Annotated in this window: 90 protein-coding genes and 1 riboswitch; of the genes, 51 read left to right on the top strand and 39 right to left on the bottom strand. The window is 67.3% G+C overall.

The features are described 5' to 3' along the window. Positions 1 to 296 precede the first annotated feature (296 nt). Entirely contained in the window at positions 297 to 1,925 is a 1,629-nt protein-coding gene (locus ABZ789_RS19320) for an ammonium transporter (RefSeq protein ID WP_358427073.1), read from the bottom strand. 478 nt (positions 1,926 to 2,403) lie between these two features. Here ABZ789_RS19320 and rpe point away from each other — a divergent pair, with 478 nt between their 5' ends. The 17 genes from rpe to ABZ789_RS19235 all read left to right on the top strand — a co-directional run bounded on the left by rpe (position 2,404) and on the right by ABZ789_RS19235 (position 20,396). Then, on the top strand, positions 2,404 to 3,087 hold the full coding sequence (gene rpe, locus ABZ789_RS19315) for a ribulose-phosphate 3-epimerase (protein ID WP_358427070.1): 684 nt from the start codon (positions 2,404 to 2,406) through the stop codon (positions 3,085 to 3,087). Continuing rightward, positions 3,084 to 4,103 (top strand): bifunctional diaminohydroxyphosphoribosylaminopyrimidine deaminase/5-amino-6-(5-phosphoribosylamino)uracil reductase RibD, encoded by a 1,020-nt coding sequence (gene ribD / locus ABZ789_RS19310; RefSeq protein ID WP_358427067.1) that lies wholly within the window; start codon positions 3,084 to 3,086, stop codon positions 4,101 to 4,103. The genes rpe and ribD overlap by 4 nt, the downstream gene beginning before the upstream one ends. Positions 4,104 to 4,141: 38 nt before the next feature. Continuing rightward, entirely contained in the window at positions 4,142 to 4,747 is a 606-nt protein-coding gene (locus tag ABZ789_RS19305) for a riboflavin synthase (protein ID WP_358427064.1), read from the top strand. A 95-nt stretch (positions 4,748 to 4,842) separates the two neighbouring features. Continuing rightward, the gene (locus ABZ789_RS19300) at positions 4,843 to 6,093 is read left to right on the top strand and encodes a bifunctional 3,4-dihydroxy-2-butanone-4-phosphate synthase/GTP cyclohydrolase II (RefSeq protein ID WP_358427061.1); all 1,251 of its coding nucleotides are present in this window, start codon (positions 4,843 to 4,845) and stop codon (positions 6,091 to 6,093) included. Next, positions 6,093 to 6,575, top strand: coding sequence for a 6,7-dimethyl-8-ribityllumazine synthase (ribH, locus tag ABZ789_RS19295; RefSeq protein WP_358427058.1), 483 nt, complete (start codon positions 6,093 to 6,095; stop codon positions 6,573 to 6,575). Before ABZ789_RS19300 ends, ribH begins: the two co-directional genes overlap by 1 nt. Beyond that, positions 6,572 to 7,129, top strand: coding sequence for a PH domain-containing protein (locus tag ABZ789_RS19290; RefSeq protein ID WP_358427056.1), 558 nt, complete (start codon positions 6,572 to 6,574; stop codon positions 7,127 to 7,129). The genes ribH and ABZ789_RS19290 overlap by 4 nt, the downstream gene beginning before the upstream one ends. A gap of 9 nt (positions 7,130 to 7,138) precedes the next feature. After that, the gene (gene uvrC, locus ABZ789_RS19285; protein ID WP_358427053.1) at positions 7,139 to 9,334 is read left to right on the top strand and encodes an excinuclease ABC subunit UvrC; all 2,196 of its coding nucleotides are present in this window, start codon (positions 7,139 to 7,141) and stop codon (positions 9,332 to 9,334) included. A 14-nt stretch (positions 9,335 to 9,348) separates the two neighbouring features. Continuing rightward, a complete protein-coding gene (gene rapZ / locus ABZ789_RS19280; RefSeq protein WP_358427085.1) occupies positions 9,349 to 10,272 on the top strand; it encodes an RNase adapter RapZ in 924 nt (307 codons plus the stop codon). After that, positions 10,269 to 11,303, top strand: coding sequence for a uridine diphosphate-N-acetylglucosamine-binding protein YvcK (gene yvcK, locus ABZ789_RS19275; protein ID WP_358427050.1), 1,035 nt, complete (start codon positions 10,269 to 10,271; stop codon positions 11,301 to 11,303). Before rapZ ends, yvcK begins: the two co-directional genes overlap by 4 nt. After that, positions 11,294 to 12,277: a DNA-binding protein WhiA gene (gene whiA, locus ABZ789_RS19270; RefSeq protein ID WP_358427047.1), complete on the top strand. Its 984-nt coding sequence runs from the start codon at positions 11,294 to 11,296 to the stop codon at positions 12,275 to 12,277. Before yvcK ends, whiA begins: the two co-directional genes overlap by 10 nt. Positions 12,278 to 12,398: 121 nt before the next feature. After that, the gene (gene gap, locus ABZ789_RS19265) at positions 12,399 to 13,415 is read left to right on the top strand and encodes a type I glyceraldehyde-3-phosphate dehydrogenase (protein ID WP_241384505.1); all 1,017 of its coding nucleotides are present in this window, start codon (positions 12,399 to 12,401) and stop codon (positions 13,413 to 13,415) included. Between the two features lie 26 nt (positions 13,416 to 13,441). Beyond that, entirely contained in the window at positions 13,442 to 14,653 is a 1,212-nt protein-coding gene (locus tag ABZ789_RS19260; RefSeq protein WP_358427043.1) for a phosphoglycerate kinase, read from the top strand. A 5-nt stretch (positions 14,654 to 14,658) separates the two neighbouring features. Then, positions 14,659 to 15,444 carry a triose-phosphate isomerase gene (gene tpiA, locus ABZ789_RS19255; protein ID WP_358427040.1) on the top strand — a complete coding sequence of 262 codons (786 nt, stop codon included), beginning with the start codon at positions 14,659 to 14,661 and terminating at the stop codon, positions 15,442 to 15,444. Positions 15,445 to 15,651: 207 nt separating this feature from the next. Next, complete coding sequence (secG, locus tag ABZ789_RS19250; RefSeq protein WP_241384647.1) at positions 15,652 to 15,885, top strand: preprotein translocase subunit SecG; 234 nt, start codon at positions 15,652 to 15,654, stop codon at positions 15,883 to 15,885. A gap of 66 nt (positions 15,886 to 15,951) precedes the next feature. Then, positions 15,952 to 18,714 (top strand): phosphoenolpyruvate carboxylase, encoded by a 2,763-nt coding sequence (gene ppc / locus ABZ789_RS19245; RefSeq protein ID WP_358427037.1) that lies wholly within the window; start codon positions 15,952 to 15,954, stop codon positions 18,712 to 18,714. An 89-nt stretch (positions 18,715 to 18,803) separates the two neighbouring features. Beyond that, complete coding sequence (locus tag ABZ789_RS19240) at positions 18,804 to 19,139, top strand: YciI family protein (protein ID WP_358427034.1); 336 nt, start codon at positions 18,804 to 18,806, stop codon at positions 19,137 to 19,139. Positions 19,140 to 19,145: 6 nt separating this feature from the next. Then, on the top strand, positions 19,146 to 20,396 hold the full coding sequence (locus ABZ789_RS19235) for an RNA polymerase sigma factor (protein ID WP_358427032.1): 1,251 nt from the start codon (positions 19,146 to 19,148) through the stop codon (positions 20,394 to 20,396). An 84-nt stretch (positions 20,397 to 20,480) separates the two neighbouring features. On the opposite strand, the gene ABZ789_RS19230 is transcribed toward ABZ789_RS19235, so the two are convergent. Together ABZ789_RS19230 and ABZ789_RS19225 are read right to left on the bottom strand one after the other, a co-directional pair. After that, positions 20,481 to 20,969 (bottom strand): SRPBCC domain-containing protein, encoded by a 489-nt coding sequence (locus ABZ789_RS19230; protein WP_358427029.1) that lies wholly within the window; start codon positions 20,967 to 20,969, stop codon positions 20,481 to 20,483. Positions 20,970 to 21,039: 70 nt separating this feature from the next. Continuing rightward, a complete protein-coding gene (locus ABZ789_RS19225) occupies positions 21,040 to 22,488 on the bottom strand; it encodes an MFS transporter (protein WP_358427026.1) in 1,449 nt (482 codons plus the stop codon). Positions 22,489 to 22,971: 483 nt separating this feature from the next. Between ABZ789_RS19225 and ABZ789_RS19220 the strand changes: the two genes are divergently transcribed. From ABZ789_RS19220 to ABZ789_RS19205, 4 genes are all read left to right on the top strand, one after another. Continuing rightward, the gene (locus tag ABZ789_RS19220) at positions 22,972 to 24,126 is read left to right on the top strand and encodes a DUF2235 domain-containing protein (protein WP_358427023.1); all 1,155 of its coding nucleotides are present in this window, start codon (positions 22,972 to 22,974) and stop codon (positions 24,124 to 24,126) included. A gap of 44 nt (positions 24,127 to 24,170) precedes the next feature. Next, entirely contained in the window at positions 24,171 to 25,382 is a 1,212-nt protein-coding gene (locus ABZ789_RS19215) for a hypothetical protein (RefSeq protein WP_358427021.1), read from the top strand. Positions 25,383 to 25,518: 136 nt separating this feature from the next. Beyond that, positions 25,519 to 26,199 carry a hypothetical protein gene (locus tag ABZ789_RS19210; protein WP_358427018.1) on the top strand — a complete coding sequence of 227 codons (681 nt, stop codon included), beginning with the start codon at positions 25,519 to 25,521 and terminating at the stop codon, positions 26,197 to 26,199. Beyond that, complete coding sequence (locus tag ABZ789_RS19205) at positions 26,200 to 27,969, top strand: GMC family oxidoreductase N-terminal domain-containing protein (RefSeq protein WP_358427015.1); 1,770 nt, start codon at positions 26,200 to 26,202, stop codon at positions 27,967 to 27,969. A 337-nt stretch (positions 27,970 to 28,306) separates the two neighbouring features. On the opposite strand, the gene pgl is transcribed toward ABZ789_RS19205, so the two are convergent. The 5 genes from pgl to tkt are packed head-to-tail and all read right to left on the bottom strand — an operon-like array spanning position 28,307 to position 34,759. After that, positions 28,307 to 29,065: a 6-phosphogluconolactonase gene (gene pgl / locus ABZ789_RS19200; protein WP_358427012.1), complete on the bottom strand. Its 759-nt coding sequence runs from the start codon at positions 29,063 to 29,065 to the stop codon at positions 28,307 to 28,309. After that, positions 29,058 to 29,966, bottom strand: coding sequence for a glucose-6-phosphate dehydrogenase assembly protein OpcA (gene opcA / locus ABZ789_RS19195; RefSeq protein WP_358427009.1), 909 nt, complete (start codon positions 29,964 to 29,966; stop codon positions 29,058 to 29,060). Before opcA ends, pgl begins: the two co-directional genes overlap by 8 nt. Beyond that, positions 29,963 to 31,504, bottom strand: a complete 1,542-nt coding sequence (gene zwf, locus ABZ789_RS19190; RefSeq protein WP_358427006.1) for a glucose-6-phosphate dehydrogenase — start codon at positions 31,502 to 31,504, stop codon at positions 29,963 to 29,965. The genes opcA and zwf overlap by 4 nt, the downstream gene beginning before the upstream one ends. 2 nt (positions 31,505 to 31,506) lie before the next feature. After that, entirely contained in the window at positions 31,507 to 32,652 is a 1,146-nt protein-coding gene (gene tal, locus ABZ789_RS19185) for a transaldolase (protein WP_358427003.1), read from the bottom strand. 4 nt (positions 32,653 to 32,656) lie between these two features. Continuing rightward, positions 32,657 to 34,759, bottom strand: a complete 2,103-nt coding sequence (gene tkt, locus ABZ789_RS19180; protein ID WP_358427000.1) for a transketolase — start codon at positions 34,757 to 34,759, stop codon at positions 32,657 to 32,659. A 212-nt stretch (positions 34,760 to 34,971) separates the two neighbouring features. Between tkt and ABZ789_RS19175 the strand changes: the two genes are divergently transcribed. After that, the gene (locus ABZ789_RS19175) at positions 34,972 to 35,949 is read left to right on the top strand and encodes a heme o synthase (RefSeq protein ID WP_358427082.1); all 978 of its coding nucleotides are present in this window, start codon (positions 34,972 to 34,974) and stop codon (positions 35,947 to 35,949) included. A gap of 63 nt (positions 35,950 to 36,012) precedes the next feature. Here the strand turns inward: ABZ789_RS19175 and ABZ789_RS19170 are convergent, their stop codons facing one another. Next, on the bottom strand, positions 36,013 to 36,978 hold the full coding sequence (locus tag ABZ789_RS19170; RefSeq protein WP_358426997.1) for a quinone oxidoreductase: 966 nt from the start codon (positions 36,976 to 36,978) through the stop codon (positions 36,013 to 36,015). Between the two features lie 23 nt (positions 36,979 to 37,001). Between ABZ789_RS19170 and ABZ789_RS19165 the strand changes: the two genes are divergently transcribed. Then, the gene (locus ABZ789_RS19165) at positions 37,002 to 37,343 is read left to right on the top strand and encodes a hypothetical protein (RefSeq protein WP_358426995.1); all 342 of its coding nucleotides are present in this window, start codon (positions 37,002 to 37,004) and stop codon (positions 37,341 to 37,343) included. A gap of 81 nt (positions 37,344 to 37,424) precedes the next feature. Here ABZ789_RS19165 and ABZ789_RS19160 read toward each other — a convergent pair whose 3' ends face one another. From ABZ789_RS19160 to mptB, 4 genes are all read right to left on the bottom strand, one after another. Continuing rightward, the gene (locus tag ABZ789_RS19160) at positions 37,425 to 38,390 is read right to left on the bottom strand and encodes a COX15/CtaA family protein (protein ID WP_358426992.1); all 966 of its coding nucleotides are present in this window, start codon (positions 38,388 to 38,390) and stop codon (positions 37,425 to 37,427) included. A 69-nt stretch (positions 38,391 to 38,459) separates the two neighbouring features. Further along, on the bottom strand, positions 38,460 to 39,257 hold the full coding sequence (locus ABZ789_RS19155) for an ABC transporter permease (protein WP_358426989.1): 798 nt from the start codon (positions 39,255 to 39,257) through the stop codon (positions 38,460 to 38,462). Further along, the gene (locus ABZ789_RS19150) at positions 39,254 to 40,198 is read right to left on the bottom strand and encodes an ABC transporter ATP-binding protein (protein WP_358426987.1); all 945 of its coding nucleotides are present in this window, start codon (positions 40,196 to 40,198) and stop codon (positions 39,254 to 39,256) included. Before ABZ789_RS19150 ends, ABZ789_RS19155 begins: the two co-directional genes overlap by 4 nt. Before the next feature lie 11 nt (positions 40,199 to 40,209). After that, complete coding sequence (gene mptB, locus ABZ789_RS19145; RefSeq protein WP_358427079.1) at positions 40,210 to 41,799, bottom strand: polyprenol phosphomannose-dependent alpha 1,6 mannosyltransferase MptB; 1,590 nt, start codon at positions 41,797 to 41,799, stop codon at positions 40,210 to 40,212. A gap of 210 nt (positions 41,800 to 42,009) precedes the next feature. Between mptB and ABZ789_RS19140 the strand changes: the two genes are divergently transcribed. From ABZ789_RS19140 to ABZ789_RS19110, 7 genes are all read left to right on the top strand, one after another. Next, positions 42,010 to 42,834 (top strand): metalloregulator ArsR/SmtB family transcription factor, encoded by an 825-nt coding sequence (locus ABZ789_RS19140; RefSeq protein ID WP_358426984.1) that lies wholly within the window; start codon positions 42,010 to 42,012, stop codon positions 42,832 to 42,834. A gap of 115 nt (positions 42,835 to 42,949) precedes the next feature. Further along, entirely contained in the window at positions 42,950 to 44,395 is a 1,446-nt protein-coding gene (sufB, locus tag ABZ789_RS19135) for a Fe-S cluster assembly protein SufB (RefSeq protein WP_006551501.1), read from the top strand. After that, positions 44,396 to 45,601, top strand: coding sequence for a Fe-S cluster assembly protein SufD (gene sufD, locus ABZ789_RS19130; protein WP_358426980.1), 1,206 nt, complete (start codon positions 44,396 to 44,398; stop codon positions 45,599 to 45,601). Positions 45,602 to 45,656: 55 nt separating this feature from the next. Continuing rightward, positions 45,657 to 46,445, top strand: a complete 789-nt coding sequence (gene sufC, locus ABZ789_RS19125; protein WP_358426977.1) for a Fe-S cluster assembly ATPase SufC — start codon at positions 45,657 to 45,659, stop codon at positions 46,443 to 46,445. 4 nt (positions 46,446 to 46,449) lie between these two features. Beyond that, positions 46,450 to 47,703, top strand: a complete 1,254-nt coding sequence (locus ABZ789_RS19120) for a cysteine desulfurase (RefSeq protein ID WP_358426974.1) — start codon at positions 46,450 to 46,452, stop codon at positions 47,701 to 47,703. Positions 47,704 to 47,707: 4 nt separating this feature from the next. Further along, a complete protein-coding gene (gene sufU / locus ABZ789_RS19115) occupies positions 47,708 to 48,172 on the top strand; it encodes a Fe-S cluster assembly sulfur transfer protein SufU (protein ID WP_358426972.1) in 465 nt (154 codons plus the stop codon). Then, entirely contained in the window at positions 48,172 to 48,597 is a 426-nt protein-coding gene (locus tag ABZ789_RS19110; protein WP_358426969.1) for a metal-sulfur cluster assembly factor, read from the top strand. Before sufU ends, ABZ789_RS19110 begins: the two co-directional genes overlap by 1 nt. A 58-nt stretch (positions 48,598 to 48,655) precedes the next feature. Here ABZ789_RS19110 and ABZ789_RS19105 read toward each other — a convergent pair whose 3' ends face one another. Beyond that, positions 48,656 to 49,687 (bottom strand): Ku protein, encoded by a 1,032-nt coding sequence (locus tag ABZ789_RS19105; protein WP_358426966.1) that lies wholly within the window; start codon positions 49,685 to 49,687, stop codon positions 48,656 to 48,658. 116 nt (positions 49,688 to 49,803) lie between these two features. Further along, positions 49,804 to 50,919 (bottom strand): lycopene cyclase family protein, encoded by a 1,116-nt coding sequence (locus ABZ789_RS19100; RefSeq protein ID WP_358426963.1) that lies wholly within the window; start codon positions 50,917 to 50,919, stop codon positions 49,804 to 49,806. A gap of 165 nt (positions 50,920 to 51,084) precedes the next feature. On the opposite strand from ABZ789_RS19100, the gene ABZ789_RS19095 reads away from it, so the two are divergent. Both ABZ789_RS19095 and ABZ789_RS19090 read left to right on the top strand, forming a co-directional pair. Further along, entirely contained in the window at positions 51,085 to 52,716 is a 1,632-nt protein-coding gene (locus ABZ789_RS19095; protein ID WP_358426961.1) for an ABC-F family ATP-binding cassette domain-containing protein, read from the top strand. A gap of 107 nt (positions 52,717 to 52,823) precedes the next feature. Beyond that, positions 52,824 to 53,075 carry a helix-turn-helix domain-containing protein gene (locus ABZ789_RS19090; protein WP_358426958.1) on the top strand — a complete coding sequence of 84 codons (252 nt, stop codon included), beginning with the start codon at positions 52,824 to 52,826 and terminating at the stop codon, positions 53,073 to 53,075. Positions 53,076 to 53,100: 25 nt separating this feature from the next. Here ABZ789_RS19090 and ABZ789_RS19085 read toward each other — a convergent pair whose 3' ends face one another. Then, a complete protein-coding gene (locus tag ABZ789_RS19085; RefSeq protein WP_358426955.1) occupies positions 53,101 to 53,667 on the bottom strand; it encodes a helix-turn-helix domain-containing protein in 567 nt (188 codons plus the stop codon). A 103-nt stretch (positions 53,668 to 53,770) separates the two neighbouring features. Then, the gene (acnA, locus tag ABZ789_RS19080; RefSeq protein ID WP_358426953.1) at positions 53,771 to 56,575 is read right to left on the bottom strand and encodes an aconitate hydratase AcnA; all 2,805 of its coding nucleotides are present in this window, start codon (positions 56,573 to 56,575) and stop codon (positions 53,771 to 53,773) included. Between the two features lie 340 nt (positions 56,576 to 56,915). Here acnA and ABZ789_RS19075 point away from each other — a divergent pair, with 340 nt between their 5' ends. The 8 genes from ABZ789_RS19075 to ABZ789_RS19040 all read left to right on the top strand — a co-directional run bounded on the left by ABZ789_RS19075 (position 56,916) and on the right by ABZ789_RS19040 (position 65,873). Then, on the top strand, positions 56,916 to 57,464 hold the full coding sequence (locus ABZ789_RS19075; RefSeq protein ID WP_358426950.1) for a DUF6676 family protein: 549 nt from the start codon (positions 56,916 to 56,918) through the stop codon (positions 57,462 to 57,464). Between the two features lie 332 nt (positions 57,465 to 57,796). Then, complete coding sequence (locus ABZ789_RS19070) at positions 57,797 to 59,665, top strand: NlpC/P60 family protein (RefSeq protein ID WP_358426947.1); 1,869 nt, start codon at positions 57,797 to 57,799, stop codon at positions 59,663 to 59,665. Positions 59,666 to 59,835: 170 nt separating this feature from the next. After that, positions 59,836 to 61,155, top strand: coding sequence for a MoxR family ATPase (locus ABZ789_RS19065; RefSeq protein ID WP_358426944.1), 1,320 nt, complete (start codon positions 59,836 to 59,838; stop codon positions 61,153 to 61,155). Beyond that, positions 61,152 to 62,111, top strand: a complete 960-nt coding sequence (locus ABZ789_RS19060) for a DUF58 domain-containing protein (RefSeq protein WP_358426941.1) — start codon at positions 61,152 to 61,154, stop codon at positions 62,109 to 62,111. The genes ABZ789_RS19065 and ABZ789_RS19060 overlap by 4 nt, the downstream gene beginning before the upstream one ends. Next, entirely contained in the window at positions 62,108 to 63,088 is a 981-nt protein-coding gene (locus ABZ789_RS19055) for a VWA domain-containing protein (protein ID WP_358426938.1), read from the top strand. Before ABZ789_RS19060 ends, ABZ789_RS19055 begins: the two co-directional genes overlap by 4 nt. Before the next feature lie 64 nt (positions 63,089 to 63,152). Further along, positions 63,153 to 63,902 (top strand): 3-oxoacyl-ACP reductase FabG1, encoded by a 750-nt coding sequence (gene fabG1 / locus ABZ789_RS19050; RefSeq protein ID WP_358426935.1) that lies wholly within the window; start codon positions 63,153 to 63,155, stop codon positions 63,900 to 63,902. A gap of 68 nt (positions 63,903 to 63,970) precedes the next feature. After that, entirely contained in the window at positions 63,971 to 64,777 is an 807-nt protein-coding gene (gene inhA / locus ABZ789_RS19045; protein ID WP_358426932.1) for an NADH-dependent enoyl-ACP reductase InhA, read from the top strand. Positions 64,778 to 64,799: 22 nt separating this feature from the next. Then, the gene (locus tag ABZ789_RS19040) at positions 64,800 to 65,873 is read left to right on the top strand and encodes a ferrochelatase (RefSeq protein WP_358426929.1); all 1,074 of its coding nucleotides are present in this window, start codon (positions 64,800 to 64,802) and stop codon (positions 65,871 to 65,873) included. Between the two features lie 43 nt (positions 65,874 to 65,916). Here ABZ789_RS19040 and ABZ789_RS19035 read toward each other — a convergent pair whose 3' ends face one another. Beyond that, on the bottom strand, positions 65,917 to 66,597 hold the full coding sequence (locus ABZ789_RS19035) for a helix-turn-helix domain-containing protein (RefSeq protein ID WP_358426926.1): 681 nt from the start codon (positions 66,595 to 66,597) through the stop codon (positions 65,917 to 65,919). Between the two features lie 167 nt (positions 66,598 to 66,764). Between ABZ789_RS19035 and ABZ789_RS19030 the strand changes: the two genes are divergently transcribed. Further along, positions 66,765 to 67,595, top strand: a complete 831-nt coding sequence (locus tag ABZ789_RS19030) for a methyltransferase domain-containing protein (RefSeq protein ID WP_358426923.1) — start codon at positions 66,765 to 66,767, stop codon at positions 67,593 to 67,595. 101 nt (positions 67,596 to 67,696) lie between these two features. Here ABZ789_RS19030 and ABZ789_RS19025 read toward each other — a convergent pair whose 3' ends face one another. Continuing rightward, entirely contained in the window at positions 67,697 to 68,506 is an 810-nt protein-coding gene (locus tag ABZ789_RS19025) for a hypothetical protein (RefSeq protein ID WP_358426920.1), read from the bottom strand. 82 nt (positions 68,507 to 68,588) lie between these two features. Between ABZ789_RS19025 and ABZ789_RS19020 the strand changes: the two genes are divergently transcribed. Then, the gene (locus ABZ789_RS19020) at positions 68,589 to 69,425 is read left to right on the top strand and encodes a DUF3097 domain-containing protein (RefSeq protein WP_358426917.1); all 837 of its coding nucleotides are present in this window, start codon (positions 68,589 to 68,591) and stop codon (positions 69,423 to 69,425) included. Positions 69,426 to 69,440: 15 nt separating this feature from the next. Here the strand turns inward: ABZ789_RS19020 and ABZ789_RS19015 are convergent, their stop codons facing one another. The 11 genes from ABZ789_RS19015 to ABZ789_RS18965 form a co-directional block, all read right to left on the bottom strand. After that, the gene (locus tag ABZ789_RS19015; RefSeq protein WP_358426915.1) at positions 69,441 to 70,091 is read right to left on the bottom strand and encodes a hypothetical protein; all 651 of its coding nucleotides are present in this window, start codon (positions 70,089 to 70,091) and stop codon (positions 69,441 to 69,443) included. A 17-nt stretch (positions 70,092 to 70,108) separates the two neighbouring features. Next, positions 70,109 to 71,059 carry an MlaD family protein gene (locus tag ABZ789_RS19010; RefSeq protein WP_358426912.1) on the bottom strand — a complete coding sequence of 317 codons (951 nt, stop codon included), beginning with the start codon at positions 71,057 to 71,059 and terminating at the stop codon, positions 70,109 to 70,111. Then, on the bottom strand, positions 71,056 to 72,132 hold the full coding sequence (locus tag ABZ789_RS19005) for an MlaD family protein (RefSeq protein WP_358426909.1): 1,077 nt from the start codon (positions 72,130 to 72,132) through the stop codon (positions 71,056 to 71,058). Before ABZ789_RS19005 ends, ABZ789_RS19010 begins: the two co-directional genes overlap by 4 nt. Then, on the bottom strand, positions 72,129 to 73,214 hold the full coding sequence (locus ABZ789_RS19000) for an MCE family protein (protein ID WP_358426906.1): 1,086 nt from the start codon (positions 73,212 to 73,214) through the stop codon (positions 72,129 to 72,131). The genes ABZ789_RS19005 and ABZ789_RS19000 overlap by 4 nt, the downstream gene beginning before the upstream one ends. 16 nt (positions 73,215 to 73,230) lie before the next feature. After that, the gene (locus tag ABZ789_RS18995) at positions 73,231 to 74,247 is read right to left on the bottom strand and encodes an MlaD family protein (protein WP_358426903.1); all 1,017 of its coding nucleotides are present in this window, start codon (positions 74,245 to 74,247) and stop codon (positions 73,231 to 73,233) included. Further along, the gene (locus ABZ789_RS18990; RefSeq protein WP_358426900.1) at positions 74,247 to 75,284 is read right to left on the bottom strand and encodes an MlaD family protein; all 1,038 of its coding nucleotides are present in this window, start codon (positions 75,282 to 75,284) and stop codon (positions 74,247 to 74,249) included. The genes ABZ789_RS18995 and ABZ789_RS18990 overlap by 1 nt, the downstream gene beginning before the upstream one ends. Then, positions 75,281 to 76,297 (bottom strand): MlaD family protein, encoded by a 1,017-nt coding sequence (locus tag ABZ789_RS18985; protein ID WP_358426897.1) that lies wholly within the window; start codon positions 76,295 to 76,297, stop codon positions 75,281 to 75,283. The genes ABZ789_RS18990 and ABZ789_RS18985 overlap by 4 nt, the downstream gene beginning before the upstream one ends. Positions 76,298 to 76,305: 8 nt before the next feature. Further along, positions 76,306 to 77,190, bottom strand: coding sequence for an ABC transporter permease (locus tag ABZ789_RS18980; protein ID WP_358426894.1), 885 nt, complete (start codon positions 77,188 to 77,190; stop codon positions 76,306 to 76,308). Further along, entirely contained in the window at positions 77,190 to 78,035 is an 846-nt protein-coding gene (locus tag ABZ789_RS18975; protein ID WP_358426891.1) for an ABC transporter permease, read from the bottom strand. Before ABZ789_RS18975 ends, ABZ789_RS18980 begins: the two co-directional genes overlap by 1 nt. A gap of 151 nt (positions 78,036 to 78,186) precedes the next feature. After that, on the bottom strand, positions 78,187 to 79,050 hold the full coding sequence (locus ABZ789_RS18970) for an oxygenase MpaB family protein (protein WP_358426888.1): 864 nt from the start codon (positions 79,048 to 79,050) through the stop codon (positions 78,187 to 78,189). Positions 79,051 to 79,094: 44 nt separating this feature from the next. After that, positions 79,095 to 79,730 carry a helix-turn-helix domain-containing protein gene (locus ABZ789_RS18965; protein ID WP_358426885.1) on the bottom strand — a complete coding sequence of 212 codons (636 nt, stop codon included), beginning with the start codon at positions 79,728 to 79,730 and terminating at the stop codon, positions 79,095 to 79,097. 217 nt (positions 79,731 to 79,947) lie between these two features. Here ABZ789_RS18965 and ABZ789_RS18960 point away from each other — a divergent pair, with 217 nt between their 5' ends. Continuing rightward, entirely contained in the window at positions 79,948 to 80,388 is a 441-nt protein-coding gene (locus tag ABZ789_RS18960; protein ID WP_358426882.1) for an NfeD family protein, read from the top strand. A 3-nt stretch (positions 80,389 to 80,391) separates the two neighbouring features. Beyond that, on the top strand, positions 80,392 to 81,627 hold the full coding sequence (locus tag ABZ789_RS18955) for an SPFH domain-containing protein (protein WP_358426879.1): 1,236 nt from the start codon (positions 80,392 to 80,394) through the stop codon (positions 81,625 to 81,627). 45 nt (positions 81,628 to 81,672) lie between these two features. On the opposite strand, the gene ABZ789_RS18950 is transcribed toward ABZ789_RS18955, so the two are convergent. After that, positions 81,673 to 82,671: a DMT family transporter gene (locus ABZ789_RS18950; RefSeq protein WP_358426876.1), complete on the bottom strand. Its 999-nt coding sequence runs from the start codon at positions 82,669 to 82,671 to the stop codon at positions 81,673 to 81,675. A gap of 142 nt (positions 82,672 to 82,813) precedes the next feature. Next, positions 82,814 to 82,904, bottom strand: a riboswitch (glycine riboswitch). A gap of 164 nt (positions 82,905 to 83,068) precedes the next feature. Here ABZ789_RS18950 and ABZ789_RS18945 point away from each other — a divergent pair. Beyond that, on the top strand, positions 83,069 to 84,394 hold the full coding sequence (locus tag ABZ789_RS18945; RefSeq protein WP_358426873.1) for a DUF2254 domain-containing protein: 1,326 nt from the start codon (positions 83,069 to 83,071) through the stop codon (positions 84,392 to 84,394). Positions 84,395 to 84,466: 72 nt separating this feature from the next. Continuing rightward, positions 84,467 to 84,676 (top strand): DUF2945 domain-containing protein, encoded by a 210-nt coding sequence (locus ABZ789_RS18940; protein ID WP_358426870.1) that lies wholly within the window; start codon positions 84,467 to 84,469, stop codon positions 84,674 to 84,676. 116 nt (positions 84,677 to 84,792) lie between these two features. Here ABZ789_RS18940 and ABZ789_RS18935 read toward each other — a convergent pair whose 3' ends face one another. Beyond that, positions 84,793 to 85,473 carry a TVP38/TMEM64 family protein gene (locus ABZ789_RS18935; RefSeq protein ID WP_358427076.1) on the bottom strand — a complete coding sequence of 227 codons (681 nt, stop codon included), beginning with the start codon at positions 85,471 to 85,473 and terminating at the stop codon, positions 84,793 to 84,795. A gap of 275 nt (positions 85,474 to 85,748) precedes the next feature. Between ABZ789_RS18935 and mutA the strand changes: the two genes are divergently transcribed. From mutA to ABZ789_RS18915, 4 genes are read left to right on the top strand one after another with little or no spacing between them, the layout of a single operon-like run. Then, a complete protein-coding gene (mutA, locus tag ABZ789_RS18930; RefSeq protein WP_358426867.1) occupies positions 85,749 to 87,614 on the top strand; it encodes a methylmalonyl-CoA mutase small subunit in 1,866 nt (621 codons plus the stop codon). After that, entirely contained in the window at positions 87,615 to 89,861 is a 2,247-nt protein-coding gene (gene scpA / locus ABZ789_RS18925) for a methylmalonyl-CoA mutase (RefSeq protein WP_358426865.1), read from the top strand. Positions 89,862 to 89,868: 7 nt separating this feature from the next. Then, on the top strand, positions 89,869 to 90,921 hold the full coding sequence (gene meaB, locus ABZ789_RS18920) for a methylmalonyl Co-A mutase-associated GTPase MeaB (protein WP_358426862.1): 1,053 nt from the start codon (positions 89,869 to 89,871) through the stop codon (positions 90,919 to 90,921). A 3-nt stretch (positions 90,922 to 90,924) separates the two neighbouring features. Continuing rightward, entirely contained in the window at positions 90,925 to 91,656 is a 732-nt protein-coding gene (locus tag ABZ789_RS18915; RefSeq protein WP_358426859.1) for a lysoplasmalogenase, read from the top strand. On the opposite strand, the gene ABZ789_RS18910 is transcribed toward ABZ789_RS18915, so the two are convergent. The 7 genes from ABZ789_RS18910 to ABZ789_RS18880 form a co-directional block, all read right to left on the bottom strand. Then, the gene (locus tag ABZ789_RS18910) at positions 91,596 to 92,204 is read right to left on the bottom strand and encodes a hypothetical protein (RefSeq protein WP_358426856.1); all 609 of its coding nucleotides are present in this window, start codon (positions 92,202 to 92,204) and stop codon (positions 91,596 to 91,598) included. The genes ABZ789_RS18915 and ABZ789_RS18910 overlap by 61 nt on opposite strands. A gap of 81 nt (positions 92,205 to 92,285) precedes the next feature. Then, complete coding sequence (locus tag ABZ789_RS18905) at positions 92,286 to 92,867, bottom strand: hypothetical protein (RefSeq protein ID WP_358426853.1); 582 nt, start codon at positions 92,865 to 92,867, stop codon at positions 92,286 to 92,288. 93 nt (positions 92,868 to 92,960) lie between these two features. After that, positions 92,961 to 93,920: a sulfite exporter TauE/SafE family protein gene (locus ABZ789_RS18900; protein WP_358426850.1), complete on the bottom strand. Its 960-nt coding sequence runs from the start codon at positions 93,918 to 93,920 to the stop codon at positions 92,961 to 92,963. 296 nt (positions 93,921 to 94,216) lie between these two features. After that, positions 94,217 to 95,452 (bottom strand): saccharopine dehydrogenase NADP-binding domain-containing protein, encoded by a 1,236-nt coding sequence (locus ABZ789_RS18895; protein ID WP_358426847.1) that lies wholly within the window; start codon positions 95,450 to 95,452, stop codon positions 94,217 to 94,219. 14 nt (positions 95,453 to 95,466) lie between these two features. Further along, entirely contained in the window at positions 95,467 to 95,847 is a 381-nt protein-coding gene (locus ABZ789_RS18890) for a DUF2784 domain-containing protein (RefSeq protein ID WP_358426844.1), read from the bottom strand. Between the two features lie 45 nt (positions 95,848 to 95,892). Then, positions 95,893 to 96,261 (bottom strand): universal stress protein, encoded by a 369-nt coding sequence (locus tag ABZ789_RS18885; protein WP_358426841.1) that lies wholly within the window; start codon positions 96,259 to 96,261, stop codon positions 95,893 to 95,895. A gap of 124 nt (positions 96,262 to 96,385) precedes the next feature. Then, a complete protein-coding gene (locus tag ABZ789_RS18880; protein ID WP_358426838.1) occupies positions 96,386 to 97,855 on the bottom strand; it encodes an SDR family NAD(P)-dependent oxidoreductase in 1,470 nt (489 codons plus the stop codon). An 87-nt stretch (positions 97,856 to 97,942) separates the two neighbouring features. Here ABZ789_RS18880 and ABZ789_RS18875 point away from each other — a divergent pair, with 87 nt between their 5' ends. Beyond that, the gene (locus tag ABZ789_RS18875) at positions 97,943 to 98,176 is read left to right on the top strand and encodes a PLDc N-terminal domain-containing protein (RefSeq protein ID WP_358426835.1); all 234 of its coding nucleotides are present in this window, start codon (positions 97,943 to 97,945) and stop codon (positions 98,174 to 98,176) included. Positions 98,177 to 98,319 lie beyond the last annotated feature (143 nt).

The following is a 98,319-nucleotide window of genomic DNA, read 5'->3' as shown; positions in this document are numbered from 1 at the left end:
AGAATCAACGCCGCCGGGTACGGTGGGCCTGCACTCGACGGTCACGTCGGGTCGCATCCAGCCGGCGCCAATGCCACTGCTAACTGCGAAGAGCCGGAAAAGGATTGAATTACCGAAATGGACGGATCGCGCATCTCTGAATTGTTCGGTAGTTCTGTGTTCGTGGGGCGGTGTGGTTCCGGACTCGTAATGTGCACACACCCACAGGGATCGGATCATCGTTCAGGGACTGTGCGCGGTTCGATTTCTTCCGGACCACGACGGAGATCGTGGGCCCCACTCGAGCTGTAGGTTCGCTACCCGGTCTCGACCGGTACGACGATCATCTCGACGAGGCCATCGCCCAAGGCCGACAAGGCGCTTCGAACGTTGGTCAGCGACTCTGCGGGTACCAGGATCTCCGCGCGGACGCGTGGGGTGACGTCCATGGTTCGTTTCTGTCCTCGGACCATCTGATCCACCGAGGAGGCCGTGGTGACGAACACTTCGGACAGCATCGCGCGCCGGGCACCCGCGGCGAGCACTTCTCGTTCCACGCCCGCGGCTCCGTCCGAGGTGAGAACCGCGGTGACCATGTACAGCCGGTGTCCGGGCTCCATCGGTGCCGGCGCCGCACCCGTGGTGGACCCGTCGGCTGTGGGGTCCGGGGGAGTAGGGCCCTCGTGATAGGCGCTCATGCCTTGCTGGCTGAGGTCGAGGTGCTCTTCTGCCTCGGCACTGACGCGAAGTCCGATCGTCTTCTCGATCGCGAACGCGATCACCAGCGTGAGCACCAGGGCATAGGCGATCACCGAGGCGAGTGCGACGATCTGATAACCCAGCAGGGTCAGTCCGCCACCGTGGAACAGTCCGTCTCGGCCGATCGAGTTGATGGCCTCTTCGCCGAAGAATCCGACGCACAGGGTGCCGAACACGCCGCCGATGAAGTGGACCGCCAGCACGTCGAGCGCATCATCCACGTGCAGGAGCTTTTTCAGGCCGAGTGCCAGGTAGCACACCACGCCTGCGAGGCCGCCGATGACCACCGCCGCCCAACTGCTGACGTAGCCTGCCGCCGGGGTGATGGTCGCCAATCCGGCGACCGCACCGGTCACGCCTCCCAGCACGGTCGAATGACCCTCCCGGTAGCGCTCGAACACCAGCCAGACGAGCATCGCAGCGGCACCTGCCACCTGGGTGTTGACGAGAGCCTGCGCTGCGACCCCGTTGGCCTGCAGTCCGTCTCCGGCGTTGAAACCGAACCAGCCGAACCACAATATTCCCGCTCCTACGATGACCAGCGGGACCGAGTGTGGCAGTGGCGCGCGGTTGGGGCGGACCTTGCGGCGCCCGAGGACGATCAACAGACCGAGGGCGGCAGCACCCGCCGACGCGTGGACTACCATTCCGCCGGCCCAGTCCTGCGCTCCCATCTTGGTCAACCATCCGGCGGGGGCCCACAACCAGTGCGCGACAGGTGCGTACACGATCACCGACCAGATCGCGATGAACACTGCCCACCCGAAGGCCTTGAGGCGACCCGCCACTGCGCCGGTCGCCAGCGCCGGGGTGATGATCGCAAACATCAACTGATACGCGAAGAAGGCAAGTGTCGGAATCGCAACGGTTTCGGTCACCACGTGGAGGTCCGGCTTGGGAGCGTCGCCGATGTTGGTGAGCGCGGCGAATCCGAGATCCGCGATGATCCCGTTGCCCCGGTCGTGGCCGAACGCCATGCTGTATCCGAAGGTGAACCACGTGAGCGTGATGATGCAGAGTCCGATGAGATTCTGCTGCAACATCACGAGGGTGTTACGCCTGCTCACCATACCGGCGTAGAAGAACGCCAGGCCCGGTGTCATGAACAGCACAAGAGCCGCACACACCAGCACCCACGCGGTATCACCGCTGTTGATCACGTCCAGGGCCAAGGTCGTGGAGATCATCGACGGGGCCTACACTTTCGGGAGAGATGCGATCGTCCCTGAAGGGGGATGCCGAAAAAGGCATTTCAGACTTCTGCCGACTCGGAAGCGGGGTTGCCGGCGCTGCTTCTCCTGAAGACGAGCGATACGCATCCAGCGACCTCCGATCCTCACATCGGCCAGTCACGCTTCTCGACGCGCCGGCGGAAGTAGTGCCGGAAGGACGAGACTATGGTCCGACGTGAGCATACCCATCGCGTCGCGTGACGCGGGCCGATCGCGTCAACTCGGCGCCGGTCGAAGAGATGTTGCGAAGAGACCACTGTTCGTCACGGATGGCGTCGTCTTTTCCGCCGGGTCGAGGTCGAGCACCGGTGACTTCTCCGAAACAACTGCTGTACGGTCGCCTTCTTTCACGCGATCCCTCGTCGTCGCCGCAGGTCGGAGCATCCGTGCTGGTTGCCGAACGCCCTGACGCGCTCGTCTAGACTCGACCGATGTGGCCCAACCGATGATTGCCCCCTCGATCCTGTCCGCGGATTTCGCTCGCCTCGCCGACGAGGCACAGGCCGTCGCCGGTGCCGACTGGCTCCACGTCGACGTCATGGACGCACACTTCGTTCCGAACCTGACGCTCGGTCTCCCCGTCGTCGAGTCGTTACTGAAGGCGACCGACATCCCGCTCGACTGTCACCTGATGATCGAGAACCCCGGTCGCTGGGCGCCGCCTTATGCCGAAGCGGGTGCGCACAACGTCACCTTCCACGCCGAGGCAACCGATGATCCGGTGGCAGTTGCGCGGGACATCCGCGCGGCGGGCGGCAAGGCCGGTCTGTCCGTCAAGCCCGGCACCCCGATCGAGCCCTATCTCGAGATCCTGAAGGAATTCGACACGCTGCTCGTGATGAGCGTCGAGCCCGGCTTCGGTGGCCAGTCGTTCATCCCGGATGTCCTCGACAAGGCCCGCCAGGTCCGTCGCCTCGTCGATTCGGGCGAGCTGCGCCTGCTCGTCGAAATCGACGGCGGCATCAATGCCGACACCATCGAAGCTGCTGCGGAAGCCGGCGTGGACTGCTTCGTCGCCGGGTCCGCCGTCTACGGCGCCGCCGATCCCGGTGAGGCGGTCCGCAAGTTGCGGGCGCAAGCCGGGGCTTCGTCCCTGCACCTGACGCTCACGCCGTGACCGCACCCGAGATCGCCGAAGCTCTCCAGTTCGCGCTCGATGCCTCGGAGGCCGTCCGCGGCACGACCAGCCCGAACCCGCCGGTCGGCGCGGTGATCCTCGATGCGGACGGCAACGTGGCGGGGGTCGGTGCCACCGCCCCGCCGGGTGGCCCGCACGCCGAGATCCGGGCCCTCGAAGCAGCAGGCGAACGTGCCCGCGGCGGGACCGCCGTCGTCACACTCGAGCCGTGCAACCACACCGGACGCACCGGCCCGTGCGCGCAGGCCCTCGTCGACGCAGGCATCGCGACGGTGTACTACTCGGTCGCCGATCCGAATCCCGTCGCCGGCGGGGGCGCAGACACCCTGCGTGCCGCCGGGATCACCGTGCATCCCGGACTCGGTGCCGAAGCCGTCACCCGAGGACCGTTGCGGGCATGGCTGCACCGGCAGCACACCGGCCGCCCGCACGTGACCTGGAAATACGCCGCGTCCATCGACGGTCGCAGCGCGGCCGCCGACGGCACGAGCAAGTGGATCTCCGGACCCGAAGCCCGGGCGCGGGTGCACGACCAGCGCAGCAGGCTCGACGCCATCGTGGTCGGCACCGGTACTGTCCTCGCCGACGACCCGTGGCTGACCGCTCGTCTGCCCGACGGGGAACTCGCACCGCACCAGCCCCTGCGGGTCGTGGTCGGCATGCGTGAGATTCCCACCTCTGCAAAGGTTCTCGACGACGCCGCACCGACGCTGGTGTTGCGGACACACGACCTCGGGGAAGTGCTCGATGCGCTCGGCGACCGTCCGGACGTTCTGCTCGAGGGTGGACCCCGGCTCGCGGGCGCGTTCCTGGCCGCGGGTTGTGTGGACCGCATCCAGGCGTACCTTGCTCCTGTGGTGCTCGGGGCGGGGGAGGCCGCTGTGGAGGACGCGGGGGTGAGCACGATCGCGGAGGCGTTACGGTTCCGCCGGGAACGGGTCGAAACGGTCGGCTCGGACATTCTGTTGACACTCGTCCCGGACCGGGACAAATGAAGCGAACCCGGTCCCGGACCGGGAGCAAGGAGCGGAACATGTTCACCGGCATCGTCGAGGAACTCGGGGAGATCGTGGCGAAGGAGGACCTCGCCGACGCGGCTCGCTTCACGGTGCGAGGGCCGCTGGTCACCTCCGACGCGAAGCACGGCGACTCGATCGCGGTCAACGGTGTGTGCCTGACGGTCGTCGACGTGCTCGACGGCGACTCGTTCACCGCCGATGTGATGCTGGAGACACTCGACCGCTCGTCGCTCGGGCAGCTCACCGTCGGTAGCCCCGTCAACCTCGAACGTGCCGCCGCACTGAACAGCCGGCTCGGCGGGCACCTCGTGCAGGGGCATGTCGACGCCACGGGCGCGGTCGTCTCCCGCACTCCCTCGGAGAACTGGACGGTGGTGCGGATCTCGCTTCCGGCCGAAATCTCCCGCTACGTCGTGGAAAAGGGTTCGATCACCGTCGACGGTGTCTCGCTCACCGTCTCGGGTCTGGGCGGGGACCGGGGCGAGGAGTGGTTCGAGATCTCGCTCATCCCCACCACCCTGTCGCTGACGACCCTCGGCACCGCGGCGCCCGGCACGCTGGTCAACCTCGAGGTCGACGTGATCGCCAAGTACGTGGAGCGACTGCAGAACGCCCGATGAGGCGTCGTAGTGTGGAGCACGAAAGTACCGTGTTTCGACGAGCCGGAGACTCATCGGTACGAGTCGTCCGGATACGAGAGTTGGAGTCCAGGGAAGTGACGAGGTTCGACACCATCGAGCGCGCGGTCGCCGACATCGCCGCCGGTAAGGCGGTCGTCGTGGTCGACGACGAAGACCGTGAAAACGAGGGCGACCTCATCTTCGCCGCAGAGAAGGCCACCCCGGAGCTCGTGGCGTTCATGGTGCGCTACACCTCCGGCTATCTGTGTGTCCCGCTCGACGGGGAGGACTGCGACCGCCTGGGCCTGCCTCCCATGTACAGCGTCAACCAGGACAAGCACGGCACCGCGTACACCGTGACCGTCGACGCGAAGGAAGGTATCGGCACCGGGATCTCGGCGTCCGACCGCGCCGCGACCATGCGGTTGCTCGCCGACCCGAACAGCACCGCGCTGGACTTCACGCGACCGGGGCATGTGGTTCCGCTGCGGGCCAAGGAGGGCGGTGTTCTACGCCGTCCCGGCCACACCGAGGCGGCCGTCGACCTCGCACGCATGGCCGATCTGCGACCGGCCGGCGTCATCTGCGAGATCGTCTCGCAGAAGGACGAGGGACAGATGGCCCGCACCGACGAATTGCGGGTCTTCGCCGACGAACACGAGCTCGCCCTGATCTCGATCGCGGATCTCATCGCCTGGCGTCGTAAGCACGAGAAGCATGTCGTGCGGGTCGCCGAAGCCCGTATCCCTACTCGGCACGGCGATTTCACGGCCGTGGGCTACCAGAGCATCTACGACGAAGTCGAGCATGTCGCTCTTGTCCTCGGTGACATCGCGGGGCCGGACGGCGACGGTTCCGATGTACTCGTCCGCGTCCACTCCGAATGCCTGACCGGAGATGTCTTCGGGTCGCTGCGGTGCGACTGCGGCCCGCAGCTCGACGCCGCGCTCGAGATGGTGGCGCAGGAAGGTCGTGGTGTCGTGCTCTACATGCGGGGCCACGAGGGACGCGGCATCGGCCTGATGCACAAGCTGCAGGCATACCAATTGCAGGACGCCGGATCGGACACGGTCGACGCGAATCTGCAGCTCGGCCTGCCGGCCGACGCCCGCGACTACGGCATAGGCGCACAGATCCTCGTCGATCTCGGGGTTTCGTCGATGCGGTTGCTGACGAACAACCCGGCGAAACGGGTCGGACTCGACGGCTACGGCCTGCAGGTCACCGAGCGCGTGCCGATGCCGTTGCGAGCCAATCGAGAGAACATCTCGTACCTGCGCACCAAACGTGATCGCATGGGTCACGACCTGATCGGCCTCGACGACTTCGACGAGGGAGACGCCTGATGAGCGGAGAGGGCCTACCCGACCTCCAGCTCGCGGATGCCGCGGGGCTGAGCCTCGCCATCGTCGCCGGCCGGTGGCACACCGAGATCTCCGACGCCCTGATCGCCGGCGCGCAGCGTGTCGCCGCCGAGGCGGGTATCACCGACGTCACGCTCGAGCGGGTCGCGGGGGCGATCGAACTTCCCGTGGTCGCGCAGCAACTGGCCCGCACCCACGACGCGGTCGTGGCGCTCGGCGTGGTGATCCGCGGTGGAACGCCGCACTTCGAGTACGTGTGCGACGCCGTGACCTACGGCCTGACCCGGATCGCTCTGGACGAGAGCACCCCGGTGGGCAACGGCGTCCTGACAACCGACACCGAAGAGCAGGCACGTGATCGGGCCGGGCTCCCGGGCTCGGCCGAGGACAAGGGCGGTCAGGCCTGCGCGGCCGCGCTGGACACCGCCGTGACACTGCGGCGACTGCGGGAGCCGGCCCGGTGACCCGCGACGAGACCGGCTGGGATCTCGAAGTTCGCCCGGAGAAGATGCGACGTTGGGTCATCGCCGCGGCAGTCTTCGTCCTCGCCGTGCACGTCTTCGCCGCGCTCGTGCTCCGCGGTGGTGGGGACACCGGGGTGCACCTGCGGGTCGTCGACCAGATCGCGCTGCTCGCGATCGGTGTCGTTCTCGCCGGCGGTGTCCTCTTGTTCACCCGCCCTCGATTGCGGGTCGGTGCGAGCGGGGTATCGGTCCGCAACGTCGTCGCCGAGCGGCGCATCCCGTGGACGGACGTGCGGGGGTTGTTCTTCGACCACGGGGCGCCCTGGGCGCGCCTCGAGTTGCCCTTCGACGAGTACGTGCCTGTCGTCGCCATCCAGGCGCGCGACGGCGATCTCGCCGTGAATGCGCTCGAACGATTCCGCGAACTCGAAGCCCGTTACGTCGGCGGAGCTGTCCGTGACGACAACAACGACGGCCGAGCCGTCAGCGACAACAACGACGGCGAAGCCGTCACCGACAACAACGACGGCCGAGCCGTCAGGGGCGACGACTAGCCTGGAACTGTGCCCGACCCCTCGACATATCGTCCTGCCCCCGGTTCCATTCCCACGGAGCCGGGGGTCTACAAGTTCCGCGACCCGCACGGCCGGGTGATCTATGTCGGTAAGGCGAAGAACCTTCGGTCCCGCCTGAACTCGTACTTCGCGGACATCGCTTCGCTGCACCCGCGCACCCGCCAGATGGTCACCACTGCGGGCAGCGTCGAATGGACGGTGGTTCGCACCGAGGTCGAGGCGCTCCAGCTCGAATACAACTGGATCAAGGAGTTCGACCCGCGCTTCAACGTCCGCTACCGGGACGACAAGACGTATCCGATGCTCGCGGTCACCTTGAACGAGGAGTATCCGAGGCTGTTCGTCTACCGCGGTCCGCGGCGCAAGGGCGTGCGATATTTCGGTCCCTACTCGCATGCCTGGGCGATCCGCGAAACCCTCGACCTGCTGCTGCGGGTGTTTCCCTCCCGCACGTGTTCGGCCGGGGTCTTCAAGCGGCACGCCCAGATCGGGCGCCCGTGTCTGCTCGGCTACATCGACAAGTGCTCCGCGCCCTGCGTCGGGCGTGTCACCGCCGACGAACACCGTCGTATCGTGGAGGATTTCTGCGACTTCCTTTCCGGGCGCACCGACAAACTCGTGCGTGAGGTCGAGAAGCGGATGCACTCCGCTGCGGAGGAACTCGACTTCGAAACGGCCGCTCGTCTGCGCGACGATCTCGGAGCGCTGCGCAAGGCCCTCGAGAAGCAGGCCGTCGTGCTCGGAGACGGCACCGATGCCGATCTCGTCGCCTTCGCGAGCGACGATCTCGAAGTGGCCGTACAGGTCTTCCATGTACGCGGCGGTCGCGTGCGAGGCCAGCGCGGCTGGGTCGTCGAAAAATCCGGTGACGTGCTCGACCGGCCCGACCACCGCGACGCCGCAGCCGTGGAAGCCGTGGAGGGAACGGACGATGCCGAAGAGGTCTCGCTCCTCGTCGAGCAGTTCCTTACACAGTTCTACGGTGAGGAGGCGGCGCTCGGCCTCGCAGATGCGGACGCGAGCAGTGCCGTGCCACGAGAGGTACTCGTCCCCGCTCTGCCGCCGGATCCGGACGAGATGAGCCGCTGGCTCGGTCGGTTGCGAGGCGGTCCCGTGCGTCTGCGCATCCCGCAGCGCGGCGACAAGAAAGCACTGGCCGACACCGTCGCGCGCAATGCCGCCGAAGCCCTCGCCCAGCACAAGTTGCGGCGTGCCGGCGATTTCAACGCACGCTCGGCGGCGTTGCAGGGAATCCAGGACGCTCTCGATCTCGACTCGGCACCACTGCGTATCGAGTGCGTCGACATCAGCCACGTGCAGGGGACCGACGTCGTCGCATCGCTGGTGGTGTTCGAGGACGGGCTGCCACGCAAGTCCGACTACCGGCACTACGCGATCAGACATGCCGCCGGCGACGGCCGCTCCGACGATGTCGCCTCGATCGCGGAAGTGACGCGGCGACGATTCCTGCGGCACAACGGCGAGGCGACACGGCAGACGGACTCCGCCGAGGCGCCCCCGGCCGGTAACGGCGGAGACCTCGCGCCCGAGGCGGCGCTGGACCCGGCGACCGGCCGGCCGCGGCGCTTCGCGTACCCGCCGAACCTGTTCGTCGTCGACGGCGGCGCCCCGCAGGTCGCCGCCGCGGCGGACGTCCTCGACGAACTCGGCATCACCGATGTCGCTGTCGTCGGACTCGCGAAGCGACTCGAGGAGGTCTGGGTACCGGGCGAGGACGATCCGGTGATCCTGCCCCGTACCAGCGAGTCGTTGTTCCTGTTGCAGCGTATCCGCGACGAGGCGCACCGTTTCGCGATCGCCTATCACCGGAGCAAGCGGTCCAAGCGCATGACCGCTTCCGCGCTCGACGGGGTCCGGGGGCTCGGCGCCACCCGCCGCAAGGCACTCGTCACGCATTTCGGGTCGGTCGCGCGACTGCGAGAGGCGAGCGTGGAGGAGATCACCGCCGTGCCCGGAATCGGGCAGGCCACCGCCCGTGCCGTCCTCGCGGCGTTGCGTGACGAGAAGCCGACATCTGCCGAGCCGACACCGACCGAGCCGAGGGAGGCCGAGCCGAGGCAGGAGAGTGCCGACGCGCCCGCCGTCTCGGATGCGGGCGACACGCGGGTAGGTGATGATGGCTCAGTCGGCGTGTCGCGACTACGAGCGGAGTCGGAACAGTGACGGAAGTGGATCACATCCCCGGAGCGACGGATGGCCCGGAGACGGGTGTCGACGGTGAGCGCCGTGCGCGGGCAGAAGTCATCGTCGTCACGGGACTGTCCGGAGCGGGTCTGAGCACTGCCGCGACCGCCCTCGAGGATCTCGGGTGGTACGTGGTGGAGAACCTGCCGCCCCAGTTGGTGTTGTCGATGATCGATCTTGCAGTGCAGGCCGAGCCACCGCTGCAACGGCTGGCGGTCGTGATGGATGTGCGCAGCCGCCTGTTCACCGGCGACCTCGAGCGTGTCGTCACCGACCTGGCGGCGCGCCCGGTCGACACCCGCGTGCTGTTCCTCGAAGCGGCCGATTCGGTACTCGTCCGGCGATTCGAACAGGTGCGTCGGAGCCATCCGCTGCAGTCCGACACGGCCGACCGCACGCTCACCGACGGTATCGCCGTCGAGCGCGCCCAACTGGCTCCCGTCAAGGCCGCCGCGGATCTCGTCATCGACACCTCCGCTCTGTCGGGACCCGACCTGCGCCGCAAGATCGAAGCGGCCTTCGGAGACTCGGCATCCGACACCATTCGGGTGACCGTGGAGTCGTTCGGCTTCAAGTACGGCCTGCCCATGGATTCCGACGTCGTATGCGACGTGCGGTTCCTGCCGAACCCGCACTGGATCGCCGAGCTTCGTCCGCACACCGGGCAGGACGCCGCGGTGCGCGACTATGTACTGTCCCGCGACGGTGCCGAGGACTATCTCGCCACCTATCACCGGCTGCTCGATCTCACGACGGCCGGTTACCGTCGGGAGGGAAAGCGCTACATGACGATCGCAGTGGGCTGTACGGGAGGGAAACACCGGAGCGTGGCGATGGCCGAGGCTCTCGCCGCACGTCTGGAACGAGAGCCGGATCTGACGGTGAACGTGGTGCACCGGGATCTGGGGCGAGAGTGAACGAGCCTGCGACTGCGAACTCCGTCGATGCGACGTCCGCACCCGCGATCACGGCTCTCGGCGGCGGGCACGGCCTGTACGCGACCCTCAGTGCTGCGCGTCGTCTCAGCGACCGGGTCACCGCAGTGGTCACCGTTGCCGACGACGGTGGGTCCTCGGGGCGGCTGCGCGCCGAACTCGGTGTAGTCCCGCCCGGCGACCTGCGCATGGCTCTGGCCGCCCTCGCCGGTAAGGACGACGAGGTCCGTGTGTGGACCGAGACAGTGCAGCACCGCTTCGGAGGGACGGGCGCCCTCGCCGGGCACTCCGTGGGCAATCTGATCCTCGCGGGGCTCGCCGAGGTGGCGGGCGACATCGTGACCGCCCTCGACATGCTCGGCCGGGTGCTCGACGTGCGCGGGCGAGTGCTGCCCATGTCACCGATACCGCTCGATATCGAAGCCGACGTGTCCGGACTCGAATCCGATCCTCGGGTGAGCAGGTGCATCCGCGGGCAGGTCGCGGTAGCGACGACTCCCGGCAAGGTGCGGCGGGTCCGGCTGATCCCTGCCGACCCGCCGGCATGTCCGCCCGCGCTCGATGCGGTCTGCGACGCCGATCTCGTGGTGCTCGGTCCCGGGTCCTGGTTCTCGAGCGTCATCCCGCACGTGCTCGTACCGGACTTGCACGAGGCGCTGGTGCACACGAAGGCGCTGAAGGTCCTCGTGCTCAACCTCGCCGCGGAGCCGGGGGAGACCGCCGGTTTCTCAGCAGAGCGGCACCTGCACGTTCTCGCTCAGCACGCCCCCGATTTCCGGGTCGACCACGTCGTCGTGGATGCTGCCTCGGTACCGGTAGGACGCGAGCGCGAACATCTCAGCCGATCCGCGGCCCGATTCGGCGCGGACGTCTCGTTCGTCGACGTCGCCGAGGCCGGTACGCATCGACACGACCCCGCCAAACTGGCAGGGGCATTGGAAACATGTCTGTCCTCGGGCGGTGGACTGCGCTCTACACGTGGGGACGGGAGGGAGAGCGTCTCGTGGCAATGACAGCGGAGGTCAAGGACGAGCTGAGCAGGTTGCCGGTCACCCGGATCAGCAACCGCAAGGCCGAGGTCTCCGCCCTCCTGCGCTTCGCCGGGGGGTTGCACATCGTTGCCGGACGGGTGGTCGTCGAGGCCGAAGTGGATCTCGGTTCGATCGCCCGCCGTCTCCGCCGCGAGATCTTCGAGCTCTACAGCTATCCCGCCGAGATCCAGGTCCTCGGCGCAGGCGGCCTGCGCAAGAGTTCCCGGTACGTCATCCGGGTCGGCAAGGACGGCGAGGCGCTCGCCCGCCGCACCGGGCTGCTCGACGGCCGGGGACGTCCGGTTCGTGGTCTGCCGGCCCAGGTGGTGGGCGGCAGTGTCTCGGACTCCGCCGCGGCCTGGCGTGGCGCATTCCTGGCCCACGGATCGCTCACCGAACCCGGCCGGTCGTCGGCGCTCGAGGTCAGCTGTCCAGGCCCGGAAGCTGCACTCGCGCTCGTCGGCGCGGCCCGCCGCCTCGGGGTGACCGCCAAGGCGCGAGAGGTGCGCGGCGCCGACCGTGTGGTGATCCGCGACGGTGAGGCCATCGGGGCTCTGCTCACCCAGATGGGTGCCCAGGACACCCGTCTGGTGTGGGAGGAACGCCGCATGCGGCGCGAGGTGCGCGCAACGGCGAACCGCCTCGCCAACTTCGACGACGCCAATCTTCGCCGGTCCGCGCGCGCTGCCGTGGCCGCCGCTGCGCGGGTCGAACGGGCGCTGACGATCCTGGGGGCGGACGTGCCCGATCACCTCGCGGCAGCCGGAGCACTGCGCGTTCAGCACCGGCAGGCGTCACTCGAAGAACTCGGCCAGCTCGCCGATCCGCCGATGACGAAGGACGCCGTGGCGGGCCGGATCCGCCGCCTGTTGTCGATGGCGGATCGCCGTGCGAAGGAACTGGGGATCCCCGACACCGAGTCCGCTGTTACCGCGGAGTTGCTGGACGACGCTTAGAGGGGCAGGCTTGGAAGGGAGTTCGCGCCACGGCAGGGCGGCTCCGGCAGGATGATCACGGCCCATTAGGGTAGGGATCACACCAGCACAATCATCGAAATCTGGGCAAAGGAGCTTCACTGTGACTGTCCGCGTAGGCGTGAACGGATTCGGACGCATCGGACGCAATTTCTTCCGGGCGGTCGAAGCGCAGAAGGCGCTCGGCACCACCGACATCGAAATCGTCGCTGTCAACGATCTCACCGACAACGACACCCTCGCGACGCTCCTGAAGTACGACTCGATCCTGGGTCGCCTCGACAAGGACGTCCGTGTCGAGGACGACTTCATCGTCGTCGGCGACCAGAAGATCAAGGCTCTCGAGATCAAGGAAGGTCCCGCCGCGCTGCCGTGGGGCGATCTGGGTGTCGACGTCGTCGTCGAATCCACCGGCATCTTCACCGACGCCGCCAAGGCCAAGGGCCACCTCGACGCCGGCGCGAAGAAGGTCATCATCTCCGCGCCTGCCAAGGGCGAGGACATCACGATCGTGATGGGCGTCAACGACGACAAGTACGACGGCAGCCAGAACATCATCTCCAACGCCTCGTGCACCACGAACTGCCTCGGCCCCATCGCCAAGGTCCTCGACGACAACTTCGGCATCGAGCGCGGCCTGATGACCACGGTCCACGCCTACACGCAGGATCAGAACCTTCAGGACGGCCCGCACAAGGATCTGCGTCGTGCGCGCGCCGCAGCACTGAACGTCGTCCCCACGGGCACCGGCGCTGCCAAGGCCATCGGCCTGGTCCTCCCGCAGCTGCTCGGCAAGCTCGACGGATACGCGCTGCGTGTGCCGATCCCGACCGGCTCGGTCACCGACCTCACCGCAGACCTGCGTACCAAGGCGACGGTCGACGAGATCAACGCCGCGATGAAGGCTGCGGCCGAGGGCCCGCTGAAGGGCATCCTGAAGTACAACACCGACCCGATCGTGTCCTCGGACATCGTCACGGATCCGCACTCGTCGATCTTCGACGCGCCGCTGACCAAGGTCATCGACGATCAGGTCAAGATCGTGTCCTGGTACGACAACGAGTGGGGCTACTCGAACCGTCTGGCCGACCTCATCGGCCTCGTCGCCAAGTCCCTCTGACACTCGCAGAACAGGACATCCCAACAGTGGCAGTTCAGACCCTCAAGGATCTGCTCGACGCCGGTGTCGAAGGCCGGGGAGTGCTCGTTCGCTCCGACCTCAACGTCCCGCTCGACGGCGACACGATCACCGACCCGGGTCGCATCCTCGCGTCCGCGCCCACCATCCGCACGCTGGCGGAGGCCGGGGCCAAGGTCGTCGTGGCCGCTCACCTCGGCCGTCCCAAGGGTGAGCCGAACCCGAAGTACTCGCTCGCGCCCGTCGCGGCGAAGCTCGGCGAGGTACTCGGCCGCAACGTCCAGCTCGCCGGCGACGTCGTCGGCCAGGACGCCCTCGCGCGCTCCGAGGGATTGACCGACGGCGACATCCTCCTGCTCGAGAACGTGCGGTTCGATCCTCGCGAAACGAGCAAGGACGACGCCGAGCGGCTCGCCTTCGCGCGCGAGCTCGTCGAGCTCGTCGGCGACGACGGTGCGTTCGTCTCCGACGGTTTCGGTGTCGTGCACCGCAAGCAGGCGTCGGTCTACGACGTGGCGACACTGCTCCCGCACTACGCGGGTGGCCTCGTCGCTGCCGAGGTCGAGGTGCTGGCCAAGCTCACCACCGACACCGAGCGTCCCTACGCCGTGGTACTCGGCGGCTCGAAGGTCTCCGACAAGCTCGGGGTCATCGAGGCGCTCGCGCCCAAGGTGGACACCCTCGTCATCGGTGGCGGCATGTGCTTCACCTTCCTTGCGGCACAGGGCTACTCGGTCGGCACGTCGCTGCTCGAGGAGTCGATGATCGACACCTGCAAGCAGCTGCTCGAGCGGTTCGGCGACGTCATCCACATTCCGCAGGACGTGGTGGTGGCCGACAAGTTCGCCGCCGACGCGCAGTCCCGGACCGTCGCGGCCGACGCCATCCCGGAAGGGTGGATGGGCCTGGATATCGGGCCGGAATCCGTGCAGCGCTTCGCCTCGCTTCTCGGCTCTGCGAAGACGGTCTTCTGGAACGGCCCGATGGGCGTGTTCGAGTTCGAGCAGTTCGCGGCCGGCACCAAGGGTGTCGCCGAGGCGATCATCGAGGCGACCGACAAGGGCGCGTTCAGCGTCGTCGGCGGTGGCGACTCGGCTGCGGCCGTGCGGTCGCTGGGTCTCGGTGAGGACCGCTTCTCGCACATCTCGACCGGTGGTGGCGCCTCCCTCGAGTACCTCGAGGGCAAGGAACTGCCCGGCATCGCGGTTCTGGAGGGCTGACGGGAATGGCACGCACACCGCTCATCGCGGGCAACTGGAAGATGAACCTCAACCACCTCGAGGCCATCGCCCTGGTGCAGAAGATCGCGTTCACCCTTCCCGAGAAGTACCTCGAGAAGGTCGACGTGACGGTCATCCCGCCGTTCACCGACCTCCGCTCGGTGCAGACCCTCGTCGAGGGCGACAAGCTCGGCATCACCTACGGGGCTCAGGATCTTTCGGTCCACGACTCCGGCGCCTTCACCGGGGAGATCTCCGGTGCGATGCTGGCGAAGCTCGGCTGCACCTACGTGGTCGTCGGGCACTCCGAGCGCCGCACCCTGCACGGTGAGACCGACGAGATCGTCCGCGACAAGGCCAAGGCTGCTTTGCGGCACGGACTCACGCCGATCGTGTGCATCGGTGAGGGTCTCGATGTCCGCGAGGCAGGCAACCACGTCGAATACAACGTCGAGCAGCTGAAGAACTCGCTCGCCGGGCTGTCCGCAGACGAGATCTCGAAGATCGTCGTGGCGTACGAACCGGTGTGGGCCATCGGCACGGGCAAGGTCGCCTCTGCGGCCGACGCGCAGGAGGTGTGCGCTGCGGTGCGGGCCACCCTCGCCGAGCTGGCCTCCCCGGAGATCGCGGCGAACGTTCGAGTGCTCTACGGCGGCTCGGTCAACGCCAAGAACGTCGGCGAGCTCATCGCTCAGTCCGACGTCGACGGGGGCCTCGTGGGAGGCGCTTCTCTCAAGGCCGACGAGTTCGCTCAGCTGTCGGCGATCGCCGCAGGTGGCCCGCTGCTCTAGAAGTGGCAAGTATCGCTGTGGGGCGCAGGATCTCGCGATTCTGCGCCCCGCGGCGGTACGGCCCCCGGTGCGGCAACGCCCTGCTCGTCTCCGGTTGCCGGAGGCGCGTTCGCCGGCCGCGACCGGCACACCCACGGAGTCCCCGCCCGACGAGCGGGTAAGCTGACGCCGACGTCACCCATCATCCGAAGGACATCGAACGCCGACATGGAACTGTTCCTGGACATCCTCCTGATCGTCACGAGCTTGCTGCTCATCCTGCTGGTGCTGCTGCACCGCGGTAAGGGCGGCGGCCTGTCCAGCCTGTTCGGTGGCGGAGTCCAGTCCAATCTCTCGGGCTCCTCGGTGGCGGAGAAGAATCTCGACCGTCTCACCGTCTTCACCGGCATCATCTGGGTCATCGCGATCCTCGGCATCGGTCTGCAGATCAAGTTCAGCTGACCCGCTCCCGCGCAGGGACCGTTGCCGCGGTCGCGCGCCGGCCCTTCGCCGCCGATACTTGTCGGCATGACGGACACCGTGCCTGCTTCTGCGACCGAACCCCTGCGCGAGGACATCCGCCTGCTCGGCGGCATTCTCGGCAACGTCATCCGTGAGCAGGCGGGCAGTGACACCTTCGACCTGGTGGAAGCGGCCCGAGTCGAGAGTTTCCGGATCCGCCGCTCCGAGATCGATCGCACCGAGCTCGCGGCACGTTTCGCCGACGTCGCCACCGAGGACCTGCTCCCGGTCGCCCGAGCGTTCAGCCATTTCGGCCTGCTCGCCAATCTCGCCGAGGATCTGCACCGCGAACGCCGCCGTGCACTGCACGTGCGCGCAGGCGATGCACCCCAGGACAGCAGCCTCGCCGCCACCTACGCCAAACTCGATGCCGCCCGTCCGGGCCTGGACACCGACACCGTGGCGGATGCGCTGTCGGCCGCGCTTGTCGCGCCCGTCATTACGGCTCACCCCACCGAGACTCGGCGGCGCACGATCTTCGACGTCCAGACCGCGGTCACCGACCTCATGCGACGCCGGGAGCGCACCGAGGATCCCGCAACGCTCCAAGTCATCGATCGTGCGCTGTACCGCCACATCCTCACCCTGTGGGACACCGCGCTGATCAGGCTTGCGCGGCTACGGATCAGCGACGAGATCGACAACGGCCTGCGCTACTACGACCTCGCTCTGTTCGACGTCGTGCCCGCTCTCAATGCCGAAGTGCGCCGTGAGTTGCGGCGTCGGTGGCCCGACGCGGCAGTGCTCACCCAGCCACTGGTCCGCCCGGGGACCTGGATCGGTGGCGATCGTGACGGAAACCCCAACGTCGACGCCGGGGTCGTCACCACCGCAGCGAACCGTGCCTGCGAGACCGCGCTGCGTCACCACCTCACCGAACTCGCCGCGCTCGAACGCGAACTGTCGATGTCCGAACGGACCGCGACCATCAGCAGCGCGCTGATGGATCTCGCCGACGCCTCCGGTGACGACGATCCCGCCCACAGCGACGAGCCGTACCGGCGCGCCGTCCACGGCATCCGCGCCCGGCTCACCGCTACCGCAGCCCGCCTGCTTGCGGGGGTGGACCTGCCCCACGTGGTCGACCTGCCGTGCGAGTCGTACCGTTCGCCGGCCCGCCTGCATGCCGATCTGAGCATCGTCGATGCATCATTGCGTGCCGGTGGGGCCGCGGTGATCGCCGACGACAGGCTTACCCGGTTACGCAGTGCCATCGAAGTATTCGGCTTCCACCTCGCACCGCTCGACCTGCGGCAGAACTCGGAGGTCCACGAGAAGGTCGTCGCCGAGCTGCTCGCCTGGGCCGGGGTGACCGACCGGTACCGGGACCTCCCGGAGGACGACAAGGTCGCTCTTCTCACCTCGGAACTTCGCATCCGCCGTCCGCTCACCGCACCCGAGGCAAACCTGTCCGAGGAGACCGCCAAGGAACTCGGCATTCTGCGTGCCGCCGCCGAGGTGGTCCGCCGCATCGGACCGTCCGCCATCGAGCACTACATCATCAGCATGTGCACCTCGGTGTCCGACCTGCTCGAAGTCGAGATCTTGCTCAAGGAGGTCGGTCTGCTCGACCTCGACCGCGGGTATCCCCGCAGTACCGTGCAGGTCATCCCGCTCTTCGAAACCATCGACGATCTGCGCGGCGGCGCCGCCACGCTGACAGCGGCCCTCCACGTGCCCGAATTCCGGAGCCTCGTCGACGGGCACGACGGATTGCAGGAGGTGATGCTCGGATACTCCGATTCCAACAAGGACGGCGGATATCTCGCTGCCAACTGGGCGCTCTACCGCGCCGAACTCGACCTCGTCGAGGCTGCACGCGCCGCCGGGATCCGCCTGCGCCTGTTTCACGGCCGCGGCGGCACCGTCGGCCGCGGTGGCGGACCGAGTTACGACGCGATCCTTGCCCAGCCGCCCGGAGCGGTGAAGGGTTCGCTGCGCCTCACCGAGCAAGGGGAGGTCATCGCCGCGAAGTACCGCGAACCGGTGCTCGCGCGCCGGAACCTCGAAGCACTTGTTTCCGCCACACTCGAATCGAGTCTGCTCGATGTCGAAGGACTCGGCGCCGACGCGCCGGAGGCCTATCGGATCCTCGACGACCTCGCCGATCGGGCCCGCGCCGCCTACAGCCGGCTCGTGCACGAGACTCCGGGTTTCGTGGATTACTTCACCACAGCCACCCCCGTCTCGGAGATCGGCGCCCTCAACATCGGCAGCCGCCCCGCTTCCCGTAAACAGACGAAGGCCATCAGCGACCTTCGAGCTATCCCGTGGGTGCTGTCCTGGACCCAGAGCCGGGTGATGCTTCCGGGCTGGTACGGAACCGGGACGGCGGTGCACGACTGGGTGGCCGGCGATCCCCGACGGTGGGCCACCCTGCAGGATCTCTATCGGCGTTGGCCGTTCTTCCGCTCGGTGCTGTCGAATATGGCGCAGGTGCTCGCAAAGGCCGATCTCGGCCTTGCCGCCCGGTACTCCGAACTCGTCGAGGACACCGAACTGCGCGAGCGAGTATTCGGCAGCATCGTCGACGAGCATGCCCGCACGGTCGACGCCTACAAGCAGATCACGGGTTTCGACTCGCTCGTCGCGGACAATCCCGCACTCGAGCGGTCGCTGCACAACCGGTTCCCCTATCTCGAACCGCTCAACCATCTGCAGGTGGAACTGTTACGCAGATTCCGCGCCGGGGAGGACACCGAGCGGGTGCGGCGCGGCATCCAGATCACCATGAACGGTCTCGCCACCGCCCTGCGCAACAGCGGCTGAGAAGAATTTCCCGGTGAAGTGTCGATACGGCACGCATCCGTTCGTCGTGATGGTGTACGACGAACAACACACAGACGGGAGCGACCGCCATGAAGTACATGCTGCTGATCTACGCATCCACGACCGACGAACCCGAGTGCAGCGTCTCGGACTGGCAGGACTACGAAAAAGCCATGCGCGACGCCGGGGTCCTCGTGTCCGGGCACTCCTTGCAGGACCTCGTCACCGCCACGATCGTGCAGGTCGACGCGGACGGGCGGCGCACGGTCACCGACGGGCCGTTCGGGGAATCTCGTGAGGTGCTCGGCGGATACGACGTGATCGACGTCGGCAGTCTCGACGAGGCACTCGACTGGGCGGCGCGATGTCCCGGTTCGAGGGACGGCAAGGTCGTCGTGCGTCCGATCGCCGATTTCGGGAACTGAGCAGCAGTGGGGGAGCCGGCCGGCGCCGTGGAAGCGGTGTTCCGAGAGGAACACGGCCGGCTCCTTGCGGCGCTCGTCCATCGCTTCGGCGATCTCGACCTCGCCGAGGAGGTCGCATCGGACGCGCTCGAGGCGGCGCTCGTGCACTGGCCGGTCGACGGCGTCCCCGAACGCCCGGGTGCCTGGCTGTTCACCACCGCCAGGCGAAGAGCGCTGGACCGGGTGCGTCGCGACCGGGTCTACGCGACGAGGCTGGCCGAACTTGCCATCGACACCGAACGCCGCACTGCGCAGGAAACACCCGAAGGTGGCGAGCTGCCCGACGACAGACTCGAACTGTTCTTCACCTGCGCTCACCCCGCCCTTGCCGCCGACGACCGCATCGCATTGATCCTGCGCTGTCTCGGTGGACTCACGACGAGCGAGGTCGCCCGCGCCTTCCTCGTCCCGACCGCCACGATGGCACAACGAATCGTGCGGGCCAAGAAGAGGATTCGAGGTGGGCGAATTCCGTTCCGGGTACCCGGCCGCGACGAACTGCCCGAGCGGTTGCCGGTGGTGCTCGCGGCGCTCTATTCGATCTTCACCGAGGGATATGCCGCGAGCAGCGGAGAGCGCCTGCAACGTATCGACATCGCCGACGAAGCGATCCGCCTCACCAGCATTCTGCACCGGCTGATGCCTTCCGAACGCGAGGTGACCGGCCTGCTCGCGCTGATGCTGCTCGTCCATGCCCGTCGGGACGCGCGCATCGACCCCTCGGGCACGGTGATGCTGCTCGACGTGCAGGATCGCACCCGATGGGACCACTCGATGATCGAGGAGGGCAGTGCACTGGTGGTCACCGCACTCACCGGCGGGCCGCCCGGTCCGTACGGCGTGCAGGCCGCCGTCGCTGCGCTGCACGACGAAGCGAGCGATGTCGACAGCACCGACTGGCCGCAGATCGTCGCGCTCTACGACCTGCTGGCTGTCCTGAGTCCGTCCCCGGTCGTCGCTCTGAACAGGGCTGTCGCGGTGGCGATGCGCGACGGCCCCGAGGCAGGACTCGCACTGCTCGAGCGCCTCGTCGACGAACCGGGACTGCGTGACTACGGGCCGTATGCGGTGGCGCGGGCCGAGCTGCTGCGTCGATCGGGCCGGAACTCCGAAGCAGCGGAGGGGTACCGGCGTGCACTCGATTTGGTCGGCACCGAGCCCGAACGGCGGCATCTTCGAGCAAGGCTGGCGGAACTAGGGGAGCCCCACCACCGGTGACCGACCCTCCGGGCCGGGATCCCGAGAGGCCGGCGCGTTCCGATGCGCCGGCCGATGACCCGGAACCGAACTGTCGATCGATGCTCAGCGATATTCGTCCACCAGTTCCAGATAGTCCTCCCACAGCGGCGGCGGAGTATCGGTCAACGCCGCGTTCAGTTTGTCGAGGTAGTACTGCCAGCCCGGCCCGATCTCACCGACCTCCGATCGCGGAACATGACGATGAGTGAACTCCAGGCTGGTGACCTGTCCGACCTGGCGCAGCGCCACCTCGAGCAGCCATCCGTCCTGATCGACAGCGAATCGGGCCGGTGGAGTGCATCGCAGTATCTCGACGTCGGTGGTGGCAACGTCGTGGTCGTCGGTCATGGTCAACCGCACACGACCCGACGTCGGATCGCCCGTGTACGTGCCGTACCAGCGCTCCAGCTTCTCGGGTTCGGTGAGCGCGGCCCAGACTTCACCGATCGGGAGAAGGAAATTGCGACGATAGACGAGGCGGACCATCGACGAATCGCTCGGGCAATCGCGTTCCGGGCTCACTTCACCGGTCACTGTCCTCGGCGTGCTCATCGCAACTCCTCTCGGTGCTTGCTCACCGCTATCGGTATTGTCCTGCATCCGTCGGCGGCGCAACCGGGTTTCACCGTGCTGATTCGGGGGCGGGGTCGAGCGACGCGCGCAACCGTTGGTTCGGCAGTAGCGCTACTGCGGCAAGCCCTACGAGAGACAGAACCGACATGTGGAGAAATACCCGCGTGGTGCCGTCGCCGTGTGGCGGGACCGTGGTGGCGAGGAGAGGCAGTCCCACTGCGGCGCCCATGAGGCGGAAGAAGAAGACCGCTGCACCGGCCGCTCCGAAACGCTCCGGAGTCACGATGTTCTGCACCAACGCCACGACGTTCTGCAGCAGAACCCCGATGCCGAGACCGAGTAGTGCGACCGCAACTTCGATCTGCCAGATCGGTGCGGTCCGGTCGACGAAGGCGAGCATCGTGCATCCGAAGAATTGGAGCACCGCCCCGGCCACCAGCATCGCCTTCCACTTGCCGTATCGGGTGATCAGGAGACCCGATGCGTAGGACGACAGGGCGAGACCCAACACCAGAGGCGTCAGGAGAATCCCTGTGGCAGTGGCAGTGTGATGACGGGCTGATTGGAGGTGGTCACTGAGGAAGGACAGAGCCGCATAGAATGCGAATCCCGAGACCACGGACACGACGACGGTGCAGGCGACGGTACGTTGCCCGAGCAGATCGACGGGAACCACTGGCAGGGATGCGCGACGCTCGACGGCCACCGCAGCGACGAGGAGAACACCTCCGACGATCAGGTAGCCGGCCCCGGGCCACGACAGCCGGCCCTCGTCGCGTCCTCCGCTGCCGGTGACCCACACGAGAAGCAATACCACCCCTCCGGTGAGCAGGACCGCGCCCATCCAATCGATCCGTGCACCCGAGGAGTTCCGCTTTCTCGGCTTCAACGTGCGTCGAAGTGTGATCAGAGCAAGCACGGCAGGCGCTGCCGGAACGAGGAAGCAGGTACGCCACCCGAGGGGAGTGTCGACGAGTGCTCCGCCGAGCAACGGACCGCCGGCCATCGACACTGCCATCACGACGGCGCCGTACCCGGAGTAGCGGCCCTGCTCTCGCGGCGGAATGAGCGCACCCAGAACGGCCACGGTGACAGCAACGACGCCGCCCAGGCCGACTCCCTGCACCACCCGTCCTGCCAGGAGGGCGAACAGGGCGGGGGCGGCGGCCGACATCACGGAACCGACCGTCAGGGTCAGCAACGCTGCTTGGATCAGGAACCTGGTTTCGTGACGGTCGGACAACGACCCCCAGATCGGTGTCGACGTTGCATTGGCCAGCAGCGCGACCGTGATGACCCACGTCGATGCGACGGAGCCACCGTCGAATTCGGTGACGACCGCGGGTAGCGCGGGTATCGCCACGGTGCTCGAGAGCAACGCGGCGAACAATGCTGCGAGCAGGGGGAGAAGCACGCGCAGAATGTCGTGGTGTGTCGGTGCAGGGGTGACCGACGCAGGTGCTGAGAGGTGCGGAACAGCCGCATTGTGCGAGGACATGGCGGGTCCTTGGGGAAGTCGGCACTCGACGGGTCGAGAGCCGGAGTCGGAGGCGTAGCAGCATGAAACGGGGCACGCCGGGATCGGACCGCCGAAGGGCGGGATCACCACTGCGGTACTCGTCGCTCCATGTTGCGCATTCGAATCACTTCTCCTCGGACGAGGCGAACCATTACCGGTTCACCTGCTCGATATTCCTATTGTGCGTCGTCGGCGGGCCCGGACACGAGTAGTGCCCTACTCGAACTTCTCCGGGCCGACGCGGTAACCGACGGAGCAACCGTGCGGATCGGGCCTGCGGGGCGTACATGAGGTGAGTGTTTCGGACACCCGGGACGAAGCGAATGCGCACCGAGGCGGGATTCCGCACGGCTCACCAGGCGAGCTCGCCATCTGCCGGAATCGGGTAGCGGACTACTCGTGTCCCGGTGCGCAGATTCCGACACGCTCGATGTCGATGTGACAGCACAACCGGAGGTACCGATGAAACGCCTGGTCATCTGCTGCGACGGCACCTGGAAACGTGCCGACGAGATCAACGTGTCGAATATCGAGAAGATTGCACGCGCAGTCGATCCGGAACCGAGTGGTGGTCCTGTGCAGATCGCCTACTACTCCAGTGGGGTCGGAACCGGAGCCACTCGCACAGATCGTGTACTCGGTGGCGCGTTCGGTCTCGGACTCGACACCGCTCTCGTGGGGGCCTACCGATTCCTGGCATTGAACTACAACCCGGGGGACGAAGTCTTCGTGTTCGGATTCAGCCGCGGCGCGTATACGGCGCGAAGCCTGGTGGGCATGATCTCGAGGATCGGACTGCTGACGTCCGACGGAGTGGCACGAAACGAGCTCAAGAACGCAATAGCTGTCTACCGCAACGACACACCGGCATCTTCGAAGGACAAGGAATCGTTCCGGAAGCTCTGCCATCCCGAGAGCGACGTCGAAATCGGATTCCTGGGCGTGTTCGACACCGTGGGCACGATGGGCGTGCCCGGCCTCGGGAGGAGGAAGTACGGCTTCCACAACGTCGAACTGGCTCCGTGCGTCCGGTTCGCTCGGCAGGCTCTCGCCTTGGACGAACGACGCCGGCCGTTCACCCCTTCTGTCTGGAGCAGAGGGAAGGCCACAGGAACCGACGTGAAACAGGTGTGGTTCCAAGGCGTCCACACAGACATCGGGGGAGGCTACGAGGAGTCCGAACTTTCGGACATCACGCTGTCGTGGATGATGCGCGAGGCGGGAGAACGTGGTCTCGTGTTCCACGATTGGTCCGATGTCGAACCGCGAATCGATCCTCGTACAGAGTCACACGATTCGATGACGGGCTGGTATGAGCTCGCGGGGACGGTCGAGGTCGTCGGTCGACGCCTGGCTCGCCGGCCGGATCATCGGTTCAGGCAAGGCCGTCGCATTCTCGAGATCCGGGAGTCCGACGGACAATCGGGTGACTGTGACGTCCGCCTCGCGGAGCCGGCATACGCACATTGGAAGAGGTCGGTCGAGGAGGGAACGGGGAGCCTGTCCAATGTCGGTTGGTGGATCAAAGAGTTGGAGCGTCGACGAGTCGATCCATCCACTCGTATCGAATCGATCTCGAAACGTACGCAGCTGCAATCGCATTCCGTGGACGCGTAGCCACACTCGTGTTCTCGGAGTGAGTCGGTTACGAGGAGGCCCCGATGTCCACCGCAGCTACTCAGGGCGACGGACGACCCCACCCGCCATCCGTCGGTGAGGACAGGACCGCCATCCGATTCGACAAGCTCGGCGGTCCGGCAGGCGTCGGGTGGCAGGAGGACACGCTCACACGCGCTGCGGAACTCGAAGCCCACTGCGTATGCGTGGAAGAACTGCACCCGTGTCTGCAGGGCCGGGTCCTGTGCGGCGCCGTCCGCCGTCATCTCGATGCCGCTCGTGAAGCTGCGGGATCGGGCAGGTTCCGCGTGCGCCGGTCGGCTCTCGTTCTACGCGGGGGTCCTTTGATGGAACGCGCGATGAACAATCTCGACGCTGTCGAAGCGCATCTGCTGAACCTGGAACCGGCCGAGAAGGTGCTCGGCCGGATGCCCTGCCTCCTCAGGCATGTGCAGTGTCATCTGCATCCGGACGATCCCCGCAGACGAGAGTTCGAGGGTTTCACGCGGAAGCTCGGAATGGGGGGAGGCCTCGACCCATCGCTGCCGGTGACCGCCGAGCCGAAACGGGCCGACCGGCTACGGCTCGTGGAGGACGAGCGACCCAAGATCGTTGCCGTCGTTCGGTCGGCGAGTTCGGCTGCGCTTCGAGAACAAGTGCGGCTCCGAAGTTTTCGTAACATCGTGGTTACCACGACCGTGCTCATGGCGCTTCTCGCCGTCGGGATCGCGATCACGGGACTGATCTACCCGGCGCTCGTCCCCATGTGCTTCGTTCCCGAGGATTCGGGTACGGCGATGGTGGTGTGCCCGAATGCTCAATCCGAGCCGTTCGTCCCGATGAGCGGCGAGCCGGCGTCGGACGGGCGCCAAGTCGACGACATGCTCACGCAGACCGTCCGGCCTGCCGACCTCCTGGTCATCGAACTGGTCGGGTCGACGGCTGCTGCGGTGGCGGCTGCCGCCGCGATTCGTGGTCTCAAGGGGTCGTCGGAACGGTACGGGCTCCCTGTCGCACTCGCAGCGCTCAAACTTCCCATGGGCGCAATCACCGCGTTTCTGGGATTGCTGCTGCTGCGCGGTCAATTCGTCCCGGGACTCGGTGCCCTGGACACCTCGGCGCAGATCGTTGCCTGGGCGCTCGTGTTCGGCTACGCGCAGCAGCTGTTCACCCGGCTCGTCGACCAGCAAGGCCAGGTCGTACTGGAGAACGTGCGTGGGGCGGACAGGCGAGAAACCGGAGCGATCCCGGACTGACGATCCGGCAGCGGCCGACACGGGCATGCGGTGTTCGAACCGGACGAGCAGTACGGAGAGGAAGAATCCGGGCGAAATACCGCGATCATTCCGTTACCTCTCGTAGGCTTCCGGATGGAGTCGATGAGGGGGTTACATGACGGGAGTGCAGCCCGGACATTGGAGCAGACGACGTTTCCTTGCCGGGATGGCCGCCACGATGGCAGCGCTGGTGGGCACTGCAGGGACGTTCGCACGCGAAGCGGACGCCAGTCCCCTGAGCGAGACGCCACCGGTGCGCGACACGATCAACGGTGTGCTGGCGTTCGTCGTGCCCGGAAACGATCCGTATTCGCACCAGCAGGGTGTGTGGACCGACGTCCCGGGTGGCGTGACGGTGGCCACCGCGCAGTCCCTCGAGCGGACCCTGGACCAGGCATCGCCGGTTCCACTGCTCGGACCGGCCGCGGGGAATCTGCCGGGTGCGGCAGCAATCGCGTTGTTGCTCAACACCTTCGGTGTCACCGCTGATCCGGGTTCGGTGAACGGACCGTTTGCGGCGCCGTTCGCGAACCTGAGTCATGCGCGCAAGGCGCAGGTCTTCGAATGGCTCGACACCGATCCGCGCTTCGAAGGCCTCGTGCTGAAATTCGTGGTCAACGCGATTCCCACCCTCGCGGCCTTCGCCGCCTTCTCGGAGGTTTCCGCGTACGACCGCACGCGGCGTGAAGTCACGGGGCGGCCGGTCGGCTGGGAGCTGAGCAACTACGCCGGGCCGAGCGACGGGTGGGACGAGTTCCTCGGCTACTACGGCGGAATCGACAAGGTGGAGGGGTAGATGACCGACGTCATCGTCATCGGCGCGGGCGGCGGCGGGCCCGTCGTGGCCAAGGAACTCGCAGCTCGTGGACTCGATGTCCTCGTGCTCGAGGCCGGTCCCCGATTCGCCGACCCCGAGAACGAATGGACGCACTTCGAGGACGATGTCAACAACCCCATCACCGGGTTGTTCCGCCACGGGCCGGGCGACCGGTCGCGCACCCCGTGGCTGCGTGACCTGCCCCAGAACTCGTTCGTGTGGCAGGTATCGGGAGTCGGTGGCACCACGCTGCACTTCTTCGGAAACTCGCCTCGTGCCGCAGCCGGGGCATTCATGGGTTACGAGGGTGCCGATCGCGACATGTACGACACGGCACACCTGTTCCCGTTCGGCTACGACGAACTTCGGCCCTATTACGAGTGGGTGGAGGCCACGCTGCCGGTGCAGACCGCGCCCATGGGCGCGAAGGAACAACTGTTCCTTCGTGGCGCAGCCGGAATCGGGTTGCCGCACCAGACATCGCTCGACACGACCCGGGCCTCCCACCGGGCTCAGCAGAACGCGATCCTGCAGCCCTCCGGAACGGCCGCGCGCACCCGCGACCGCTCGCGATTGCGATACCCGGAAGCCCAGGGATGCACGATGTGCGGGCATTGTTACCAGGGATGTTTCCTTCCGATGGGCGCGCCGCGAAATCTCAAGGCCAAGCGCTCCACCGACAATTCGTATGTACCGATGATGCTCACGGCGGATGCCTGGTCGCCCCAGGGCCGCCCCGTCACGCTGATCACCGATGCGGTCGTGTCCGACATCCTTGTCGAAGACGTGAACGGGGAGACCACCGCCCGCGGTGTGAGGTTCACCAGGGCGGGGGAGGAGCACGAAGCGACCGCCCCGGTGGTCGTGCTCGCAGCAGGCTGCATCGAGGCCCCGCGCCTGTGGTTGAACTCGGGGCTGCCGAACCCCAACGGATGGGTCGGCCGCGGCCTCACCGACCACCACATGGACGCGGTCTTCGGTGTGTTCGACGAGTACACCGGCCAGACGAGAGGTCCGGGTTCGAATGCGCGTGTCGACCTGCCCGGATACGGCGGGATTGAACAGGTGGGCCTGCCCCCGGCGTTGATCGCGTATGCGCTGAACTTCAGCGACTCCGGGATCCACGGACACGGACGAGCCGGGAGTGTCGTCGATTCCGCGGGTGCCGACAGCATGGGGCGACTCGTGGGGCGCGACCTGCTCGATACGATGGCGGATACCGATCGGGTCCTCGCGGCGCTCGTCATTTCCGACGACGACGTCGAACCGGAGAACCGGGTGACGCTTTCACCGATCCTGTATCCGGACGAGGGCGGCCTGGCGCCCCGCGTGACCGTGCATCATCGCCGGCGATCGGCCCGCACCCGCCGCAATCGCGACTACGCGACCCGAAAAGCGGTCGAATTGATGCGGGCGGCGGGCGCGAAGAGGGTACATCGGTGCGATTGGCCCCCGCTGATCCTGCACTCACAGTCGAGTATGAGGATGGGCCTGAGCGAACAGGATTCGGTGCTCGACGCGGACGCCGAGGCACGATGGGTGAAAAGGCTGTTCGTGGCGGACAATTCCGCGCTGGCCAACAGCCTCGGAGGTCCGAACCCGACGTTGACGACACAGGCGGTCGCTACCCGTACCGCAGAGAAGATCTTCGCGAAGTATTTCGGGGGCAGCGCCTGGGTGGGACGGGAGAGCCCGGTGTCGTCGATCGACGACCGGGTCACGGCAGCGGTGATCGAGTGCGGCATCTGAACTCCGGGAACCCTCGCGCGAGCGAGTGATTCGCGTGGAGGGGAACCGTCGGGCGTCTCGGTGCGTCGAACGAGACAAGGGGCCGTGAAGGACAACGGTCCACGACGGGAGGAGTTCACCGGCATGGACCCACGAACGGTGCGATGTGTCCCGGGCCGATCACCCCTGCGCACTCTCCGGTCTACGGCGGGGCCGCGCTCGGCAATCCGGATTCGATGCGTGCGAACCCATCTCGACGAGAACCCCTCCCGCGACCGACACCAGGAGGCGGACGACGTCGACGATCCCGACTTCGACGGCACGACTGCCTGAAGTGCTCGCCGGCCGGCCTGCTCGGTCAGGCGGCCGGGAGCTGCGACGCCGCTTGCGGATCGAGGAACCACACGGTGCGTTCGGTTCCGCAGGCGCCGGCTGCCGGAATCTCTTCTGCTGCGGCACCTCCCACAGCTGCCGCGACCGCGTCCGCCTTGGCGGCGCCGGTCACCAGCAACCACACCTGGCGTGCCCGCCGTACCGCAGGCAGAGTCAAGGTCACCCGCGCCGGCGGCGGTTTGGGTGAGTCGTCCACACCCACCACGAGGCGCTCGGACTCACGCACGGCGTCGGTGTGAGGGAACAGCGAATTGACGTGCCCCTCTCCGCCCATGCCGAGCAGATGCACGTCGAACACCGGCACGGTGCCGTCCGGAGAATGCGCGGCAAGCAGTTCGGTGTAGCGCTGCGCGGATGCTTGCGGCGTGCTGCATCCATCCTCGCCGAGCGCCGGCATGGCGTGGATGCGGGCGGGGTCGATCGGCACGTGATCGAGCAGTGCCTGCCGGGCCTGCACCTCGTTCCGATCGGGGTCGCCGGGCGGGAGAAAGCGCTCGTCGCCGAAATACACGTTCACGGCAGACCAGTCGATGCGACCCTGATCGCGGCGCACGTGCTCGAGCATCGCGACACCGCTACCGCCGCCCGTGAGCACGACGTGGGCCTGCACCCGTTCGCGTTGCGCGGCAACGATCGCATCGACGAAGGCGGCGGCTGCCGAGCGTGCAACCTCGTCGGCATCGGCGAAACGCAGAATCTCGCACGGGCGGGCCGGATCAGACATATTCCACCTTCGGCAGGGCCGACAATGCGGCTTCGTAGACTTCGTCGGGATCGAGTCGGCGCAGTTCCTCGGCGAGACACTCCGCGGAGTTCCGGCGCGCCAGGCTGATCAAGGAATCGGGTTTGTGGGTGCGCGCGAGGGTCGCCACACGACCCTCCTGGGGCCGCTCGAGGACGATGGTCTGCGACGCCGTGCGTAGTTCCACCCGTAGTTCGCCGACCGCCCGCTCGACGGGACTGTCGACGCAACTCGCGAGCCAGCCCGCGATCAGATCGACCGCCGGTTCGGTTCGCAGACCCGAGACGCGGGCCGAGAGCACAGGCTCGTACGGCGGCTGATCGAGCGCCGAGACCAGCAGAGCGCGCCAGTAGGTGATTCGTGCCCACGCCAGATCCGTATCGCCCGGCCGGTAACCGGACAGGCGAGCGGCAAGTTCGGCGCGCGGATCATCCGAGTTGGTCACGTCGGTGATGCGGCGGACGGCGAGACGCCCCACCGGGTCCTCGGCGGGCACCGGGGGAGCCTGATTGGGCCACCACGCCACGACCGGCGTGTCCGGCAACAGGAACGGCACGACGACGGATTCCTGATGCTCGCCGAGTTCGCCGTGCAGGGCGAGGATGAGCGCCTCGGAGGCGCCCGCCTCGCCCGCGACCCGGATCTCCGCGTCGAGCCGCGACGGGCCGTCGTGACGACCCCGGCCCACCACGATCACGCGACAGGGATGCTCCTTCGACGCCTCCGTCGCTGCGGTGATGGAGGCATCGAGACCCCGCGCGTCGCCGGCGCACACGATGAAGGTGAGGACACGTCCCTGCGTGACCATTCCGCTCGACCGTCGCAACTCCACAAGCTTGCGGCTGATCGCGTTGGCGGAGGTGTTGCGCAACTGCAGCCTCACGGGCGCCTCCATTCCCGGCCCGTGCGCTGCAGCATCTCGTCGGCAGAGGGCGGGCCCCAGGTCCCGGCCTCGTAGGGTTCGGGTCGCCCGTTCGCCGCCCAGTGCTCGAGCACCGGATCGAGGATCTTCCAGGACAACTCGACTTCCTCGTCCACCGGGAACAGCGACGGGACGCCGAGGAGCACGTCCAGGATCAGCCGCTCGTACGCCTCGGGGGACGAGACGGTGAACGCCTGGCCGTAACTGAAGTCCATGTTCACGTCCCGGACCTCCATCTCGGAGCCGGGTACCTTCGATCCGAAACGCATGGTGATGCCCTCGTCGGGTTGCACGCGGATGACGAGCGCGTTCTGGCCGAGTTCCTCGGTCATGGTCCTGTCGAACGGCAGGTGCGGGGCACGTTTGAACACGACCGCGATCTCGGTGACCCGTCGCCCGAGCCGTTTGCCGGTCCGGAGGTAGAACGGAACCCCCGCCCACCGGCGGGTATCCACCTCGAGGGTGATGGCCGCATACGTCTCGGTGGTCGAGTCCTTCGCGAAACCCTGCTCCTCGAGCAGGCCGACGACCTTCTCGCCGCCTTGCCATCCGGCGGCGTACTGGCCACGCGCAGTGGTCTCCTCGAACGGCTCCGCCGGGCGTGTCGCCGACAGCACCTTGATCTTCTCCGCACGCAGTTCCGACGCGGCGAAGCTCACCGGCTCCTCCATCGCGGTGAAGGCGAGCAGCTGCAGCAGGTGGTTCTGGATGACATCGCGTGCAGCGCCGATGCCGTCGTAGTAGCCCGCCCGGCCACCGAGGCCGATGTCCTCGGCCATCGTGATCTGCACGTGGTCGACATAGTGGGCGTTCCACACCGGCTCGAACATCTGGTTCGCGAAGCGCAACGCGAGGATGTTCTGCACGGTTTCCTTGCCGAGATAGTGGTCGATGCGGAAGACGGAATCCTCCGAGAACACCTCACCGACCACCGAATTCAGCTCGCGTGCAGTCTCCAGATCGTGACCGAAGGGCTTTTCGATGACGACGCGGCTCCACGCGCCGTCGTTTGCGACCGCCAGGCCCGACCGCGACAGCTGCCCGCACACCACGGGGAAGGCGGCCGGGGGCACCGAGAGGTAGAACGCGTGGTTGCCCGCCGTGCCTCGTTCGCGATCGAGCTTCTCGAGGGTCGTGGCGAGTTCCGCGAACGCCGCATCGTCGTCGAAGGTGCCTTGCACGAAGCGGATCCCTTCCGAGAGGCGTTGCCAGACCTCCTCGCGGAAGGGAGTTCGCGAATGCTCACGCACGGCGTCGTGGACCACCCGGCCGAAATCCTCGTCGGCCCACTCTCTCCGTGCGAATCCGACGAGCGCGAATCCGGGCGGTAGGAGCCCGCGATTGGCGAGATCGTAGACGGCGGGCATCAGCTTGCGCCGGGCCAGATCGCCGGTGACCCCGAAGATCACCAGTGCACACGGGCCGGCGATTCGGGGAAGCCTGCGATCTCTGTTGTCCCGGAGCGGATTCACCCACTCCGCCGCACCGGATTCGGGCACGTTCAGCCCTCCGCGCCCGGCGCGTGAGCCGCCAGCTGTTCCGCTGTCGCCGCGAGCAGATCCTTCCAGGCCACCACGAACTTCTCGACACCCTCGTCCTCGAGCTTGCGGAAGACGTCGGGCAGGTCCACGCCGATCGAGGCCAGCACGTCGAACACCTGCTGGGCGGAGGCGATGTTGCGGGTCACCGTGTCGCCGGTGATCTCACCGTGGTCGGCGACCGCCTCCAGCGTCTTCTCCGGCATCGTGTTGACGGTGTTCGGCGCGACCAGTTCGGTGACGTACAGGGTGTCGGGATAGTCGGGGTTCTTCACACCGGTCGACGCCCACAGTGCACGCTGGGGGACCGCACCCGCCTCGGCGAGCTGCTCGAACCGCGTTCCGCCCTCGAATGCCCGCTGGTAAGCGGCGTACGCGAGTCGTGCGTTGGCGACGCCCGCGCGGCCGCGCATGGCCAGTGCCTGGTCGGTGCCGATCTCCTCGAGACGCGGGTCGATCTCGGTGTCGACACGCGAGACGAAGAACGACGCCACCGAACGGATCTTCGACAAGTCGTGACCGGCCGCCTTCGCCGCGGTCAGACCGTCGAGGTAGGCCTCGATGACCCGCTCGTAGCGGTCGACCGAGAAGATGAGCGTGACGTTGACGCTGACACCCTCGCCGATCACCCGGGCGATCGCGGGCAGGCCCGCCACCGTTGCCGGGATCTTGATGAACAGGTTCGGGCGGTCGACGATGCGCCACAGTTCGAGCGCCTGCTGGACGGTGTCGTCCGTCTTGTGCGCCAGACGCGGGTCGACCTCGATCGACACCCGTCCGTCGAGGCCGTTCGTCTCCTCGAAGACCGGGGCGAGCACGTCGCAAGCGGAGCGCACGTCGTCCGTGGTGACGGTGCGGATCGCCGTGGTGGCGTCGGCGCCGGCACCGGCGAGGTCGCGGATCTGCGCGTCGTAGGCATGACCCTTCGACAGTGCGGCCTGGAAGATCGACGGATTGGTCGTCACACCTACGACACTGCGGGTCGCGACGAGCTCGGCGAGCTTGCCGGAGTCGATGAGGTCGCGGGACAGGTCGTCCAGCCACACCGACACGCCCTGGGCGGACAGTTCCGCCAGCGCAGCGTTCTGCGCAGAAGTCTGCTGGGTCATCCGATCATCCCTTCACTCGGGTAAGCGAGCGGCGCGCGGCGTCGACGACGGCCTCGGCGGTGATGCCGAACTCGCGGTACAGGGTCTTGTAGTCGGCGGACGCGCCGTAATGCTCGAGCGAAACCGGCTCACCGGCATCACCGATCAGGCGGTACCACGGCATCGCGAGCCCTGCCTCGACGGAGACGCGGGCGCGCACCGAGGGCGGCAGGATCTCGTCGCGGTAGGCCTGGTCCTGCTCGAGGAACCGGTCGAGCACCGGAACCGATACGACGCGGGTCGGCACACCGTCGGCCTCGAGAGTCTCGCGGGCGGCGACTGCGAGCTGGACCTCGGAACCGGTGGCGAGGATCACGACCTCCGGGGTCCCGGACGACGCTTCGGCCAGCACGTAGGCGCCGCGGGCGACCCCCTCCGCAGCCTTCTCCCGCGTGCCCTCGAGCACCGGAACGTTCTGGCGAGTCAGAGCGAGCGCCGTCGGGCCCGTGCGGTTCTCCAGAGCTGCCTTCCACGCGAAGGACGTCTCGTTGGCGTCGGCCGGACGGATGACGGCGAGGTTCGGGATCGCCCGTAGCGCTGCGAGGTGCTCGATGGGCTGATGCGTCGGGCCGTCCTCACCGAGACCGATCGAATCGTGCGTCCACACGTAGATCGCCGGGGTCTGCATGAGGGCAGCGAGGCGCACGGCAGGTCGCATGTAGTCGGAGAAGACGAGGAAGGTGCCGCCGTAGGGGCGGGTCGGGCCGTGCAGGGCGATGCCGTTGAGGATCGCGCCCATCGCATGCTCACGCACACCGAAGTGCAGGGTGCGTCCGTAGGGCTGCGCAGTCCAGTCCTTGGTGGAGATCGATGCGGGGCCGAAGGAGTCGGAACCGGGAATCGTGGTGTTGTTGCTGCCGGCGAGGTCGGCCGAGCCACCCCACAGTTCGGGCAGTATCGATCCGAGCGCGGCGAGGACCTTGCCCGACGCAGAGCGAGTCGCGGGCCCGCTCTCGGTGGGCTCGTAGGTCGGCAGTGCGTCGACCCAGCCCTCGGGGAATTCACCGGCGTGCAGGCGATCGAACAGTTCCTTTCGCTGCGGCTCGCGTGCGGCCCAGGCGTCGAACTCCGCCTGCCACGCCGCGCGGGCCTCGGCGCCACGCGTGACGACCTGCCGGGTGTGTTCGATCACGGCAGGGTCGACGTCGAAGTTCTTCTCGGGGTCGAAACCGAGGACCTTCTTGACCTCGGCGACCTCGTCGGCGCCGAGCGCGGCACCGTGCGCGTCGCCGCTGTTCATCTTGGTCGGCGCGGGGTAGCCGATGATCGTGCGGACGGAGATGAACGACGGGCGGTCGGTGACGGCCTTCGCGGCCTCGACAGCCTCGAGCAGCGCGGTGACGTTCTCGCCGCCCTCGACGGTCTGCACATGCCAGCCGTACGACTCGTAGCGTTTGGTGACGTCTTCGCCCAGCGCGATCGCGGTGTCGTGCTCGATGGAGATCTTGTTGTCGTCGTAGAAGACGATGAGATTGCCGAGCTGCTGCACACCCGCGAGCGACGACGCCTCGGAGGTCACACCCTCCTCGATGTCACCGTCGGACGCGATCACGTAGACGTAGTGGTCGAACGGGCTCGTGCCCGCAGGCGCCTCGGGGTCGAACAGGCCGCGCTCGCGGCGTGCGGCCATCGCCATACCCACAGCCGAGGCCAGTCCCTGGCCGAGCGGGCCGGTGGTCATCTCGACGCCGGGCGTGTGCCCGTACTCGGGGTGACCCGGGGTGAGGGAACCCCACGTGCGCAGCGCTTCGAGGTCGGCCAGCTCGACGCCGTAACCGGACAGGTAGAGCTGGATGTACAGCGTCAGGCTGGAATGTCCGCACGAGAGCACGAAACGATCGCGACCGACCCACTCGTGGTCGGTGGGATCGTGACGCATCACCCGCTGATAGAGGGTGTAGGCGAGGGGAGCGAGGCTCATCGCAGTGCCGGGATGCCCGTTTCCGACCTTCTGCACGGCGTCCGCAGCGAGCACGCGAGCGGTATCGACTGCCTTGGTATCCAGGTCGGTCCAGTCGGCCGGATGCGCAGGCTGGGTGAGGGTGCGGATCTCGTCTGTGATCGACACGAGCTTGAAGTCTCCTGACATGGGTGTACGGGGTCCCGGCGGGTGAAAGTCGGCCCGCGCGCTACTTCAGACTAGTGCGCTGCTCCGAGTGGGTCGATTCGGTCCGGGCATCGGTCCGGTCTAACATCGTCCGTAGTAGAGGAGCGTCCGGAACCGGGCGACCGTGAACGGGCGAAACGAAGGTGCGGATCCGCGTGGGACAAGGAGACAGTGTGCGGGCAGGGCGACGGCCGGGAGGACACGGCTTCGGCGCCCCCGAAGCGCCTCGTGCCCCCCGCCCCGAGACCGCGTGGGGCCGGATCTCCGGCACCATCCTCGCCTACATCGCGCTGACCAAGCCGCGGGTGATCGAACTCCTGCTGGTCGCAACGATTCCCGCGATGCTGTTCGCCGACCGCGGGAACGTCGACATCGTGCTCATCCTGAGCACCCTGTTCGGCGGTTGGATGGGAGCGGCGAGCGCCAACGCGCTGAACTGCGTCGTCGACGCGGACATCGACAAGGTCATGAAACGCACGGCGTTGCGTCCGCTCGCCCGACAGACGGTGCCGACACGCAATGCCTTCGTCTTCGGCATGGCGCTCGGTGTCGCATCGTTCGTGTGGTTGTGGTGGCGGGCCAATCTGCTCGCCGGGCTGCTCGTCGTCGCGACCATCGCGTTCTACGTGCTGGTGTACACGATGGTGCTCAAGCGCCGGACCTGGCAGAACGTGGTCTGGGGCGGCGCCGCCGGGTGCATGCCCGTGATGGTCGGCTGGGCCGCAGTGACGGGCTCGCTGAGCTGGGAACCGATCGTGTTGTTCCTGGTGGTCTTCTTCTGGACACCGCCGCACACCTGGGCTCTCGCGATGCGCTACAAGGAGGACTACAAGGCGGCGGGCGTGCCGATGCTGCCGGTGATCGCGACCGAACAGCACGTCACCAAGCAGATCCTTGCGTATACCTGGGCGACGGTGCTTGCGACTCTGGCCATCGTCCCGGCCGCCGGCGTGATCTATGCGGCTGTTGCGCTACTGGCGGGTGCGTGGTTCCTGATCGTCGCCCACCAGCTCTACAGCAGCGTGCGCGGTGGGGCGACGGTCAAGCCGCTCAGGCTGTTCCTGCAGTCCAACAACTATCTCGCGGTGGTGTGCCTGGGCCTGGCGATCGACTCCGTGCTCGCACTGCCCACGATCGGCTCGTACTTCTGAGCGGCCGCTGATCTTCACAGCCTGTGCCCCGGCCGGTCGGCCGGGGCACAGGCATCTGTGGGCTCAGGGGAGCAGGACGATCGAGCCGGTGGTGCGGCGCCCCTCGAGATCGGTGTGGGCGCGGGCGGCCTCGGCCAGCGGGTAGCTCGCGCCGATCCGGATGGTCAACGATCCGTCGGCGAGCGCATCGAGTACGTCTCCCGCACGCCACAGCAGCTCGTCACGGTCGCGGGTGTAGTGGGCGAGGGTGGGTCGGGTGACGAACAGCGAACCTGCGGGGTTGAGGCGCTGCAGGTCGAAGGGCGGGACGGGACCGCTCGCCGCACCGAACAGTGCAACCGTGCCCCGCACCCGCACGGACGCCAGTGAGGCCTCGAAGGTTGCGGCCCCCACACCGTCGTATGCTGCGGCGACTCCCTCACCGCCGGTGAGTGCGCGCACCCGCTCGGCGAGATCGTCGCCGTACCGCAGCACTTCGGCCGCACCGGCCCCGCGGGAGAGCTCCTCCTTCTCGTCGGAGGACACCGTGCTGATCACTCGCACACCCTTCGCCGTGGCGAGCTGGGTGAGGATCAGACCGACACCACCGGCGCCGGCGTGGAGGAGGACGGTGTCGCCGGGTTGCGCCGGGTACGTCGAGTTCAGCAAATAGTGCGCCGTCATGCCCTGCAGCAGCACCGAGGCAGCCTGCTCCGGAGATACGGAATCGGGGACCGGTACCGCCACGTTCTCGGGGACGCGGACGAGCTCGGCGTAGGAAGCGGGGGCTGCGCACCACGACACGCGATCGCCCACTGCCGTGTCCCGGACGCCCTCGCCCACCGCGACGACCGTGCCGGTACCTTCCGATCCGGGTATATAGGGCAGGTCGGTGGGATAGAGACCCGTTCGAAAGTACGTGTCGATGAAGTTCACGCCGATCGCGTCGGTGCGGACGAGCAACTCTCCGGGGCCGGGCTCGGGGTCGGGCCGCTCGACAGAGACGAGGACGTCGGGGCCGCCGTGCTGTGCCACTTCGATTGCATGCATGCGGCTCACAGTATTCTGCAGACATGAGCGTGGAAACCCAGGTCGTGGCCGCACCGGCCGACATCGTCTCGTCCATCCGCAGTTTCGTCGCGGCACACGGGGGCTCCGGCAAGGCCGTGCTGCAGCCCATCGGTCTGTCGGGCGTCCGGATCACTGTGGTCGCCGCCGACGGCACTCTCGGCGACCGTGTCGCCAAGGACCTTCCGACGGCACGCGCGATCGTCGAGGAGATCCCCGACGTGGAGATCTCGGAGTGGGATCGAGAGATCACCAGCATCGCCAACCCGCAGAAGGGGCACTGGGCGAAGATGGCCGGTTGGGTGGCGGGTCAGACCCGGTTCCCGAAGGCGCGCAACGAGCGCTGACAGACTCCCCACGCGCTGCTCCGCCGACAACGAACCACCTCCCTCAGTTCGAGGTCGTGGAGGGGCCGTCTCGCCGGTGCGTCAGGCGGGGACGGGTTCGCGGTCGGGTGCGGAAGTGCGCACGCGACCGGCGGCCCACACCGCAGCGGTGGCGGCCGTGCACAGGCCCGCACCCGCGACGTGCAGGACGACGAGTACGGCGGGCACGTCCGTCCAGAACTGGACGAGGCCGATGCCGGCCTGCGCGACCACCAGGACGAGAACGACCTTCAGCCGCACCTTGACGGAGTGCGGGGCATGTACGGCGTAGACGGCGAATGTGAGACCGATCAGCAGGGCCAGATAGCCGACGAGCGCCTCGGCGTGCAGGTGGACGAGATTCGTGATGTCGAGTGCGAGCCGGGGGACGGGATCGTCTGCGCTCTTGTCTCCGGCGTGGGGGCCGGCGCCGGTGACCATCGTGCCCAGGACGAGGACGGCACCGAGCGCGACACCCGACAGAGCGGTGAGCCATCGCAGCGGCTGGGGGAGGACCTGGACCACGGTGCCCTCGTCGGGCTCGCTCACCTTTGCGTAGAGCACGACCGCCAGCCACACCATGAGCATCGAAGCGAGCATGTGGATCGCGACCGTCCACCACGCGAGACCGGCAAGCACGGTGATGCCACCGATGATCGCCTGCAGCACGGTCCCCGCGGGCATCAGCCACGCCCAGGCGATGACCTCCCTGCGGCGGCGTGCCCGGGTCACTGCGAGCACGATCGCGGCGGCAACGGCCACCACCACGAAGGTGAGCAGGCGGTTGCCGAACTCGACCACCTGGTGGAGGGTGTCGACTTCGCTCGACACGCCGACCGGGATCATCGACCCGGGGAAGCACTGCGGCCAGGTGGGGCAACCCAGCCCGGAGGCGGTCACCCGGACGACCGAGCCGGTCACGGCAATGCCGCCCTGGGTGAGAATCGTGAGGAACGCGATGATCTTCTGCGTCCGCAACGAGGGCATCGGGAGACGGTCGACAAGGCTCAGATAGCCGCGATACAACACGGATCCGATGGTACGGCGTGAACCACTACACGCTGTAGTTGGGTGGTGCCGGATCCGGGCGCCCGACGCTCAGGTGAACCGGAACCATCTCGCCGCGGCCGTACCACCGATGGCCGTCCACACCACGAGCGAGACCACCGAGAGCCAGTCGAATGCGCCTGCCACGGCGTTCTCGAGCGCGAGGGTCAGCGCTCCGGAAGGCACGACGCGCAGCACGTGGGCCAGCGCATCCGGAATCACGTCGCCGAGAACCGCGACGCTGCCGATCCCGAGCAGCACGAACCACACGATGTTCGCCAGAGCGAGCACGATCTCGGCGCGCAGAGTGCCTCCGAGGAGCAGGCCCAGTGTTGCGAACATCACTGTGCCGAGCGCGATGACGACCGCGCCGATCAGTAGCCCGGCGAATGTGGGACGCCATCCCAGGGCCAGCCCGATCGCCCCGAGCAGCACGGACTGCACGACGACGACGATCCCGACCGCAGCGCTCTTGCCCGCGATGATTCCCCATTTGGGCAGCGCCGTCGCACCGATCCGCTTGAGGGCACCGTAGCGCCGGTCGAAGCCCACGGCGATCGCCTGGCCGGTGAAGGCCGTCGACATCACCGCCACCATCATCACCGCCGGCAACACCCGCTCGACACGCGAGTCGCCGAGATCGCCGATCGGCAGAAGAGACAGGCCGATCAGGAGCGTCACCGGGATGAACATGGTCAACAGCAGTTGCTCGCCGTTGCGCAGCAGCAACTTCAGTTCCATGGCGGTCTGCGCCGCGAGCATCTTCGACGGCGAGTTCGGCTTCGGTCGAGGGACGAAGGTTCCTTCCGCGAACCTGTTGTTCACCAGACGATCGTGGGTCACGCTCACCCTCTCAACTCCCGACCGGTCAACTCGAGGAAGACGTCCTCGAGGCTGCGCTGATCCACCCGGATCTCGGTTGCCAGCGCTCCCAGATTCGCGCACCACGACGCAGCCGCTGCCACGACCGACGGGTCGATCGTGCCTTCGACGAGGTACCGCCCGGGATTGTCCTCACAAACCCGATGGGTGCCCGCCAGAGTCGACTGGAGCGCGCTCACGTCGAGGCCCGCAGGCGCGGTCAGCCAGAGCTGACCCTCTGCGCCGTCACGGGTGACCTCGTCGGGGGTGCCGGCCGCGACCACCCGCCCGTGATCGATGATCACGATCTCGTCGGCGAGTTCTTCGGCCTCGTTCATCAGGTGGGTGGTGAGCAGCACGCTCACGCCGTCGCGCCGAAGCGCGTCGATCAGTTCCCACACGAGCAGACGTGCCTGGGCGTCGAGACCGGCGGTGGGTTCGTCGAGGAAGACGAGTTCGGGGCGCCCGACCAGCGCGCACGCGAGCGCGAGACGCTGCTGCTGTCCTCCCGACAATCGGCGGTAGGGGGTGCGCCGCGCTTCGGAGAGCCCGAGTCGTCGGAGCAACCAGTCGGGATCGAGGGGGTCCGCCGAGTACGCCGCGACCAGATCGAGCATCTCGCCGGCGCGTGAACCGGGGTAGGCGCCCCCACCCTGCAGCATCACCCCGATCCTGGGGCGCAGGGAATCGGAGTCGGCGACGGGATCGAGGCCCAGGATGCGGACGGTACCGGCATCGGGGGTGATGAAACCCTCACACATTTCCACGGTCGTGGTCTTGCCTGCGCCATTGGGACCGAGAAGGGCGAGCACCTGGGCACGTTCCACGGTCAGGTCGAGACCGTTCACCGCGGTGATGCCCCCGTAGGTCTTGACGACGCCGTCCAGGCACACAGCCGGCGGCGCACCGGCGGGAGAACTCGGGATCACAGGTTTCCAGCCTAGGCGTCCGTGGTTTCCACCGGACGCGGTGGTGTGCGCTCCTGCAAACGCCACGGCAATCGTGAGCGGGTCGCGACGATGATCAGACCGACCACGACGATGGTCGCGATCGACGCCTGGACGATGATGAACGGCTGGTACTCGCTTCCGTTGGGCATGAGGATCATGCCGACCACCGACGAGAACGCGATGGTGGGAATCCTGAACACCGGACGGGTCGCCCAGGCTGCGAGTGGGATCACCGCCCACAGGAGATACCAGGGCTGAACCACGGGGAAGAGCAGCACGATCGCTCCGAGCGACACACCCAGCGCACCCACAGGGTGGAGTCGTCCCTTGAGCACCGCCAGCAGCATGCGCACAGTGATCAATCCGGCGACCAGTGCCGCGATGGGGCGGGTGATCGACAGCACCGCGGTCGTGTGATCCCCGAGACCGAGCAGCACGCCACCGAGGCCGGTGCCCATGCCGAGCAGGGTCGGGATCGACATCCAGCTGCGGACCTCGGTCGCCGTGCCCAGCGTCTGTGTCCATCCCAGCCCGAGTCCGCTTCCCCAGCTCACCGCGACGATGACGACGGCAGAGCCGAGACCCAGCACCGCGGCCGCGGCTGCCACGGCCCGGAAGGTACCGCCCCACTTACGTGCCAGTGCCATCCCGACGAATCCGAGCGCGAGCAACGACGGCACCTTGATCATCGACGACAGCGCCACGAGAGCCGTACCGGCTGCGAGCCATCCTGCGAGGTGGAGCCGGGAGGACGACTCGTCCGCGGGATGGACCGCGCGCAGAGCCAGTTCGACGCCGGCGAGCATGAGCCCGAGCATGAGCGCTTCGTTGTGGATGCCGGCGACCAGATGGAACAGCAGCAGGGGATTCGCCGCACCGAGCCACAGCGCGCTCACGGATGCGACACCGCATCGGCGGGCCAGGCGGGGCAGTGCCCACACGATCAGAGCGACGCCGACGAGCGCGAACAGTCGGTGCACGAAGATGCCGGCGACGATGTTCTCGCCCGTGAGATGGGTGATCTTCTCGCCGATCCACAGGAAGGCTGGACCGTAGGGGGCCGGAGTATCACGCCAGATGTTGGGTACCGTGCGCGTCAGGACGTGGTCGACGCCCAAGGCGCCCGCAGGTCCGATCGCGTACGGATCCAGTCCCCGCGCCGCGATCTCGCTCTGCGCGAGGTAGGAGTACACATCCTTGCTGAACATCGGAGGTGCGACGACGAGCGGGAGGATCCAGAGCAGCAAGGTGCGGTCGAGTTGCGATCGGCTCAGGCGACGTGGCGGACCGTCCGGTTCCCGGCGGCCGATCGCGAACCGGCCGAGTAGCAGCCACGCGAGGATCACCAGCGCCGTGCCCGTCATCGTCATCGTCAAGGCCGCACTGGGCATCCGCGCGGCCAGACCGAGTGCTCGTACGCCCTGCACAGGGTTCTGCAGGACCGGTTGAGCGCCGGCACCGAGGGCGCCGACCGCCATGAGTACCGCTCCGGTGGCTCCGAGAAGGCGAATGCGGTGCAGATAGGTGGTCTGCGCAGTATCGAGCCCGCGACCTTCGGCCTCGTCGCCGTGCAGAACCACGGCGACGTCCGCGTGCGGACTCGGGGCATCGAGGCCGAGGGCCCGCCGGAACCATCTACCCGCTCGCTCGGCGACTCCGGGTCGGCCCGGCGCCGGGGAAGTCGTACGCGAGGCGGACAGGGGAGGAGTCGACGGCACGTCAGAAGCGTAACGGTGCGGCCGGGGTGGTCATTTCCGGCTCGGGCACCCGTGTAATGAAGGGCACCCTTAGTGGACCGAGCTTCCGAATTCCGTCACACTGGTGTTGTGAAAAACCCGTCCGACACCGCTGAGCGCGCCGAACGTGCAGGTCAAGCACCTGCCGCGGCGTCGTCGCGGGCTGAGGACGTACGTCGGACCTCATCGGCGACCGGACGCGACGCGCCGGAAGGGCAGACGCGCGCAGCGGTCGTGCAATTGCTCCTCGAAGAAGGCCCCATCACCGCGCCCGAGATCGGCGAGCAGCTGGGGCTGAGCGCCGCAGGGGTGCGGCGGCATCTCGATGCCCTCATCGAGTCCGGTGAAGCGCAGGCCGCGGCGCCACCACGACGCCAGGGCCGAGGCCGCGGGCGGCCTGCCCGCCGTTTCCAGCTCACCGCGGTCGGTCGTGCCCGCCTGGGGCACTCCTACGACGATCTCGCGACTGCCGCGATGCGGCACCTGCGCGAACTCGGTGGCGACGCCGCCGTGGAGGACTTCGCGCGGCGCCGCGTGGACTCGATCCTCGGCAGCATCGCGCCCGCCGACCGGAACGACGACGACGTCGAAGCCGTCGCCGAGGAGATCGCCGGAGCGTTCACCGCTTCCGGATTCGCGGCGTCGACCCGCCGTGTCGGTACCGGCGTGCAGATCTGCCAGCATCACTGCCCGGTATCCCACGTCGCAGAGCAGTTCCCCGAACTGTGCGAGGCCGAACAGGAAGCGTTCGTACGGATCCTCGGAACCCACGTGCAGCGACTTGCGACGATCGCCAACGGTGACGCCTTCTGCACCACTCACGTGCCGGTTCTGGCCAGAGTGGAGGCGCCTCGGCCGGAGCCGGAGCCGCCCACGTGATGCCCATACCTCCGGTGTTCCGCGAAACCGGGCACCTCCGAAAGACATCCACCCACCCGTCGACCGTCGACGCACAGCCCGCGCCGACGCCCACCAGACTCCGGAAGGAGCTCGCATGACCGTCGCATCGGACCAGACGTCCGGCACCGCGCCGCTGACGCAGGAAGAGACGATCGATTCTCTCGGCCACTACGAATACGGCTGGGCTGATCCCGACACCGCCGGTGCCACGGCACAGCGCGGCCTGTCCGAGGAGGTCGTGCGGGACATCTCGGCCAAGAAGAACGAACCCGAGTGGATGCTCGACATCCGCCTCAAGGCGCTGCGCACCTTCGACAAGAAGCCCATGCCGGTGTGGGGTTCGAACCTCGACGGGATCGACTTCGACAACATCAAGTACTTCGTGCGCTCCACCGAGAAGCAGGCGGCCAGCTGGGACGAGCTTCCCGAGGACATCAAGAACACCTACGACAAGCTCGGCATCCCCGAAGCCGAGAAGCAGCGCCTGATCGCCGGTGTCGCCGCGCAGTACGAGTCCGAGGTCGTCTACCACCAGATCCGCGAGGACCTCGAGAGCCAGGGCGTGATCTTCCTCGACACCGATTCGGGCCTGCGTGAGCACCCCGAACTGTTCAAGGAATACTTCGGCACGGTCATCCCGGCCGGCGACAACAAGTTCTCCGCGCTCAACACTGCCGTGTGGTCCGGTGGCTCGTTCATCTACGTCCCGCCGGGTGTGCACGTCGACATCCCGCTGCAGGCCTACTTCCGCATCAACACCGAGAACATGGGCCAGTTCGAGCGGACTCTGATCATCGTCGACGAGGGCGCGTCGGTGCACTACGTCGAGGGCTGCACCGCGCCGATCTACAAGTCGGATTCGCTGCACTCCGCGGTGGTCGAGATCATCGTCAAGAAGGGCGGCCACTGCCGCTACACGACGATCCAGAACTGGTCGAACAACGTGTACAACCTGGTGACCAAGCGCACCAAGGTCGAGGCCGGCGGCTCCATGGAATGGATCGACGGCAACATCGGCTCCAAGGTGACGATGAAGTACCCGGCCGTGTGGATGATGGGCGAGCACGCTCGCGGCGAGGTGCTCTCGGTTGCGTTCGCCGGCGAGGGGCAGCACCAGGACACCGGCGCGAAGATGCTGCACCTGGCGCCGCACACCTCCTCGACCATCGTGTCGAAGTCGGTCGCCCGCGGCGGCGGACGTGCGTCCTACCGCGGCCTCGTGCAGGTCAACAAGGGTGCCCACGGCTCGAAGTCGACGGTCAAGTGCGACGCTCTCCTCGTCGACCAGATCAGCCGCTCCGACACCTACCCGTACGTCGACATCCGTGAGGACGACGTCACCATGGGGCACGAGGCGACCGTCTCGAAGGTGAGCGACGACCAGCTGTTCTACCTGATGAGCCGCGGACTCGACGAGGACGAGGCCATGGCGATGGTGGTGCGCGGGTTCGTCGAGCCCATCGCCAAGGAGTTGCCGATGGAGTACGCCCTCGAACTCAACCGCCTGATCGAACTGCAGATGGAAGGGGCAGTCGGCTAAATGACTGCGGAAGCGAAGAACATTCCTGCCACGGGAGTGCGGGATGCCGTGCGTGCCGAGAACCGCGCTCCGGCCGTGAACAAGGGCGAGGTGTTCACCTCGTTCGACGTGGATGCCTTCGAAGTGCCCTCCGGGCGCGATGAGGTGTGGCGATTCACCCCGCTGCGACGTCTGAGGGGTCTGCACGACGGCACCGCCCCCGCGACCGGCGTCGCCGGCGTCGACGTCACCCCCGCCGAGGGCGTTCGGGTCGAGACGGTCGGCAGGGACGATCCGCGGCTCGGGAAGGGCGGCGTGCCGTTCGATCGCATCGCGGCCCAGGCGTATTCGTCCTTCGAGACCGCGACGGTCGTCACGGTCGGGCGTGAGGTCGAGGTCGCCGATCCCGTCACGGTCACCGTCACCGGGCCGGGCGAGGGCTCCGTGGCGTACGGACACGTACAGATCCGGCTCGAGGCGTTCGCCGATCTCACGCTCGTGATCGACCAGCGTGGCAGCGGCACCTACGCGGAGAACATCGAGTTCGTGCTCGGCGACAGCGCGCGGCTGAAGGTCGTCGCGGTGCAGGACTGGGCCGATGATGCCGTGCACGTCGCGGCGCACCATGCCCGGCTCGGACGCGACGCCGTACTGCGGCACTTCACTGTCGCCCTCGGCGGCGACCTCGTGCGGGTGTCGGCCACCACGAAGTACGACGGCCCCGGCGGCGACGCCGAACTGCTGGGCCTGTACTTCGCCGACGCCGGACAGCACTTCGAGCAGCGTCTGCTCGTCGACCACTCGCAGCCGAACTGCAAGTCGAACGTCGTCTACAAGGGTGCGCTGCAGGGCGATCCGGCCTCCGGTAAGCCCGACGCGCACACCGTATGGATCGGCGACGTGCTCATCCGCGCCGAGGCCGAGGGCACCGATACCTTCGAACTCAACCGCAATCTCGTCCTCACCGACGGAGCGCGCGCCGACTCGGTGCCCAACCTCGAGATCGAGACCGGCGAGATCGTCGGCGCCGGCCACGCCTCGGCGACCGGACGGTTCGACGACGAGCAGTTGTTCTACCTGCGTGCGCGCGGTATTCCGGAGGAGGAAGCGCGGCGCCTCGTCGTTCGCGGCTTCTTCCACGAGTTGCTCGAGCGCATCACGGTGGTCGAGGTCCGCGAACGGCTCGAGGCCGCGATCGAGGCAGAACTTGCCGCGGTCGGTGCCTGACCGGCCGGCACCTCCCGTAGTCCCGATACTTCTCCACTAAGGAAACGCATTTTCGATGTCCACACCTTCGAACGTCCTCGAGATCAAAGACCTGCACGTTCGCGTCGCCCAGACGGACGAGAACGCCGAACCCATCGACATCCTCAAGGGCGTCGACCTGACGGTCCGCTCGGGTGAGACGCACGCCATCATGGGCCCCAACGGTTCCGGCAAGTCCACCCTGTCGTACGCCATCGCAGGTCACCCCAAGTACGAGGTCACCTCGGGCAGCATCACCCTCAACGGTGAGGACGTGCTCGCGATGAGCGTCGACGAGCGCGCCCGCGCCGGCCTGTTCCTCGCGATGCAGTACCCCGTCGAGGTGCCCGGCGTGTCGATGTCGAACTTCCTCCGGACCGCCGCCACCGCTGTGCGGGGCGAGGCGCCCAAGCTGCGCCACTGGGTCAAGGAGGTCAAGTCGGCGATGTCCGAACTCGACATCGATCCGGCCTTCGGCGAGCGCAGCGTCAACGAGGGCTTCTCCGGTGGCGAGAAGAAGCGCCACGAGATCCTGCAGCTCGGCCTGCTGAAGCCGAAGATCGCGATCCTCGACGAGACGGACTCCGGCCTCGATGTCGACGCTCTCCGTGTCGTCTCCGAGGGAGTCAACCGCTACCAGCAGAACGAGGACGGCGGCGTCCTGCTCATCACCCACTACACCCGCATCCTGCGTTACATCAAGCCGCAGTTCGTGCACGTCTTCGTGGGTGGCCGCATCGTCGAGTCCGGCGGCCCGGAACTCGCCGACGAGCTCGAGGCGAACGGTTACGAACGTTTCACCCAGTCGGCGACGCAAGGAGCGTGATCGGATGACGGTGCCGGTGCGGACCTTGGACATCGCCCGCATCAGGGCGGATTTCCCGATCCTCGCGCGCACGGTGCGCGACGGCAAACCCCTGGTCTACCTGGACTCGGGTGCGACCTCGCAGCGCCCCGTGCAGGTGCTCGACGCCGAACGTGACTTCCTCGCCACGCGGAACGCGGCCGTGCATCGCGGCGCGCACGCGCTGTCGGAGGAAGCGACGGACGCCTACGAGGACGCCCGCGCCGTCATCGCCGCATTCGTCGGTGTCGACGTCGACGAGGTCGTGTTCACCAAGAACGCAACCGAGTCGCTGAACCTCGTCGCGTACGCCTTCGCCGACGACCGGTTCCCGCACCGGCTCGGTCCCGGAGACGAGATCGTCGTCACCGAACTCGAGCACCACGCGAATCTCGTTCCGTGGCAGGAACTCGCGCGCCGCACGGGCGCGACCCTGCGGTGGTACGGGGTCACCGACGACGGCCGTATCGATCTCGATTCGCTCACCCTGACCGAGGCCGTCAAGGTCGTCGCGTTCACGCACCAGTCGAACGTGACCGGGGCGATCGCCCCCGTCGAGGAGTTGGTGCGCCGCGCGAAGGAAGTCGGCGCGATCGTCGTGCTCGACGCGTGCCAGTCCGTGCCGCACATGGCGGTCGACTTCCGTTCTCTCGGTGTGGACTTCGCCGCCTTCTCCGGGCACAAGATGTTCGGGCCGTCGGGCGTCGGTGTCCTCTACGGTCGCCGCGACCTGCTCGCGGACGTACCGCCGTTCATCACCGGCGGTTCCATGATCGAAACGGTCACGATGGAGGCCACCACCTTCGCAGCTCCGCCGCAGCGCTTCGAGGCCGGTTCACCGATGACGTCCCAGGCGGTCGGTCTCGGTGCGGCCGTGCGGTATCTGCAGGACATCGGGATGGACGCTGTCGCCGCGCACGAGCACGAGTTGACCGCGGCGGCACTCGCCGAGCTGGGCGGCATCGAGGGGGTGCGGATCATCGGACCCACCACCGCCGAACAGCGAGGAGGTGCAGTGTCGTTCGTCGTGGACGGAATTCACGCTCACGATCTCGGCCAGATCCTCGACGATGAAGGCGTCGAGATCCGCGTCGGTCACCACTGCGCATGGCCGCTGCACCGCCGCTTCGGCGTGGCCGCGACCGCCCGCGCGTCGTTCGCCGTATACAACACCCCGGATGAGGTACAGGCGCTCGGCGCGGCGATCCGGCGCGCTCAGAAGTTCTTCGGGGAGGCGTGATCCGATGCGGATGGAGCAGATGTACCAGGAAGTGATCCTGGACCACTACAAGCACCCGCACCACCGAGGGCTGCGCGAGCCGTTCGGCGCCGAGGTGCACCACGTCAACCCGACCTGTGGGGACGAGGTGACACTGCGCGTGAATCTCGACGGCGACACCGTCGCCGACGTGTCGTACGACGGGCAAGGCTGCTCGATCAGCCAGGCGTCGACATCCGTGCTCACCGACCAGGTGATCGGTGTTCCCCTCGCCGAAGCCCTGAAGATCGTCGACGGGTTCGTCGAGATGGTGAGCAGTCGTGGCACCGTCGAGGGCGACGAGGATCTGATCGGCGACGGCATCGCGTTTGCCGGCGTCGCGAAGTATCCCGCACGCGTGAAGTGCGCGTTGCTGGGCTGGATGGCGTTCAAGGACGCGGTCGCGCAGACCGTGGACGCGCAAACCGTTTCGAGCGGAGGACAGAACTGATGACCGAACCCGCACCGGGCACCGTGAACACCGACGAGGCTGCTGCGACCGGCGCGGTCGATGGCTCGGACGAGGCGTCCACGCTGGTCGCCGCGACCGCACCGCCGCTGGAACCCGGCCGCCTCGACGAACTCGAAGAGGCACTCCGAGACGTCGTAGACCCCGAACTCGGCATCAACGTAGTCGATCTCGGCCTCGTCTACGGCATCTCCGAAGCCGACGAGACCGTGACCGTGGACATGACCTTGACCTCGGCGGCATGCCCCTTGACCGATGTCATCGAGGAACAGGCCAAGGGTGCCCTCGTGCGCAGCGGCCTGTGCGACGAGCTGCGCATCAACTGGGTGTGGATGCCGCCGTGGGGTCCCGACAAGATCACCGACGACGGTCGCGAGCAGTTGCGCGCACTCGGCTTCACGGTCTGATTCGCCCTTGTAGTTCCGGCCTCGGCGCCTGATCCTCGACCGCTCACCCGGGCTGGGGTCAGGCGCCTTTGCGTTCGCCCGAACTCTTCTTCGCGGCCGTCTTCTTCGCAGGCCTCTTTGCTGCGGTCTTCTTCGCCGTGCTCTTCTTCGCCGTGCTCTTCTTCGCGGTGCTCTTCTTCGCGGTGCTCTTGCTCGCACTGCTCTTCTTGGCGGCGGACTTCTTCTGCCCGCCTTCGCCGGAGTCGTCCTCGTCGTCGGAATCCTTCGAGGACGAGTTCTTTCCGCGCGCCGAACCCGCCGGCACCTTCTTTCCTGCGGCATCGACGCTGCGTTGGAGAGCCGCCACCAGATCGAGCACCTCGGCGTCTTCCTCGCCGGTGTCGGATTCGGCGACCTGGAAGACCTTCTCGCCACCCCGGGCAAGAGCCTCGTCGATCAGAGTGCGCAGTTCGACCTGGTATTCGTCGGTGAACTCGGTCGGATCGAAATCTCCCGACATCGACTCGACGAGAGTCTCGGCCATCGCGAGCTCACGTTGTTTCGGTTTCTCGATGTCGTCGAGCGACTCGAACTCTGCTGCACGTACCTCGTCGGGCCACAGCAGGGTCTGGAGGATGAGCAGGCCGTCGCGGGTGCGCAGTGCCGCCAGTCGCGTGCGTTGCCGGAGGGTGAAGTGCACCAAGGCTGTGCGATCGCTCTGCTCGAGGGTCGCGGCGAGGAGGCCGTAGGCCTTCGGGGACGACGAATCGGGTTCGAGATAGTAGGACTTCTCGAACAGGATCGGATCGATCTGTTCAGTGGGCACGAACTGCAGCACCGGGATCTCGTGCTTCTCGGCGGCAGGAAGCTTGTCGAAGTCCTCGTCGGTGAGCACGACCCGCTCACCGTCGTCGGAGTCGTAGGCCTTGTCGATCTCCTGGAAGGGGACGACCTCGCCGCATTCGGTGCACACCCGCTGATATTTGATCCGTCCACCGTCCTTCGCGTGCACCTGGTGGAACGTGATGTCGTGTGACTCGGTGGCCGAGTACACCTTCACCGGCACATTGACGAGGCCGAACGCGAGTGAGCCTTTCCAGATCGACCGCATGTATCCATCATGATCGACACCTCGGAGGCACGCTGGAAAGCTGCGAAAGTCGCCGGAGCGCACGCCGAGACGTTCGCCACAGGCCCGTCACGCACGCGGACCGGCACGCACGGGGATCAGTGGAGCGAACGCAGGATGGTGCCGCGCAGGGAGGGGGGCAGTACCCGGAACAGCCGCCACATCGCGGCGGCCACGCCTATCGCGTCCTCGCGACCCGACAGGTAGGCGCGTTGCCGGGCGACCGGCATATCGAAGAAGGCATCGAAGAAGTCGATCGCTCCGCCGGCGTCGAGTCGCAGCAGCACCCGCAGTCCCATCTGCCGCATCGTCGCCACCGAACGGGAGGACGCCGACCAGAGAACGCGCTGCGGATCGGTGCCGCGGCGTACCGCATCGACCACGGCGTCCGCGGAGGACAACGCCGTCGCCACGGCGTAACCCGTCGCCGGATGCATGAGACCACCGCGAGCACCGAAGCCGATCACTCCGGGCGCTGTCGCTACGCCCTCCACGGCGAATCGCACCCGCTCGATCCTCTCTTCACCGGTCGTGCGTACCCCGCGGGCGGTCAACCGGGCGTACAGGCGTCGTTCGAGTTCGGCGAGTCCGAGGGCGGGACGCCCGACCAGACAGGTCTCCTCGAGAATCGTGTGTCCGTCCCCGACCGGTACGGCGTACAGGAACGACGGGATATCGCCGGGAGCCGTTCCGTTGTCGCGGCGCCAGTCCATGAACCAGGCGTCCTGGCCGTCGAGTGCCGGCGCTGCGGTCGCGTCGTCCACGATCACACCGAACGCCGTCTGCTGGGCACGCTGCGGATCGGCGGGCACCCCCCGCGCGTCGACGACACAGCGCGCACGCAACCGGCGACCGTCCTCGAGGGTGACGCCGTGCTCGTCGAGGTCGCGCGCACGTCCCGTGACCACCGTGACGGCCTCGAGGTCGAGAAAGTTCTGCAGACGGGCCGTGTCCAGCACCTGGTAGGGGCGCTCGACGACACGGGACCCGCGCGTCCACGCGGCCGGGGCGCCGACGTGTGCCGCCACGACGTCCTCGGGCAGCCAGGCGGGCAGTTCGTCCGCCCACGCCGCATACGTCGCGGTCCAACGCCGCTGCGGCCGTACGTCGACGGCCGTCACCGCGAGGCCGGCCGCGGCTGCACGGAAGGCCAGCGCACGGCCGGCCGGGCCCAGCCCGGCTACGAGGACGTCGGCGGGGGAATGGTCGGTCACGGCAGCCAGCCTAGGTCGCGCGCGGAGAGGTGGCGGCGCAGTGCGGTGGGCGTAGTGCATCTCACCGTGGTAGCGAAGTGAAGCCACGGTAAAATGAATGGTTCGTGTGCCCGGCCCCTGCCGTCCTGGCACTCATCCATCGACTTTCTGCCTAGGAGCCCGTGCGTGATCACCGCTACCGACCTCGAAGTCCGCGCCGGTGTGCGGACCCTGCTCACCGCCCCCGGATCGGGGTTGCGGGTGCAGGCCGGGGACCGGATCGGGCTCGTCGGCCGCAATGGTGCGGGCAAGACGACCACCCTGCGGATCCTCGCAGGTGAAGGTGAGCCCTATGCCGGCACGGTGATCCGCTCCGGCGATGTCGGCTACCTCCCGCAGGATCCGAAGGAGGGCAATCTCGACGTCCTCGCCAAGGATCGGGTGCTCTCGGCACGCGGTCTCGACGAGATCCTGCGCGGCATGGAGAAGCAGCAGGCACTGATGGCGGAGGCGGTGGACGACAAGATCCGCGACCGCGCGGTGCGCAAGTACGGTTCGCTCGAGGAGCGGTTCGCGACGCTCGGCGGATATGTCGCCGAGTCCGAGGCTTCCCGGATCTGCCACAGCCTCGGCCTTCCCGACCGCGTGCTGAGCCAGCCGCTGCGGACGCTTTCCGGCGGTCAGCGTCGCCGCGTGGAACTCGCCCGCATCCTGTTCGCTGCCTCCGATGGTTCCGGCGGAAAGTCCGAGACGACGCTGCTGCTCGACGAGCCGACCAACCACCTCGACGCCGACTCGATCACGTGGCTGCGCGGCTTCCTCCAGAACCACGACGGAGGCCTCATCGTCATCAGTCACGATGTGGAGTTGCTCGCGGATGTGGTGAACAAGGTGTGGTTCCTCGACGCGGTGCGCGGCGAGGCGGACATCTACAACATGGGCTGGAAGAAATACCTCGACGCGCGTGCGACCGACGAGGCGCGGCGCCGACGCGAGCGTGCGAACGCCGAGAAGAAGGCGTCCGCGCTGCAGAAGCAGGCCGCCAAGCTCGGCGCCAAGGCGACGAAGGCCACTGCCGCGCAGAACATGGCGAAACGGGCAGAGAAGCTGCTCGCGGACCTCGACGACGTACGAGTCGCCGACAAGGTGGCCAAGATCCGGTTCCCCACGCCTGCCGCGTGCGGCAAGACCCCGCTGATGGCCAAGGAACTCACCAAGGTCTACGGCTCCTTGGAGATCTTCACCGGTGTCGATCTCGCGATCGATCGGGGCAGCCGGGTCGTGGTCCTCGGACTCAACGGTGCGGGCAAGACGACGCTGTTGCGGTTGCTCGCCGGCGTCGAGCAACCCGATCTCGGCGAACTCGTGCCAGGGCACGGACTCAAGATCGGATACTTCGCCCAGGAACACGACACCATCGACGACTCCGCCACCGTGTGGGAGAACATCCGGCACGCCGCCCCGGACGCCGGTGAGCAGGATCTGCGGGGGCTGCTCGGTGCATTCATGTTCACCGGACCGCAGCTCGACCAGCCGGCAGGCACACTTTCCGGCGGCGAGAAGACGCGCCTGGCGCTGGCCGGCCTCGTTTCCTCCGCGGCGAACGTGCTTCTCCTCGACGAACCGACCAACAACCTCGACCCCATCTCGCGCGAGCAGGTTCTCGACGCGCTGCGCAGTTACGAAGGTGCCGTCGTGCTCGTGACCCACGACCCCGGCGCGGCCGAAGCTCTCGACCCGGAGCGCGTGATCCTGCTTCCCGACGGAACCGAGGATCACTGGTCCCAGGAGTACCTCGAACTGATCCAGCTCGCGTAGGCGGGATCCGTCCTCGCCCGGCTCTGCTCGCCGGATACGCATCCGCGCAGCCGAGTGGTCCTCTAGCCTGGGAGCGGGACCTTTGGCGAGGGCGCAGGGAGGATCCGATGGCGCGAAATTCCGGTGATGGAGATACGACCTACGCGAAGGGAGCCCGAGTTACGGGGGAATCGCGGGACCGCTTGCAGGAGGATCTCAAGCGCCGCTACGAGGAGGGTGCGAGCATACGGACTCTCGCGCAGGAAACAGGTCGATCCTACGGTTTCGTGCACAACGTTCTCGTGGAGTCGCAAGTACGGCTGCGGGGGCGCGGCGGCCCGAACCGTCGCAGGGCAGCGACGAGCGACGAGAAGGCATGAGCAGCAACTTCTCGGACCGGGCGCATCAGTCGCGGCGGCGCACCGACTCCTCGACGAGGTCGAGGACCGCGTCGAGGTCCTGCTCCGTATGTCCTGAAGCGAGGCGGGCGATGAGTCCGTCGAGGACGAGATCCAGGTAGCCCAGCAGCACTTCGGTCGGCACGTCGTCGCGTAGCCGGCCTGCTTCCCGTTGCCGTTCGAGACGTCCCACCGTCGCCTCGGTGAGTTCGGCGGAGTGCTGCGTCCATGCCTTCGCGAACTCGGGGTCGGTCCGCAGGCGGCGGGTGATCTCGAGTCGCGTCCCGAGCCAGTCGAACTGATCGGGCGAGGAGAGCATGTCGCGCATGACCTGTACGAGACCCTCACTGGCCGCGACATCCGCCATGCGCCTCGCGTCCTCCTGTGCGAGGGCGAGGAACAGGCCGTCCTTGTCCTTGAAATGGTGGAAGATCGCACCGCGGGACAGACCGGTGGCCTCTTCGAGCAGTCGCACCGTCGCGCCGTCGTAGCCGTACTCGGCGAAGCAGCGACGGGCACCGTCGAGGATCTGCCTGCGTCGCGCGGCGAGATGGTCCTCACTGACCTTGGGCACGTGCCACTTCCTTTCCGCTCGAGGGAGACGGCGGGCCCGAGACGAGTCTCGTCCCGGGCCCGCCGCTTCACACAGAGGTGACCACTCGGGTCACGCAGTGTTCTCAGCCGCGGATCATGTTCCGCAGCACGTACTGCAGGATGCCGCCGTTGCGGTAGTAGTCCGCCTCACCGGGGGTGTCGATGCGGACCACGGCGTCGAACTCGACCTTCTCGCCGTTGTCCTTGGTCGCGGTGACCTTGACCGTCTTCGGCGTGACGCCCTCGTTGAGCTTCTCGATGCCCTCGATGTCGAAGACCTCGGTGCCCGTCAGGCCGAGCGACTTGGCCGACTCGCCTGCCGGGAACTGCAGCGGGATGACGCCCATGCCGATGAGGTTCGAGCGGTGGATGCGCTCGAACGACTCGGTGATGACGGCCTTGACGCCGAGCAGGCGGGTGCCCTTGGCAGCCCAGTCGCGCGAGGAACCCGAACCGTACTCCTTGCCACCGAGGACGACGAGCGGGATGCCGGCCTCCTGGTAGTTCTGCGAGGCGTCGTAGATGAACGCCTGCGGAGCGCCGTCCTGGGTGAAGTCGCGGGTGTAGCCGCCGGAGACACCGTCGAGAAGCTGGTTCTGCAGACGGATGTTCGCGAAGGTGCCGCGGATCATCACCTCGTGGTTGCCACGACGCGAACCGAGCGAGTTGTAGTCCTTGCGCTCGACACCGTGGGCGTCGAGGTACTGCGCCGCCGGGGTGCCGGGCTTGATCGGTCCGGCCGGGCTGATGTGGTCGGTGGTGACCGAGTCGCCGAGCAGCGCGAGCACACGAGCGCCCTTGATGTCGGTGACCGGAGCCGGATCCATCGTCATGCCGTCGAAGTACGGTGCCTTGCGGACGTACGTCGAGTTCTCGTCCCACGCGAAGGTGTCGCCCTCGGGGGTCTCGAGGTTCTGCCAGCGCTCGTCACCCTTGAAGACGTCTGCGTAGGACTTGCGGAACATGTCCTGGCTGATCGCCGACTTGATCGTGTCGTCGATCTCCTGGGCGGACGGCCAGATGTCCTTCAGGAAGACGTCGTTGCCTTCGGTGTCCTTGCCGAGCGGATCGGTCTCGAAGTCGAAGTCCATCGTGCCCGCGAGCGCGTACGCGATGACCAGCGGCGGCGAGGCCAGGTAGTTCATCTTGACGTCGGGGGAGATGCGACCCTCGAAGTTGCGGTTGCCCGAGAGCACCGCGGTCACCGACAGGTCGTTGTCGTTGACGGCCTTCGAGATCTCCTCGGGCAGCGGACCGGTGTTGCCGATGCAGGTGGTGCATCCGAAGCCACCGAGGTAGAAGCCGAGCTTCTCGAGGTACGGCCAGAGGCCGGCCTTCTCGTAGTAGTCGTTGACGACCTGCGAACCCGGCGCCATGTTGGTCTTGACCCACGGCTTGGTGGACAGGCCCTTCTCGACCGCATTGCGCGCGAGGAGAGCGGCACCGAGCATCACCGACGGGTTGGAGGTGTTGGTGCAGGACGTGATGCCCGCGACCACGACCGCGCCGTGGTCGAGAACGAACTCGCCGCGCTCCTCCGAGACCACCTTGACCGGCTTCGACGGACGACCGTGGGCGCCGTTGGCGGCCGAGTGCACGTCGACGGCACCGTCGTCGGCGAAGGACAGGACGGCCGGGTCGGACGCCGGGAAGGTCTCCTCGACGGCCTCGTCGAGCTTGGTGTGCTCGGCGGGCAGGTTCTCCTCCACGTAGTTGTGGATGTCCTTGCGGAACGCGACCTTCGACTCGCTGAGCAGGATGCGGTCCTGCGGGCGCTTCGGGCCGGCGATCGACGGCACGACGGTCGACAGGTCGAGCTCGAGGTACTCGGAGAACTCGGGCTCGCGGCTCGGGTCGTGCCACATGCCCTGTTCCTTGGCGTACGCCTCGACGAGAGCGAGCTGCTCGTCGCTGCGGCCGGTCAGGCGCAGGTAGTTGATGGTCTCGCCGTCGATCGGGAAGATCGCTGCGGTGGAACCGAATTCGGGGCTCATGTTGCCGAGGGTGGCGCGGTTGGCGAGGGGAACCTCGGCGACACCGGCGCCGTAGAACTCGACGAACTTGCCGACGACACCGTGCTTGCGCAGCATGTCGGTGACGGTGAGCACGACGTCGGTGGCGGTCACACCCGGATTGATCTCACCGGTGAGCTTGAAGCCGACGACGCGCGGGATGAGCATCGAGACGGGCTGGCCGAGCATGGCGGCCTCGGCCTCGATGCCGCCGACGCCCCAGCCCAGCACGCCGAGGCCGTTGACCATCGTGGTGTGCGAGTCGGTGCCGACGCAGGTGTCGGGGTAGGCCTGACCGTTGCGGACCATGACGGTCGGGGCGAGGTACTCGATGTTGACCTGGTGCACGATGCCCATGCCCGGGGGGACGACGCGGAAGTCGTCGAAGGCGCCCTGGCCCCAGCGCAGGAACTGGTAGCGCTCGCCGTTGCGCTCGTACTCGAGGTCGACGTTGCGCTCGAGCGCGTCGGCGCGACCGAAGTAGTCGAGGATGACCGAGTGGTCGATGACCATGTCGGCGGGGGAGAGGGGGTTGACCTTGTTCGGGTCGCCGCCCAGGGTCGTCACGGCCTCCCGCATGGTGGCGAGGTCGACGACGCAGGGGACGCCCGTGAAGTCCTGCATGACCACGCGGGCCGGGGTGAACTGGATCTCGATGCTCGGGTCTGCGGAGGGATCCCAGTTCGCGATTGCGCGGATGTGATCGGCCGTGATGTTGGCGCCGTCCTCGGTGCGCAGCAGGTTCTCGGCCAGAACCTTCAAAGAGTAAGGAAGTTTCTCGGTGCCGGGGACGGCCGACAGGCGGAAGATCTCGTACGAGTTGTCTCCGACCTGCAGCGTCCCCTTGGCGCCGAACGAATCAATACTGGTGCTCACGTCAGCTCCACTCGTCGTTTCGGCTGGCCGCCGACGGGGCTGTGTCGACGGCTGAAGCGAGGCACACGACGTACACCCGTGGCCCATGGCCCGGATACAGTCGTCGCGGCGTCTCGCACTCGATTCTAACAGTACGCTTGTCCTGTATTGAATCGAAGGCGGCACGGCGGTACGGGTGCCTCGCCCGGAGAGATCGGCCCTGTTGAGGATGCGTGCCGGGAGCTGCCGTCGCGCGATCGCGTAGTGTTCTTCACTGCCGCACGGGTGTGGCGCTTCGTGCCGTTCTCGGGCGGCCGGACCGCCGGAGCACCCGGATCCTGCCCAGTACCACCGGAGAGAGATGTCTGCGCCACTGCTTCGTACACCGGGTCCTGCGCTCACGGATCTTCCTGTCGGGGTTTCCGTCGAACAGGTGCTCGTCGATCTCGCCGATGATCAGGTGGCAGCGCCGTCGCGATATGTCGACGATCTCGTCGGCGAGGTCCAGCGGGCGAAGGACAACGGCATCGATCTGAGCGTGGTAGTGCTCGACCGGGATCCTCGCATCGATTCGCAATTGCGCGACCTCGCGACCGAGGTGGGCGCCGAGGACGGCGGCACCGTGCTGGTGCTCAGCCCCGGATGGGTCGGGACGTACAGCGCAGATCTCGACCGGGTCACCCTCGAAGCTGCCCAGGACCGCACGTACACCGGTGACCCGGTGGTCTCCACGCGCAACTTCGTCGACTCCGTGCTCGAGCCGTCGCCCCCCTGGACTCTGATGACGGTGCTGGTCGTCGGGTTCGTGGCTCTCGCGGCCGGGGCCACCTATCTGGCCAAGCGGCGCAGGGCACACGGCGAGGCGACCGCCGCTTCACGTGAGGAAAAGCTCGTCCCCGAGACCTCCTGAGGTCCCGTTACTCCACTGCCGGCATCGGCTCCGCCCACGTGCGGGCCGATGATCGCTCCGGATCGGGCGCCGGTAACCGCTCGCGGTCCTCACGGCGTTCTTCTATCGATCTTCCCGACTGTCATGCGACACACCCCGATGTTGTCGTACGGTTCTGATGACGCTCTTGGGGAAGGTGTGTCACAACCCGGTTCGTGGGGACGCTGTCCACAGCCGGTGTAGGACTGTAGCGTGTGAGCCGTGGGGCACCCACGGTCTATCGGTGCTGTCCGCCTTCCTCGGATCGTCCGGCCGGATGTCTCGGCCACCAGGTGCGACCGAGGGAGACGCAAGTGAGACGGTTCGGTATCCACGGGGGAGTTCCGCGACGGTCCGTGCCGGAAGGTGTCGGTACGGCGCCCGATGCAGTAGGCCTGTCCGAAGGACCGCCCTACCGCCGCTCTGCGCGGCCGCGCACCGGCGGGCTTCTCGCCGGTTTGGGACTGGTCACAGCGGTATTGCTCACGGTGACCGCGACAGCCGGGGCCGCACCCCCGCCGCCACCGAATCCGTCCGATGCCGAGATCGAACGCGCCGGCGCGGATGTCGCAAGCACCATCGATCGCGTCGGGCAACTGATCGTCCGGATCGCCGATGCCGATCAGCAACTCGCCGAGCTGGATGCGCAGGTCGCGATCAGGCGTGAAGACGTCAACCGAGCTCTCGTCGACCTCCAGAGCGCGCGCGACGCGGCGGATCTCGCGGAGCGGGCGGTCGTGGAGTCCCGTCGGGCTCTCGAGGACGCGGGCAGCCGGATTGCCGCCGCGCAGCAGGACTTCGACGCATTCGTCCGCGACAGCTACACCCGCGGAGCAAATTCGATCTCCTTGGCTGTCTACCTCGACGTCGACGGACCGGACGATCTGCTCGACCGTGCCCGGGTGATGCGGGTGCTTTCCGCCGGGCGGACCGCGGTGCTCGACGCGCTCCAGCGAGCCCGGGCGACGGAGGCCAACTCCCATTCCCGTGCGCGTGCAGCCAAGTCGGAAGCGGACGCGGCGGCGGCAGCGGCGGAGCACCGCAAGGTCGAAGCCGAGTCCGCGATTGCCGTCGCACGAGCCGAACTGGGCCGGCAGGCCGCCGAGAAATCGCGCATCGAGCAGGCTCGGGTGAGTGCACAGGCCGAACTCGACCGGGCCCGTGTGAACGTCGCGGGTCTCGAAGGCCAGCGTGCCGAATATCTGGATTGGGATCGGCGCCGCGCAGCCGAAGAGGCCGCTGCGGCCGCCGCCGCCGAAACCGCGCGCGTCGCAGCGGCGGAGGCCGCCCAGCGTGTCGCGGCAGACGCCGCCGCCCGGGAGCGCGCGGCAGAACTCGCCAACGGTCGCCGGCCGCACACGCTGATCGAGGAATCACCGCCGGGTGGCGAGGGCGCCACAGGCACGGCGCCGCCCGGTGAGACCGGGCCGCCGGTCGACATCGGCACCGCAACCGGGGCTACGGGTGAGATCGACACCGAGACCCGAGTGCCCGAGGACACCGGCGATGGCACGGGTGCCGACGACAACAGCGTTGGGACCGTGCCGGACGACACCGGCGGTGGAACCGTGCCGGACGACAGCAGCGGTGGGACCGTACCGGACGAAGACGGGGACACCGGCAGCGACGACGACGGGATCGACTGGGAGAACCCGGATCCCGGCGACCCCGTCGTGGAAACACCGGATTCGGGCACGGGGGGCGCGGGCTCTCGTCCCTCCGCGCCGGGTTCGACGCCCTCACGTCCGAGCCTCATAGGTTCCGCCGCGATCGAGGTCGTCGTCGATCGCGCGATGTCCCAGATCGGCGTGCCCTACGCGTGGGGAGGCGGAAACGAGAACGGCCCGACCCGCGGTATCCGCGACGGTGGCGTCGCCGACGTCCACGGGGATTACGCCAAAGTCGGTTTCGATTGTTCCGGATTGATGATCTACGCGTTCGCAGGCATCGGCATCTCGCTGCCGCACTACTCCGGTTATCAATACACGGCCGGCACGCAGATCCCGTCTTCGGAGATGAGACGTGGAGACATGATCTTCTACGGTCCCAACGCCAGCCAGCACGTCGCGCTCTATCTCGGTGACGGGCAGATGCTCGAGGCACCGCAGTCGGGATCGGTCGTGAAGATCTCGCCGGTACGCTGGGACGGAATGACACCGTACGTGGTGCGCATGGTGTCGTGACGGTGAGGTTTGCCGCGGCCGCCGCACCGCCGAGGACAGGCTGCAATCCGGTCGTTGCCGGATGTTCCCTCGGTCGGTGCAGGGTCGACGACACACCGAGCCGACACCTGCAATAGTGGTGCAGCAGGTGTTTCCAGCGGAGCGACGTAGGCGAAAGCGGTGGATTGTTGGTGACCTCACGCGAGGGTGGGACGTCCGGTTCGGCAACTCCGGGCGGCCAGGACGGCAACGACGGACGACAGAACAACCAGGCCGCGGCGGGTGCCGCGCCGGCGCCGAAGGAAGCGTCCGCGCACAATTCCCGACCCGACGAGGCGGCTGTGAAGGCAGGCTCCCCGGCCTCTCGGCCCCCCGGCGTCGACACCAGGAAGGCCGCCGGTGACACGCCTGCGAAGGCCTACGATCCGGCCGACGACGTCCGCCTCCTGGAACGGGCCATCTACGAGGTCAAGCGTGTGATCGTCGGCCAGGACCTGCTGGTCGAGCGGATGCTCGTGGGTGTTCTCGCGCGAGGCCACGTCCTGCTCGAAGGCGTCCCCGGTGTGGCGAAGACGTTGGCCGTCGAGACTTTCGCGAAGGTCGTCGGCGGGTCCTTCTCCCGGGTGCAGTTCACCCCGGATCTCGTCCCCACAGACCTCGTGGGCACCCGTATCTATCGGCAGGGCCGTGAGGAGTTCGACACCGAACTCGGTCCGGTCGTCGCGAACTTCGTGCTCGCCGACGAAATCAACCGAGCCCCGGCGAAGGTGCAGTCGGCCCTGCTCGAAGTGATGGCCGAACGGCACGTCACCATCGGCGGGAAGACCTTCCCCATGCCGGAGCCCTTCCTCGTGATGGCGACGCAGAACCCGATCGAGAACGAGGGTGTCTATCCGCTGCCGGAAGCGCAGCGCGACCGCTTCCTGTTCAAGGTTCTCGTCGACTATCCGACGGTCGAGGAAGAACGCGAGATCGTCTATCGGATGGGCGTTGCCGCCCCCGAACCGAAGCAGGTGCTCGACAACGAGCAGCTCACGCGCCTGCAGAAGATCGCCGGACGGGTCTTCGTGCACCACGCCCTCGTCGACTACGTCGTGCGCGTCATCTTCGCGACCCGGCAACCCGGTGACCTCGGTCTGGACGACGTGCAGGGGTGGATCGCCTACGGAGCGTCGCCGCGCGCGACGCTGGGCATCATCTCCGCGGCGCGGGCGCTCGCACTCGTCCGGGGCCGGGACTACGTGGTGCCGCAGGACATCATCGATGTCATCCCCGATGTACTACGTCACCGCCTCGTGCTGTCCTACGACGCGCTCGCCGACGATGTCTCCCCGGACCAGATCATCACCCGGATCCTGCAGACCGTGGGCCTGCCGCAGGTCGCGCCCCAGGCGAACGCCCCGGCGCCGGCCCGGGCGCCCGGCCCGCAGCCCGCAGACCCGCGGGCGACGGCAAATCCCCAGGCGCCCGTGGGTGCACCCGGTCCGCAGGGAGGTGCGGGCGCGCGGTGAGCACACGTCCTCACGACGGGGCGCCACCGCGGTTCCGGTCCGGTGAGCTGCGCGATCCTGCGCTCACCGCCGCGCTTCGTACGCTCGAGCTCACCGTGCGGCGACGTCTCGACGGCGTTCTGCACGGCGACCACCTCGGTCTGATCCCGGGGCCGGGTTCGGAGCCGGGTGATGCCCGCGAGTACCAGCCGGGCGACGACGTCCGCCAGATGGACTGGTCCGTCACCGCGCGCACGACCCATCCCCACGTACGTCAGACGGTCGCGGATCGGGAACTCGAGACGTGGCTCGCCGTCGACCTGTCTGCCAGCCTGGACTTCGGGACCGGGGTGTGCGAGAAGCGCGACCTGGTGGTCGCTGCGGTGGCCGCGCTGGCGCATCTGACCACAGGCGGTGGAAATCGGATCGGCGCGGTGATCTCCACCGGCGGCGAGACGGTGCGCGTGCCCGCGCGCGGAGGGCGGCTGCATGCGCAGTCGCTGCTCCGGACGGTCGCGACCACACCGCATCCACCCGACGGCACCCGCGGGGATCTCAAAGGCGTGATCGAGGCGCTGCGGCGGCCCGAGCGTCGCCGGGGTCTCGCCGTTGTCGTGAGCGACTTTCTCGGTCCGCTCGACTGGGAGCGTTCGCTCCGGGCACTGTCCGGCCGGCACGAACTGCTCGCCGTCGAGATCGTCGATCGGCGCGATCTCGAACTGCCCGATCTGGGGGATGTGGTCCTCCACGACCCGGAAACGGGCCGTACCCGTGAATTCACGACGACTCCCGAACTGCGGGCCGACTATGCGCAGGCGGCCGGCGAGCACCGTGCCGCTGTGCACCAGGCCTTGCGTAGCTGCGGTGCGCCCGTCATGACGCTGCGTACCGACCGCGACTGGATCGGCGACGTCGTGCGGTTCGTCGCGGCGCGCCGGCACAGCTACGGTGCACCCGGACGGCAGGGGGGACGATGAGCCTGTCCGGTTTCACCTCGCCGTGGTGGCTGCTGCTGCTGTTCGTCGTCGCAGCGCTCGGCGGAGCGTACGTGCTGGTCCAGCGGCGGCGCGTGGCGAACACACTGCGCTTCACCAATCTCGAGATGCTCGAGAAGGTCGCGCCCGCCCGTCCGGGGCGTGCCCGTCACGTCCCGGTCGCGCTGTTGCTCGTCGGCCTCGTGTTCCTCACCGTGGCGCTCGCCGGTCCCACCGCCGAGCAACGGGTGCCGCGCAATCGGGCCACGGTGGTTCTCGTCATCGACGTGTCGTTGTCCATGGAGGCCACCGACGTCGCGCCCACCCGCCTCGCGGCCGCGCAGGAAGCGGCCAAACAATTCGCCGACGACCTGACGCCCGGCATCAATCTCGGCCTCGTCGCGTTCTCCGGTACGGCCTCGGTGCTGGTGTCACCGACCACCAATCGTGAGGCAACGAAGTCCGCGATCGACAACCTGCAGCTCAGTGAACGCACCGCGACCGGCGAGGCCATATTCACCGCGATGCAGTCCATCGACACCCTCGCTGCGGTGCTGGGCGGCAGCGACCAGGCGCCACCCGCGCGGATCGTGTTGCTGTCCGACGGTAAGCAGACCGTTCCCGAGAGTCCTGACGATCCGCGCGGCGGATTCACTGCGGCACGGCAGGCCGCCGAGAAGGACATCCCGGTCTCGACCATCTCCTTCGGAACCCAGACGGGCACCGTCACCATCGAGGACGATCGGATTCCGGTCCCGGTCGACGACCCCTCGCTCAAGGAGATCGCGAACCTCTCGGGAGGAAGCTTCTTCACCGCGGCGAGTCTCGAGGAGCTCGAGGATGCCTACAACACCCTCGAAGAGCAAATCGGGTTCGAGACGACTCGCGGGGACGCGAGCCGTCCCTGGCTCATGCTCGGAGCGCTGTCGGTGATCGCGGGCCTCGTGGCGGCCATGGTGCTGCGCCAGCGCCTGCCCTGATCCGCCTTGTGGGCTCTCACGGTGCGTTTTCCGTCCACGACCGACCACCAGATAGGTTGAGTCCATGACTGACGCAGAAAGTGCCGCAGCGTCCACGCGTGCGGGTGTGACCCCCCGATCCGTTCTCGTCACGGGCGGAAACCGCGGGATCGGTCTCGCCGTCGCCCGCCGCCTGCAGGCGGACGGCCACAAAGTCGCCGTCACCCACCGCGGCTCGGGTGCGCCCGAGGGCCTGTTCGGTGTGCGGTGCGACGTCACCGACGCCGACTCGGTGGACGCAGCCTTCAAAGAGGTCGAGGAGCATCAGGGCCCGGTCGAGGTGCTGGTCGCGAATGCGGGTATCACCGACGACACCCTGCTGATGCGCATGACCGAGGACCAGTTCACCTCGGTGATCGATGCGAACCTCACCGGCGCTTTCCGATGCGCCAAGCGCGCCAATCGTGCGATGCTGCGAGCTCGCTGGGGCCGCATGATCTTCCTCGGCTCGGTCGTCGGTCTCGCCGGCCAGGCCGGGCAGATCAACTACGCTGCGTCGAAGGCCGGTGTCATCGGTCTCGCCCGGTCCGTCACCCGCGAGCTCGGTTCACGCTCGATCACGGCAAATGTTGTCGCTCCCGGCTTCATCGAGACCGACATGACCGCAGATCTGTCCGACGATCTGCGCGAGACGGCCAAGAAGTTCATCCCGCTGCAGCGACTCGGCAAACCGGAGGACGTCGCCGCCGTCGTCAGCTTCCTTGCTTCCGACGACTCTGCCTACGTCTCCGGCGCCGTGATCCCGGTCGACGGCGGCATGGGCATGGGCCACTGAGGGTCTTACGGACCACACTGGCGGTCGCACCGATCACACCCGAATCTCACTGGAGGACCGACACACTCATGGGCGGACTGCTCGACGGCAAGACCATTCTCGTCACCGGCATCATCACCGATGCCTCGATCGCCTTCCACACCGCGAAGGTCGCGCAGGAACAGGGCGCGAAGGTGATCATCACCGGCTTCGAGCGACTCCGGCTGATCGACCGGATCGCGCAGCGCCTGCCACAGCCGGTGCCGCCGGCGATCAGCCTCGACGTGCAGAACCAGGAGGATCTCGACGGTCTCGCCGACAAGATCCGCGAGCTCGCCCCCGAGGGGATCGACGGGGTCGTCCACTCCATCGGCTTCGCACCCCGCTCCTGCCTGGGCAGCCCCTTCCTCGACGCGCCGTGGACCGATGTCGCGGTTGCTCTCGAAGTGTCCGCCTATTCCTACGGCGCTCTCGCCAAGGCCGTCCTCCCCGTGATGAACGAGGGTGGCTCGATCGTGGGAATGGACTTCGACCCGTCCCGAGCCGTGCCGTTCTACAACTGGATGGGTGTTTCCAAAGCGACGCTCGAATCGGTGAACCGCTATGTGGCCAAGGAGGTCGGGCCGCGCGGCATCCGTTCCAATCTCGTCGCCGCCGGACCGATCAAGACCCTCGCCGCGAAGGCGATCGCGGGAGACGCGACCGGTCCGGGCGCCGAGATGAATCGGCTCAACGAAGGCTGGTCGGCCGCGTCCCCGATCGGCTGGGATGTCGACGATCCGACACCGGTCGCGAAGACCGTGTGTGCGGTGCTGTCCGACTGGCTACCCGGCACCACGGGCTCCATCGTCTACGTCGACGGTGGATTCCACTCCCAGGTCGGCTTCGGCGGCTGACCGTCCGACGGAAGGCACTGGCATGGCGAACACCCCCGAGGCGTACGACGCGTTGATGTTGCTCTCGTTCGGTGGGCCGGAAGGTCCCGACGACGTCCGGCCGTTCCTCGAGAATGTCACCCGCGGGCGCGGAATTCCGCCCGAGCGACTCGACGAGGTCGCGAAGCACTATCTGCACTTCGGGGGTGTGTCGCCGATCAATGCCCTCAACCGGGCGATCATCGACGCCGTCCGGGCCGAATTCGATGCGCACGGCATCGACCTGCCGATCTACTTCGGCAACCGCAACTGGCATCCCATGGTCGAGGACACCGTCGCGCGGATGCGCGACGACGGGATCCGCAACGCTCTGGTGTTCGCGACGTCCGCCTGGGGTGGTTACTCGGGATGCCGGCAGTACCACGAGGACATCGCCCGGGCGCGTGGGGCCGTCGAGCGAGCTCCGCAGCTGACGAAGCTGCGGCAGTTCTACGACCATCCGCTGTTCCTCGACGCCGTCACCGACGCGGTGCGGGCGGCCCGCGCAGAGCTTCCGGACGAGGTGCGCGACACCGCGCGACTGGTCTTCACGGCGCACTCCGTCCCGACCGGCTTCGACGCCACCGGCGGTCCTCCGGATGAGGGCGGACATCTCTACAGCCGTCAGGTCGCAGAAGCGGCGCGGTTGGTCGCGGAGGCGCTCGGCGCGACCGACTACGACCTGGTATGGCAGTCGCGGTCCGGCCCGCCCCAGGTGCCGTGGCTCGAACCCGACATCGTGGACCACATCGACGCACTGCACGAACGCGGCGTCGGCGCGATCGTGGTCGTCCCGGTCGGATTCGTCTCCGACCACCTGGAAGTCGTGTGGGATCTGGACACCGAAGCCCGTGATCGTGCCCGCGAACTGGGCATGGCGTTCGTCCGGGCGTCGACGCCCGGAACCGATCCACGGTTCGGGCAACTCGTGTGCGAACTCGTGGAGGAGCAGCGCGACGGAGTCGCCGCCCGTCGTCGCGGGAGCGAGCCGCTGCTCGGGGCCGGATGCAACGGGAGCCTGTGCGCCGTGGCGTGCTGCGAGCCCCCGAAACGTCCGTCCCGGCCCCCGGCGAACTGACCCGGCAGTTTCACAGGGCACGCTCGGAGCCCGGCACCCGGCATCACAGGGAGTGGCGTCCGGTGGGCGCCGCGAGCGGAGAGACGAACCAGCGCGGCAGCGACCGGCGTAGTGCACTCGGGCCGTCGACCCGCACGGTCCGCGAACCTATCGCACCGGACCAGGTGGCTTCGCCGCGCCAGATCTCGGTGAGCTCACGCAGTCCTGCCGTGACCCGAACCGAGACCTCGAAACCCGGATCGGTGTCGCACACATCGACATCGTCGTCGGTGATCACGAGCCACCATCGGCGCGACGCGGTGGAGACGGCAGGAAAGACGAACTCGACGACAGCGCGCCGGACCGGAACCGCGGTGTGGTCGACGTTCCGGTGCATGTCCCACATCAGCAGCCTCGGGTCGAGGTCGGCATCGCCGAGCGTTCCCGTCCAGCGCGTTCCCCAGGCACCGAACGCTTCGACGACGGCGTCCAGGTCGCGTCCCGCCGGAGTGAGCACGTATCGCACATCGGTACCGTCGCCGAGTCGCTGCACGATGCCCGCCGCCGTGAGCTGATGCAGCCGCTTCGAGAGCAGGGTCGGTGACATGTGCGGCAGACCCCGCCGAATATCGTTGAAGTGCTCGCTGCCGAGAACGAGTTCGCGTACCACGAGCAGGGTCCACCTCTCGTCGAAGAGTTCCATCGCCTTGGCGACGGGACAGAACTGGTGGTACGGCGGGCCCATGATCGGATGGTAGGACCGTCGGCCCGCCACGACCAGCACGAACGGGTGGCGGTGCGGTACAGATTGTGTACTGGAGGACACAGCCCCGGCCTTCCTACAGTCGATCTGTGACCCGGGCCGCCGCTCGACGGCGCCGAAGCCGGGTCCCTCGACAGGAGGATCCTCTGATGACCGACATCTCCACGACACACGACGCCGATCGCGCCCTGAAGGCCAAGCACCGGGCGATGTGGGCACTCGGCAACTATCCGGCGGTGGCGACACAGGTCATCGCCGAACTCGGACCCGCACTCGTGTCCGCAACCGGAATCGGTCCGGGCGACCGTGTCCTGGACATCGCCGCGGGGTCCGGCAACGCCTCGATTCCGGCCGCGCTCACCGGGGCGACGGTCGTCGCCACCGACCTGACACCCGAACTGTTCGAGGTCGGTCGCCGTGACGCCGACGCAGCGGGCGCGGATCTCGACTGGCAGGAGGCGGACGCCGAAGCGCTCCCGTTCGACGATGCCGGTTTCGACGCCGTGATCTCCTGCGTCGGAGTGATGTTCGCGCCCCACCACCGTGCCGCCGCCGACGAGTTGCTCCGGGTCACGCGGCCCGGCGGCCGAATCGGTCTGCTGAGCTGGACACCGGGCGGCTTCATCGGTCAGATGTTCGCGACGATGAAACCGTATGCGCCGCCGCCTCCTCCGGGCGCGCAGCCGCCACCGCTGTGGGGCGACGAGGTACACCTACGAGAGCTGATCGGCGATCGCGTCACCGACCTGCAGGCACGCACCGAGAATCTCCGGGTCGAGTGCTTCACGACCGGAGCGGACTTCCGGGACTTCTTCAAGTCCGCCTACGGTCCCACGATCGCGGTGTACCGCAACATCGCCGACGATCACGAACGGGTCGCGTCCCTCGATCGTGAGCTCCTCGAACTCGCCCAGCGTCACGATCTCGGTGGGGGCGTCATGGATTGGGAATATCTGCTGGTCACGGCGCAGCGGAGCTGACCTGCACGGACCGAGCGCACGGTAGACGATGCGCGGCGCCGGCCCGCCGCCCACGGCGCGGATGAGGACATCGCGGGCGACCCACACGACGCCCGAAATGTTCAGTGGTTGTGCTCGGCCCGCAGCGCCGCCGCGACCGCCCCGACACGGGCTTCGCGCACCGCCGCCCACAGCGGCTGCAGGGCGACTTCACGACCGGCGGCTCCGGACGCGGAACCGGCCCGCATGCCCGTGCCCCGGCTCGCGACGGTGAGGATCGCCGCCACCTGATCCGCGGTATCGAGAATCCGGATTGCACGTGGCGGCAGCGATGCGGGACAGCGATGCCGAGCGAGCGCGGCGACCTCTTCGGCGATCTCTGCTCGTGGATCGGCTCGCCGGCCGTCGGTCCCGACAGTGGGGATACCGTTCAGCGCTGACGCGGCATCCCGCACCGCCTCGCGGATCGCGAACTCGGCCGCACCGAGACCACCGTCCACGGGGTTCTCGGGGACGGTGGAGAGTGCGAACACACTCCACCGGAGAACATCGGGTCCCTCGATCGTGGGGACGAGGCCGAGTCCCGGGTTTCCGGGCGCTCCCACCACAACACCTTCACCCGCGGCGAGCGCCGCCGCCGCGAATGCCGTACCGGCCGGCAGTGCGCGCACGTCGCCCGGGGCGGGAAGAACGAGCTGCAACCCCGCGCCCGCGGTCGTGTCGATGCGGCGTACGAGTGCGAGCAGCCGGGCGGCGCCGTCGACGACTCGGTGCTCGGGCACGTCGGCCGCGGACGCGGCTGCCGCGTCGTGGGCGCCGACCAGATGCAGCGGCGCCCACTCGTGCAGCGCGTCGATCACATCGTCGGGAGAGGCGTGACCGGACAACCACGACCCCGCCCACACGGTCAGCGTCAGGCTCGGGGAACTCACCCGCAAAGCATACGGCGAGCTCGTGCGGTGGTCCGGCGTGGCGGCGCGAGTCGCGCCACACGATGTCCTAGGGTCGACTGGCGTGAGCCCACGCGACATGTACGGCGGCGACATCTATGCCGGTCACGCCCGCACGAAGAAGAAGAGCGTTCCGGAACTCGAAGCGGGACGAGGCGTCGTCGTCGAGGACGTCGCATCCGGCTGGTGCGGTGCGATCGTGGGCATCGAGAAGACCTACGACGGAGACTTCGTCCGCCTCGAGGACGCGCACGGCCGAACCCGGCTGTTCGCGATGCGCCCGGCAGCGTTCCTGGTCGACGGGCAACCCGTCACGCTCGTCAAGCCCCGGCATCGTCCCACGACCCGGACTCCGAGCCGCTCGGCATCGGGCTCGACGCGCGTGGAGGGAGTGCGGGCGCGTGTGGCCCGCGGCAGCCGCATCTGGGTCGAGGGTGTGCACGACGCGGCGCTCGTCGAACGAGTGTGGGGACATGATCTCCGTGTCGAGGGCGTGGTCGTCGAGCAGCTCGAGGGTCTCGACAATCTCGGGACGCGCCTCGCCGAGTTCCGGCCCGGACCAGGGCGCCGCGTCGGTGTTCTCGCCGATCACCTGGTGACCGGCTCCAAGGAGGAACGGCTCACCGCAAATCTCGGTCCTCACGTCATGGTCACCGGCCACCCCTACATCGATGTCTGGGAAGCGGTGAAACCGCGGTCGGTTGGGATCGATGCGTGGCCGCAGATCCCGCGCGGCGAAGACTGGAAGACCGGGGTCTGCCGTGAATTGGGCTGGGGGACACCGCAGGACGGCTGGCGCCGTGTCTACGGTTCCGTGACCTCGTTTCGTGACCTCGAATCGCATCTCATCGGAGCGGTCGAACGCCTCGTCGACTTCGTCACCGAACCCGACGAGGGCTGACCGCCGTCCGGAATATCAGCGGCCCCCGTCCGCCGGGGCGGGTTCGGCCTCGCCGGCGCCGCCCGGAAGGCCGGCACTCACGCCGCCGACGTCGGTGATGGTCCAGTCGGAGGCGCGGTCCATCGTCACTGTGTAGGTCGCGGTGGCGGCGACGCCGTCGGGCGTCTGCTTGCTCTTCGACACCATGTCTACGAACACTTGCACGACGAAGACATCGCCGTCGTTGCGGGAGACCTCGGCAGCGAGCAACCGCGCCTCCGCGGTGTACTCCATCTGTGTCAACCACGGGGCCACGACGTCCACGGCCCCCTCGAGTTTCGGTGCGAGTTGTTCACTGACACCGTCGGTGAGCGCTGCTCGCCAGGCGTCGAGATCACGGAAGTCGACCTCGGAGACGCTGAGCGCGTAATCGGAAGCGACGGCCTCGGCCTCCGCCTCGATGTCGAGCAGGCTCTGCAGGTCTTGCAGTTGCTCCGACGAGTCGTCGGTCGCCCAGAGCACTCCGAAGGTCACCGCGGTGACAAGGGCGAGCACCGTGACGATCGCAAGGGTGCGGACCGACGACCACCATGGGCCACGGCTCGTGGTGCCCGCGGCATCCGGCGTGGACGTGGCCCGATCCTGTTCCGTGACATCGCTGTTCGAGATCGGTCCGGAATTCGTCATGACGCTGTCTTCCTTCTTCATCGGGGCACACTCACGGTGAACCGGACGCTGTCACCCGGCATGGTCGCGATGGCCTGTTCGAGCAGGGTACCGAGATCCATCCGCCCCACCACGGAACCGGTGGCCTGAGTGACGGGCCGCAGCGCGACACCGATCGCACCGAGTTCCGGGGCCATCTTCTTCAGGAACTCGGCGAGTTCGATCTCCTGCTGACGCCACGAGCCGAGGATCTTTTCGCCCTCGAGCACCGCGGAGCCTTCGAACAGGTACTCGTACGAGACGCCGAGTGTCTCACCGAACTGGTCCAGCATGGGAGGGGCGGCGACCATCGCCGGTCGCACCCACTCCACGTCGCCCATCATCCACATCAGATCGCGCAGTACCGTTTCCAGCGATCCCTCGTGCCGGGTGAGGGTGGACAGGAGGAGTTCGGCGCCGCGACTCGCTGCCGGCATGGTCTCCTCGAGTCCGGCCACCGATTCGGTGAACGTGGCGACGAGTTCGTTCAGTGACTCGGCGTCGGTCTGCTCGAGCAGTTCCGAGGTCGTCGCGAGCAGATCGGGCACCGAGGTGGGGAGCTCGACGATCTCGGTCAGGTGCGCACCGTCCTCGAGATAGGGGCCCTGGGTCGACGCGGGGAGAAACGAGAACACCGGCTCGCCGAGCGACGACAGGTTCTCGACGCGCATGGTGCTGTCCACGGGGATGCGGTGCTCGGCCTCGTAGGAGATGTTCATGCGGACGGATCCGTGGAGGTTCTCCATGCCGTCGACCCGCCCGATGTTCACCCCCCGGTAGACGACACTCGATCCCGTGCGAAGTCCTGCGGCGTCGCGCATGTCCACCACCGCGTGTACGCGCTGCTCCGTCGGATCGATCTTCAGTACGCCGACAACGAGATACCAGGTCCCCAGGACCATCACCACGATCAGCGCGAGGGCCGACATCCAGGCGGGAATTCGGGTCACGGCAGGGCTCCGATCATGCGCAGAAGAACCAGCCCGTCGGCGGCCGGGCTCCCTTCGTTACCGGCGATGGTCACCTCACGGATGTCGATGCCGGGCTCGAGCAGGAAGGGGACCAGTTTCTCGTCGACGAGCTCGACGAGTTCGCCCGAGTTGCCGCGCAATTCGGTGGCGCTCGGCGACGGTTCGCGCAGCAGCGGGGTGAGGAGTTCGAGGTTGTCGTTGATTTGCGGGAGTCGGGGGATCAGCCACTCGAGGCCTGTGACCATCGTGTTCACGTCGATGACAATGTTGAGCACGGCTTCCATGAAGTGGGGTACGCGCTCGAGACGCCGGCGCGCGGTGTCGGAGAACAGGAAACCGACGTCGTCGCGTGCGGCATCGAGACGTTGCGACAGGTCCTCCGTGGCGACGACGATGCGATCGATCTGGTCGATGTTCGCCGCGGCCTCGCTCAGATCCGTGGAGATGACCGCCGACAATTCGCGGGTCTCCTCCGAGTCCTCCGGCAGCACGTCGTTCAGTCGCGCGATCGAATCCTGCAGCCGGGTCAGGCTTCCGCCGTTGACGAACATCGCGATCCGCTCGAGCATCGCCTCGATCTGCGGGCCCGGATCCGTGTCCTGCAGCGGGATGGTGTCGCCGTCCTGCAACGGTGCGCCGCTGCCGTCCTTCGGTGGTAGGAGAGCGATGTAGATGTCGCCGAGCACGGTGTTCTGCCGCAGTTCGGCGCGGGTGCCCTCCGGTACGACGACCGACTCGCGCACGTCGATCCTGGCGACGGCGCTGTGCGGCTCGAGATCGATGGCTCGCAGGGTGCCGACGGAGATGCCTTCGGAGCGGACGTCGGCCCCGGCCGGCAGGCTCAGCAGCGATTCGAACTCGAGGTTCAGCCGGTAGGTGGGTCCGCGCACTCCGGACCCGGGCAGCGCGTGGTCGCTGGGATCGAAACTGCATCCGCACAGCACCACCAGGGCGGCGAGGGTCACCCCGAGCAGTCGGCGGTGGCTGAGCCACCCTGTGCGGCGGTGGCTGAGCCACCCTGTGCGAGTTGGGCGGGTGAACGAACGGCTCACGGCGTTGCTCCGATCGTCGACATGACCAGCTGGGGCAGCGGCACCGACACCGAGCGTGAGGACACCACGGTGCAGCTGTCCGGAGCGATCTGTTCGAGTGCCGTGCAGGTCAGGGCGGCGGCGGGAGTCGGCACTTCGGCCCGGGCGGGGTCGAGTTCGACGGCGACGGATCCGGGATGGCTCTGCACCATCGTCTCGAGCATCGTGATCGTGCCGGGAATGGTGGCGAGCAGTTCGCCGGAGCTCTCCGCCTGGGTGCGCAGCATCGTCAGCGTCGGCAGCGTGGAGTTCAGGGCGTCCATCAGGTAGGGGAAGTGCTCGTTGAACAGCCGGTCGAGCGGGCCGACGGCCAAGGAGAGCTTCTCGACGAGGATCTTCGCCACGACGAGCATCTGCTCGATGCCGGCCAGACCCGGAGCGAACGTCTGGACGGTGGATTTGACGCTCTCCCAGTCGCCGGCGAGCACGGTCGTCATCTCGGCCGAGTTGTCGAGGATCTGACCCAGCTGGTCCATGAAGTTGTCCGGGGACGACAGCAGTTCCGCGAGGTCGCGCAGTTCACGGTTCAGTGTCGGTCCCAGATCTTCGAACTCTCGTCCGGCGTCCTTCAGAGCCGATTCGAGCGGCGCGGTTCCGTCCGGTCCGCGCTCGGTCATCTGACGCACGAGCTCCGAGAACGATCCGAGGGCATCCGACACGCTGACGGGCGTGCGGGTGCGCTCCGTGTCGATGCACGTGTCCGAGGACAGGGCAGGTCCGGGGCGGGGATCGGCGTCGACGAGTTCGACGCGACGATCGGTGAGGATCGACGCGTTGGTGATCACCGCACCGGTGTCGGCGGGAAGTTCGCGGTCGTCGACGGTCATGTCGACGCGCACGCGCGCACCGTCGGGTTCGACCCGGTCCACGGTCCCGATCGAGATTCCTCGGATGGTGACCGGAGAGCCGGGATACAAGCCGTAGGAATCCTCGAAGAAGGCACAGATCGAGGCGTCGTTCCGGGAGGTTGCGGCGAAGGCGGTCGCGCCGGCCACGGCCAGCGTCACGACCGTCGCCGCGGTAACGAGTCGTCGTGAATTCATCGTCGGTGTTCGCACGTCAGCACCGCGTTCCCGGCATCGGGAGACAGACATCGGGCCGTTGGACCGTCAGTCCGCTCTGGTCGACAAGGGCCTGGCCTTCGGGACCGGCGACGGCCGCGAGTCCCGTGAGGGTGGAGCGGAGGGATTCCGTCATGGCCTCGACGGACGCCGACAGTTCTTCACTGCTGTCGGCGGCTTCCACGAGGTGCGGAATGATCGGTTCGACCTTCTCCTGGTACGGGCCGCTGAGGAAGTCGAACAGCAGCCCTGCGAGACCGGAGAGCCCGTCGGCGAAGACCTTCACGTCCTGATGGGCTTCGACGATCTTCGGACCGAGGATCGCGTAGCCCCGGATGATCTCGAGCGCGAGTTCCTTGTTGTCGTTGGCGGTGCGGAGGTATTCGTTGGACAGTTCGAGCAGACTCTCGATCTGGTCCTTCTGATTCGCCATGACGTCCATGAGCGCTTCGAGATCGGTCACCGTGATACGCACCGCGCCCGGGGATTCGCCGAGCATGGCGGCGGTCTTGTCCAGGGCCGTGCGCAGCGCCTCGGTGTCGAGTTCCTCCACCACTGTGGTGGCCTCCTCGAACATGTCGTTCACCAGGAACGGCAGGGCCGCTCGATTCGGCGGGATGGGTTCGGTCAGCGGTTGCCTGCCGGCCGGGTGCAGCGCAAGGTACAGACCCCCGATGGGGGTGAGCATCCGTACCGACACGGAGGTCTGGTCCCCGACGAAATGCTCGGATTCGACGGTGAACTCGACATCGACATGGTCGTCGGCCAGGTTCAGCCCGGTGATCGAACCGACCGGGACACCCGCGATGCGCACGTCGTCGCCGGCCGCGAGTCCTGCCGATTCCGGCAACTGAAGCCGGTAGGTCGTCGAACCGACGGGACGCAGATAGAGCATGAACACGATGCCGGCGACAAGGAAGAGGACGAGCAGACCCGACAGTGCCCACCACATCTGGGTGCGGGGATCGGCGTCCTCGGAGCCGAAGTCGAGACGCCCGAACAGGCGGGTGCGCATCAGGCACCTCCGTTGCAGATGGTCAGGGGACGGCTCTGGAGCAGCACGTCGGCCTCGATCGGCAACTGGACCGCGCCGTTGCTGCACTGCCGGGATCCGTCCACGCGCGGTACCAGGGAATTGATTCCTTCGAAGATCCCCGGCAGGACCGAGAGGGTGTCGATGGCCGTCGACGGATCCGGTATCACCTCGTCGACCCGGCGGATGAAGTCGTCGTTGCGTTCGAGGAAACCGGGGTGGTCGGCCGGGGCGCCGAGAAGGAGCTGGGAGAGCAGGTTGACGGTGCGGTCGACCTCCGCCATCTCGGTCGCGCCGAGCTTGGTCAGAGACAGGAACTCGGTCATGCGTGTCACCAGGGGTGTGAAGATCGAATGGAAGACCTCGAGAATGTTCTCGAGGTTCTCGGAGCGGCCTTCGAGCTGCTCGTTGAGGGCGGTGAAGTTGTCCAGGAGTCTGCCCATCAGTGCGCTGCGGTCTTCGGCATAGGTCGCAAGTTCGGCGATGTCGCGCATGACAGGGGTCGGGCTGGACTCGCTGCCTTCGATCAACGCGGCGACGTTGGTGGCGAGACGGTTGTAGACGGCCGGGTCCGCTTCGCGCAACAGGGGTTTGAGTCCGTTGAACACCGTGGTGATGTCGAACGAATCGACGGTGTTCAGTACCGGGTTTGCGGGATCGATCTCCGGGCCGGCGTCGTCACTCCGCTCGAGTTCGAGATAGCGCTGGCCCGTGAGGTTCTGAAACTTGACCAGCAGCCGATCGCTTTCGCGCAGCCGATATTCGTCGAGGACGGTGAAATCGACGATAGCCCGGTTGTCCTCCGACACCGAGATGTCGGTGATCTTGCCGACCTGCACACCGCGCAGACGCACGTCGGCGTTCTCCTTGAGCCCGAACACGTCGCCGAAACGGGCCTGATATGCCGTCGCGGATCCGCCGACCGGTCGTTCGATCGCCTGCACGATGAGCACGACGATCAACGCGACCACGGTCGCGAGCAGTGCGAGCCGGACGGCTGCCTGACGCGAAGTTCTCATCGGGTACCCCCGGTGCTCTCGAGCGGAACCCGGAAGGCCGGGAAGGTGTCCACGAGTACGTCGACCCCCAGGACCACCCGGTCGCCCTGCTGGTGCAGGGCGCCGTCGGCGCCGTCGACGAATCTGTCGACCTGGTCGGGAGAGACCGTGCGCAGGCTCTGGTTCATCGGGATCAGGATGTCGAGCAGCATGTCGACGGCATCCGAGGTCGGGCCGAGCGCGCCGACGATCTCACCTGACAGCGCGAGCACGAGATGCGAGACCTCGGTGATCGTCTCGCTCGCCTGCTCGGTGCGGAAGTCGTCCTCGAGTTCCTCGACGGATGCGATCGCAGAGAGGGTGTTCAGTGCGGACGGGGTGAACGCCGCGATGCCCTCGGAGACATCCGCGAACCTCGGCAGCAGCTCGCTGAGCGGCTCGTTCTGGGTCCGGGCGATGTTACGCATGAGGAGCAGCGAGGAGGCGAGCAGTGGTGCCATCTGCTGGGTCAGCTCGGCGGCGCTGTCGATCGAGTCCGACAGTTGCGGGGTCACCACGTCGAGCAGGAGCCGGCCGGAGTCACGCAATACCGTGGTGACTGTGTAGTCGCCGACATCGCCGAGCGGGAGTGTGCTGCCCGGCTCGATCGGCCGACCATCCGGCATCGGGATCAGCTCCAGTGCGGTGGAGCCGAAGATGTTCGACGAGACGAAGCGGGTGTGCATCGCCGTCGACAACTCGCCGAGACGGTTCTCGTCGACACTGAGCGTGACGATCTGCTGCTGGGGGCCCTGTGGTTCGATCTCGATCACCGAGCCGATCGTCATGCCCCGCAGACGAACCGCCGTGTCGGTGGAGACCCCGTCGCCGAGATTCGATGCGGTGACCGCGAACCGGACCTCGCCGGAACGGTCGGGTTGCGACGCCCACCATGCGGCGGTGACGACGAGTGCGGCGGCGACGACGACCGCGAGCCCGCGGATCCGCAATCCGCGACGACTCGGCCCGAAGCCCGAATAATGTGCTGTGCTCACTTACTTCCTCACCCCGAGAAACTGATCGTCGCGTCGAGGCCCCACATGACGAGCGTGAGCACCATGTCGGTGGTCACGATGAGGACCAGACTCGCGCGGATGGCCCGGCCCGAGGCGATTCCGACGCCCTCGGGGCCTCCTGTGGCGTGATAGCCCTGGTATGCGTGCACGAGAGTCACGACGAGAACGAAAACGACCACCTTGATCAGGGAATAGATCAGGTCGATCGGTTCGGTGAACATATGGAAGTAGTGGTCGTAGGCGCCAGAGCCTTGCCCCTGGACCACTGTGACGGTCGCACCGGTGGCCGCGAAGCCGAGGGCGAGCGCGATCAGATAGGACGGGACGACCGCACCGACCGCGGCGATGAGGCGAGTGGACACCACGTACGGGATCGAGTCGATCGCCTGTGCTTCGAGCGCGTCGATCTCCTCCGAGATCCGCATCGCCCCGACTTCGGCGGTGATGCGGCAACCGGCCTGGGCGGCGAACCCGATCGCGGCGATCAGCGGCGCGAGTTCGCGCGGATTCGCGAGTGCCGACATGGCACCGGTCAACGGTCCCATCCCGAGCATGTCCAGGGCGGAGAAGCCGACGAGTCCCACCATCGCACCCGCGACGATGCCGAGAATCGCCAGTACCGGTGCGACGCCGCCGCCGACGATGATCGCTCGGCCGTTCCCCCAGGTCAGATCGGTGAAGATCATAACGGTCTGACGTCGGTTCCGGCGGAGCGCGTGTCCGATCCCGCGGAACGAGACGATGACGAAATACAGGTAGTGCCCGAGGGCTTCGAGAGGTTTCCACGCCCGGCCGACGTGCCGTGTCCAGTGCAGGCCGGGTGGGCGGTAGGGGGAGGGCGTGGCCACGGGTACGTTGCGGACAGTGCTCATCAGAGGAACCTCATGGGAACGAACATCAGAACGACCTGGGTGATGAACAGGTTGACGACCATGCATGCGATGATGCTGAGTACCACCGCGGCATTGACGCTGTCGGCCACGCCTTTCGGGCCACCTTTGGCCTCGAGTCCTCGCTGGCTCGAGATCACCGCGACGACGAAGCCGAAGACCGCGGCCTTGAGCAGGCACACCACGAGATCGGTGGTCGACGCGAAACTGCCGAACGAAAGCCAGTATGAGCCGGGTGCGACACCCTGCCCGAGAGAGGCCACGGCAAAACTCGCCAGGATGCTCATCAGGATGATCAGTACGGACAACATCGGTGCCACGACCACCATCGCGAGGATGCGAGGCGAGACGAGTCTGCGGTGCGGGTCGATGCCGAGGGTGCGCAGGGCGTCGATCTCTTCGCGGATCGTCCGCGAAGCCAGGTCGGCGGAGATCGCCGAACCTCCTGCGCCGCCGATGAGCAGTGCCGCGGCAAGGGGAGCGATCTGCTGCATGACGCCCATACCGCCTACGGCGCCGGCCATCGAATTGGCACCGACGTTGTCGGTCATGCTGCCGACCTGCACAGCGATGACCACGCCGAGTGGCAGAGCGACGAGTACAGCCGGCACAGCCGATACGGAGATGAAGAACCACCCCTGAACGATGGCCTCTCGCAACGGGAATCGGCCGCGTACGAGGTCGACGACCAGGTACGCGGTAGAACGGAACGCCAACCGGAGCGTGCGTCCGAAAGTACGTATGGAGTCGGCGGTGCGTGCGGCGACGGCACCCCCGAACGCCCGCTCTCCTCGGACGGCATCGTCCGCGGGTTGCGAGGTCATCATCGAGCCCCCTGATGAGATGACGCTGAAAACGCAAGTGGTTATGGATGGTCGAGCATGCAGGGCGTGGGTCCGGTGGGACCGAGTGCACTGCTGCGGTGGTGAGCCGGGCGCCTGTGACGACGGACGTGGAGTCGATCCGCCTCGGCGGGTGTCAGGCCCCCAGTGCTGCGCGAGCTTCGGGAATCATCCGCAGTCGTTCGGGTATCAACCGCGAGCCGACACGCATGGCCGCGAGCAGCGCCCGGAACTCCCGTTCGCGCGCGGTATTCCACGACACTCCCCAGATCCGGCGCACGGGTTCGGGAAAGGCGCCGAACATCAGGGTCTTCACCGGCCGGCTCGTCAGTCGTTCCAGTAGCGCGGGAAGAGGTCGGGGGAGAGTCGCAAGCCTCGGTTCCAGGGTCGCGATCACGTCCTGCTCGTCGACGAGTCGCTGCATGCGCCGGGTTCCGGGCGACATGGCGAGCTTGTCGGTGATGCCGTCCTCGACATAGCGGCGAAGGGCTGCCACGTCGCCGGGCATGTCCTGTTCACGAACCCCGAACAGGATGCCGAGCCGGCAGCTCTCCTGATAGAAGGCCTCTACCTCGGGTCCGGGTTGCGGACCGAAGCAGATCTCGATGGCGTAGATGAGCGATTCGATCGTGGTGAGGTGAACCCATGTCCACACGTCACGGTTCCACGCGTGGTATTTTCGCCCCTCGTAGTCGAGACCGGTGATGGGTCGGTGCATCTCCCGTAGCTCGCGGGCCGACTCGGCGACATTCTCGCCGAAGTAGACGCGGTAGGTGTAGGCGAGGGTGTTCTCCGCCCGGACCGAGGGCTCGGTGAACGACTTCGAATGTTGTTCGAGCGCAACCATGACAGTGGGGTGGGTGCCCTGTAGCGACAGTGCACGGAACAGGAACATGGGCCAGATGCGGCGGTCTGCCAGCAGTCGGATGAAGGGGCGGTCGGCAACGGGGACGTCGTCCTCGATGCTCTGCGGAACAGGCTGTGGGGGAGTGTCTTCCATCGCTGGACTCCTCGGGTCCGATTGCTGCGGATCGGACGTCGGCATCAGACGTCGGTGGGGGACGGGGACGGCACGACCAGGAAGGACAACATCGTTCGGGCCATCCGTCGTACTCCCTCGTCGTCGGCGGTCGCGCTACCGAGGTCGGGAGCGAGCCACACACTGACGAAGAAGCGCGAGACGATCTCCGCAGCAGTAGCCGTGTCGAACTCGACTCCTGTCCGTTGTGCGGTGAGGTCGAGTTCGTGACGAACCGATGTGAGCAGCAGCGTGGTGATCTGTGGATCGTGCAGGACGGAGATGGCAACTCCGTCGTCGACGAATCGTCGTGCCACCGGGTGGTTGCGGACGGTGCGGACCGCTTCGACGATCCATTCGACTGCGCGCTCGTACGGATTCCCGATGCTGTCGATGACACTGTGGAATCGAGCTACGAGCTGGTCGAGCTCCCATGCGAACGCCCGGGTGAGCAGTTCCTCCTTTGTGTCGAAGCGCCGGAAGACTGTGGCTCGACCTACGCCGGCCTCCGTCGCGACGTCGGCCACTGTCGTTCGTTCGAGTCCGTGATGGCTCAGACAGCGGATCGTGGCCGCGAGGATTGCGGTGTCGGTCGCGTCGGCGTCGGAACTCTGGCCGATCAATGCTTCGACCAGGAGCGAACGCACGGGGGTGATACCCATAGTTTCAGGACGGTATCACTGATCTCACATCCGGGGAAGTGTGTGGGGAGGGTAACGAAATGCCACCCCGATGCCTATGGACTCCACCCCATACGGAATTCCGATAAAAACCGAATAGACCCCGAGCGCCCCCACGACCGCCGTGAAACGGGAACGTCCGGCCGTCGCCTGCACAACCTCACCAGGGACTCTGCCCCGGTGTCCGAATTGTGGTTCGATGGTGATCGTGGCCGCATTGATCTGGTTGATCGCCGGGGTGGCGTTGGCGGCAGGGGAAGCCCTCACCGGCGATTTCGCCCTGCTGATGCTCGGCGGTGCCGCACTGGTCACCGGCGGAGTGTCCGCAGTGACCGACCTTCCCGTATGGATCGACGCAGTGATCTTCGCAATCACGTCGGCCGTCCTGCTGCTCGGCGTGCGGCCGATCCTGCGGCGTCGGTATTCCGTGCCACCGGCCTTGCCGACGGGTATCGACGCCTTGCCGGGCAAGCGGGCACTCGTGCTCGAACAGGTGGGGGAGCATTCGGGTCGAGTCAAGATCGACGGCGATATATGGACCGCAAGGCCTTTGGACACCACCGAGGTGTACGAGCCGGGCACGACCGTGACAGTGATGCAGATAGACGGCGCGACCGCCGTCGTATGGAGGGGTGTCTGAGTAATGGAAGCATTGATCGTGCTTGCCGTAGTGGTGGCACTGGTCGTGGTCGTCGTGGCCAAGTCGGTGTCGCTCGTGCCGCAGGCAGAGGCTGCTGTCATCGAACGTCTGGGCCGGTATTACCGGACGGCTTCGGGCCAGCTCACCTTCCTGGTTCCGTTCGTCGACCGCATCCGGGCCAAGGTGGATCTGCGTGAGCGTGTCGTGTCGTTCCCGCCGCAACCGGTCATCACCCAGGACAACCTCACGCTGAGCATCGACACGGTCGTGTACTTCCAGGTGACCAATCCGCAGGCCGCCGTCTACGAGATCAGCAACTACATCGCCGCGGTCGAACAGCTCACCGTCACCACCCTGCGCAACGTCGTCGGCGGTATGACCTTGGAAGAGACCCTCACCTCCCGTGACTCGATCAACGGCCAGCTTCGGGGTGTGCTCGACGAAGCCACCGGCCGATGGGGGCTGCGCGTTGCGCGAGTCGAACTCAAGAGCATCGATCCGCCGCCGTCGATCCAGGAATCGATGGAGAAGCAGATGAAGGCGGACCGTGAGAAGCGCGCGATGATCCTCACCGCCGAGGGGCATCGGGAGTCGGCGATCAAGACCGCCGAAGGTGACAAGCAGTCGCAAATCCTCTCTGCCGAGGGTGCGAAGCAGGCAGCGATCCTCGAGGCGGAAGCCGACCGACAGTCGCGCATCCTGCGTGCACAAGGTGACCGGGCGGCTCGCTACCTCGAAGCCCAGGGCGAAGCGAAGTCCATCGAGAAGGTCTTCGCCGCGATCAAGGCCGGCAAACCCACGCCGGAACTGCTTGCCTATCAGTACCTGCAGACTCTGCCTCAGATGGCGCAGGGCGATGCCAACAAGATGTGGGTGGTGCCGAGCGATTTCGGTAAGGCGCTCGAGGGATTCGCGCGAAACCTCGGTTCGCCCGGAGAAGACGGCGTCTTCCGATTCGAGCCGACTCCTGTCGACGAGGAGTTGCAGCGGCCCGAGGACGACAGCGCCGAGGTCGAGGACTGGTTCACGACCAAGCGCGACCCGGAAGTCGCGCAGGCCGTCGCCGAAGCCGAAGCCGTGGCCCGCAAGCCGGTCGATCCGGCAGTCCGGACCGGTCTCACTCCGGAGAAGCCCGGTGGGGAAGAGCAGTCGGCCCTGCCCACCCCGCCGCCGGCACAACGCTGGATTGCGAACGAGGCATCCGAGGAGACGGTCGAACCGCCGCAGTCGCAGCAGTAACAGGAGACGTTCGAGAGGCGTGCCCGAGCGGCACGCCTCTCTTCGTCACCGTCGGGCGAACATCGGCAGTGCCATCGCCACGATGATCAGCCCGGCGCCGGCTGCGGCAAGCAGCGTCACGGACTCCCCGAAGGCCATCATCCCGATCAGGAGCGCGACCACGACTTCGAGGTAGGACAGCCCGGACAACTCCGCCGCACGGAGGTGCTTTCCGGCCACCACGAGCAGACCCAGCGCAAAAAGGCCGCAGACGACGAAGAAACCTCCGGCCCAGATCCAATGGCCCGCAGTCATACCCGACATGTCCGGCCTGGTCGCAAGCACCATTGCGCCTGCCGCGACGGCACCGAACACGAAGTTCCAGAAGCACCGGGCGTCGGAGGACATGTCGGTGCGATATCGGTAGCACAGCAGCGCGGCGCCGTAGAAGATCCCCGAGGCCACGCCGAGTACGGTGCCCAGCGTCTCGTGCTCACCGCCGGCGCGGTTGTCGCCGACGAACCCGGCAGCGAGAAGCATTCCGGTGAAGGCTGTTCCGATGGACAGGGCGTCGAGGCGACGGATCGACTCTTTCAGGAGGATCCGGGCGAGAACGGTAGCGACGACCGGTCCGAGATAATGGAGCACCACCGCCCGTGAGAGGTCGGTCAGGACGGTCGCGGACAGATAGGTTGCCAGGGACAGGCCGAGGAGAACGCCTCCACCCACGACGGACCAGGACAGACGGGTTCGGCGCAAGTGTCCGAGACGCCGGGACAGTGCGATCAACACGAGCATGCCGGCGGCCCCGACGACCATGCGCCCGAGTGTGAGTGCCTCGCCGAGTACAGCACCGTCGGGTGTGGCCTTGCGGCCGAACAGTCCTGCGGCGCCCATCGCTGTCGCCGACAATACGATCGCGACGATTCCGAGCTGACGGCTGGTGGGCGCAGGAGGATCGGGGAGAACCGGGCCGCCCGGCGGCGCGGTCCGGGAGCTGGTGGGGCGCAGCAGCGCCGAATGCGAACTCACGACGCGCGACGGCGCGCCCAGGGAAACGGTCACACGTCTTCCTCAGGACAGGGTGCACGAAGTGAGCACCAGCGGGTGTTGTCGTTCCCCGCTCTGTCATCGGACCTGAGAGCTTTCGCGGACGTGATCCGCTTACACCTTCGGTGAACCCGGAAGAGTTGCTTTCCAGAGGAGCCTCGCCGTGGCGGTCTTGGGGGCCTGAGAGATTCCCGGGGAGGTTGCTCCTTCGGCGCCCGCTGTGTGCGGGACTCTCCCGCCGCGGTTCGGTGGCTGTTCAGTTGTTGCGACAAAGTATGCCATGGTCCTTCGTAAGTCTGCGCGGTAGCGATCTGCATCGGCGCAAGCCGTTCACGGCGGTGTTCGGCGCACGACCGGAGCGAGGCGCTCGCTCTGGGGCGGAGCGACCCGGTGCGCCGATAGCGTGATCGACATGACCATCGTTCCGAGATCATGGATGCAGTTGCGATTCGCCGCGGGCACGTACCGATTTCGGGAAAGTCTGTTCGGCCTGCCTGCCCTCATCGTCCTTGCGGGAGCCGTAGTCGCAGAGGTGAGCGGCTACATCGACCGGACGGTCGGTCCCTTCTCGTGGGGACTGAAGATGAACAGCAACGCGGCGGTCTGGCTGCTGAGCACCGTGGCGGGTGCCACGATCACCACTGCCGGCGTCGTATTCTCGCTGACGGTCGTGAGCTTGCAGTTGGCCAGTAGTCAGTTCTCGCCGCGTGTGATGCGGTCCTTCATCCGAGATCGGGTCAGCCAGACGGTGATCGGGATGCTGGTGGCGACCTTCGTCTACTGCGTACTCACGCTACGGCACATCGGTGCGGACGAAGCCGCACCTGCCCCGACGATCTCGACCACCCTCGCAGTGGCCCTCGCGGTGGCGACCGTGGTGCTCATCATCGCCTATCTCAATCGGCTTGCCCACGGATTGCAGGTCGGTGAGGTCGTGCGAAGTATCGCGTCGGAAGCCGAGATGGTCATATCGAGTGCGGGCAGGAGTGCGCATCGCGAGATCCGCGCCGAGGGGGTACCGGAGCCGGATTTCGATGAAGGAACGACGGTGTACGCTCCGCGCGACGGCTGGGTGACGCAGGCGCCGGCGGAACTCGTGCTGGCCGTGGTACCTGCGGGGACGGTGGTGCGACTGGAGACACGGCCCGGCGCATACATCCACCGCGGAGAGCCGCTGCTGCGGGTTCATCCGACACCGGATCGGGCTGCGACGCTACGGCTACTCGAGTCGGCGGTGGAGATCTCCGATGCCCGCACCATGCAAGAGGACGTGGATTTCGCGCTGCGGCAACTGGTCGACATCGCGCTGCGCGCGCTGAGTCAGGCGATCAACGACCCGACGACCGCGACCGAAGTGGTTCTGCGGCTCGGCAGTCTGCTGCGTACGTTGCTGATCACCGACAGTCCTGCGCCGGTGATCGCGGGGCCGGAGAACCGGATTCTGCTGCGCCCGTGGATCCTGTCTCCCGAGGAATACATCGACCACGCCTTCGAGCAGATCCGTCAGGCAGGTTCCGCGCAGCTGCATGTCGCCACGGCGCTCGCCCGGGTGCTGCGCATGCTCCTGGACTACGTCTCGGAGCACGACCGCACCGAATACGTACCTGCCTTGCAGTACCAGTTGCGTCTGCTCGTCGACGCGGTGGTCGATCGGCCGGAGTTCCATCCGGAGGACGTGGAGCGCTTCCGCGCGGTCGCCGAGTCGGCGACGGATCCCGCCGAACATCGACTGTCGTGACCCGCCGTGTAGGACCGGTGACCGGCGGCTACCCGTTCTGCACGGGAAGCCGTCCGTCGAAGGGAAGAAACCGTGGCGACGAATTTCTCCGTAGGGGACCACGTCCGATGGAACTCGGAGGCCGGATATGTCGAGGGTGTGATCATCGAGAAGCACACCGAGGATGTGGAGTTCGAGGGACGCATGCGTCGTTGCAGTGAGCACGATCCGCAGTACGAGATCCGGAGCGACAAGACCGACCACGTCGCCATGCACAAGGGTGGTGCACTGAAGAAGATCTGACTGCGGCAGTTCGTCAGGTGATCAGTGCCCGACCGACGCCGCAGACCGCAACCGCCCACAGGACCGAGGCGGATGTACCGATGATAGGTCAAGCTTGGTGGCTTGATATCAGAAAATCAAGCCTCCAGGCTGGACCTCGAGGTGGGCAGCGCCTCACCCGCGGCATCGAGCGCGGAACCGGCAGGTGGGGGAAGTCGCGCCTCGAGCAACAGGCCTGCCGCGCCGAGAGCCATGCACACTCCCGTGATCACCATCAGCCGCGGATCCGTCCGGCCGGTCAGTGCGTCGCCGAGCAGCACGACCGCCACGGTGCCGGGCAGGATGCCGACCACCGTGGCGAGCGTATAGGGCACCAGTCGTACCGCAGAGACGGCACAGCAACAGTTCACGACGAAGAACGGGGCGGCTGCGATCAGCCGCAGCGAGCCCACTGCGAGCCACCCGCGTCGGGCCAGGCGCAGATCGATCGCCCGCGCCGCCGGGTGTGTGAGCCGTGCCTGGACGGCCTTGCGTCCGACAGCCCGTACGAGCAGGAAGGCGAGGACCGCGCTGACCGTGGTGGCGGCGATGGTCACCCCGATGCCGACGGCGCTGCCGAACAACACGCCGGCGCTGAGTGTGAAGACGGTTCGTGGCACCGGCATGATCGTCACCAATGCGTGAACGGTGAAGAAGATCAGGGGCAGTGTGGGGCCGTCCACCGATTCGGACCATTCGCGGATCTGGGCGATCGACGGGTGCGGCATCACCAGAGCTGCAACGACAAGTGCCGCCAGTAGACCCAGTGTGCCGAGCACTCTGCGGTCTGCGGCAAGCCTCGTCACGGGCGTTCACACTACCGCTCGGCCGCATTCGCTTCCCCCGAGCGGCCTCCGGGCGTGGACACGATACCGTTCCTGTGGACGGCTTCGTTATCGATCGCTAGAAAAACTGTGGTGATCCCCACAACGGCCGTGCGGTGTGGGGGGCTAGCATCACAGCCACGGCAACCTAACCTTTCCGTGGTTGTCCACCTCCGGCCGACAACGCCGTCCGTACAAAGTCTGCAAACCCGCAGTAGGAGGAATCGCCCGTGTCATTAGCTGCAGAAGCCGAGGATGCCGCGCGCGCATATGCGCAGTGGCAGGACGCGGTGGCGGGGGTGCTGGCCAAGTCCCGACGCGTCGACCCGGCCGAACTCGGACCCGAGCCGCAGCGTCTGCTCGAGACCACCACCTACGACGACGTCACCGTCGCGCCGCTGTACAGCAGCCGCGAGGAGCGCGACGAAGCGCCGCTGCCCGGCGAGTTCCCGTTCGTCCGCGGCGGATCGTCCACGCGTGACGTCAACAGCGGCTGGCGCGTCGACGCCCGGTTCACCGGCACCGACGCAGCCTCGGTCAACGAGCGGATCCTCGACGCCCTGAACAACGGCGTCAGCTCGGTGTGGCTCGAGACCGGTGCCGGCGCCGTACCGGTGGATGCTCTCGACACCGCCCTCAACGGAGTCCTCCTCGACCTCGCGCCCGTGCGCCTCGATGCCGGTGCCGACGCGATCGCAGCGGCCACCGCCGTGTACGCCGTGCTCGACTCCCGTACCGACATCGAGGATCGCGCCGCAGTGCACATCTCCCTCGGTGCCGCACCGCTGACGAGCGCGTTCTCCGGTCGCAGCGACATCACCGTCGCCGAGGCCGTCGAGCTGGCCCGGGCCGCCGCCGACCGCGCCGAGGCAGTCCGCGCCCTCACCGTGGACGGCACCGCTTTCCACAACGCGGGTTCGTCCGACGCCGAGGAGCTCGGTGCGGCGATCGCCGCCGGACTCGACTACGTGCGTGAACTCGTCGCTGCCGGGATGCCGGTCGCCGCAGCGCTCGGACAGCTCGAGTTCCGTCTCGCCGCGACCGACGACCAGTTCCAGACCATCGCCAAGTTCCGGGCCGGACGTCAGGTGTGGGCGCGTGTCGCCCAGGTCGCCGGCGCTGCCGAAGCCGGCAACGCCCCGCAGCACGCGGTGACCTCGGCCGCGATGATGTCCCAGCGTGACCCGTGGGTGAACATGCTCCGCACCACTCTCGCTGCCTTCGGAGCAGGCGTCGGCGGCGCCGACGCCGTAACGGTCCTGCCGTTCGACGCTGCTCTGCCGGCCGGAGCGCTCGAGGTCTCCGAGGCGTTCTCCGCCCGCATCGCCCGCAACACCCAGCTGCTGCTGCTCGAGGAGTCCAACCTCGGTCGCGTGCTCGACCCCGCTGCGGGCTCGTGGTACGTCGAGGAACTGACCGCGCAGATCGCCGAGAAGGCGTGGAGCTTCTTCCAGCAGATCGAGGCAGCCGGTGGATACCGCGCCGCCCTCGATGCCGGGCTGATCGCCGAGCGTGTCGCCGCGACCCGGGCACGCCGTGAGTCCGACGTCGCCCACCGCAAGTTCTCGGTGACCGGTGTCAACGAGTTCCCGAATCTGGCCGAGAAGCCGCTGCCCGTCGGTGCTGCCGAGGCCGGTGCGTTCGCAGCCCGTTACGCCGCGCCGTTCGAAGCGCTGCGCGACCGGTCGGACATCCATCTGGCATCGCACGGTGTGCGGCCGCGGGTGCTGCTCGCCCCGCTCGGCCCGATCGCCGAACACAACGTGCGCGCGACCTTCGCTGCGAACCTGCTCGCCGCCGGCGGCATCGAAGCGATCAACCCCGGACCGCTCGATCTCGACGCCGACCTGTCGTCGCTGGTGAACGAGACCGGCACGTCGGTCGCCGTGTTGTGTGGTACCGATGCTCGCTACGGCGAGCAGGCCGCTACCGCTACCGCTGCGTTGCGTGCGGCGGGTATCGCGACGGTGCTGCTCGCCGGCCCCGAGAAGGCCGTGGGAGATGTGCAGGGCGACGATCGTCCGGACGGATTCCTCACCGCGCGCATCGACGCCGTCGCCGCCCTCACCGACCTGCTGAACACTCTGGGAGCGTAAGTGAGCATCGAACACGAAATCGGCAGCTTCGCCGACGTCCCGCTGACGGACCCGACCGAGCCGGGACCCGCCGCTCCCACCGCGGAGCAGGCCGCCGCGCTCGTCGAGTCCGTCGCTGAGGCGAACAACTACACCACCGAAGACGTCGTGTGGTCGACGCCCGAGGGCATCGACGTCAAGCCGGTCTACACCAAGGCCGACCGCGACGCCGTCGTCGCCGACGGATACCCGCTCGACAGCTACCCGGGTCTGGCGCCGTTCGTGCGCGGACCGTACCCGACGATGTATGTGAACCAGCCGTGGACCATCCGCCAGTACGCGGGCTTCTCCACCGCCGCCGAGTCCAACGCCTTCTACCGGCGTAACCTCGCTGCCGGGCAGAAGGGCCTGTCGGTCGCCTTCGACCTGGCAACGCACCGCGGCTACGACTCCGATCACCCGCGGGTGCAGGGCGACGTCGGTATGGCAGGTGTCGCGATCGATTCGATCCTCGACATGCGGCAGCTCTTCGACGGCATCGATCTGTCGCAGGTGTCGGTGTCGATGACCATGAACGGTGCGGTGCTGCCGATCCTGGCGCTGTACGTCGTGGCGGCGGAGGAACAGGGCGTCAAGCCCGAGCAGCTGGCCGGAACCATTCAGAACGACATTCTGAAGGAGTTCATGGTCCGCAACACCTACATCTACCCGCCGAAGCCGTCGATGCGGATCATCTCCGACATCTTCGCGTACACCTCGGCGAAGATGCCGCGGTTCAACTCGATCTCGATCTCCGGCTACCACATCCAGGAAGCCGGAGCCACGGCCGACCTCGAGCTCGCCTACACCTTGGCGGACGGCATGGAGTACATCCGCGCCGGTCTCGACGCGGGGATGGACGTCGACAAGTTCGCGCCGCGACTGTCGTTCTTCTGGGCGATCGGCATGAACTTCTTCATGGAGGTCGCCAAGCTCCGCGCAGGCCGGTTGCTGTGGAGTGAGCTCGTCGCGAAGTTCGGTGCGAAGAACCCGAAGTCGCTGTCGCTGCGCACCCACTCGCAGACCTCCGGTTGGTCGCTCACCGCGCAGGACGTGTTCAACAACGTCGCGCGCACGTGCGTCGAGGCGATGGCCGCGACCCAGGGGCACACCCAGTCGCTGCACACCAACGCGCTCGACGAGGCGTTGGCGCTGCCCACCGACTTCTCGGCCCGTATCGCACGCAACACCCAGTTGCTGCTGCAGCAGGAGTCGGGCACCACGCGGCCCATCGACCCGTGGGGCGGCTCGCACTACGTCGAGTGGCTCACCCACGAGCTCGCCAACAAGGCGCGAGCTCACATTGCCGAGGTCGAAGCTGCCGGCGGTATGGCACAAGCGATTTCGGAGGGAATCCCGAAGCTGCGCATCGAGGAGGCGGCCGCCCGCACCCAGGCGCGCATCGACTCGGGTCGCCAGCCGGTCATCGGCGTCAACAAGTACCAGGTGACCGAGGACCACGAGATCGAGGTCCTCAAGGTCGAGAACTCGCGTGTGCGGGCCGAGCAGATCGCCAAGCTCGAGCAGCTGCGCGCAGACCGGGACGAGGACGCCACCCGCGCTGCGCTCGACGCGCTCACCCGCGCCGCTGGTGCACAGAGCCAGGGTCTCGAGAACAATCTCCTCGCGCTGGCCATCGATGCGGCACGCGCGAAGGCGACCGTCGGCGAGATCTCCGACGCCCTCGAGAAGGTCTACGGCCGCCACCAGGCCGAGATCCGTACGATCAGCGGCGTGTACCGCGACGAGGCCGGTAAGGCCACCAATATCAGCGCCGCGACCGAGCTGGTCGAGAAGTTCGCCGAGGAAGAGGGCCGCCGCCCGCGCATCCTCGTCGCGAAGATGGGTCAGGACGGTCACGACCGAGGTCAGAAGGTGATCGCCACGGCCTTCGCCGATCTCGGCTTCGACGTCGACGTGGGACCGCTGTTCCAGACCCCCGAAGAGGTCGCCCAGCAGGCGGCCGACAACGACGTGCACGTCATCGGCGTGTCGTCGTTGGCCGCGGGTCACCTGACGCTGGTCCCTGCCCTCAAGCAGGCACTGGCCGAGGTGGGCCGCGAGGACATCATGATCGTCGTGGGTGGTGTCATCCCGCCGGGTGACTTCGACGAGCTCTACGCGGCCGGTGCAGCGGCGATCTTCCCGCCCGGCACCGTGATCGCAGATGCGGCGTCGGGTCTGCTGACCAAGCTCGCCGCCCAGCTCGGCCACCAGCTCGGGGACTGACGTCGGCATGAGCGACACCTCGGTCGACGCCGCGCGGACCCGCCGCCGCCCGGTCGACGTCGACGCCCTCGCCGAAGCCGTGCTCGCGAACGAGCGGGCAGGCCTCGCGCGGGCGATCACGTTGATCGAGTCGACTCGCGACGACCATCGGGAGCAGGCGCAGCAGCTGCTGTTGCGCCTGCTCCCGCACGCGGGCAACGCGATTCGGGTGGGTATCACGGGTGTGCCCGGCGTCGGCAAGTCGACCTTCATCGACTCGCTGGGCATGCTTCTGCTCGAGCAGGGACATCGTGTCGCGGTTCTGGCCGTCGACCCGTCGTCGACTCGCACGGGTGGTTCGATCCTCGGTGACAAGACACGCATGGCGCGCCTTGCGGTGCAGCGGGACGCGTATATCCGGCCGTCACCGTCCGCCGGCACCCTCGGCGGCGTGGCGAAGGCCACCCGCGAGACCATGGTGCTCCTCGAGGCCGCCGGGTTCGACGTGATCCTCGTCGAGACCGTCGGTGTCGGGCAATCCGAGGTGACCGTGGCGAACATGGTCGATACGTTCTGCTTCCTGACTCTGGCCCGAACCGGAGACCAGCTGCAGGGCATCAAGAAGGGCGTGCTCGAACTCGCCGATCTGGTGGCGGTGAACAAGGCCGACGGAGAGCATGCACGTGACGCACGCGTGGCGGCTCGTGAACTCGCGGGCGCGATGCGCATGGTGCATCCGCACGATGCGATCTGGAAGCCACCGGTGATCACGATGAGCGGTCTCGAAGGCGAGGGGCTGGACACCTTCTGGGGCACGGTCCTCGAACACAAGAAGGTGCTCACCGAAGCCGGTCTGTTCGAGGAGAACCGCCGCCGCCAGCAGGTGGACTGGACGTGGACGATGGTGCACGACCAGTTGTTGCGGCGACTCGAGACGTCGCCGCGCGTCCGGGCGATCCGTAAGGACGTCGAATCAGGGGTGCGGGACGGGTCGCTCACCGCAGCGCTCGCCGCACAGCGCCTGCTCGACGCCTTCGATGGGGTCGAGCAGGCGAAGACCGCCGACGGCGAGGACTCGTAGGCAGTGGGCCGCCGCGCGATCGCCTACCTCGCCTTCGGCCTGTTCGCGCTCGTGGCGGTGGCCCACCTCGTCTCGCAGGTTGTGGCGGCGGAGTCGGCATTCACCGATGTCTCGCAGTGGTTTCTCATGCCGCTGCTCGCCGTCGGACTGGCGCTGATCACGACTCGGCCACGCTCGCGTCTCGTCGCGTGGACGCTGGTGGCCCTGACTTTCTCGTGGTTCGGTGATGCCGCGCCGGATCTCGTCGACGGTGATGCATCGTTCCTCGTGCTCGTGGGTTTCTTCCTGTGCGCCCAGCTCACCTACATCTTCGCGTTCGTGCCGTACCGGCACGGCAGCGTGCTGGACACGCGCCGCTGGGTGATCGCGGTCTACGCGGCCGCGGTGGTGACGCTGGTCGCCCTGTGTGCGCCCGGTGCGGGGATGCTGGTCGTGGCGGTTGCGGTCTACGGAACGGCGCTGGCGACGATGGCCGTACTCGCGACCGGTGTGTCCCGCTCCGCTGCGGTCGGCGCGGTGTTGTTCGTCGTGTCCGATTCGCTGATCGCCGTGCGTGCCTTCGTGGACGGACTCGCGCTTCCTCTGCCGGGAGTGTGGATCATGGCCACCTACATCCTGGCGCAGGTGCTGATCGTGCGCGGTGTGCTCACCGCGCACGATCAGCACGGACGGTTCTACAGGTCGAGCAGTTCCTTGGCGACGGCCACGGATGTCGGTGCGTCGAGCGACGGCTGATCGCCCCACTGACCGCCGCTGATCGACACCTCCACGTCGGGAAGCTGGATCTGGGTGACCGAGACGGCCACGGTCGAGACGGCCTGGCCCATGGTGTAGGCGACGCCGCCCGCGGCCTCGATCTCGGCGTCGGGAATCAGCACGAGACCGCCGGTCTCGAGGTCGCTCGCCGACGGTACGGTTCCGGAGCCCGGAGCCATCACGATCTCCACCGACCGGATCTCCTCGAGGCCGGCGGCGTCGTCCGGCGTCTCCCACGCGCAATAGACGCTGTACTCGTCCACACCGCTCGACGAGCGCAGGGTCAACCCTTCGATGTAGGGGGCGACCGCGGGCGCGACGTCGTCGCAGGAGCCGAAACGGGCGACGAGGTCGCTTCCGAGTCCGCTCTGATCGCCGAGGGTATCGGCGTCGAAGCTCGCAGTGCCGGTGTCCGGTTCGTCGGGACCGGACGAGGTGTCGTCGCCGGCGGAACAGGCGCCGACGAGCAGGGCGCCGGCAAGGGTCGCGGATGCGACCGCGTAACGGGTGAGATTCACACGGCGCATCGTAGCGTCAGGACCAACCGTAGGTGATCTTGATCCCCACTATGCGACCGAGCCGCACAATATGTCCCTGCAAGCGTGTCCCTACAAGCCGAGAAGCTGTTTGGCGACCGCCACGCCCCCGGCGGGATCGAGGACCTTCGTGGCGTCCCGGCCACCGACGGTGATCGACACCGAAGCCTGAGGAAGTTCGACGCCGGTCGCGGTGAAGGCGGTGCCGGCCATGTTGATCGGCATGCTGTGCGCGAATCCGCCGGCCGCCTCGATGGCGGTGTCGGGAAGCACCACGAGGCCGGTCTTCGCGGCCGTGGCGGGAGTGACGGTCTCGGGTTCGACGACGACCTCGACGGACCGGATTCCGGAGGCAGGTTCGCCGTTCGCGGGTTCCCAAACGCAGTTCACCCTCTGGCTGCTCACGACACCGGAGGGTGCGGGGGCAAGGCCGTCGATGTACCGCTCGAGGGTGGCCCCGATGGCCTCGCAGGTGGGGTAGTTCTGCGCGATCCGCACGAGATACGGCGAGGCGGCGGCGGCGGATGTCGTGGATCCGGCGTCCGCGGCGTTACGGATGCCGACCGTGGTGTCCTCGCCGGACGTACAGCCGGTCAGAGCCACGCCGGCAGCGAGGAAGACGAAGGCACTCGTATGTACTCGATTTTGTCGCACGCGGGGATGATAGCGATTGTCGCGCCTTGCCGGGAGGCTGTGGTGACAGGGCGGAATTCGAACGAATTTTGTTGTGCCCTGGCACCTTTTGGATCAGGAGATGTGCCTCGGAGCGGTGGTGTCCGTGACTTCGAGTAGGGTCGCCGGGGTCGGTTGGGCCAGCGGCTCGAGCGAACCGCTCTTCTCCGCACGGGTCAGGCGCGAGCGCTTCCAGGAGACGACCAGAAGGGCGATCCACGCCACCACGATGCCGAGGTAGAGCACGGCCAGTGCCGCACCGGTGAGGCCGAACGTCCCGGCCAGTTTGTGGGCGTTGGTCAGCACGATGACGCCACCGACACCGGTGCCCAGCAGTGTCGCCGGGACGCGGCTGACGAGCCAGGCCGCAAGAGGAGCTGCGACGGCGCCACCGAGGGCGAGGCCGGCGACGATCACCAGATTGCCGAGCGATTCGTGGCCGAGACCGAACAGGAAACCCACGCTCGCCGCAACCGCGACGAGGAACTCCGATGCGCTTACCGACCCGATCACGGTGCGCGGGGCCGTCTTGCCCCGCGAGAGCAGGGTGCTGGTGGTGATCGGCCCCCATCCGCCACCACCGCTCGCGTCGATGAACCCGCCGAAGAAGCCCAGCGGCGACAGGAACTTGGCGGTGTGCGGGGAGGTGCGTGCGTGTGCCACCGCCGGCGGCCGCACCGAGAACCGCAATGCCACGTACACGCCGATGGCCAGCAGAATTCCGGCGGTGACCGGCTCGGCAGCTTCGGTCGACAGCCCCGACAGCACGGTCGCACCGAGGAATGCACCGATGGCTCCGGGCACACCGAGCCGCAGCACGACCTTCCAGTCGATGTTGCGGAAGCGCCAGTGCGAGGCACCCGAGACGAGGGTGGTACCGACCTCCGCGAGATGCACCGCCGCGCTGGCGTGGGCCGGACCGACACCGCTGAACAACAACAGGGTCGTTGCGGTGACACCGAACGCCATGCCGAGGGCGCCGTCGACGAGCTGTGCGCCGGCACCGACGAGCGTGAAAATGAGGAGATTGAACATGCATTGGCTCCGAAAGCTGGAAGAACCCGAGAAGATGGATGAGCGACACAGCGCTCAGCGACACTCCTGGATGCAACACAGACAATCGAAGCAGGCGCCACGGCGGGTGGGCCAGAACGACATGAGCGCGAGACGAGTGGCCGGAGCCGCCTCGATACTCGTCGCATCCATGTGTCGTCCTCAGCTTTCTTCCCTCGTGCCGAGGGTTCGGTTCGGTCGAGCATAGCCCGTACCCGCGACGCGGCAACATTCGCCGGGGCGATTTCCCCTTCGCCCGGGGAAGCGGCCCGGATCGGTCAGTTCAGGCGGCGGGCGGTGATCTCGAAACCGGCGGCGCGGAGCCGTTCGGTGAGCACGTCCCCGAAAGCCACCGCCGGGGTGAGAACCCCGCCCCCGGCGTGCAGTGCGGCACCGCCGAGCGCGAGTGAGAGGGCCGATTCGGCGAGCATGACGGCCGTGGCCTTGTAGCCCGGATCGCCCTTCGCTCCGAAACGGGCGGTGTACCTGGCACCGGACTCGGTCGAGGCGTACACCTCGACGGTGAAGTAACCGTTCTCGCGCGTCTTCTCCGACGGTCCTTCGCCGGGAGCGGGGAGGATCTTGTCGAGGAGGAACCGCGTGGGCGGGAACGACAGACCGGCGGCGAGGGCTCCTGTGCCCGCAGCGACGAGACCGGCGAAGACGGGCGACAGCGGGGACGATCCGACGCTCATCACCTCGCGGTAGCGGAACCGCCGTCCGTAGGCCCAGTCGCGCAGCGCATTGCTGCGTCGCACGATCCGCGTGTTGTAGGACGCCATCACGAACGGGGCCATCCGTCCGGCGAGTTCGGGGGCGACGGACTTACCGTCGGCGAAGGCGAAATCGTTCTGGCGTCCGAGATCGGGTTCACGGGCCGGGTCCGGCGACAACGAGTACGGCCGGGTCGCGATCTTCCGCGCTGCGGGATCTTTACGGATCGCATCGAGTTGCCGTCGGAGCGAATCGATCGTTCCGCCGCTGACACCACCGCGCAGGGCGGTCAGCACGAACGTCGTGTCGGTCAGTGGCAGCGTGCCGTCGGCCTCCGCCGCGCGGTAGATCGCGTGGACGCCGAGATCGGACGGGACGGAGTCGAAACCGCACGAGTGGACGATACGTGCCCCGGTGCGTCGGGCCACCTCGTCGAAGCGGTCGATGCTCTCGCGGTGGAAGAGCACTTCGCCGGTGAGGTCGACGTAATCGGTGCCCGCTTCGGCGCACGCCTGCACGAGGGGCAGGCCGTATGCGGCGTAGGGGCCGACGGTCGTGATGACCACTCGGGTGGACTCGGCCAGGGTCGTGAGCGATGCGGGGTCGTCGGCATTCGCCTCGATGATCCGCCAGTCGGTCCCGAGGTCCGCGGCGAGCTTCTCGAGTTTGGCGCGTGAGCGGCCCGCGAGTCCGACCGCCACGTCGGCAGGCAGGTGCTCGGCGAGATATGCGGCGGTGAGGCGGCCGACGAAGCCGGTGGCGCCGTAGACGACGATGTCGAGATCGCGGGAGGCAGTCATGCGCCCCACCTTACTCACGAGTAAGTCCGGTGGTCGGCTTTTGCCACCCGATTTCGGTGCCACCACCCTGCCCACGACAGCACTACGGCAACCGCGACCAGCATGCGGACCGCGCCGAGGGCCGACTCCGGGTAGATCACCCCGGTCAGATAGTGATCGATGAACCCGCTCGCCGGCATACCCTCTTCGCCGGCATTGCGGCGCGCCCAGTTCTCGGCCGCGGTCAGCGGACAGTCGAAGCCCACCGCCACCGAGGCGCCTCCCCACAGCACCGCAGCGACGTGCGCGACGATCGTGCGGGGCCACCGCCACGCCAGGAAGCCACCGAACGCGACGTAGAGCACGAACAGGAGATGCACGAACGCCGTGAGGTCGGCGACCACCCGGAACGCCATATGCCCAGGATAGAACGAACAGCGACAGCGGCGGGAGAGCCTGGGTCAGCCCGCCTTGATGACCAGGACCGGTACCGGCGACTCGGCGATCAACCGCTGTACCGTGCGTTCCACCAGGAATTTTCCGGTCGCCGTGCGTCCCCGGCTGCCGACGACCACCCGTTCGGCTTCGCTGCGCGCGAGCAACTCGATGATCGTGCCGACGGGGTCACCGTCGTGGACCGCCGAGAGCAACTCCCAGCCGTGGTCCCCGATCGCCTCGCTCACCTGTGCCCGCACCGCCTCCACTTCGTCGGGCTCGTCGAGGGAGTGGAGCACCACCAGCGGCTCTCGCCGATCGGCGGCCTCTCGCACGGCGGCCTGCAGGGCGATACGCCCTTCCGCGGTATCGGCGTGAACGACAGCGACAGTCATGACTCTCCTCGAGCGGGAACCGGGCGATGCCCTCCATTATCTCCGCCGCCCGGATGCCGGGCCATCACCGGCGTTATGGAGCCGGTCTCCGATACGCCGCCGGCGGTGTGCCGAGCCTCCGGGCTCACCACGGCGCGGGACGGAAGTCCTTGAGGAAGCAGCCGTACAGATCCGTGCCTGCCTCACCCTGCACGATCGGGTCGTAGACGCGGGCCGCACCGTCGACGAGGTCGAGGGGCGCGTGGAAGCCCTCTTCGGCGAGCCGCATCTTGGTGTGGTGCGGCCGCTCGTCGGTGATCCACCCGGTGTCGACGGCCGTCATGAGGATGCCGTCGCCGAGCATCTCTTCAGCACTGGTACGGGTGAGCATGTTCAGGGCCGCCTTGGCCATGTTGGTGTGCGGATGTCCCGCCCCTTTGTAGCGGCGCCCGCCGAACTGTCCTTCCATCGCGGAGACGTTCACGACGTACTTTCGCCGGGCGGGGGACGCCGCGAGCGCCGGCCGCAGACGATTGACGAGGATGAACGGCGCCACCGAGTTGCACAGCTGGACCTCGAGCAGTTCGAGGGGTTCGACTTCGCCGACCGTCTGCACCCAACTGTTGGTGTGCACCAGATCCGGTAGGAGGCCCCCGGCGTCGACGGCGACGCCGGCCGCGACCCGCTCGGGCGTTGCCGAACCGGCCACCAGCGCCAGCGAGGTCAGCGCCCGAGCGGACAGTTCGGCCGGCAGGGATCGCGCCAGCGCTGCCGGATGCGCGTCCGACGGCTTGCCGAAGGTCAGGACTTCGGGCCTCGGGCCGGCGGGCAGCGGATCGGCCTCCGCTTCGGCCAGCGCCGAGTAGGCGCCGGGGGAGCGCCGCACCGTCTGGGCCGCGTTGTTGATGAGGATGTCCAAGGGGCCCTGCGCCGCGACATCGTCGGCGAGGGCCACCACCTGGGCGGGGTCACGCAGGTCGATGCCGACGATGCGCAGCCGATGCAGCCAGTCGCCACTGTCCTCCATCGCGGTGAAGCGACGGATCGCGTCGTTCGGGAAGCGGGTGGTGACGGTGGTGTGCGCGCCGTCGCGGAGCAGGCGCAGCGCGATGTACATCCCGATCTTGGCTCGCCCGCCGGTGAGCAGGGCGCGGCGGCCCCGCAGATCGGTGCGCGCGTCCCGTTTGGCGTGGTTCTCCTCCGCGCAGGTCGGGCACAGCTGGTGGTAGAAGGCGTCGACCCGGGTGTACTTGTCCTTGCAGACATAGCAGTGGCGGGGCCGCAGGAGAGTGCCGGCGCTCGCCCCGCGGGTCGAGGAGGTCAGCGGCAGCCCGGCCGTTTCGTCGTCGATGCGGGTCGGCGATCCCGTGGCCGTCGCGGACAGGACTTCGCGGTCGGCGGTCACACGCTCCTTGCGTGCCTCGTTGCGACGCAGTCTCTTGAACTTCTTGAACATGTGTCCCACGGCGCGCTGCACGGTGAGGGCGTCGGGATGGTCGGCGTCGAGGCCGGCGGCCTGATCGAGCACCTTCAGGCAGGTGGCGAGATCGGTCGGATCGATACGGGTGTGGCGGGGGGTCTCGGCCTCGGCCGTGGTGTCGCTGTGGAGGTTCATCTGCCTTTTTCCGTGTGGTGCTGTGGTCCGATCGTATCGGGCAGGATGATGGGACCCGCATTCCCTATGAGAGGTATCGGAGGAACGATGAGCCCGAGCTCGCCCCTGTCCAAGAAGAAGTTCGCCGAACTGAGCCGTCCCCAGCAGTTTTTCGTGCTCCTGCTCGCGTCGGTGCAGTTGTCGCTCGCCGTGGCGGCGTGGGCCGATCTGGCGACCCGGCCCGCCGACAAGGTCAACGGCAGCAAACTCCGTTGGGCGCTGACGATCGCGGTGAACTTCTTCGGCCCGATCCGCTACTTCCGGAAGGGGCGCCGGGACTGACCGGACCGTCCGCGCAGACGCCGGACGAAGCGAAGGCCCCGAATCGATACGGCGGGTTCACATGATCGTCGCAACACTCTCAACGAGAGGTTGCGACGATCATGTCGTTTGCGGAGGACTGCGACCGGTTCGGTAACCATCTG

This window comes from Rhodococcus sp. NPDC047139 (assembly GCF_040643435.1).
Lineage (GTDB): Bacteria > Actinomycetota > Actinomycetes > Mycobacteriales > Mycobacteriaceae > Rhodococcus.
The sequence above is the reverse complement of the archived record's forward strand: the minus strand, read 5'-3'. Positions and strand labels throughout refer to the sequence as shown.

Coding starts and splice junctions, on each gene's coding strand:
- sufU (WP_358426972.1), top strand. CDS start 47,708: ATGCGGATGGAGCAGATGTACCAGGAAGTGATCCTGGACCACTACAAG.
- ppc (WP_358427037.1), top strand. CDS start 15,952: ATGACGGACACCGTGCCTGCTTCTGCGACCGAACCCCTGCGCGAGGAC.
- ABZ789_RS18980 (WP_358426894.1), bottom strand. CDS start 77,190: ATGAGCACTGTCCGCAACGTACCCGTGGCCACGCCCTCCCCCTACCGC.
- sufC (WP_358426977.1), top strand. CDS start 45,657: ATGTCCACACCTTCGAACGTCCTCGAGATCAAAGACCTGCACGTTCGC.
- ABZ789_RS19030 (WP_358426923.1), top strand. CDS start 66,765: ATGACCGACATCTCCACGACACACGACGCCGATCGCGCCCTGAAGGCC.
- ABZ789_RS19110 (WP_358426969.1), top strand. CDS start 48,172: ATGACCGAACCCGCACCGGGCACCGTGAACACCGACGAGGCTGCTGCG.
- ABZ789_RS18910 (WP_358426856.1), bottom strand. CDS start 92,204: ATGCGCCGTGTGAATCTCACCCGTTACGCGGTCGCATCCGCGACCCTT.
- ABZ789_RS18970 (WP_358426888.1), bottom strand. CDS start 79,050: ATGGAAGACACTCCCCCACAGCCTGTTCCGCAGAGCATCGAGGACGAC.
- ABZ789_RS19240 (WP_358427034.1), top strand. CDS start 18,804: ATGAAGTACATGCTGCTGATCTACGCATCCACGACCGACGAACCCGAG.
- ABZ789_RS19215 (WP_358427021.1), top strand. CDS start 24,171: ATGTCCACCGCAGCTACTCAGGGCGACGGACGACCCCACCCGCCATCC.
- ABZ789_RS18990 (WP_358426900.1), bottom strand. CDS start 75,284: ATGAGAACTTCGCGTCAGGCAGCCGTCCGGCTCGCACTGCTCGCGACC.
- ABZ789_RS19055 (WP_358426938.1), top strand. CDS start 62,108: ATGAGCCTGTCCGGTTTCACCTCGCCGTGGTGGCTGCTGCTGCTGTTC.
- ABZ789_RS19320 (WP_358427073.1), bottom strand. CDS start 1,925: ATGATCTCCACGACCTTGGCCCTGGACGTGATCAACAGCGGTGATACC.
- ABZ789_RS18900 (WP_358426850.1), bottom strand. CDS start 93,920: ATGTTCAATCTCCTCATTTTCACGCTCGTCGGTGCCGGCGCACAGCTC.
- ABZ789_RS18995 (WP_358426903.1), bottom strand. CDS start 74,247: ATGCGCACCCGCCTGTTCGGGCGTCTCGACTTCGGCTCCGAGGACGCC.
- ABZ789_RS19000 (WP_358426906.1), bottom strand. CDS start 73,214: ATGAATTCACGACGACTCGTTACCGCGGCGACGGTCGTGACGCTGGCC.
- ABZ789_RS18945 (WP_358426873.1), top strand. CDS start 83,069: ATGACCATCGTTCCGAGATCATGGATGCAGTTGCGATTCGCCGCGGGC.
- ABZ789_RS19170 (WP_358426997.1), bottom strand. CDS start 36,978: ATGCATGCAATCGAAGTGGCACAGCACGGCGGCCCCGACGTCCTCGTC.
- secG (WP_241384647.1), top strand. CDS start 15,652: ATGGAACTGTTCCTGGACATCCTCCTGATCGTCACGAGCTTGCTGCTC.
- fabG1 (WP_358426935.1), top strand. CDS start 63,153: ATGACTGACGCAGAAAGTGCCGCAGCGTCCACGCGTGCGGGTGTGACC.
- ABZ789_RS19205 (WP_358427015.1), top strand. CDS start 26,200: ATGACCGACGTCATCGTCATCGGCGCGGGCGGCGGCGGGCCCGTCGTG.
- ABZ789_RS18885 (WP_358426841.1), bottom strand. CDS start 96,261: ATGACTGTCGCTGTCGTTCACGCCGATACCGCGGAAGGGCGTATCGCC.
- meaB (WP_358426862.1), top strand. CDS start 89,869: ATGAGCGACACCTCGGTCGACGCCGCGCGGACCCGCCGCCGCCCGGTC.
- ABZ789_RS19210 (WP_358427018.1), top strand. CDS start 25,519: ATGACGGGAGTGCAGCCCGGACATTGGAGCAGACGACGTTTCCTTGCC.
- ABZ789_RS19040 (WP_358426929.1), top strand. CDS start 64,800: ATGGCGAACACCCCCGAGGCGTACGACGCGTTGATGTTGCTCTCGTTC.
- tal (WP_358427003.1), bottom strand. CDS start 32,652: ATGACCCAGCAGACTTCTGCGCAGAACGCTGCGCTGGCGGAACTGTCC.
- ABZ789_RS19105 (WP_358426966.1), bottom strand. CDS start 49,687: ATGCGGTCGATCTGGAAAGGCTCACTCGCGTTCGGCCTCGTCAATGTG.
- ABZ789_RS18955 (WP_358426879.1), top strand. CDS start 80,392: ATGGAAGCATTGATCGTGCTTGCCGTAGTGGTGGCACTGGTCGTGGTC.
- ABZ789_RS18965 (WP_358426885.1), bottom strand. CDS start 79,730: ATGGGTATCACCCCCGTGCGTTCGCTCCTGGTCGAAGCATTGATCGGC.
- ABZ789_RS19035 (WP_358426926.1), bottom strand. CDS start 66,597: ATGGGCCCGCCGTACCACCAGTTCTGTCCCGTCGCCAAGGCGATGGAA.
- tpiA (WP_358427040.1), top strand. CDS start 14,659: ATGGCACGCACACCGCTCATCGCGGGCAACTGGAAGATGAACCTCAAC.
- ABZ789_RS19225 (WP_358427026.1), bottom strand. CDS start 22,488: ATGTCCTCGCACAATGCGGCTGTTCCGCACCTCTCAGCACCTGCGTCG.
- ABZ789_RS19230 (WP_358427029.1), bottom strand. CDS start 20,969: ATGAGCACGCCGAGGACAGTGACCGGTGAAGTGAGCCCGGAACGCGAT.
- ABZ789_RS19075 (WP_358426950.1), top strand. CDS start 56,916: ATGTCTGCGCCACTGCTTCGTACACCGGGTCCTGCGCTCACGGATCTT.
- ABZ789_RS18975 (WP_358426891.1), bottom strand. CDS start 78,035: ATGATGACCTCGCAACCCGCGGACGATGCCGTCCGAGGAGAGCGGGCG.
- ABZ789_RS19120 (WP_358426974.1), top strand. CDS start 46,450: ATGACGGTGCCGGTGCGGACCTTGGACATCGCCCGCATCAGGGCGGAT.
- ABZ789_RS18895 (WP_358426847.1), bottom strand. CDS start 95,452: ATGACTGCCTCCCGCGATCTCGACATCGTCGTCTACGGCGCCACCGGC.
- ABZ789_RS18890 (WP_358426844.1), bottom strand. CDS start 95,847: ATGGCGTTCCGGGTGGTCGCCGACCTCACGGCGTTCGTGCATCTCCTG.
- pgl (WP_358427012.1), bottom strand. CDS start 29,065: ATGTCTGATCCGGCCCGCCCGTGCGAGATTCTGCGTTTCGCCGATGCC.
- ABZ789_RS19090 (WP_358426958.1), top strand. CDS start 52,824: ATGGCGCGAAATTCCGGTGATGGAGATACGACCTACGCGAAGGGAGCC.
- ribH (WP_358427058.1), top strand. CDS start 6,093: ATGAGCGGAGAGGGCCTACCCGACCTCCAGCTCGCGGATGCCGCGGGG.
- ABZ789_RS19015 (WP_358426915.1), bottom strand. CDS start 70,091: ATGACGAATTCCGGACCGATCTCGAACAGCGATGTCACGGAACAGGAT.
- sufB (WP_006551501.1), top strand. CDS start 42,950: ATGACCGTCGCATCGGACCAGACGTCCGGCACCGCGCCGCTGACGCAG.
- inhA (WP_358426932.1), top strand. CDS start 63,971: ATGGGCGGACTGCTCGACGGCAAGACCATTCTCGTCACCGGCATCATC.
- ABZ789_RS18875 (WP_358426835.1), top strand. CDS start 97,943: ATGAGCCCGAGCTCGCCCCTGTCCAAGAAGAAGTTCGCCGAACTGAGC.
- ABZ789_RS19220 (WP_358427023.1), top strand. CDS start 22,972: ATGAAACGCCTGGTCATCTGCTGCGACGGCACCTGGAAACGTGCCGAC.
- ABZ789_RS18960 (WP_358426882.1), top strand. CDS start 79,948: ATGGTGATCGTGGCCGCATTGATCTGGTTGATCGCCGGGGTGGCGTTG.
- ABZ789_RS19305 (WP_358427064.1), top strand. CDS start 4,142: ATGTTCACCGGCATCGTCGAGGAACTCGGGGAGATCGTGGCGAAGGAG.
- ABZ789_RS18880 (WP_358426838.1), bottom strand. CDS start 97,855: ATGAACCTCCACAGCGACACCACGGCCGAGGCCGAGACCCCCCGCCAC.
- sufD (WP_358426980.1), top strand. CDS start 44,396: ATGACTGCGGAAGCGAAGAACATTCCTGCCACGGGAGTGCGGGATGCC.
- ABZ789_RS19165 (WP_358426995.1), top strand. CDS start 37,002: ATGAGCGTGGAAACCCAGGTCGTGGCCGCACCGGCCGACATCGTCTCG.